Origin of the sequence: Thiocapsa marina 5811 (assembly GCF_000223985.1) — a bacterium.
Taxonomy (GTDB): Bacteria; Pseudomonadota; Gammaproteobacteria; order Chromatiales; family Chromatiaceae; genus Thiocapsa; species Thiocapsa marina.
The window spans coordinates 171,728-285,605 of record NZ_AFWV01000007.1 but is presented as its reverse complement, the minus strand read 5'-3'; the positions used below and the strand labels follow the sequence as shown (position 1 = coordinate 285,605).

The 113,878-nt window shown below is 64.4% G+C and carries 102 protein-coding genes and 1 pseudogene (2 of these 103 cut by a window edge); 49 read left to right on the top strand and 54 right to left on the bottom strand.

All coding sequences use genetic code 11. From position 1 onward, the window contains the following. From THIMADRAFT_RS12160 to THIMADRAFT_RS24755, 7 genes are all read right to left on the bottom strand, one after another. On the bottom strand, window positions 1-715 hold the 5' portion of the coding sequence (locus THIMADRAFT_RS12160) for a type IV toxin-antitoxin system AbiEi family antitoxin (RefSeq protein ID WP_007193342.1). It extends 23 nt beyond the left edge of the window; the window shows 715 of its 738 coding nt (coding positions 1-715); its start codon is at window positions 713-715; its stop codon lies off the left edge, out of view. A 489-nt stretch (window positions 716-1,204) separates the two neighbouring features. Next, window positions 1,205-1,879: a gas vesicle protein GvpD gene (locus THIMADRAFT_RS12155; protein WP_007193341.1), complete on the bottom strand. Its 675-nt coding sequence runs from the start codon at window positions 1,877-1,879 to the stop codon at window positions 1,205-1,207. Further along, complete coding sequence (locus THIMADRAFT_RS12150; RefSeq protein ID WP_007193340.1) at window positions 1,869-2,606, bottom strand: helix-turn-helix domain-containing protein; 738 nt, start codon at window positions 2,604-2,606, stop codon at window positions 1,869-1,871. The genes THIMADRAFT_RS12155 and THIMADRAFT_RS12150 overlap by 11 nt, the downstream gene beginning before the upstream one ends. Continuing rightward, the gene (locus tag THIMADRAFT_RS12145) at window positions 2,603-2,827 is read right to left on the bottom strand and encodes a helix-turn-helix domain-containing protein (protein WP_007193339.1); all 225 of its coding nucleotides are present in this window, start codon (window positions 2,825-2,827) and stop codon (window positions 2,603-2,605) included. Before THIMADRAFT_RS12145 ends, THIMADRAFT_RS12150 begins: the two co-directional genes overlap by 4 nt. A gap of 526 nt (window positions 2,828-3,353) precedes the next feature. Next, complete coding sequence (locus THIMADRAFT_RS27125; protein WP_158308378.1) at window positions 3,354-3,494, bottom strand: hypothetical protein; 141 nt, start codon at window positions 3,492-3,494, stop codon at window positions 3,354-3,356. A gap of 51 nt (window positions 3,495-3,545) precedes the next feature. Next, window positions 3,546-3,755, bottom strand: a complete 210-nt coding sequence (locus tag THIMADRAFT_RS12140) for a hypothetical protein (RefSeq protein ID WP_007193336.1) — start codon at window positions 3,753-3,755, stop codon at window positions 3,546-3,548. A 152-nt stretch (window positions 3,756-3,907) separates the two neighbouring features. Beyond that, window positions 3,908-4,372, bottom strand: a complete 465-nt coding sequence (locus THIMADRAFT_RS24755; RefSeq protein ID WP_007193335.1) for a helix-turn-helix domain-containing protein — start codon at window positions 4,370-4,372, stop codon at window positions 3,908-3,910. Between the two features lie 141 nt (window positions 4,373-4,513). On the opposite strand from THIMADRAFT_RS24755, the gene THIMADRAFT_RS24750 reads away from it, so the two are divergent. From THIMADRAFT_RS24750 to THIMADRAFT_RS12120, 3 genes are all read left to right on the top strand, one after another. Further along, window positions 4,514-4,870: a flagellar transcriptional regulator FlhD gene (locus THIMADRAFT_RS24750; protein WP_007193334.1), complete on the top strand. Its 357-nt coding sequence runs from the start codon at window positions 4,514-4,516 to the stop codon at window positions 4,868-4,870. Next, window positions 4,867-5,466 carry a FlhC family transcriptional regulator gene (locus tag THIMADRAFT_RS12125; RefSeq protein ID WP_007193333.1) on the top strand — a complete coding sequence of 200 codons (600 nt, stop codon included), beginning with the start codon at window positions 4,867-4,869 and terminating at the stop codon, window positions 5,464-5,466. Before THIMADRAFT_RS24750 ends, THIMADRAFT_RS12125 begins: the two co-directional genes overlap by 4 nt. A 121-nt stretch (window positions 5,467-5,587) precedes the next feature. After that, window positions 5,588-5,908, top strand: coding sequence for a helix-turn-helix transcriptional regulator (locus THIMADRAFT_RS12120; protein ID WP_007193332.1), 321 nt, complete (start codon window positions 5,588-5,590; stop codon window positions 5,906-5,908). A gap of 606 nt (window positions 5,909-6,514) precedes the next feature. Here THIMADRAFT_RS12120 and THIMADRAFT_RS12115 read toward each other — a convergent pair. Continuing rightward, window positions 6,515-7,801 carry a tyrosine-type recombinase/integrase gene (locus THIMADRAFT_RS12115; RefSeq protein WP_007193331.1) on the bottom strand — a complete coding sequence of 429 codons (1,287 nt, stop codon included), beginning with the start codon at window positions 7,799-7,801 and terminating at the stop codon, window positions 6,515-6,517. Window positions 7,802-8,657: 856 nt separating this feature from the next. Between THIMADRAFT_RS12115 and THIMADRAFT_RS12110 the strand changes: the two genes are divergently transcribed. Continuing rightward, window positions 8,658-9,689: an Rpn family recombination-promoting nuclease/putative transposase gene (locus THIMADRAFT_RS12110; RefSeq protein ID WP_007193330.1), complete on the top strand. Its 1,032-nt coding sequence runs from the start codon at window positions 8,658-8,660 to the stop codon at window positions 9,687-9,689. On the opposite strand, the gene THIMADRAFT_RS12105 is transcribed toward THIMADRAFT_RS12110, so the two are convergent. Then, window positions 9,672-10,049, bottom strand: a complete 378-nt coding sequence (locus THIMADRAFT_RS12105; RefSeq protein ID WP_007193329.1) for a tyrosine-type recombinase/integrase — start codon at window positions 10,047-10,049, stop codon at window positions 9,672-9,674. The two genes, THIMADRAFT_RS12110 and THIMADRAFT_RS12105, sit on opposite strands and share 18 nt — an antisense overlap. A 32-nt stretch (window positions 10,050-10,081) precedes the next feature. On the opposite strand from THIMADRAFT_RS12105, the gene THIMADRAFT_RS24745 reads away from it, so the two are divergent. Further along, window positions 10,082-10,315 (top strand): hypothetical protein, encoded by a 234-nt coding sequence (locus tag THIMADRAFT_RS24745; protein WP_139052806.1) that lies wholly within the window; start codon window positions 10,082-10,084, stop codon window positions 10,313-10,315. After that, window positions 10,309-10,659 carry a hypothetical protein gene (locus THIMADRAFT_RS24740; RefSeq protein ID WP_050799561.1) on the top strand — a complete coding sequence of 117 codons (351 nt, stop codon included), beginning with the start codon at window positions 10,309-10,311 and terminating at the stop codon, window positions 10,657-10,659. Before THIMADRAFT_RS24745 ends, THIMADRAFT_RS24740 begins: the two co-directional genes overlap by 7 nt. A 19-nt stretch (window positions 10,660-10,678) precedes the next feature. Here THIMADRAFT_RS24740 and THIMADRAFT_RS12095 read toward each other — a convergent pair whose 3' ends face one another. Then, window positions 10,679-11,002, bottom strand: a complete 324-nt coding sequence (locus THIMADRAFT_RS12095; protein WP_007193327.1) for a hypothetical protein — start codon at window positions 11,000-11,002, stop codon at window positions 10,679-10,681. 261 nt (window positions 11,003-11,263) lie between these two features. Here THIMADRAFT_RS12095 and THIMADRAFT_RS12090 point away from each other — a divergent pair, with 261 nt between their 5' ends. Next, on the top strand, window positions 11,264-12,970 hold the full coding sequence (locus tag THIMADRAFT_RS12090) for a winged helix-turn-helix domain-containing protein (RefSeq protein ID WP_007193326.1): 1,707 nt from the start codon (window positions 11,264-11,266) through the stop codon (window positions 12,968-12,970). 158 nt (window positions 12,971-13,128) lie between these two features. Here the strand turns inward: THIMADRAFT_RS12090 and THIMADRAFT_RS12085 are convergent, their stop codons facing one another. From THIMADRAFT_RS12085 to THIMADRAFT_RS12070, 4 genes are read right to left on the bottom strand one after another with little or no spacing between them, the layout of a single operon-like run. Further along, on the bottom strand, window positions 13,129-15,246 hold the full coding sequence (locus THIMADRAFT_RS12085; RefSeq protein WP_007193325.1) for a putative bifunctional diguanylate cyclase/phosphodiesterase: 2,118 nt from the start codon (window positions 15,244-15,246) through the stop codon (window positions 13,129-13,131). A 16-nt stretch (window positions 15,247-15,262) separates the two neighbouring features. Next, a complete protein-coding gene (locus tag THIMADRAFT_RS12080) occupies window positions 15,263-15,697 on the bottom strand; it encodes a response regulator (RefSeq protein WP_007193324.1) in 435 nt (144 codons plus the stop codon). Further along, window positions 15,694-17,241, bottom strand: a complete 1,548-nt coding sequence (locus THIMADRAFT_RS27450) for a sensor histidine kinase (protein WP_007193323.1) — start codon at window positions 17,239-17,241, stop codon at window positions 15,694-15,696. The genes THIMADRAFT_RS12080 and THIMADRAFT_RS27450 overlap by 4 nt, the downstream gene beginning before the upstream one ends. Then, window positions 17,238-18,248, bottom strand: coding sequence for an ABC transporter substrate-binding protein (locus tag THIMADRAFT_RS12070; protein WP_007193322.1), 1,011 nt, complete (start codon window positions 18,246-18,248; stop codon window positions 17,238-17,240). Before THIMADRAFT_RS12070 ends, THIMADRAFT_RS27450 begins: the two co-directional genes overlap by 4 nt. Before the next feature lie 627 nt (window positions 18,249-18,875). On the opposite strand from THIMADRAFT_RS12070, the gene mfd reads away from it, so the two are divergent. Next, complete coding sequence (gene mfd / locus THIMADRAFT_RS12060) at window positions 18,876-22,358, top strand: transcription-repair coupling factor (protein ID WP_007193320.1); 3,483 nt, start codon at window positions 18,876-18,878, stop codon at window positions 22,356-22,358. Window positions 22,359-22,477: 119 nt separating this feature from the next. Here mfd and fur read toward each other — a convergent pair whose 3' ends face one another. After that, a complete protein-coding gene (gene fur, locus THIMADRAFT_RS12055) occupies window positions 22,478-22,900 on the bottom strand; it encodes a ferric iron uptake transcriptional regulator (protein WP_007193319.1) in 423 nt (140 codons plus the stop codon). Between the two features lie 140 nt (window positions 22,901-23,040). Here fur and THIMADRAFT_RS12050 point away from each other — a divergent pair, with 140 nt between their 5' ends. Next, window positions 23,041-23,535: an outer membrane protein assembly factor BamE gene (locus THIMADRAFT_RS12050; protein WP_040731124.1), complete on the top strand. Its 495-nt coding sequence runs from the start codon at window positions 23,041-23,043 to the stop codon at window positions 23,533-23,535. Window positions 23,536-23,607: 72 nt separating this feature from the next. On the opposite strand, the gene THIMADRAFT_RS12045 is transcribed toward THIMADRAFT_RS12050, so the two are convergent. From THIMADRAFT_RS12045 to THIMADRAFT_RS12000, 9 genes are all read right to left on the bottom strand, one after another. Further along, the gene (locus THIMADRAFT_RS12045; RefSeq protein ID WP_007193317.1) at window positions 23,608-23,937 is read right to left on the bottom strand and encodes an RnfH family protein; all 330 of its coding nucleotides are present in this window, start codon (window positions 23,935-23,937) and stop codon (window positions 23,608-23,610) included. Then, window positions 23,930-24,364, bottom strand: a complete 435-nt coding sequence (locus tag THIMADRAFT_RS12040; RefSeq protein ID WP_007193316.1) for a type II toxin-antitoxin system RatA family toxin — start codon at window positions 24,362-24,364, stop codon at window positions 23,930-23,932. Before THIMADRAFT_RS12040 ends, THIMADRAFT_RS12045 begins: the two co-directional genes overlap by 8 nt. Window positions 24,365-24,560: 196 nt before the next feature. Further along, window positions 24,561-25,946: a sodium-dependent transporter gene (locus tag THIMADRAFT_RS12030; protein ID WP_040731120.1), complete on the bottom strand. Its 1,386-nt coding sequence runs from the start codon at window positions 25,944-25,946 to the stop codon at window positions 24,561-24,563. Further along, the gene (glmM, locus tag THIMADRAFT_RS12025; RefSeq protein WP_007193314.1) at window positions 25,943-27,307 is read right to left on the bottom strand and encodes a phosphoglucosamine mutase; all 1,365 of its coding nucleotides are present in this window, start codon (window positions 27,305-27,307) and stop codon (window positions 25,943-25,945) included. The genes THIMADRAFT_RS12030 and glmM overlap by 4 nt, the downstream gene beginning before the upstream one ends. 16 nt (window positions 27,308-27,323) lie before the next feature. After that, window positions 27,324-29,252: an ATP-dependent zinc metalloprotease FtsH gene (gene ftsH / locus THIMADRAFT_RS12020; RefSeq protein WP_007193313.1), complete on the bottom strand. Its 1,929-nt coding sequence runs from the start codon at window positions 29,250-29,252 to the stop codon at window positions 27,324-27,326. Window positions 29,253-29,335: 83 nt separating this feature from the next. Then, window positions 29,336-29,956: a 23S rRNA (uridine(2552)-2'-O)-methyltransferase RlmE gene (rlmE, locus tag THIMADRAFT_RS12015; RefSeq protein WP_007193312.1), complete on the bottom strand. Its 621-nt coding sequence runs from the start codon at window positions 29,954-29,956 to the stop codon at window positions 29,336-29,338. A 4-nt stretch (window positions 29,957-29,960) separates the two neighbouring features. Continuing rightward, on the bottom strand, window positions 29,961-30,815 hold the full coding sequence (locus THIMADRAFT_RS12010; RefSeq protein WP_233490242.1) for a hypothetical protein: 855 nt from the start codon (window positions 30,813-30,815) through the stop codon (window positions 29,961-29,963). A gap of 217 nt (window positions 30,816-31,032) precedes the next feature. Further along, window positions 31,033-31,401, bottom strand: a complete 369-nt coding sequence (locus THIMADRAFT_RS12005; RefSeq protein ID WP_007193310.1) for a high-potential iron-sulfur protein — start codon at window positions 31,399-31,401, stop codon at window positions 31,033-31,035. A 127-nt stretch (window positions 31,402-31,528) separates the two neighbouring features. Continuing rightward, window positions 31,529-31,990: a C40 family peptidase gene (locus THIMADRAFT_RS12000; RefSeq protein ID WP_040731115.1), complete on the bottom strand. Its 462-nt coding sequence runs from the start codon at window positions 31,988-31,990 to the stop codon at window positions 31,529-31,531. A gap of 369 nt (window positions 31,991-32,359) precedes the next feature. On the opposite strand from THIMADRAFT_RS12000, the gene THIMADRAFT_RS11995 reads away from it, so the two are divergent. The 6 genes from THIMADRAFT_RS11995 (at window position 32,360) to infA (ending at window position 37,793) form a co-directional block, all read left to right on the top strand. Beyond that, a complete protein-coding gene (locus THIMADRAFT_RS11995; protein ID WP_007193308.1) occupies window positions 32,360-33,616 on the top strand; it encodes a cation:proton antiporter in 1,257 nt (418 codons plus the stop codon). Between the two features lie 101 nt (window positions 33,617-33,717). Further along, window positions 33,718-34,683 (top strand): thioredoxin-disulfide reductase, encoded by a 966-nt coding sequence (gene trxB, locus THIMADRAFT_RS11990; protein ID WP_007193307.1) that lies wholly within the window; start codon window positions 33,718-33,720, stop codon window positions 34,681-34,683. Between the two features lie 82 nt (window positions 34,684-34,765). After that, window positions 34,766-35,950 (top strand): GNAT family N-acetyltransferase, encoded by a 1,185-nt coding sequence (locus THIMADRAFT_RS11985; RefSeq protein WP_050799565.1) that lies wholly within the window; start codon window positions 34,766-34,768, stop codon window positions 35,948-35,950. Beyond that, window positions 35,947-36,687: a leucyl/phenylalanyl-tRNA--protein transferase gene (gene aat, locus THIMADRAFT_RS11980; protein ID WP_007193305.1), complete on the top strand. Its 741-nt coding sequence runs from the start codon at window positions 35,947-35,949 to the stop codon at window positions 36,685-36,687. Before THIMADRAFT_RS11985 ends, aat begins: the two co-directional genes overlap by 4 nt. Then, window positions 36,684-37,442 (top strand): arginyltransferase, encoded by a 759-nt coding sequence (locus THIMADRAFT_RS11975; protein ID WP_007193304.1) that lies wholly within the window; start codon window positions 36,684-36,686, stop codon window positions 37,440-37,442. Before aat ends, THIMADRAFT_RS11975 begins: the two co-directional genes overlap by 4 nt. 132 nt (window positions 37,443-37,574) lie before the next feature. After that, the gene (infA, locus tag THIMADRAFT_RS11970) at window positions 37,575-37,793 is read left to right on the top strand and encodes a translation initiation factor IF-1 (RefSeq protein WP_007193303.1); all 219 of its coding nucleotides are present in this window, start codon (window positions 37,575-37,577) and stop codon (window positions 37,791-37,793) included. Window positions 37,794-38,004: 211 nt separating this feature from the next. On the opposite strand, the gene clpA is transcribed toward infA, so the two are convergent. Then, window positions 38,005-40,266: an ATP-dependent Clp protease ATP-binding subunit ClpA gene (gene clpA / locus THIMADRAFT_RS11965; protein ID WP_007193302.1), complete on the bottom strand. Its 2,262-nt coding sequence runs from the start codon at window positions 40,264-40,266 to the stop codon at window positions 38,005-38,007. 66 nt (window positions 40,267-40,332) lie between these two features. Further along, entirely contained in the window at window positions 40,333-40,656 is a 324-nt protein-coding gene (gene clpS / locus THIMADRAFT_RS11960; protein WP_007193301.1) for an ATP-dependent Clp protease adapter ClpS, read from the bottom strand. A gap of 300 nt (window positions 40,657-40,956) precedes the next feature. On the opposite strand from clpS, the gene cspD reads away from it, so the two are divergent. Continuing rightward, window positions 40,957-41,163, top strand: a complete 207-nt coding sequence (gene cspD / locus THIMADRAFT_RS11955) for a cold shock domain-containing protein CspD (RefSeq protein ID WP_007193300.1) — start codon at window positions 40,957-40,959, stop codon at window positions 41,161-41,163. Window positions 41,164-41,288: 125 nt separating this feature from the next. Here cspD and icd read toward each other — a convergent pair whose 3' ends face one another. Further along, a complete protein-coding gene (gene icd, locus THIMADRAFT_RS11950; protein ID WP_007193299.1) occupies window positions 41,289-42,548 on the bottom strand; it encodes an NADP-dependent isocitrate dehydrogenase in 1,260 nt (419 codons plus the stop codon). A 125-nt stretch (window positions 42,549-42,673) separates the two neighbouring features. Here icd and mnmA point away from each other — a divergent pair, with 125 nt between their 5' ends. The 4 genes from mnmA (at window position 42,674) to purB (ending at window position 48,910) form a co-directional block, all read left to right on the top strand. Beyond that, entirely contained in the window at window positions 42,674-43,786 is a 1,113-nt protein-coding gene (gene mnmA, locus THIMADRAFT_RS11945) for a tRNA 2-thiouridine(34) synthase MnmA (RefSeq protein ID WP_007193298.1), read from the top strand. Between the two features lie 83 nt (window positions 43,787-43,869). Beyond that, window positions 43,870-44,517: a high frequency lysogenization protein HflD gene (gene hflD, locus THIMADRAFT_RS11940; protein ID WP_040731241.1), complete on the top strand. Its 648-nt coding sequence runs from the start codon at window positions 43,870-43,872 to the stop codon at window positions 44,515-44,517. 354 nt (window positions 44,518-44,871) lie between these two features. Then, window positions 44,872-47,532 carry an aconitate hydratase AcnA gene (gene acnA, locus THIMADRAFT_RS11935; RefSeq protein ID WP_007193296.1) on the top strand — a complete coding sequence of 887 codons (2,661 nt, stop codon included), beginning with the start codon at window positions 44,872-44,874 and terminating at the stop codon, window positions 47,530-47,532. A gap of 4 nt (window positions 47,533-47,536) precedes the next feature. Continuing rightward, window positions 47,537-48,910, top strand: a complete 1,374-nt coding sequence (gene purB, locus THIMADRAFT_RS11930; protein WP_007193295.1) for an adenylosuccinate lyase — start codon at window positions 47,537-47,539, stop codon at window positions 48,908-48,910. 220 nt (window positions 48,911-49,130) lie between these two features. Here purB and THIMADRAFT_RS11925 read toward each other — a convergent pair whose 3' ends face one another. Continuing rightward, complete coding sequence (locus THIMADRAFT_RS11925) at window positions 49,131-49,709, bottom strand: OmpA family protein (protein ID WP_007193294.1); 579 nt, start codon at window positions 49,707-49,709, stop codon at window positions 49,131-49,133. A gap of 447 nt (window positions 49,710-50,156) precedes the next feature. On the opposite strand from THIMADRAFT_RS11925, the gene THIMADRAFT_RS11920 reads away from it, so the two are divergent. Further along, window positions 50,157-50,654 carry a DUF7931 domain-containing protein gene (locus THIMADRAFT_RS11920; protein WP_007193293.1) on the top strand — a complete coding sequence of 166 codons (498 nt, stop codon included), beginning with the start codon at window positions 50,157-50,159 and terminating at the stop codon, window positions 50,652-50,654. Between the two features lie 44 nt (window positions 50,655-50,698). Here the strand turns inward: THIMADRAFT_RS11920 and THIMADRAFT_RS11915 are convergent, their stop codons facing one another. Beyond that, complete coding sequence (locus THIMADRAFT_RS11915; RefSeq protein ID WP_007193292.1) at window positions 50,699-51,988, bottom strand: citrate synthase; 1,290 nt, start codon at window positions 51,986-51,988, stop codon at window positions 50,699-50,701. 366 nt (window positions 51,989-52,354) lie between these two features. Between THIMADRAFT_RS11915 and THIMADRAFT_RS11910 the strand changes: the two genes are divergently transcribed. From THIMADRAFT_RS11910 to THIMADRAFT_RS27900, 5 genes are read left to right on the top strand one after another with little or no spacing between them, the layout of a single operon-like run. Beyond that, complete coding sequence (locus tag THIMADRAFT_RS11910; protein ID WP_007193291.1) at window positions 52,355-52,762, top strand: nucleotidyltransferase substrate binding protein; 408 nt, start codon at window positions 52,355-52,357, stop codon at window positions 52,760-52,762. A gap of 2 nt (window positions 52,763-52,764) precedes the next feature. Beyond that, a complete protein-coding gene (locus THIMADRAFT_RS11905; protein ID WP_007193290.1) occupies window positions 52,765-53,091 on the top strand; it encodes a nucleotidyltransferase domain-containing protein in 327 nt (108 codons plus the stop codon). Window positions 53,092-53,148: 57 nt separating this feature from the next. Beyond that, a complete protein-coding gene (locus THIMADRAFT_RS28240; RefSeq protein WP_007193289.1) occupies window positions 53,149-53,472 on the top strand; it encodes a nucleotidyltransferase family protein in 324 nt (107 codons plus the stop codon). Then, complete coding sequence (locus THIMADRAFT_RS11895; protein ID WP_007193288.1) at window positions 53,469-53,861, top strand: HEPN domain-containing protein; 393 nt, start codon at window positions 53,469-53,471, stop codon at window positions 53,859-53,861. Before THIMADRAFT_RS28240 ends, THIMADRAFT_RS11895 begins: the two co-directional genes overlap by 4 nt. Before the next feature lie 22 nt (window positions 53,862-53,883). After that, complete coding sequence (locus THIMADRAFT_RS27900) at window positions 53,884-54,357, top strand: nucleotidyltransferase domain-containing protein (protein ID WP_007193287.1); 474 nt, start codon at window positions 53,884-53,886, stop codon at window positions 54,355-54,357. Between the two features lie 101 nt (window positions 54,358-54,458). Here THIMADRAFT_RS27900 and THIMADRAFT_RS11885 read toward each other — a convergent pair whose 3' ends face one another. The 3 genes from THIMADRAFT_RS11885 to THIMADRAFT_RS11875 all read right to left on the bottom strand — a co-directional run bounded on the left by THIMADRAFT_RS11885 (window position 54,459) and on the right by THIMADRAFT_RS11875 (window position 58,741). Further along, complete coding sequence (locus THIMADRAFT_RS11885) at window positions 54,459-55,442, bottom strand: aldolase catalytic domain-containing protein (protein WP_007193286.1); 984 nt, start codon at window positions 55,440-55,442, stop codon at window positions 54,459-54,461. A 75-nt stretch (window positions 55,443-55,517) separates the two neighbouring features. Continuing rightward, window positions 55,518-56,144: a response regulator FixJ gene (gene fixJ / locus THIMADRAFT_RS11880; protein WP_007193285.1), complete on the bottom strand. Its 627-nt coding sequence runs from the start codon at window positions 56,142-56,144 to the stop codon at window positions 55,518-55,520. Then, window positions 56,141-58,741, bottom strand: a complete 2,601-nt coding sequence (locus THIMADRAFT_RS11875) for a PAS domain-containing sensor histidine kinase (RefSeq protein WP_007193284.1) — start codon at window positions 58,739-58,741, stop codon at window positions 56,141-56,143. Before THIMADRAFT_RS11875 ends, fixJ begins: the two co-directional genes overlap by 4 nt. A 137-nt stretch (window positions 58,742-58,878) precedes the next feature. Between THIMADRAFT_RS11875 and THIMADRAFT_RS11870 the strand changes: the two genes are divergently transcribed. Further along, on the top strand, window positions 58,879-59,343 hold the full coding sequence (locus THIMADRAFT_RS11870; RefSeq protein WP_007193283.1) for an RDD family protein: 465 nt from the start codon (window positions 58,879-58,881) through the stop codon (window positions 59,341-59,343). Between the two features lie 152 nt (window positions 59,344-59,495). On the opposite strand, the gene lptG is transcribed toward THIMADRAFT_RS11870, so the two are convergent. Further along, entirely contained in the window at window positions 59,496-60,560 is a 1,065-nt protein-coding gene (gene lptG / locus THIMADRAFT_RS11865) for an LPS export ABC transporter permease LptG (protein WP_040731235.1), read from the bottom strand. A 254-nt stretch (window positions 60,561-60,814) separates the two neighbouring features. On the opposite strand from lptG, the gene THIMADRAFT_RS11860 reads away from it, so the two are divergent. Beyond that, window positions 60,815-62,305 (top strand): leucyl aminopeptidase, encoded by a 1,491-nt coding sequence (locus tag THIMADRAFT_RS11860; RefSeq protein ID WP_007193281.1) that lies wholly within the window; start codon window positions 60,815-60,817, stop codon window positions 62,303-62,305. A 184-nt stretch (window positions 62,306-62,489) separates the two neighbouring features. Here the strand turns inward: THIMADRAFT_RS11860 and THIMADRAFT_RS11855 are convergent, their stop codons facing one another. After that, a complete protein-coding gene (locus THIMADRAFT_RS11855; RefSeq protein ID WP_007193280.1) occupies window positions 62,490-62,957 on the bottom strand; it encodes a PH domain-containing protein in 468 nt (155 codons plus the stop codon). Window positions 62,958-63,144: 187 nt separating this feature from the next. Here THIMADRAFT_RS11855 and THIMADRAFT_RS11850 point away from each other — a divergent pair, with 187 nt between their 5' ends. Continuing rightward, window positions 63,145-64,755: an RNA-binding domain-containing protein gene (locus tag THIMADRAFT_RS11850; protein ID WP_007193279.1), complete on the top strand. Its 1,611-nt coding sequence runs from the start codon at window positions 63,145-63,147 to the stop codon at window positions 64,753-64,755. A 190-nt stretch (window positions 64,756-64,945) separates the two neighbouring features. Here the strand turns inward: THIMADRAFT_RS11850 and THIMADRAFT_RS27115 are convergent, their stop codons facing one another. Further along, a complete protein-coding gene (locus tag THIMADRAFT_RS27115; RefSeq protein ID WP_007193278.1) occupies window positions 64,946-65,107 on the bottom strand; it encodes a hypothetical protein in 162 nt (53 codons plus the stop codon). 323 nt (window positions 65,108-65,430) lie between these two features. Between THIMADRAFT_RS27115 and THIMADRAFT_RS11845 the strand changes: the two genes are divergently transcribed. After that, window positions 65,431-66,540, top strand: coding sequence for a GGDEF domain-containing protein (locus THIMADRAFT_RS11845; protein WP_007193277.1), 1,110 nt, complete (start codon window positions 65,431-65,433; stop codon window positions 66,538-66,540). A 44-nt stretch (window positions 66,541-66,584) separates the two neighbouring features. Then, a complete protein-coding gene (uvrA, locus tag THIMADRAFT_RS11840) occupies window positions 66,585-72,209 on the top strand; it encodes an excinuclease ABC subunit UvrA (RefSeq protein WP_007193276.1) in 5,625 nt (1,874 codons plus the stop codon). Window positions 72,210-72,472: 263 nt separating this feature from the next. Here the strand turns inward: uvrA and THIMADRAFT_RS11835 are convergent, their stop codons facing one another. Genes THIMADRAFT_RS11835 through THIMADRAFT_RS11830 form a run of 3 tightly spaced genes read right to left on the bottom strand, consistent with a single transcriptional unit; the run spans window position 72,473 to window position 73,641 of the window. Next, window positions 72,473-72,709, bottom strand: a complete 237-nt coding sequence (locus THIMADRAFT_RS11835; protein WP_007193275.1) for an RES domain-containing protein — start codon at window positions 72,707-72,709, stop codon at window positions 72,473-72,475. Continuing rightward, the gene (locus tag THIMADRAFT_RS25690; protein WP_007193274.1) at window positions 72,706-73,254 is read right to left on the bottom strand and encodes an RES family NAD+ phosphorylase; all 549 of its coding nucleotides are present in this window, start codon (window positions 73,252-73,254) and stop codon (window positions 72,706-72,708) included. The genes THIMADRAFT_RS11835 and THIMADRAFT_RS25690 overlap by 4 nt, the downstream gene beginning before the upstream one ends. An 18-nt stretch (window positions 73,255-73,272) precedes the next feature. After that, on the bottom strand, window positions 73,273-73,641 hold the full coding sequence (locus tag THIMADRAFT_RS11830; protein ID WP_007193273.1) for an antitoxin Xre/MbcA/ParS toxin-binding domain-containing protein: 369 nt from the start codon (window positions 73,639-73,641) through the stop codon (window positions 73,273-73,275). 127 nt (window positions 73,642-73,768) lie between these two features. Here THIMADRAFT_RS11830 and THIMADRAFT_RS11825 point away from each other — a divergent pair. After that, window positions 73,769-74,164 (top strand): annotated as a pseudogene (locus tag THIMADRAFT_RS11825) (transposase); the annotation flags it as partial. Window positions 74,165-74,361: 197 nt separating this feature from the next. On the opposite strand, the gene THIMADRAFT_RS11815 reads toward THIMADRAFT_RS11825, so the two are convergent. The 6 genes from THIMADRAFT_RS11815 to fcl form a co-directional block, all read right to left on the bottom strand. Then, complete coding sequence (locus tag THIMADRAFT_RS11815) at window positions 74,362-76,320, bottom strand: ABC transporter ATP-binding protein (RefSeq protein ID WP_233490241.1); 1,959 nt, start codon at window positions 76,318-76,320, stop codon at window positions 74,362-74,364. A 66-nt stretch (window positions 76,321-76,386) separates the two neighbouring features. Next, window positions 76,387-77,823, bottom strand: coding sequence for a nucleotide sugar dehydrogenase (locus tag THIMADRAFT_RS11810; RefSeq protein WP_007193270.1), 1,437 nt, complete (start codon window positions 77,821-77,823; stop codon window positions 76,387-76,389). Window positions 77,824-78,072: 249 nt separating this feature from the next. Next, the gene (gene rfaH / locus THIMADRAFT_RS11805) at window positions 78,073-78,588 is read right to left on the bottom strand and encodes a transcription/translation regulatory transformer protein RfaH (protein ID WP_007193269.1); all 516 of its coding nucleotides are present in this window, start codon (window positions 78,586-78,588) and stop codon (window positions 78,073-78,075) included. A gap of 15 nt (window positions 78,589-78,603) precedes the next feature. Then, on the bottom strand, window positions 78,604-79,671 hold the full coding sequence (locus THIMADRAFT_RS11800) for an undecaprenyl-phosphate alpha-N-acetylglucosaminyl 1-phosphate transferase (protein ID WP_007193268.1): 1,068 nt from the start codon (window positions 79,669-79,671) through the stop codon (window positions 78,604-78,606). A gap of 484 nt (window positions 79,672-80,155) precedes the next feature. Further along, window positions 80,156-81,247 carry a GDP-mannose 4,6-dehydratase gene (gene gmd, locus THIMADRAFT_RS11795; RefSeq protein ID WP_007193267.1) on the bottom strand — a complete coding sequence of 364 codons (1,092 nt, stop codon included), beginning with the start codon at window positions 81,245-81,247 and terminating at the stop codon, window positions 80,156-80,158. Window positions 81,248-81,539: 292 nt separating this feature from the next. Then, window positions 81,540-82,733, bottom strand: coding sequence for a GDP-L-fucose synthase (gene fcl, locus THIMADRAFT_RS11790; RefSeq protein WP_007193266.1), 1,194 nt, complete (start codon window positions 82,731-82,733; stop codon window positions 81,540-81,542). Window positions 82,734-82,804: 71 nt separating this feature from the next. On the opposite strand from fcl, the gene THIMADRAFT_RS11785 reads away from it, so the two are divergent. Continuing rightward, window positions 82,805-83,164, top strand: a complete 360-nt coding sequence (locus tag THIMADRAFT_RS11785) for a TusE/DsrC/DsvC family sulfur relay protein (protein WP_007193265.1) — start codon at window positions 82,805-82,807, stop codon at window positions 83,162-83,164. Between the two features lie 403 nt (window positions 83,165-83,567). After that, a complete protein-coding gene (locus THIMADRAFT_RS11780) occupies window positions 83,568-84,527 on the top strand; it encodes a serine hydrolase (protein ID WP_040731098.1) in 960 nt (319 codons plus the stop codon). Window positions 84,528-84,630: 103 nt separating this feature from the next. On the opposite strand, the gene THIMADRAFT_RS11775 is transcribed toward THIMADRAFT_RS11780, so the two are convergent. Further along, window positions 84,631-85,032 (bottom strand): hypothetical protein, encoded by a 402-nt coding sequence (locus THIMADRAFT_RS11775; RefSeq protein ID WP_007193263.1) that lies wholly within the window; start codon window positions 85,030-85,032, stop codon window positions 84,631-84,633. Window positions 85,033-85,288: 256 nt separating this feature from the next. Here THIMADRAFT_RS11775 and THIMADRAFT_RS11770 point away from each other — a divergent pair, with 256 nt between their 5' ends. Continuing rightward, window positions 85,289-87,031: a chloride channel protein gene (locus THIMADRAFT_RS11770; RefSeq protein WP_007193262.1), complete on the top strand. Its 1,743-nt coding sequence runs from the start codon at window positions 85,289-85,291 to the stop codon at window positions 87,029-87,031. Between the two features lie 3 nt (window positions 87,032-87,034). Here the strand turns inward: THIMADRAFT_RS11770 and recG are convergent, their stop codons facing one another. Continuing rightward, the gene (gene recG, locus THIMADRAFT_RS11765; RefSeq protein ID WP_007193261.1) at window positions 87,035-89,158 is read right to left on the bottom strand and encodes an ATP-dependent DNA helicase RecG; all 2,124 of its coding nucleotides are present in this window, start codon (window positions 89,156-89,158) and stop codon (window positions 87,035-87,037) included. Between the two features lie 250 nt (window positions 89,159-89,408). On the opposite strand from recG, the gene THIMADRAFT_RS11760 reads away from it, so the two are divergent. Continuing rightward, complete coding sequence (locus THIMADRAFT_RS11760) at window positions 89,409-89,825, top strand: secondary thiamine-phosphate synthase enzyme YjbQ (protein WP_007193260.1); 417 nt, start codon at window positions 89,409-89,411, stop codon at window positions 89,823-89,825. A gap of 197 nt (window positions 89,826-90,022) precedes the next feature. On the opposite strand, the gene mltB is transcribed toward THIMADRAFT_RS11760, so the two are convergent. After that, window positions 90,023-91,084 carry a lytic murein transglycosylase B gene (gene mltB / locus THIMADRAFT_RS11755; protein WP_007193259.1) on the bottom strand — a complete coding sequence of 354 codons (1,062 nt, stop codon included), beginning with the start codon at window positions 91,082-91,084 and terminating at the stop codon, window positions 90,023-90,025. 283 nt (window positions 91,085-91,367) lie between these two features. Next, entirely contained in the window at window positions 91,368-91,754 is a 387-nt protein-coding gene (locus THIMADRAFT_RS11750) for a RidA family protein (RefSeq protein ID WP_007193258.1), read from the bottom strand. A gap of 728 nt (window positions 91,755-92,482) precedes the next feature. On the opposite strand from THIMADRAFT_RS11750, the gene THIMADRAFT_RS11745 reads away from it, so the two are divergent. After that, complete coding sequence (locus THIMADRAFT_RS11745) at window positions 92,483-93,367, top strand: phosphoribosylaminoimidazolesuccinocarboxamide synthase (RefSeq protein WP_007193257.1); 885 nt, start codon at window positions 92,483-92,485, stop codon at window positions 93,365-93,367. Between the two features lie 48 nt (window positions 93,368-93,415). On the opposite strand, the gene narL is transcribed toward THIMADRAFT_RS11745, so the two are convergent. Beyond that, window positions 93,416-94,075: a two-component system response regulator NarL gene (gene narL, locus THIMADRAFT_RS11740; protein ID WP_007193256.1), complete on the bottom strand. Its 660-nt coding sequence runs from the start codon at window positions 94,073-94,075 to the stop codon at window positions 93,416-93,418. Then, window positions 94,072-96,024: an ATP-binding protein gene (locus THIMADRAFT_RS11735; RefSeq protein WP_007193255.1), complete on the bottom strand. Its 1,953-nt coding sequence runs from the start codon at window positions 96,022-96,024 to the stop codon at window positions 94,072-94,074. Before THIMADRAFT_RS11735 ends, narL begins: the two co-directional genes overlap by 4 nt. Window positions 96,025-96,252: 228 nt before the next feature. Here THIMADRAFT_RS11735 and THIMADRAFT_RS11730 point away from each other — a divergent pair, with 228 nt between their 5' ends. From THIMADRAFT_RS11730 to moaA, 6 genes are all read left to right on the top strand, one after another. Then, window positions 96,253-97,008 carry a Crp/Fnr family transcriptional regulator gene (locus tag THIMADRAFT_RS11730; RefSeq protein WP_007193254.1) on the top strand — a complete coding sequence of 252 codons (756 nt, stop codon included), beginning with the start codon at window positions 96,253-96,255 and terminating at the stop codon, window positions 97,006-97,008. 245 nt (window positions 97,009-97,253) lie between these two features. Continuing rightward, window positions 97,254-97,832: a DUF302 domain-containing protein gene (locus THIMADRAFT_RS11725; protein ID WP_007193253.1), complete on the top strand. Its 579-nt coding sequence runs from the start codon at window positions 97,254-97,256 to the stop codon at window positions 97,830-97,832. Between the two features lie 148 nt (window positions 97,833-97,980). Further along, a complete protein-coding gene (locus THIMADRAFT_RS11720) occupies window positions 97,981-98,937 on the top strand; it encodes a permease (RefSeq protein ID WP_007193252.1) in 957 nt (318 codons plus the stop codon). A gap of 63 nt (window positions 98,938-99,000) precedes the next feature. Beyond that, a complete protein-coding gene (locus tag THIMADRAFT_RS11715; protein WP_007193251.1) occupies window positions 99,001-99,237 on the top strand; it encodes a thioredoxin family protein in 237 nt (78 codons plus the stop codon). Window positions 99,238-99,271: 34 nt separating this feature from the next. After that, a complete protein-coding gene (locus THIMADRAFT_RS11710; protein WP_007193250.1) occupies window positions 99,272-99,781 on the top strand; it encodes a disulfide bond formation protein B in 510 nt (169 codons plus the stop codon). A gap of 55 nt (window positions 99,782-99,836) precedes the next feature. Beyond that, window positions 99,837-100,823, top strand: a complete 987-nt coding sequence (gene moaA, locus THIMADRAFT_RS11705) for a GTP 3',8-cyclase MoaA (RefSeq protein WP_007193249.1) — start codon at window positions 99,837-99,839, stop codon at window positions 100,821-100,823. Between the two features lie 100 nt (window positions 100,824-100,923). Here the strand turns inward: moaA and topA are convergent, their stop codons facing one another. The 4 genes from topA to THIMADRAFT_RS11680 form a co-directional block, all read right to left on the bottom strand. Next, the gene (gene topA / locus THIMADRAFT_RS11700; RefSeq protein ID WP_007193248.1) at window positions 100,924-103,239 is read right to left on the bottom strand and encodes a type I DNA topoisomerase; all 2,316 of its coding nucleotides are present in this window, start codon (window positions 103,237-103,239) and stop codon (window positions 100,924-100,926) included. 465 nt (window positions 103,240-103,704) lie between these two features. Continuing rightward, window positions 103,705-104,181, bottom strand: coding sequence for a DUF494 family protein (locus THIMADRAFT_RS11690; RefSeq protein ID WP_007193246.1), 477 nt, complete (start codon window positions 104,179-104,181; stop codon window positions 103,705-103,707). A gap of 101 nt (window positions 104,182-104,282) precedes the next feature. Next, window positions 104,283-105,425, bottom strand: a complete 1,143-nt coding sequence (gene dprA, locus THIMADRAFT_RS11685) for a DNA-processing protein DprA (RefSeq protein ID WP_040731218.1) — start codon at window positions 105,423-105,425, stop codon at window positions 104,283-104,285. A 16-nt stretch (window positions 105,426-105,441) separates the two neighbouring features. Beyond that, window positions 105,442-106,662, bottom strand: a complete 1,221-nt coding sequence (locus THIMADRAFT_RS11680) for a LysM peptidoglycan-binding domain-containing protein (RefSeq protein WP_007193244.1) — start codon at window positions 106,660-106,662, stop codon at window positions 105,442-105,444. A gap of 225 nt (window positions 106,663-106,887) precedes the next feature. Between THIMADRAFT_RS11680 and def the strand changes: the two genes are divergently transcribed. The 6 genes in view from def to THIMADRAFT_RS11650 are tightly spaced (at most 34 nt apart) and all read left to right on the top strand, a layout consistent with a single transcriptional unit that may run on beyond the window. Next, window positions 106,888-107,421 carry a peptide deformylase gene (gene def / locus THIMADRAFT_RS11675; RefSeq protein WP_007193243.1) on the top strand — a complete coding sequence of 178 codons (534 nt, stop codon included), beginning with the start codon at window positions 106,888-106,890 and terminating at the stop codon, window positions 107,419-107,421. 34 nt (window positions 107,422-107,455) lie between these two features. Next, window positions 107,456-108,421 (top strand): methionyl-tRNA formyltransferase, encoded by a 966-nt coding sequence (gene fmt, locus THIMADRAFT_RS11670; protein WP_007193242.1) that lies wholly within the window; start codon window positions 107,456-107,458, stop codon window positions 108,419-108,421. Next, window positions 108,387-109,769 carry a 16S rRNA (cytosine(967)-C(5))-methyltransferase RsmB gene (gene rsmB, locus THIMADRAFT_RS11665; RefSeq protein WP_007193241.1) on the top strand — a complete coding sequence of 461 codons (1,383 nt, stop codon included), beginning with the start codon at window positions 108,387-108,389 and terminating at the stop codon, window positions 109,767-109,769. Before fmt ends, rsmB begins: the two co-directional genes overlap by 35 nt. Continuing rightward, window positions 109,766-110,356, top strand: a complete 591-nt coding sequence (locus THIMADRAFT_RS11660; RefSeq protein ID WP_007193240.1) for a DUF4390 domain-containing protein — start codon at window positions 109,766-109,768, stop codon at window positions 110,354-110,356. Before rsmB ends, THIMADRAFT_RS11660 begins: the two co-directional genes overlap by 4 nt. Further along, window positions 110,338-112,539 carry a sensor histidine kinase gene (locus THIMADRAFT_RS11655; RefSeq protein WP_007193239.1) on the top strand — a complete coding sequence of 734 codons (2,202 nt, stop codon included), beginning with the start codon at window positions 110,338-110,340 and terminating at the stop codon, window positions 112,537-112,539. Before THIMADRAFT_RS11660 ends, THIMADRAFT_RS11655 begins: the two co-directional genes overlap by 19 nt. Beyond that, on the top strand, window positions 112,536-113,878 hold the 5' portion of the coding sequence (locus tag THIMADRAFT_RS11650; RefSeq protein ID WP_007193238.1) for a sigma-54-dependent transcriptional regulator. 28 nt of this gene lie beyond the right edge of the window; only the first 1,343 of its 1,371 coding nucleotides appear in the window; its start codon is at window positions 112,536-112,538; its stop codon lies off the right edge, out of view. Before THIMADRAFT_RS11655 ends, THIMADRAFT_RS11650 begins: the two co-directional genes overlap by 4 nt.

Here is a 113,878-nt window from a genome sequence, read left to right as displayed (position 1 = left end):
CGTCGGCCGATCGGGACACCCAAGGCCGGTCACTGCCCGTCGGCAGCTTGGCCGGATCGAGCTTGACGGCCCATGGCAGCGAACCTTCGCGGCCGAGCTGGAGACAGAGCCGGACGGTCTTCACACTCGTGCAGTGCTGCAACAGTTCTCGCAGCACGTCGGCGCGAAGGCTGTAGGCGCTTTCGACAAGTTCGCGGGCTTCCTGCAACGATTGGCGCACGCCGACTTCGCTCAACAGCTCCAGCAACGCGCGTTCCGGCGCCGAAACCTGCGGCGCCCCGCTGCGCTTCTCGAAAGGGCCGACGTGCAGCAAGGCGTCCGGCTGCTCGGCGAAGAGGCGCTTGCGGTGATACTCGGCCGGAAAATGCGCGGTGAACCACTCCGGCAGGCGCGCCGCCATCCAGCCGTACAGGTGCAGCACAGGTTGCTGCGACACGTACTGGCGCAGGCCGTACCAGTCGAATGCCGACTTGCCGCCGATATGTAAACCGTCGAATCTGCGCTGCAACAGCAGCAGGCTGGGATGCAGGGCCAGGGTCTCGGTCGGGCGACAGTAGACGCCGCGCGCCAGGCGCATGAGCCAGCCCGCCCGGACGTAGTGAACGGCCAGGTCTGCGGAGATGCCCAGCGCCGCGAGGTCCTCCGAGGTCAGCGGCGTCCCCGGCGCCAGCCGGGTGTAGAGCGTATTTAACTTGCTTGCGCCAGTCGTAGTCATACTACGATTGATATAACTTTCTCAAAGGAAAGTCAATTTGATCTGATTCTCCCAGTCGTAGCCAGACTACGACAACGACAATATATCCAAGCAACCCCAATCGCCCGTTGGGTCATCCAGCGTGAAATACCCCCGGCTACTCTCCCTCTCGCCTCTCCGGAATCCTCCCGCGTGCTGAACGCGTCCGGCTTGTGCGGGATCAGCGTCATTGCATCGACCGGCTCGCCATCGGTCCGCACCTGCAGCGCGGCGTAGCGGTCGAGGTCGGCCTTCAGGCTGGCCGGGCCCAGGCGATCTACCGGGCGGCATCGCCGCTACAGCGATCGAAGCCACGCGTTCCGCCGCGACAGACGGTCGGAGCACGCGGGCGACGTGCATCATGCGCCCGTTGACCGCGTTGCATGCGCGGCGTCTCCCGAAGGGCCCTCCGCGCGACAGCGTGAGTCACCTCCACGGAGAAGATCCGCACGCACCCGATCCCGGACCGCATCAAACGCCGCCCCCGCTGCGCCGATAACTCGGCCAGGTAAAGGAGACCACGGCGGAGTCGCCTTCGCAGAGCCGGTCCATGATCCGCTCGCCGAGGTAGCGCTCCATCTCCTCGTCGGTCAGGTTGCCGATCAGGATCGTGGCACGCAGGTTCGCATAACGCGTATCGAGCACGTCGAACAGCATCGCGCGGCGTTTGTCGTCGCTGCCGATCGTCAGTCCGACCTCGTCGAGCACCAGCAGGTCGGGGTCGGTCAGCATGGCCAGCGCTTCGCTCTCCGAGCACGCCGCCCGCGTCGCATAGGTGTCGCGCACCGTGCGCAGCGCGGCCGGGACGGACATGAACAGCCCCGTGTGGCCGGCCCGGATCACATTCGCGAGGATGGCGCAGGCGAGATGGGTCTTGCCGGTACCGGGACCGCCAAGCAGGAGCAGGCTGTCGCCGTGACGGGCGCCGGCCGCAAAGCGCGCCGCGTAGCTGCGACAGACCCTCGAGGCCAACTCCTGCTCCGGCGTCGTGGCCCGATAGCTCTCGAAGGTCTTCGCGCGAAAGCGCGGGGGGATTCCGCAGCGTCCGACGGCCGATTCGAGCCGCCGTTGCGCCTCGTCCCGGCGTGCGGCCAGGAGTTGTCGGATCTCGCGGCGTCCATGCTCCGCCAGCTCCTCAAGCGACATCAGCCGGCAGCAGCCAGGGGATGCGATCGAGCGGGGTCGCTCCGCGGGCGTAGTCTTTGTCGGCGAGTCGTCCGGTCGGCTCATGCGGTGGCCTCTGCGTCGTGCGGGCCTGCAGGGTCTGCAGGCGCTGGATGAAAATGGCGTCCCAACTCGTGCGGCGCGACCCGGTGTCGGACCAGTAGGCGACGAACTCCTCGACCTGGTCCTGGACCCAGTCGCGTGCGATGCCCTGCTTGGCGGCCCAACTCAGGACCCGCGCACCGGGACCCCAGTCAGGCGGAATCGGGCGCGCCGGATCGGGTCTGCGTTTCGGGATCTGTTGCCCCCGGCGCAGGGGCGTGACGCCCCCGGTTCGGGGATTCGGCCCCGTCGGGTCGAGCGGATCCAAGACGATCGCAGGTCCGTCGTCGAGGGGCATGGGTTCACTCCCCAACGCCGTCTCCCCATCGCGGGTCGGCACCTGCGCGGGGGATGTGCCGACCGCAAGGCTATAGAGGGTGCGCTGCGGCCGGCTGCGCGCGCGGTGGATCAGACCGCGCGCCTCGAGTGCCGCCAAACAGCGCGTGACGGTGCGCCGATCGACCTCGGCACGCGCGGCCAGGCGCGACAACGACGGCCAGCAGCCACCCGCCTCGTCGGCATGCTCGGCCAACGCCAGCAGGACCAAGCGCTGTGCCGGCGTCAGCCCGCGGCAGTCCCACGCCCAATCGCGTGCCGCTCGGCTCATGTCGGGCGGCCCTGCTCGGGGCGGCGCTGCAGCAGATCCACCACCTCGACATCCAGAGCGCGGGCGATGCGGCGCAAGCTGGCGAGGGTCGGGTTGGCGTCGCCGGTCTCGATTCGGCAGATCCAGGCTTGCGAGGCCCCGGCGCGCTTGGCCACCTCGGCTTGGGTCCGACCGGTTCGCCTGCGCAAGTGACGGAGGTTTCCTCCGATGGTGCTGTTCATTCCGGGCTCCGAATCGCTGTCTGTGATATCCGGGCCGGCGGGCCTGGCAGAGCGTGACGCTGCCGCCGCCGACATGGCACACGCGCCCGAGATCGTCCCGCCGGCAGCGTGACCGAAGCCCAGGCCGATGTGGAAAACGTCCTCGAACGCTGAACAAATGGTAGGCCGATTTCGTGCGCGGCGAAGCAGCTTAAGATGACGTTTTTCGACGCCTTTCGCGTGTTTTGGGATTATTTATCGGCCGCCGGGGCCGACGTGGTTCAGCGCGCCCGGCCGGGGCAGCGCGGTACCCGAACAGACGGGGAGGAACAGGGTGTTGACGGCCGGCATGGGCTTGGCGTTTGCCGCCGGTCCACCGTCACCGCATGGACCGAGGGCCCGATCGCCCGCGCGATCCTGGCAGGTCGGCCCTGCCGAGGGGACGCGAGCCTGCGCGGGTGCCGTTGTCACGACCGGGATGCCTCGGCAGCGGCCGGTGTTCTCCCGAAGAGGCATAACCGCTCGCGCACGAGCGGCCGCCCTCGGATCAGGACGATTCGAGCATCGTCGCGATCGTAAAACTGATCAGACTCAAGACCAGCATCACGAATCCGATGGTCAAAATGATGTTGTCGGGCATGTCCGACAGGAACTCCACCAGGTAGAGCGGGGCGATGGCGGCGAACATCAGCACCGAGCCGAGCACCCGCAGCAGGCTACGTTGCTGTCGGTGGCAACACTAAACCGCCGACGGTGCAGCCGCCATCGCGGGAAGATCGATTCGATGATCCGGATGCATGTGCTCGAACGCATTGTCGTTCTTGAGATTGATGCCGCCGAAATCGATGCTCACAGCGGGCATCGCCAGCTCCGACGGCCTGGGCTTGGGCACGCTGTCGCCCATGATCCCGCGAATTGTCGAACGGATTTCATCACTCTTGTCGACCATCGAAAAAACCTCCGCTGTCCCGTGATCCGAAATATGCACTTGATATCAAACACATCGGATCCTCGCCCACTGCATCGACCGCGTCAACGCAAAAAAGCGTCGTGCAACCGGCATTCCGGAGCGGATTCGCGGAACCGTGCATTCGGTCACGTTCAGCTCGCCAGCCTGACGAGCTCCAACACCGGCGCCTTGCGGACATCCTCGCTGGTGCGATAGAGGCTGTAGAGCGCCGCGACCAGCTTGGCCTTCTTCGTCGGCGTCAACGTGGCTCCGATCTCGTCGAGTCCGGCTTCGACGGCCTCGAGCAGGGTTTCCAGCAAAGTCACGTCGACCGGACCCCGGACCCTCGCGTCCGTCCCATCCTCGGCACGCCCTTGTCCGGTCGCCAGCCAGAGCAAGGACACACCGGCTACGCGGGCGATATCGACCAGCTTGTCCGCCCCCGGAACGCTCGCGCCCGCGAGGTACTTGCGGAAAATGCTCTCGGAAATTCCGCACTTTTGAGCGAACGCATTCGTGGACAGCGCCCCCTTGGCGCGTGCCAGGCGCGTCGCGAATCCGGCCGCATCCCAGAAGGATTCGCTATGTAAAACAGAATTTTGAGTGCCTATCGTCATGGTCATACCACCCGAGTCGAGTGCCGATAATTCGCTTTATAGCGCTTTTCATGTCGACAAATACGCTTTTTTATTTGACAATATCGCTTTATTAGCACGATTATAACACCATCAACATGTTTTTCAGCCGTGAGACCGAAGATGATGCACACACCCTCGGCCCCCGACGTGGAGCCACCCCGGTCAGACCCTGCGCCGGACCTCGATTGCGAAGTCGATACCCTGAATCTGATGTGGCTGCTCGGGGCACGCGAGCTGGCGCGCTCGGACGCGGAGAAGGCCGTCTTGGTCTATGGTCTCGACCGGGAAGTGCTGGAGATCCTGCGACACGCCTCGCTCGCGATGCTGCGCGAGCTGGCCGCTTCGGGCGTGCTGTTGTTTCGACCGCGCTTTCGCGTGTGCTGGTTGCAGGAACGTCTTCGGATGACCGGGCCGTCCGCGCTCGGGTTGGGGCTGCAGGCGATTCTGTTCGCCGCCGAGGAGGTCGCGCAGCCATGAGACTTAAGCACCACGCCAGGACGCAGCTGGCGATTACTTTGATCCGACGCGGCATGCGCACCTCGCTTGTGGGGCGGATCAGCGGTCTGCGGCCGGCCATGCTGCGCGAACTGCACCACGAGATCCACGGCTGCAAGCCCTTGCCCGGTCAGTTGCCGAGCACCGGCAGTCTCCTCGGCTCGGCGCGTCGGCAGGCCAACGCGTCGGTGTTCGCGGGCTTGTACCGCGCCTTCGGCGGCGCGGCGGTTCAGCGGAGCATCGACATCGAGGCGCTGCTCACGGGACATCGCATCTATCTGGAGCAGATGGCGAGACTGGCTGCGTCCGGCACGCTCGGCCCATCCCTCGACATCAATCATGGCTGGGTGATTGCCCGCGACCTGACCACGGGACTTGTGCTCTTCCGCACCTGCGAGCGCTGCACGATCCCCTACGTGGCATGGGCGTACTCACACCGGGTCGTGGATTGTCCGATCTGTGCGTTGAAGGTGTCTCGACCGTCGCGCGATGGGGCTGATCGCCCGCCACACGACGAAGCCGTGCATTCACCTCCGGCCGGGAATCACGAGGATCACATCACGACAACAGATCCCTGACGTCGGCCGCCCCGCTCACCCTGCGACTCGAGCGATCACCGTTAGATCCATCTTGGCGCTCAGCCCAATCCCGGCGCGCCGAAGCGCCAATCGAAACGCCTACTTCATTTGGAGACGTTACATGCCAACCTCTGTGCTGCGCTTACGAACCGTGCTCGAGCGCACCGGCTACAGCCGTTCGCGAGTGTATGCCCGCATCGCCGCCGGACTGTTTCCACGTCCGATCGCGCTGGGTGCACGCGCGGCTGCCTGGCCCGAGCATGACATCGAAGCGGTACTCGCCGCGCTGATCCGCGCGGCCACCGACGACGAGTTACGCACCCTGGTCTTAGAAATCCATGCGCAACGATCGACCTTCGGTCTCGGTGCGGATGAACGCGCGCTCGCCGCGGCGGAGGCCTCCGCCGCACCGCAGGCGCCGGCGTCACGTCGATCGGGCTGACTCCAGCAGACGGGGCGTTCGCAGAGCAAAGCCTCACTTTGCACTTCGGCCGAACTACGACAGCGAGCCGATGCGGCAAAACCAAGTGGTATTCCGCAGGCGAGAGGCCCAAGGACACATCGAGTTCGGCGCCGCTCTCCGGTCTCGGCCCGGCCCTGCGACAGAGCAATCGGCAACATTCGCCGAAGGATCCGCCGAGATGGGCACACAGGCCGGGGACGAGGGTTTAGGAGCCGCCTTCGGATCCGTCATCGAACGAGGAACGAGGGCAATCGGGGCCGAATCGAATCGCTGCGCTCTTAATCCGTAGTGTTGCGTGTCGCTTGTGGAGCGGTGCTGTCCGCTGCGGTTCTTCTTCACCAGCAGCTCCGTCTGATCGCCACCCTTCCAGTGAATCACGATGGCGAGCGTCTCGCCCTCGAAGTCGACCAGTATCTCCTATAACAAGGATGTCACCTACGAAACGCTGAAGCGCCAGGAATTTCGGGAGTCGGTGAGGAGGCGTTCCCGGACGCACACTGGACTCGGCCTTACGAGGAGTTCAAGGCGACGGGCGAAAGCCAGAGCGATCTGTTGCCCTTTCGGAGCATCCAGCCTCGGTCCGGTTCAACTCGACGATACTGACGATACTGCCTTCACCTTCGAGTCGACTTGGTGGCCGAAACCAGGCAGTTTCGCGACAGCAGCCTTCAGGGTGTTGTCGCACAGGTGGGCATAATGCCGGCTGGTGATGCGGGTGTCGGCATGACCCAACAGTTTGGAGATGGTGAGCAAATCCACCCCCATCTGCGCCAGGGTACTTGCGTAAGTGTGGCGCAACTCGTGAAAACCGATCTCCGGTTCGATCTTGGCCTGCGCACAGGCGGCTTTGAGCAATCGGACATGGTGGTTCTTACCCCAAGGGTCGGCATCCTCCCGAACGAAAACGCAGTCCTTCCCGGTCTTTCCCGTGATGCTGGTCTTGAAGAAATCCAGGCCCTCGGCATGCAGGGGGACATGACGACCCTTACCGCTCTTGGCCTCGGGGCTGATATAGACCAAGCCGGTATCGAGGTTCACGTCCTTCGTGAGCAAACGAGTCAGTTCTCCGTATCGGCAACCTGTGAATAAGGCCGCCTTCACCAACTGGCGGAAGTGCGGCTGGCATGCATTGATGAGCCGGATGGATTCCGCGGTGCTCAAGAATCGGGTAACAGGTTCGTCGGCGTTCTCGAAAGGCTTCACGCGCCGCCACGCGGTGTCGTCGCTGACCAGCCCATCTCGAAACGCTTTGTTCATGATCGCTTTCAAGACTGTCAGGATCCGATTGGCGGTAGATCTTCTGGCGCGTTTCCCGTCCGAAGTGGTGGCTTGTTCCCGATAGGCTGTCTTCGTAGATCGATTACTGCTCCGCTTGCGGGCCGGAGTAGTGGCCAACTTTTCATGCCACCGTTTGATCTCGGGCGTCGTGATGTCCATGAGCAGTTTATCCGCCCAGATCGGCAGGATGTGGGCATTCACCGTGGCCTCGGTCTCACGGTATGCCTTGCGGTGGTCCTTGTACCAGGCCAGATAGACGGTCGCCGCCTCGCCCAAGGTGACTGGCTTGCTGTTGGGTAGATCAGGTTTGCGGGCCTCCTGAGCAAACGCAATTGCCTTGCCTTGAGCTTGGAAGAACGTGAGCACGTTCGTCTCATCGGCTTCCATAAAGTCATCAGCCTCACCCAGCGTGTGCTTCAGATACTTTTCGCCGGTCCACAACCTGGCCTGCCAGGTCCCGTTGCCCTTCATGGTGCGACGGTAACCCAAGGCCAAGCCGTCACCGATCGTCACAAAATGAAGCGTGTCGCGGATCACGAGTTTAAGGCGGTTGGTCCGGGTTTCGAGAGGATTGCTTCTGACCGATCGTGCCATGGCGCATTACTCTTGGCGGGTAACTGACGGGTAACTGATGCTCCGGGATTACGGTGGATAGTATGGGATGAAAAACGTAAAATATCAAACTATATCAGAAGCTTGATGTTGTCCCAGAAGATCCTGGAACGTCCAAGATAGAACTCTTTCACAGCGGTAACCGGGGTTCGAACCCCCGTGGGGACGCCAATTAAGAAGAAAGGGTTAGCCTAGGCTAGCCTTTTTTTTTGCTGGCGGACATCAGACGGATCGCCGATCCGGGACGTCACATCCCGGGTTTCGGCACGCGAACAAGACCTCGATTCGGCCTGTCAGCACGACGGCGCACCCCACGGGCGTTTGACCGTCCTGCGGCCACTGCCGGTCCCGCCGCGATCGCCCGCGCCGAACCTTCCCGCGCGCCCGGTCATGCCCCCGGACACGCGTCATCGCGCTGAACGCCGACGAGCAGCTCGCCTTCTTCACATCGCGGGCGTTCCGCTTGGAGGTGATCGATCTGGGGGCGGCTCCGAGGCGGCTGACCCGACGCTGGCGTCCGGCGGTAAACCGACGGTTGCCACGCGTCTGCTCGACTTGGTGAACGCGGGCTGTTGTCAATCGAGTCGCCGGCATTCCTTGCCCTTCCGCCGCGTGAGCAGCCACCCATCTTGAAGCTCCGTCCGGAAGGTCTGAGTCGTGACTTGTCGCTCTCTGAAGAGCGAGCGACTTTGCGGTATCAGGATCTACCTGCCCGTCAGCGGTCTGTCCTGAGCGGCGGCGTGCCGACGCTCGCGAGGCATCTGCCTCGCGCCCACGCTGTCATGCGGATCGGTTTGGGGTATTGTTCCGAAACAACGCATTTATCCCGCTCTCCCGGATGGCCGAACACGATCCTTCCTACAAGCTCCTGTTCTCGCATCGCGATCTGGTCGCGGACTTGATCCGAGGCTTCGTGCACGAGGATTGGGTCGAGCAATTGGACTTCACGACCCTACAGCGCGTCAGCGAGATCGGCGTCAGCCACGACCTTCGCGAGCGCGAGGACGACATGATCTGGCGGCTGCGCTGGGGCGAGCGCTGGGTCTACGTCTACTTGCTGCTGGAGTTTCAGTCGAGCGTCGATCGCCTCATGGCGGTGCGGCTGTTGACCTATGTCGGACTGCTGTATCAGGATCTGGCCGCCGCCGGCGAGATCCCCTCGGGAAGTCCGCTGCCTCCGGTGCTGCCGATCGTCCTCTACAATGGCGAGAAATCCTGGTGGGCCAAGACCAGTCTCGACGACTTGATCGAGCCGGACCTACCCGAGCAGCTGCGCCGATGGCAGCCGCAGATCCGCTATTTGCTGCTGGACGAGCAGCGGCTTGCGGATACCGAGCTGGCGGGACAGCGCAATGTCGCCGCGGCCTTGTTCCGGCTCGAGAACAGCCGCCGGCCCGAGGATATCGAGCGGGTCCTGGCGAGTCTGATTGATTGGCTCGCCGCACCCGAGCAGGACAGTCTGCGCCGCGCCTTCGTCGTCTGGCTCAAGCGCGTGCTGCTGCCGGCGCGCGTGCCGGGCGCCGAGCTACCGAACGTCAACAATCTTCAGGAGATGCGCGCCATGTTGGCCGAACGCGTGAAGACCTGGACCGAGGAGTGGAAACAACAGGGACTGGAGCAAGGTATTCAGCAAGGTATTCAGCAAGGTATTCAGCAAGGCATTCAGCAAGGTATCAAGGAAGGGATCAAGGAAGGATTGTCCCGGGGAGAGGCAAGGCTGCTGCGCCGGCAGTTGCTCCGGCGATTCGGAGCGCTGCCGACCTGGGCCGAGGCACGCCTCGAGCAGGCGGGCGAGGCCGAGCTCGAGGTCTGGGCCGATCGCGTCCTGGAGGGTGCGACCCTGGAAGAGGTCCTAGAGCAGCCGATTTGAGGATCGATTCCGGGAGCAGGATCTCAAGCCGAACTCCCGGCGCCGCTCAGTCGTGACTAAGCGGCGACGTTTCCCTCGGCACTCGATGTGCTCTGCAATGTCGGGAGTGTCGTCAACCTCCACTCCCAACTGGCGCATGGTGCTTTCGATCTCGCGACGTCCAAGCAGCAGCTGGACGGCGCGCAAATCCTTGGTCTGACGGTAGATCAACGTCGCCCTGGTCCGACGCAGCGAGTGCGTCCCGTTGTGCTGCGGATCCGCCCCCATGAGTCCGATCCATCGCTTGACGATGCGCGCGTACTGACGGGCGGACAAGTGCGGTGAGCCGCTCTGCCGACTGTGGAAGAGATAATCCCCCATTGGAGAGCGCGGCCACGAGCGATCCGCGCACCGTGTTCCATCTCATCGACCTGCTCCACGACCCGGAGCCGCATGCGCGCAGCGGCGCGGCGCGTGCGATTGCCTGCACCCAACCCCTGACGGCCGAGGCGGCGCTGCGCTCCCAGGCGCTCGGCGGCGATCCGGAGCCGGAGGTCACGGGCGACTGTCTTACCGTACTTTTGCAGGTCGCCCGGGAGATGCGCTCGACGTTGTGGGCGGTTTCCTCGTCACGCCGAGCATGGTGATCAAATGCCTCGCCGCCATCGCGCTCGGGGAGTCGCGGCTCGACGGTGCCTTGGATTTGGTGCGCGCCCGTTGGAACGCCGAGCCCGTCAAGCGCGGCGCGGCGGCGCATCTTTCGCTGAGAGCGGCTGCGCTGCACCGCAGCGAGGCGGCGCTCGACTGGCTCGTCTCGTTTGTCGGGGATGCGGATCGCGCGAGCGAGCATGTGGCGATCGCAGAGCTGGGCGCCTATCGCAACAATGCGCGACAGCGGAAACGCCTTCGCGGCGTGGTCGCTGAACGCGGCAATCCCAGACTCGGCGCAGCCAATGCCAAGGCCTTTCCGCCCCCGACGCCGGGGACGTAGCGCGCCCCGGCGTCGACAACTAATGCCCGCTCCTCTCGATCGACGCATACCCCTCCTCCGATCCCTCCTGCGACGGCACGGCCTCCCAGACAAACCCGTCAAGCTCATAGCCGAGAACCATCGGCTCGCCGTCGACCGAGACCAGGATCTCGACCTTTTCGGGCGAGCGGATGGTTCGATTCTCGACCGCCGTGGTTGAATCCGGGAAGCGCTGCTCCAAATCGCGGCAGACCAGCTCCGAAACGGGGCCGATGTCGCCGATTTCCGGTGGATCGGGTGTGCACATCGCAAAGCCTTCGAACGTCGCGAACGACAGACATGCAATCAAGGGTAGCTTCGTCATGGTCGTGTCCTCCTCGCCGGTGGTCGACAGATCCCGCAGCCGAGGCCGACGACCTAATGCCGGATTCTCCGGACCGCGGGGGTTGTCTTAAGGGATAGGCGAATCCGCACCCCTTGTCCGGACGAAAAGACGCCGAAAATCGGATGATTCGCCGCCGGGCGCTTCGTCGTTTCTCCGTCGGCTAGACTCAGACCCATGAGCAAACTCGAGGCAGCGTCGGCGCCCGCGTCGGAATCCAGGCCCAGCCGGGGAGGTGCCGGCATGTCTCCCGTGCCATGGCCAGAGGATGGTTTTCGGGTCGGTCCCTGGTCGGTCGATCCGAAGGGAGGTCTCCTGAGTCGGGGTACTCGCCTGGTCCGGGTCGAGCCCAAGGTGATGGATGTGCTGGTCTACTTTGCCGGCCGCGCAGGCGAGGTGGTCTCTCGCGAGGAGTTGGAGCGCGACGTTTGGCGCGGTGCATTGGTCGGTTACGACGCCGTAACCAAGACGGTCACCAAGTTGCGCCAGGCGTTGGGGGACGATCCCCGCAACCCGCGGTACATCCAAACCGTGCCCAAAAGGGGTTATCGGTTTGTCGCCAGGGCTGAACCGGCCGATCCGATCGAGGGCTCGCAACCCGAGGCGTCCGATCGCATCCGGCGACCGCTTGGCTCACCGCGACGTCTACTGCTCGTGATCATCCTCGGGGTAGCGATCTCGGCTTCGTTTCTATTCTATCTCGGGGTGCTCCGACCTCTCGGCGGGTCCGGCGGTACACCCGGCGAGGCATTGGACTCGAGCGGTCCGACGGATCCCGTCCTGCCGGAAGTGACGCGTGTATTGGTCCTGCCTTTCGATGTCTTGGGCGACGATCCGGACCAGCTCTATCTCGCGCGTGGCCTCACGGCCGACCTGATCACCGACCTGTCGCAGCTCTCGGGGTTGTCCGTGACGGGTTTAGGGGGCCGGAACACCGCGGCCGACGTCAACGAGACCGCATCCGCCGGCATTCGCTACGAGGTCTGGGGCGGCGTGCAACGCTCGGGCGATCGGATCCGCGCGGAGGTCCGCCTCACCGACGCGATCAGCGGTCGCCAATTGTCCGTCGAACGCTACGACCAACCGTTCGAGAATCTGTTCGAGGTTCAACAAGATATTCGGAACAGATTGGCAAAAGCCCTGTTGGTGACACTGAGCGAGGTCGAGAAGGATCGGGTCGCGCATCGCTACACCCGATCCGTCGAGGCCTACGACCTCTTCCTGCGCGCACAGTCCCAGCTTCTGGTGCGCCGCGAGGACCAAAACAGACGCGCACGGGATCTCTACCTACAAGCGATCAGGAAAGACCCCGGATTCGCCCGCGCCTACGCGGGGCTCGCACTCACCTATGCCTACGCGTACCGCAATCAATGGAGCAGCGACGGAGCAGCCGCGCTCGCGCGAGCGGTGACGATGGCCGAGACGGCCGTGGAGATCGACCCGACGATCCCGGAAGTCCATTGGTCACTCGGCTATGTGAAGGTCCAGCAGCGTCGCCACCAAGAGGCACTGACCCACCTCGATCAGGCGCTTCGGCTGGACCCGGGGTTTGCGGACGCCTTTGCGCTCAAAGGCGGTATCGAGACCTATATCGGCCGGCCTCGAAGGACGATCCCGCTCGCCAGGGCCGCCATCCAGCGCAATCCGAGTGCGGGTTATCTCTATTACATGATTCTCGGACGGGCCTATTTCTTCATCGACGACCAGGTCCAGGCCCTGATCAATCTGCGTGAAGCGGTCATGCGAAATCCCGAGGTCCTGGAAGTGCGCGTCTTTCTCGCGGCTGCCCTCGAGCTCGGCGGAGAGCGCCGGGACGCGGAGTGGGAAGCCGAAGAGATTCGCGCCATTCATCCTGCGTTTTCGACCGACGCCTGGCTGGAGACCTACCCCATGACGGACCGGGATCAGCAACAGCGCCTCGTCACGACCCTGGCAAGATTGGGACTTTAACCGGCACGGACGAAACCTGCGTAGTCATCATCTTCGAGCCATGCCCCATCCAATCCGATTGACTGGCGTTTTCGCATCAAGCCCGCGACAAAACCGCGCCCGGCGCAGCGAGAACGGCCCGCGTGCCAGGGTTGGGTTCGGCAGCAAGCTGCGGTTTCTCAGCTCGCGTCTCGGCACGTCGCGCCGATTCGTTTCAGAAACAGCGTGGTTTCCTCAACCGGCAATGGCCGACTGACCAGGTAGCCCTGAATCATGTCGCAGTGCAGTGCACGCAGATAGTCCGCCTGCGCCTGGGTTTCGACGCCTTCGGCGACGATCTGTGACCCGAGGCTATGACCGAGCGCGATGATCGCCTTGACGATCGAGGCGTTGCTGAGATTCGTCGTCACGTCGCGCACAAAGGAGATGTCGATCTTCAGCTCGTGAATCTCGATACGCTGCAGATAGGCAAGCGATGAATAACCGGTGCCGAAATCATCGATCGACAGACGGACACCCAATGCGCGTAGCTCGGCCAGCGCCCTGAAGGCGTGCTCGCGGTCGGCCATCAGAAAGCTCTCGGTGATCTCCAACTCCAGCCGCTCGGGAGGAATCCCCGTCTCGCGCAGTGCGTGCTGGACCGACTCGATCAGATGATCCCGGCTCAACTGGACGGTGGAGACATTCACAGCGGTTCGGCACGGCGCCAGCCCGGCGTCGAGCCATGCCTTGATCTGGCGGCAGGCCGTCAGAAGCACCCAGTCCCCGAGAGGAACCACCAACCCGCTCTCCTCGGCCAGCGGGATGAAGTCGCCGGGCTGGATCATGCCCCGCGCGGGGTGGCGCCAGCGCACCAACGCCTCGAGGCCGACGGTCTCTCCGCTCGCCAGATCGGTCTGCGGTTGATAATAAAGGAGTAATTCATCGCCCTCGATGGCATGTCGCAGCTCGACCTCGAGCGCGAGGCGAGCCTTCGCTCGTGCGGTCAACTCAGGCGAAAAGAAACGCAGGATGCCCCGCCCGTCCTGTTTGGCCCGATTAAGCGCCGCGTCGGCGCTGCTCTGCAGGGTTTCGATCGCCGCGCCGTCGGCGGGATAGAGCGCGATGCCGATGGTGACACCGATATAGACGGGATGTCCGTCGATCAAAAAGGGTGCGTCAAGGGCGTCGATCAGGTCTTGCGCGAGCAGATCGATACCCGGCGGTCTCGCGCTGTGCTCCAAGATCAGGTTGAACTCGTCGCCGCCGACGCGCGCCAGCGCGTTGCCGTCGGGTAGCGCATCGCGGAGACGCTGGCTCACGGCGATCAGCAGCTGATCGCCCCGGCTATGACCGAGGCTTTCATTGACTGTCTTGAAGTTGTCGAGGTCAAGAAACAGCAGCGCGAGCTCGGTGCCGCTGCGTTCGGCATGCGCAATCGCGCGGGTCAGCAGCTCATGGAACAGCGAGCGATTGGGCAAGCCGGTCAAGGGATCGCGATGGGTCAGGAAATCGACCTTCTGTTCGGCGCAGCGACGTTCGGTGACGTCTCGATGGGAACCCCGCCGACCCAGGAAGCGGCCCGCTTCGTCGAGAACCGGCTTACAGACGTGCTCGAGCCAACGCTCGTCGCCATCGCGCGTCCGGATGCGGAAACTCAAGGGGACGGTATCGTCGCCGGTAGGTTCATCGCGATGCACTCGCCAGGCGTTTAGGTCGTCCGGGTGGATGATCGACTCCATGAGGCCGGAATCGGCGAAGAAATCGGCCGGTGCAAAGCCCGACACCTCCCGACAGGCGGGCGAGACGTACCGGTAGGCGCCATCCGGCGCCATCCAGTATTCCCAATTGGGCGAATACTCGGCGAGGATGCGGTATTTCTCCTCGCTCTCGCGCAGCGCCGCTTCGGCCTCCCTGCGCGCGCGTTGTTCATCTGCCTCGCGCAGACAGCGCTCGATCGCCGGAACCATGCGTATCAGGTGATCCTTCAGGACAAAATCCCCCACCCCGCAATGCATCAGTTCCACGGCCCGTTCCTCGCCCACCGTGCCGGAGACCAGGATGATCGGCAGGTCCGGGCAACGCGCGCGTATCCGCGACAGGGTCGACTCGAAGTCCATGCCGGGGATCTGGTAGTCAGCCAGTGCGAGCGTCCAGGTTCCCGCCTCCAAGGCTGCATCCAGCTCCTCGTTGCTTGCGACCCGGGTGCAATCGGCCGCCAAGCCATCCTTTCGCAGCTGGCGGACAAGCAGCCGGAAATCCGCAGGGTTGTCCTCGATGGCAAGCAGTCTGAACGGCGCGCTTTGCGATGCGTTCATTTTGGCGGGTCCATGCTCAGGATTCAGGAGGGTCGTTGATCAGAAGCCAGTAATTGCCCAGGTGGGCGACGGTTTCGGCAAAGGCGGCGAATTCCAGCGGCTTACGCACGAAGCTATTCGCTCCGCTCGCGTAACTGCGCAGCCGATCGCTCTCCTCGTCCGATGAGGTCAGGATCACCACCGGCAGCAGGCGGGTGCGCGGGTCCGCACGCAGACGCTCAAGAACCTCCAACCCGGAGAGCCGGGGTAGCCCGATGTCGAGCAGCACCACCGCCGGCAACTCCCCGTCACGGGCGGCGAACTCGCCCTCGGCGAACAGATAATCCAGGGCCTGCTGGCCGTCGCGCACGACGTCGAGGGTGTTGGCCAGCATCGCTTTGCGCAGGGAGCGGAGCATCAAACGCTCGTCCTGAGGGTTGTCTTCCACGATGAGAATCGCGCGATGTTTCATCCTGTCGGTTCCTCGCTCGCGGCCGCGGGCAGCGTAAAGCGAAAGGTGGCGCCCTGGCCCGGCGCGCCCTCGGCCACGACGACGCCGCCGTGACGGTGGACGATACGCTGCACCGTGGCGAGTCCGATGCCGATTCCGACGAATTCCTCCTGCCGGTGCAGGCGCTGGAACGCCTTGAAAAGACGTTCGGAGTAAGCCATGTCGAAACCGGCGCCATTGTCGGTTACGCAGCTCCAGCGCTTCCCCTCCCTCTCCATAGAATAGACCCGAATGATCGCGTCATGTGTCCTGCCGGTGTACTTCCAGGCGTTGTCGATCAGGTTCACCATAACCGCCTCCAGCATGGTCGGATCGCCCGGCACAACCATCCCCGGCTCGACCTCCCGGGCAACCAGGCGCTGCGGCTCGGCCGCCGCCAGCTCCTCGAGCCGGTGTCGGGCGAGCGCGCTCAGATCGACCGGCTCTCGCCGCAGCTCGCCGCGGGTGCTGCGCGACAGGGTCAAGATGCCGTCGATCAGCTCGCCCATGCGTCGACTGGCAATGTCGATCTGCTGAAGGTCGTCCAGTGCCTCGCCGTCCAGACGCTCGCCATAGTCCTCCATCAGGGCCTGACTAAAACCGCTCAACGCCCGCAGCGGTGCGCGCAGGTCGTGCGAAACCGCATAGGCGAAGGACTCCAGCTCCTGATTGGCGGCGGACAACTCCGCCGTACGTCGGCGTACACGTTCCTCCAGGCCGGCATTAAGACGCTGAATCTCGGCCTGCGCGCGCTGGCGCTCCACGATCTCGGTCTCCAGGCGCGCGCGCGAGACCGTGGTCTCCTGGAGCCGGTCCAGCATGGCATCGAAGGCGTCTGCGAGATCACCCAGCTCGTCTCGCCGCGGGCTTCGCATGCGCTGGTCAAGCGCGCCCCTGCTGACCCTCAGCGCGGCTTCGCGCAAGGCTTGCACGGGATTCAGGATGGTACGCTGGAGGGTCAAAAAGATGCCGAAACCCAGCCCGGACACGCCGACCAGCAGAAGACCAAGGGCCAGATTGGTCCGCTTGCTTGCCGAGAGCATCCGCGCATTGGCCTGAAACTGAATCTGTCCCATGAGCAGGATCAGATTATGGCTGTTAACCACGATCAGATTCGTTGTACGTTCGTCGCGCTCGGCAAAGCGCGGCTCGCGCCCGGAGCTTACCAGGTCGGCGATCAGTGTCCGCATCTCGTCGGCGAGCCGGCGCACCTCCTCCCAGGCATGGCGGGTCCGTTCGTTGCGGCGGATCATCGCGGCGACTGACAAGGCTTCGGGTGTCAGCAACTCGCTGATGTTCTCGAATTGGGCATCCACTAAGGCGCGGGGCTGCTCCGCCGGTTGCAAAAGATAGCCGAAGAGCGCCGTGCGCAGTTGGACGATCTCCAAGCTCAACGCATTCGTCAACGCCAGATTCCGTGCGGACTGGCTCCAGTCCCGGTGGCTGACGACCAACACCGTGAGCAGCGCCAGAAAGATCAGCGCGGACACAAGGGCGATCAGCTGGGCGCGGCGGCGAAGGGTCATCGCAACTGGATCAGTGTGACGACATCCGGGCGCAGCCGCGCAAGGGCGGAGGTATCGATAAGGTCGAGATAGTTCGGCACCGCGGCGCCCGGTACGAGTCCGGCAGCGATGGCCCAGCGCGCCTCGGCGTTCAAGAGGACAAGGAAACCCTGGCCCAGCTCCAAACCGAGGCGGCTCGAGTCCCAGGTTTCCTCCAGTACCGTTGAGTCGATACCGATCGCCTCGGCGGCGATCGCGCGGGCCTCCTCCGGATTGGCGCGCATCCAGCCAATTGCGTGATCGACCGCGCGCAGCAGACGCGCGAGCACTTCGGGCCGACGTTCAACCAGGTCCGGTGCCACGACCAGGCTCCCATAGCCGGCGTAGCGAATGCCCGCAGGGAAGATTCGTGCCCGCTCCCCCAACGCCCGCCGACACTCGGTCGAATAGGGCGGAAAGGTCGCCACTGCATCGACGCGGCCCGCTGCGAGTGCCTCCGCCTGTTCCCGGACGGGCAGATCGACCAGCTCGACAGCAGACTCGTCGAGTCCCTGATCCGTCAGGAGGGCATGGATGAAATAGTGGGCTGTGGTGCCGAGCGCGACCCCGATACGCCGTCCACGCAAGTCGCTCCGCTCGCGGATGCCTCGATCGGCGCGTGCGACCACCGCGTGCTCGGTGCTGGAGGAGATATTGGCGATGACACGCAATGGCTTCCCCGCCAGACCGGCGAACATGATCGGGGTCTCGGCGACGGTGGCAACCTCCGCCTCCCCGTTCAACATCGCATCCAGGGCTGACTTGCCGGTCGGGTAGTGCAGCAGGTTCGACTGCACCCCCTCCGCGGCCAAAAACCCCTGCCGGTCCGCCACCAATAATGGTGCCCCCAGCGCACTGGCAGCGACCGCCAGCGTCAGGGGCTCGGCGGGCGCGGGCGGCGACCAATTTCGCCAAGCCACGAGGGCTGCAATCAGCATGGCCAAGGCGACTGCGGTCGGGGCGATATGGCGTGCAAGGTTGACGGTCATGATGCGTCTCCCAAGCTCGGAGGGTCGGCTAAAGGTAAGAGTATATGAGAGCGAGGCTTGATGCTCGCCGGATCGCATCGACACCGCGCGCAAGACCGCCTCGCTCCAGGCATGCGATCGGGACGAGGGGAGTCGGGAAGAGCGAGGCGCTCCGATGCCTAGCGGGGATCTGGACATCGAGATGGGCGTCGGCGGCCGGACCCCCGGTTCGCTCTTACCAGGAGCCTACCGAGGACCTTCAACAACCCAATAGAGTTCAACCTGCATGCGCTCGGACAACGCGAGCCGGCTCAGGGGAACGGACATCGCTTCTCGTTCGCGGCTCATCCCACAATACCGACCGAAATGCCGCGTTTTCGTCCAGAGATACCGGGAGAACATGCAACTCGGACTCGTCCTCGCAGACGAAGAGGATGCGATCGGGACGGTGCTCGCACAGCCAGGCGCGGACGCCGAGCGGGGCGCGGCTGAGCAATGCCTCCGGCCCGAGCAGCGCGACATTGATGCCTGATCCGGGTCGCGGGCGGAGACGAACTCAAAGGCACCGACACCGAGCGAGTGCACTGCAACCGCGGCGACGCTGTGCGAGAATCCCCGCCTTGTCGTCGTCGCGAGGTAATGCCGTCCATGCACCCGGTGGCCCTGAAGAAGATGCCGTCTCCGCTCGGTCCGCCGCTGCCCGGTCGACCCGGCGAACGCCTGCTGTGGGGGCGACTGCACGGCGCAAGCGTCGCGCTCGCGATCGCGGAGGCCGCCCGCGCGCATGAGGGACTCATCCTGGCTGTCGTGCCGGATGTCCAAGCCGCTGCCCATCTTCGCGCCGAGCTCGGATTCTTTCTGGCAGGGAGCGGGCTTGCGCTGCTGGGCTTTCCGGACTGGGAGACTCTGCCCTACGACGTCTTCTCCCCGCTTCCGGAGCTGGTCTCTGAACGCCTGTTGACGCTGCACAGCTTGCCGGGGCTCGAGAAAGGTGTCTTGGTCGTCCCGGTCGGCACCCTGATGCAACGCTTGCCGCCGCGCGAGTACGTGGACGGGCAGTCCCTGGTGCTCGCGGTCGGGGATCGGCTGGACCTAGACGCGACCCGTCGCCGCCTGGAGCGTGCCGGCTACTCCTGTGTCTCCCAGGTCATCGGTCACGGCGAGTATGCGGTGCGCGGATCGCTGCTCGACGTCTTCCCGATGGGCAGCGAGGTCCCGCTGCGTATCGATCTCTTCGATCAGGAGATCGAGACCATCCGCACCTTCGACCCGGAGACGCAGCGCTCTCAGGAGAAGCTCGAGCAGGTTCGGATGCTCCCGGCGCGCGAGTTCCCGCTGACCGAGGAGGCGATCTCGGGGTTTCGCCAGCGCTATCGGGCGAGCTTCGAGGGCGACCCGCAAGCCAGCCTGATCTATCGCGAGGTGTCGGAGGGGCGCACGCCGGGCGGGTTGGAATACTATCTGCCGCTCTTTTTCGAGACGACCGCGACCCTCTTCGACTATCTGCCCGCAGGCGTCCTGGCCCTGGAGTCCGATGCCTGTCGCGAGACTGCGACGACCTTCATCGCAGGCGTCGCTCAGCGCTACGAGCAGCGTCGTTACGACATCGAACGTCCCCTCCTGCCGCCGGCCAAGCTCTATCTGCATCCCGACGAGATGACCGGGGCGCTCAACCGGCTCTCGGGCGTCCTCTATCAGTCACCCGAGGTGGCGGATCGGCGCAAGGGGTATGCGGCGTTCCACAACTTCGCGACCACCACCCTGCCCCCGCTCGCCATCCAGGCGCGCGCGACGCATCCTGCGCAAGCCTTGCAGGACTTTCTGAGCGCGCCCGAGCGTCGGGTCCTGTTCGTCGCCGAGAGTACGGGGCGACGCGAGATGCTCGCCGAGCACTTGGCCGGGTTCAACATCCGCGCCCGTCAGGTCGATGGCTGGCAAGCCTTCATCGACGGCGATCTCGACCTGGCGTTGACCGTCGCCCCGCTGGAGCGCGGACTGCTGCTGGAAGACCGCGGCATCGCCCTGGTGACCGAAACTCAGCTCTACGGCGAGCGGGTGCGCCAGGAACGGCGGCGCCGAGCGCGCGAGCGCGACAGCGACGCCATCGTGCGCAACCTCACCGAGCTGACCGAAGGTGCGCCGGTCGTCCACGAAGAGCACGGCGTCGGGCGTTATCTGGGGCTACAGACCCTGCAGGTCGGCGGCATGACCACCGAGTTCCTCGCGCTCGAATATGCCAACGGCGACAAGCTCTATGTCCCGGTCAGCTCGCTGCATCTGATCTCGCGCTACACGGGCGCGTCGCCCGAGAACGCGCCCCTGCACCGACTCGGCGGCGAGCAGTGGGACCGGATCAAACGCAAGGCCGCGCAGAAGGCGCACGACGTGGCCGCCGAGTTGCTCGATATCTACGCTCGGCGTGCCGCCCGCGAGGGCGTGGCCTGCCCGGCGCCGGGCGACGACTATGCCGCCTTCGCCGCGGCCTTCCCCTTCGAGGAGACGCCGGATCAGCTGCGCGCCATCGAGGGCGTGATCGCCGACATGGAAGACCCCAAGCCGATGGATCGGGTGGTCTGCGGCGATGTCGGCTTCGGCAAGACCGAGGTCGCCATGCGGGCGGCCTTCATGGCCGTGCAGGGCGGACGGCAGGTCGCGGTACTGGTGCCGACCACCCTGCTCGCCCAACAGCATTTCGAGAACTTCTCCGACCGCTTCGCCGACTGGCCGATCAAGATCGAGAGCCTGTCGCGGTTCCGCACGGCCAAGGAGCAAAAGAAGGTGATGGAGGGACTCGCCGACGGGACGGTCGACATCCTGGTCGGGACCCACAAGCTGCTGCAACCCAACCTGAAGTTCAAGAATCTGGGACTGGCGATCATCGACGAGGAGCACCGTTTCGGGGTGCGCCACAAGGAGCAGCTCAAAAACCTGCGCAGCGAGGTCGATGTCCTTACGCTCACGGCCACGCCGATTCCGCGCACGCTCAACATGGCCATGTCCGGCCTGCGGGATCTGTCCATCATCGCCACGCCGCCTGTGGAGCGTCATCCGATCAAGACCTTCGTCAGCCCCTGGAACGACGGGCTGATTCAGGAGGCGGTGCTGCGCGAGCTCAAGCGCGGCGGTCAGGTCTATTTCCTGCACAACGAGGTGGAGACGATCGAGAACCAGGCGCAGAAGCTCGAGGCCCTGATTCCGGAGGCGCGCGTACAGGTCGCGCATGGACAGATGCGCGAGCGCGACCTCGAGCGGGTGATGCGTGATTTCTATCACCAGCGCTTCAACCTGCTGGTCTGCACCACCATCATCGAGAGCGGCATCGACGTTCCGAGCGCCAACACCATCCTCATCAATCGGGCGGACAAGCTCGGTCTGGCGCAGCTGCACCAGCTGCGCGGACGGGTCGGACGCTCGCACCATCGCGCCTATGCCTATCTGATCACGCCGCCGACCAAGGCCATGACGGCGGATGCGAAGAAGCGCTTGGAGGCGATCGAGTCCATGGAGGATCTGGGCGCCGGCTTCACGCTCGCGACCCATGATCTCGAGATCCGCGGCGCGGGCGAGCTGCTCGGCGACGAGCAATCCGGTCAGATCCACGAGGTCGGATTCTCGCTGTACATGGATCTTTTAGAGCGTGCGGTGCAAGCGCTCAAGGCCGGTCGCACGCCCGAGCTCGACCGGCCGCTCAGCCACGGCGCCGAGATCGACCTCGGCGTACCGGCATTGCTGCCGAGCGACTATCTGCCCGACGTGCACGCGCGGCTCGTGATGTACAAGCGGATTGCGAGTGCCGCCACGGCCGGCGATCTGCGGGAGCTGCAGGTGGAGATGATCGATCGCTTCGGCCTCTTGCCCGAGCCGGCCAAGAACCTGCTCGAGATCACCGAGCTGAAGCTGAAGGTCCAGCCGTACGGCATCCGCAAGATCGAAGCGGGGCCGGCGAGCGGGCGAATCCTCTTCGACGAGACACCCAGCATCGACCCCGGAAATCTGATCCGCCTGATTCAGCAAAAACCAAAGGAATTCAAGCTCGACGGCAGCGACAAGCTGCGATTCTACCGGGACATGGCCGAGCCGCAGCGCCGGCTAAAGGAGATCAACGCGGTGGTTGCGCAATTGATCGCATGAGAACCGCAAGGGATCCTCGCCTCGACAAGAACGCCGATGAAACCCGCACGGCGGGCGCGACAGCCCGTTGAGCTCGGCGCCGCTCGAGGCTGAAGGCAGGAGGCACGAATACCTCCGCCTCACCGCTTCTTCGTCTTCTCGCACTCCGCGCAGATCCCGTAGATCACGAGCGAGTGATCTTCGATCCGGAAGTTGCGCTCCTCGGCGATCTTGGATTGGCGCTCCTCGATGATCGGGTCGCAAAACTCCACGACCTTGCCGCACTTGATGCACACCAGATGGTCGTGGTGGTCGCCGCTGTTGAGCTCGAAGACCGACTGCCCGGTCTCGAAGTGGCGCCGGCACACGAGGCCAGCCCCTTCGAACTGTGTCAAGACGCGGTAGACGGTCGCTAGCCCGATCTCCTCGCCGTTGTTGAGGAGCTCCTTGTAGACATCCTCGGCACTCAGGTGGCGCTTGCCGCAGTTCTCGAGAATGGCAAGGATTGCAACCCGCGGTGCGGTGACCTTGAGACCTGCCTGTTTGATCTGCTCGATTTCCAAATCCCATCTCCCCGTCTAAGGCCGGTCCCGCGCCGTGCGCGGGCCTGCCCGATTCGTCTTCTGATTCATCGTCCCGATGATCGGATCGGGACGCTGCTGTATCATGCCTGGGTTCAATGCAAACGCGCTGTTTTCTAGACATGCGAAAGTTGGTTTATATCTCGATTCTCGGCTGCCTGGTCGCGCTCGCAACGGCCGGCTGCTCCCGTGACAAAAAGCCCGAGGAGTACCGGGGCTCTGTCCTGGAAGAGCTCCCGTTTGTCTACAAGATGACGGTGCAACAAGGCAATATCATCACCGAAGAGATGGTCGATCGCCTGGAGCTCGGGATGAACAAGCGCCAGGTCCAGTTCCTGCTCGGGACACCCTTGCTCACGGACTTCTTCCAGACCGATCGCTGGGACTACACCTATACCATCCAGCGTGGGCACGATCCCATGGAGATCCGCTATCTCACTCTGTATTTTCAGGAAGATGATAGCCTTGCGCGTATCGAGGGGGACATTCGCCCGAATCCCGCGCGCGCGCAGGCAAGGGAGCCGCAGGAAATGGTCGTCTCCGTCCCCGATTATCGGGAACGCAAAGGGCTGCTCAAACGCGGCTTGGAAACGATCGGCCTAGAGCCGAAGGACTAGAGGCCCCGGGCGAGGCGCCCGGTACAATCGGGATGTACTCTACGGATGCTTGGCGTGACCCAATACGCCGACTCAGGTCCCGGCGCTCTGATCGGCATCCGCGCCGCCCTTGCGCATGACCTTCCCCTCCGCTGCACGTCGTTTCCGCGCTTCCTTTGGATCGGCAATCAAGGGGCGATAGATCTCGACGCGATCACCGTCCTCTAAGATCTGATCCAGTTTCGCCGACTTTCCGAAAATTCCGACTTGGTTGACCGCCAGATCGATTTCCGGGCACCTCGAGAGGACGGCGGATTGCTCGATCGCCTGGCGCACCGTTGTCCCGATACGCACCTCGAGCGGACGGAGCACTTGGTCGTCGGCACCCACATAGGCCACGGAAACCTTCAGATAATCAGTCACCGTAGACCTCTTCGGCACGCCGACAAAAGGCGTCTACCAGTGTATTGGCGATTTGGTGGAAAACGGCTCCGAAGGCCTTGTCGATCAGATGTCCCGAGAACTCGAATTCCAGCTCCAGCTCGACCTTGGAGGCATCCTCGCGCAACGGGACGAAACGCCAACCACCGACGAGTTTTCGGAAGGGCCCGTCGAGCAGATCGATGTCCATACGCCGGTCGCGCTCGAACCGATTGCAGGTGCTGAAGGTCTGGCGAATCCCCATCCGGGCGACCTCGATTTGACCGCAGATCTTCTCGTCGGTCTCGGAAATGACGCGCGTCTTGTCGCACCAAGGCAGAAATTTCGGGTACGAGCCGACGTCGTAGACGAGGTCGAACATCTGCGATGCCGAGTACGGCACCAAGGCACTTTTTCTGACGATAGCCACAGCTAAACCGCGTCCCGAGTGAAAAACCGACGTTTCTACAGAGCCTGCCCCTCGAGGGCATCCAAAGCCGTGTGCATGACGCGGTTTAGAAAATAAAAAGATCTCGATTCAATCGCTCGACAGTCGTCGACCCACGCACTTGGAGGCGAACGTCGATCCACCCCCGGCCGAGCCGGCCGACGTCTATGCGGGCACTTTACCCGAGTCCGATCCACCCGAGCACGCCGACGGCATTCAATAGAACGATGCCGACGGCAATGGGGGCAACATACCGGATCAGCAACCGCCAGAGCCGGTAGGCCGGGCCATCGTCCATCTGAAGCTCGTCCGAGGAGGAGGCCCGCGACAGCATCCAGCCTGCAAAGATCGCAATCAGGACACCGCCTAGGGGCAGCAGGATGTTCGCGGTCAGGAAGTCGAAGAGATCAAGGAAACCCTTGCCGAAGATCTTGACCTCCGACCAGGCGTTCAACGAGAGCAGACAGGCGATGCCCAGCAGCCAGACGGTAAGCCCGCCCAACACGGATGCGCGCACGCGGCTGAAGCTCAGATTCTCGACCAGCCAGGCCACCAGCGGTTCCAGCAATGAAATGGCCGACGTCCAAGCCGCGAACAGGAGCAGCACGAAGAACAAGGCCCCGAAGAAAGACCCGCCCGGCATGTCCCCGAAGGCGATCGGCAAGGTCTGAAAGATCAGCCCGGGGCCGCTGTCCGGGGCGAGTCCGTGGGCGAAGACGATGGGGAAGATCGCGAGCCCGGCCAGCAACGCCACCAGGGTGTCCAGCCCGGCGATGATCATGGTGTTTTGTGCGATCGATGAGTCCCGTTTCAAATAAGACCCGTAGATCATGATGGCGCCCATCCCGAGGCTGAGGCTGAAGAATGCCTGGCCCATGGCGCTGAGGATCGCCTCGCCCGCCTTGCCCTGAAACTCGGCGAAATCGGGCTCGAAGAGATAGGCAACTGCCGTGTCGAAATCGCCGGCCTGCATGCCGTATCCGACCATCACCACGAGGAGTACGAAGAGCGCCGGCATCAGGATGCGCACCGCCTTTTCGAGACCACCCGCCACACCGCGCGCGACGACCAGCACCACCATCACCATGAAGATGGTGTGCCAAGCGAGCAGCCGCTCGGCGTCGCCGATCAGGCCGGAGAACATCTCGCCCGCACCCGTCGCGTCGATCTCGGTAAAGAGTCCGCTCGCGGCGCGGAAGATGTAACCCATCGTCCAGCCTGCAATCACGCTGTAGAAGGAGAGGATCAGGAAGCCTGCGACGATTCCCATCCAACCCAATAATTGCCACGCGGGCGCTCGGCCCTCAGCGCTGGCGAGGGCGCGCATGGTGTTGATGGGACTGCGCCGACCGCGCCGCCCGAGCATGATCTCCGCCATCATGATCGGGACGCCGATCAGGACGACACAGAGGATGTAGACCAGGACGAACGCGCCACCGCCGTACTCGCCGGCGGTATAGGGAAAGCGCCAGATGTTGCCGAGACCCACGGCCGATCCGCTCGCGGCCAGGATAAAGGCCAGACGCGTCGACCACATGCCATGGATCGAGCTGGTCGCGGTCAAGACGGCAGCCCGGCCGAGGACGGCGCGATCTGGGCGCGGACGACATCCGCCAGCCACTCGGCAAGACGTCGGACCTCGCTTGCGTCGACGCCCTCGACCATGACGCGAACCAGCGGCTCCGTCCCGGAGGGACGCAGCAGAACACGCCCGCGGCCCGCGAGCGTCTGCTCCGCGGTCTGCACTGCATCCCGCACGGCGGGCAGCCCGACGATATCGCGCTGGGCGTCCAGCCGGACGTTGATCAGGATCTGAGGATAAGGCTCGACCTCGGCACAGATCTCGTGCAAACCCGTGTCGAGATATTTCAAGCCGGCCAGGACCTGCAGAGCAGCCACGATCCCGTCTCCCGTGCTGGTACGGTCGCGGCAGATGATGTGTCCGGAAGGCTCGCCGCCGAGGATACCGTCCGCGCGCTTGAGATGCTCCATGATATAGCGGTCGCCGACCTTCGCGCGCACAAATCCGACACCGAGGCGCCGCAGCGCATGCTCGAAGCCCAGGTTGCTCATCAGGGTGCCGACGACATCGCCGCGCATCCCCCCGTCGGCAAGACGGGCCTTGGTAATGACATACAACAGCCGATCGCCGTCGATCAATTGCCCCTTGCCATCGACCATCAACACGCGGTCGCCATCGCCGTCGAAGGCGATACCCAGATCGGCGCCTTCCTGCACGACCGCCCTGCATAAGGCGTCGGGATGGGTGGAGCCGACATCCCGGTTGATGTTGAAACCGTCCGGATCGGCGCCGAGGCGCACCACCTCCGCACCGAGCTCTTCGAAGACGTAGGGGGCCGTGTTGTAGGTCGCGCCGTTGGCACAGTCGACGACGACCCGCAGACCACGGAAATTCATGCTCGTCGGAACGGTGCTCTTGCAGAACTCGATATATCGGCCGTTGGCGTCGTCGATCCGCTTCACCTTGCCGAGCGCGGCCGAATCGACCGTCCGCAGGGGTCGCTCGAGCTCGGCCTCGATCGCTTCTTCGACGTCGTCCGGGAGCTTGTCGCCGTCCGCCGAGAAGAATTTGATGCCGTTGTCTTGGTAGGGATTATGAGAGGCGGTGATGACGATACCCGCCGAGGCGCGAAAGGTGCGGGTGAGATAGGCGACGCCCGGCGTGGTCATCGGCCCGAGGAGCCGGATGTTCACTCCGGCCGCGACGAGTCCCGCCTCCAAGGCGGACTCGAACATGTAGCCCGAGATCCGCGTATCCTTTCCGATCAGAACCTTGCCGCCGTTACCCTGGCCGAAGACGCGTCCTGCTGCCCAGCCGAGCTTGAGGACGAAGTCGGGTGTGATCATCCCCTCGCCCACCCGCCCACGGATTCCGTCCGTTCCGAAATAACGACGTCCCGACATATCCGCCTCCGTGTGACTAGTGCTCGCCCGCCGGTCGCCCGAGCGTTGTGTCGTCCGGGCCGGGCGTCGCGTCGGCCGGTTTCGCGCGATCGGATCGCCGCCCGGCCGGGCGGCCGCCGGTTTCTTCGTCCTCCCAGTCGCTCGGCGGACGCGGCGGGCGGCCGGACATGATGTCGTTGATCTGCTCGGCATCGATGGTCTCGTACTTCATCAATGCGGCGGACATGGCGTGCAGTTTGTCCATGTTCGCGACGAGCAGACCCCGGGCACGCTCGTAGTTGCGCTCGATGACGTTGCGGATCTCTTCGTCGATGAGATGCGTGGTCTCGTCCGAGACGCTCTTGTGCTGGGTGACCGAATGACCGAGGAAGACCTCTTGCTCCTCCTCGCTGTAGGTCAGCGGACCCAGCTTGTCGGACAGGCCCCACTTGGTGACCATGTTGCGCGCGATCTCGGTCGCACGGTGGATGTCGTTTTGCGCTCCCGTCGTCACGCTTTCCGCGCCGAAGATCAACTCCTCGGCCAGGCGTCCGCCGAAGAGGCTCGAGATGCTGCTCTCCAGGCGCTGCTTGCTGTAGCTGAAGCGGTCGTCCTCGGGCAGAAAGAGGGTCACGCCCAGCGCCCGGCCGCGCGGGATGATGCTGACCTTGTGCACGGGATCGTGGTCGGGCACCAAGCGACCGACGATGGCATGGCCGGACTCGTGATAGGCGGTCAGACGCTTTTCGTCGTCGGACATGACCATGGAGCGACGCTCCGCGCCCATCATGATCTTGTCCTTGGCCTTCTCCATGTCGTCCATGTCGACCATCTTTTTGTTCGACCGAGCGGCGAAGAGCGCGGCCTCGTTGACGAGGTTGGCGAGATCCGCGCCCGAGAACCCGGGAGTGCCCCGCGCCAGGACCGACGCCTTCACGTCCTCGGCCGCCGGGATCTTGCGCATGTGCACCTTCAGGATCTGCTCGCGACCGCGCACGTCCGGGAGCGGGACGACCACCTGGCGGTCGAATCGGCCCGGTCGCAGCAACGCCGGATCCAGCACGTCGGGGCGGTTGGTTGCCGCGATGACGATGACGCCCTCGTTGCCCTCGAAGCCGTCCATCTCGACCAGGAGCTGGTTCAGGGTCTGCTCGCGCTCGTCGTGACCACCGCCCAGACCGGCGCCGCGATGGCGGCCGACCGCATCGATCTCGTCGATGAAGATGATGCAGGGTGCGTGCTTCTTGGCCTGCTCGAACATATCGCGCACGCGCGAGGCGCCGACACCGACGAACATCTCGACGAAATCCGAGCCCGAGATGGTGAAGAAAGGCACCTTCGCCTCGCCGGCGATCGCGCGGGCGAGCAGGGTCTTGCCGGTCCCGGGCGGGCCGACCATGAGGACGCCTTTCGGGATCTTGCCGCCGAGTTTCGTGAACTTGCTCGGATCGCGGAGAAAATCGACCATCTCCGTGACCTCGTCCTTGGCCTCCTCGGCGCCCGCGACATCTTGGAAGGTCACCTTGACCTGATCCTCGGAGAGCATCCGGGCGCGGCTCTTGCCGAAGGACATGGCCCCTCGACCGCCCGCTCCGCCCTGCATTTGCCGCATGAAGAAGATCCAGATTCCGATCAGGATCAGGAGCGGGAACCAGTTGATCAGGACCTGCATCAGAACGGATTGTTTCTCCGGCGGGGCCGCCTTGATCACGACGTCGTGATTCAGCAGGTCGCCCACGAGTCCGTCGTCGCCGGGGCTGAAGGTGGTAAACCTCTGACCGGAGCCGCTGACGCCCTCGATCGTGCGACCCTGGATCGTAACCTCCTTGACCTCGCCCTGGCGCACCTGCTCGATGAAGTCGGAATAGGTCAGGGTCCGCGGGGTCGTCGGCGCGGTCGTGAAATTGTTGAAGACGGACATCAGCACGACGGCGATGACCACCCAAAGAAGTATATTTTTCGCCATGTCATTCACGGCTGCTTGCCCCTGCTGATGGTGGACCGACGCGATGGTGTCGAGGTCGAACGATCGAAATTAGCACCGACGCCTCAACGATGAAAGCCTTTGGCGACCAAGTAAAGCTCACGGCTCTGAGATCGCGATGATTTGGGCTTACGACTGACCACCTTGGCGAAGCTCCGCCTCAGCTCGGTCAAAATGTCGTCGAAGCCGGTTCCTTGGAAGACTTTGACGACCAGAGCCCCGCCGGGTTGCAGCCGAGACCGCGCAAGATCCAAGGCCAATTCCACGAGATACATCGAGCGCGGCTGATCCACGACCGTCATACCGGTAATATTGGGGGCCATATCCGAGAGCACCAGATCGAGCGACTCACCGCCCAAGGTGGCGCAGAGTCGGTCCAGGATCTCGGGCTCGCGAAAATCACCCTGCATGACGACGACGCCGGCCAGCGGATCCATCGGCAACAGATCGAGGGCAACGACACTGCCGCGCGCGCCGACGAGGCGCGCGGCGATCTGGGACCAACTGCCCGGTGCGGCACCCAGATCCAACACCCGCATCCCCGGGCGAAAGATCCGATCCTTCTCCTGGATCTCGAGCAGCTTGTAGGCGGCGCGCGAACGATACCCCTCGCGCTGCGCGCGCTTGACGTAGGGATCGCTGTGCTGCCGATCCAGCCATTTCCGACTCGAGGCTGTTTTCGCCATAGCGTTAGAGATCGTGCACCCAAGAAAATCGGAAAAACTCAAGCAGCATTCCGGCGAGCGCACCGCCGAACAGCCCCCCGAGGATCGCCATCGGTATACGTTCGTGCATCGACGCGCTCGCGGATTGCCACAACCCTACCTCGAAGTCGATGAGAGGGCCGATCATCATCCAAACGCTGCCGGCGGCCACGCCTGCCAGCGTCGCCATGACCAGGGACTCGATGATATAGCAGGGCCGCGACTCGCAATGCAGCCGACGCGATAGCGACAGCCACCAGCGCACGGTCGATACATAGAGCACCCCGTTGACGCTGACCAGAAAGGCCAGGACCGCGAACGAGGGGAAAGGATTCGGATGGAAGGGTTCGACCAATGCCAAAAAGCCGCCGCAGAGTGCACCGGTCGCCAAGCCGGCCATGGTTTTTCCGGGCACATGTCTCGAACAACGCGCCGGGAAGCTGACGGTCAGACCGACCAGACCCGCAACGGCGGAGGCGACCAAAACGACATGAAAGACGGCGATATGCTCGGCGAAGAGCATCAGCACGAGAACGCCGACCAGAACCCCGATGCCTGTTGCGATCAAGGCCACCTCCCGCGCACCGTAGAGCGCGGCACCGACCCCGCCCGCCAGTGCGGCAGCGGCGATGTAGGTGCCGTGGCCGAAGCCGAGGCCCTCGAACAGTTCGGCGAAACCCGTGAACAAAGGCGCATAGAGCATCCCGATCAGGCCCCAGACGATGCCGCGAAGCAGGGCCATGCGCCAGCTCGGAGCCGCGGTATCGCGTGAAAGGATCGAGGCGCCGAAGGTTTGGGCAATCTCGGAGCTCGAGGAGGAAGGGTGTTGCGAGAAGGTCATGAGGGTCACCGGAGAACGTCTTGGAAGGATTGCGTTCTCGAACTCAAAGCAAAAACCGGACCTGCAATGAGATAGTTCGGACGATCAAGGGGCAGCACGGGTGCCGCGGCGGGCGTGGTTCCCGGCGCTTCGGGCATCCCCAAGGTGCATCGATGCAAACGAGAAACGGGGCCAAGCGGCCCCGTTTCGGACGATCCGAGGCAGGTGATCGACGCGATCAACCGGCCTTCAGGGTCCAGGATGCGCACCAGCCGTTGACATTGATCAACTTGCCGGGGAACAGGCTGCAGCCGTGCCACTCTTCGGTCGCACCGGCGACATCGGGGAGGTGGAACTGACAGTTTGCGCAGTGCTGCTCTTCGGGCGGCAGACCGGGACGGGCTGCGGCGGCGCGGTCGGACTGGGTCGCATCGGCGTTGTACTTGAGCGCGATCGCGGTGGGATCGTTCGCAGCGACTGCATTCGCAGGCACTTCGGCGCGCGCGGTGCCGAAGCCGACCAGATTGATGACCGGGATCGCGGCAGCGGTACCCAGCATCACCTTGACAGCGTCGCGACGGCTCGTGCTCATTGGCTTATCGGACATGTTTGTCAACTCCTTCGAGTAATTCATTGTGGTGACATCGACACCCCCGGCTCGACCGGAAGCTGTCGCGCATTGTGCTACATTGGTCCGAAAAACGCGAGCGGAAGGCCACGCTCGATCGGGCGAATCAGTCGAGATAGGTTCCCGCCCCCACGTACCGTGCCTGCCAGTAAGGCGTGGCGAGCCGATCGAGCCGGACCTCTCGACGGGAGGTCGATGCATGCACGAAACGCTCGTCGTCCACCATGAGCCCGACATGATGCTGCCCCGGTCCGGTGCGGAAGAAGACCATGTCGCCGGCCCGCGGCCGACGACCCGGAACGGGCGTGGCCGCGCGTAGCTGATCGGTCGAGACACGCGGGATCCTCACCCCGGCGACATGGTGCGCATAGTAGGTGAGCCCGGAGCAATCGAGACCCTCGCCGGGGGAGCTCCCTCCGTAGACATACGGCGTTCCGACCTGAGACAGGCCGGCCAGCACGACATCCGCGCGCGGGCCGGCGAGATCGTTGCGCGGCGTGGCGCAGCCGGACAGTACCCCGGACATCAAAAGGGCGCAAAGAACGCAGCCGCCGCCGTGTAGACGCATCACAAATTACACCCGATACATTTCGCAATGACCTGTAAACGCAACTTTTAGACCGTCGATTGTAAGGTGTCAAGCGAGCATCGACGCCCATCGCGACGCTGCCGAGGAACAGGCAGGGCGCCGCATCCGGGGAAGGTGCTCGACGACCGACGCGTAACCGCGCGCCGAACCGACGAAGACGCGGCATAATCGCACTGCGGCTGCGCACCGAAGGCCATCGATCGGAGCGAACACGAAGCCGGTCTCGCCGTCCCTTGCGGTCGATGCACGGGCGATCGCTCCGTGAGGTACGGCGGGAACAACCATCGAACCGCGTCAGGCTCGCGGATTCGAAAACGCCTCGGCACAGCGAACAAGGAATCGAAAACAATGCGACTCTTCGATGTTCTCGCCGTCCTGATCGGATTTTCGGCGCTCTTCAGTTGGCTGAACGATCGGTATCTCAGGCTCCCGAACGCCATCGGCCTGATGCTGATCGCACTGGTATTTTCACTCATGCTCTTGCTGCCGTTCCCGTTCGCCAGCGAGTTGGAGCAAGCGGTTCAACGCATGCTCGCCAGCATCGACTTCAGCGAAGCCCTGCTGCAGGGGATGTTGGGCTTCTTGCTCTTCGCCGGTGCGCTCCACGTCGATCTGCGCGAGCTCGCCAGGCACAAGTGGGCGATCGCGATCCTCGCCTCGGCGAGCGTCGTCGGCGCGACCATCCTCATCGGCTGCGGAAGCTGGCTATTGTTCTTCGCGCTCGGCTTCGAGATCCCGCTCATCTACTGCATGCTCCTCGGCGCGCTCATCTCGCCCACCGATCCGGTCGCGGTCCTCGGTATCCTGAAGAACGCGAACGCCCCGAAATCCCTGGAGATGAAGATCACCGGAGAGTCGCTTTTCAACGACGGCGTGGCGGTTGTTGTCTTCATGCTGCTTGCGGGCCTCGCTGCCGGCGAGACGCCCCCTGCACCCGGCGACGCGCTGATGCTGTTCGCCACCGAGATCGTCGGAGGGCTGGCGTTCGGCTTCGCCATCGGCTGGATCGCGCTCTTTATGATCAGCAGGACGGGCAACTATCAGGTCGAGATCATGGTGACTCTGGCGCTGGCCATGAGCGGCTATGCCATCGCCGAGCATGCAAACGTCTCGGCGCCGATCGCCATCGTGGTCGCCGGTCTCATCATCGGCAGCCGGGGCCGCGCCGTCGCCGTGACCGAAGCCACCCGGTATCGCTTGGACGACTTTTGGGAGTTGGTCGACGAGATCCTCAACGCCGTCTTGTTCGTGATCATCGGTCTGGAGGTTCTGGCGATCAGCATGAGCGGGGAGTTCATCTTGGCCGGTCTCTTCGCGATCCCGTTGGTGCTCGCCGCACGCCTCGCCAGTGTCGGCCTCCCCTTTCAACTGCTGCGTCGCCATCGCAGGTTCGAGCCGGGCTTTCTCTCGATCCTGACCTGGGGCGGTCTGCGCGGCGGAATCTCGGTCGCCCTAGCCCTGTCGTTGCCGGATGGCGAGGCCCGCGATCTGATCCTCACCGTGACCTACATCGTCGTGGTCTTCTCCGTACTGGTGCAGGGCCTGACACTGGGACCTTTGGTGCGCCGCGTGGCGGCAAGCGCCGAGGGGACGCGAAACCCGTGAACGCCGCGCCGGCTCCGACAGTCATCGGAGCCGGCGCGGCCCAGCGACTCCGACACATGACCCATACCGCACCGGGCGCGGTTTAACTGGAGAATCGAGAAATGAGCGAAACCAAACACTGCCGGCTCCTGATCCTGGGATCCGGCCCCGCCGGCTATACGGCGGCCGTTTATGCGGCGCGCGCCAACCTCGGCCCGGTCCTGGTCACGGGGCTGGAGCAAGGCGGCCAGTTGATGACGACGACGGACGTCGACAATTGGGCAGGCGACCCCGACGGCGTGCAGGGGCCGGACCTGATGGAGCGAATGCGGCGCCACGCCGAGCGCTTCGAAACCGAGATCATCTTCGACCACATCAACGCGGTCGATCTGGGGACGCGCCCGTTCACGCTGACCGGCGACTCGGCCGTCTACAGCTGCGATGCGCTCATCATCGCCACGGGTGCCAGCGCCATGTATCTCGGCCTGCCCTCGGAGGAGGCGTTCCGCGGCCGCGGGGTCTCGGCCTGCGCCACCTGCGACGGTTTTTTCTATCGCAACCAGAAGGTCGCCGTGATCGGCGGCGGCAACACCGCGGTCGAGGAGGCCCTGTATCTGTCGAACATCGCCTCCGAGGTCATTTTGGTGCATCGACGCGACGCCCTTCGCGCGGAGAAGATCCTGCAGAAGCATCTGTTCGAGAAGGCCGAGCACGGCAACGTGAAGATCGCGTGGAACCACACCCTGGACGAGATCCTCGGCGACGCGACCGGCGTCACCGGGATGCGCATCAAGAGCACGCTGGACGGCTCCACACAGGATATCGATCTCCAAGGCGTCTTCATCGCCATCGGCCACAAGCCCAACACGCAGATCTTCGACGGGCAGCTCGAGATGGCCGGCGGCTACATCAAGGTCCACAGCGGCATCGACGGCAATGCGACGGCCACCTCCGTGCCCGGCGTCTTTGCCGCGGGCGATGTCATGGACCATGTGTATCGCCAGGCGATCACCTCCGCGGGTACCGGCTGCATGGCGGCGTTGGATGCGGAGAAATATCTGGACGCCTTGGCGGCCGGAGACCAGTAGCGGATCGAAGCAGCTGATGCCTTGGGCAGCGATCGGACGCCCTCATGTGGCTGATACCGGCCTGACCTTCCGATCGATGCCCATGTACAGACTGACGACCCACTCGGCGATCGCCGAGATCCCCGCGGATGAATGGAACCGGCTCGCCGGGGACGACAGCCCCTTCCTGCGCCATGAGTTCCTCGATGCCATGGAACGTCACGGCTGCGTCGGCGAGTCGCTCGGTTGGCTGCCGCGGCATCTCGCGCTGCACGACGCGGAGGGGCATCTAGTCGCAGCGGCACCCTGCTACCTGAAGTTCAACTCCTACGGCGAGTTCGTCTTCGACTGGAGCTGGGCGGACGCCTATCGACGCAAGGGTTTGCGGTACTATCCGAAACTGGTGATCGCCTCGCCCTACACACCCGCGACGGGACCGCGGCTGCTGACCGGGGATTCGCCCGCGCGCGGGGATCATGCACGCGCACTGATTCAGGGCGCGATCCGGGTGGCCGAGGAGGCGGGCGTCTCCTCGATGCATTGGCTCTTCACGGCCGAGGACGAGCAGGCAGTGCTTGAAGGTCAGGGCCTGCTCAGACGCGTCGGCTGTCAGTTTCATTGGCACAACCGGGGTTACGGCTCATTCGAGGATTATCTCGGGGCCTTTACGGCCGAGAAACGCAAGAAAGTCAAACGCGAGCGGCGCCGCGTCGTCGAATCCGGTGTCCGGATCCGACGCATCCCGGGCAACGCGGTCACGGAGGCCGAATGGGCCACCTTCCATCGCCTCTATTGCGACACCTTCGACAAGCGCGGCGGGATCCCGACCTTCTCGCTGCCCTTCTTCCAAGCCATCGGCGAGACCATGGGCGAGAGTCTCCTGCTGGTGCTGGCCGAATACGGCAACGAGATCGTCGCCGCCGCCTTCGACCTGGTCGGCGCACGCTCGCTCTACGGACGCCATTGGGGCTGTTTTCAGGACTTTCACAGCCTGCATTTCGAGGCCTGCTACTATCAGGGCCTGGATTATTGCATCGAGACGGGTCTCACCCGTTTCGAGCCGGGCGCGCAAGGCGAGCACAAGGTCAGCCGCGGCTTCCTGCCGACCCCGACCTGGTCGGCCCATTGGATCGCCGACCCGGCCTTCCGCGACGCCATCGCGCGCTTCGTGACCCTCGAGGCGGAGGGCATGGACGACTACATCGCCGAGATGCAGGCCCACAGCCCCTACCGCCGAGACAGCCGCCCATCGGGCGTTCCGGCACCGGCGGGACGCGATTCGGAATGATCCCGCGACTTGATCCGCGAGACAGGTCCGCATTCCCCGATGTTCGCCACGCCCTGCGCGAGCCCAACGGCCTGCTGGCATTCGGCGGCGATCTGTCCCCGGAGCGCCTCGAAAGCGCCTACAGACGCGGCATCTTTCCCTGGTTCAGCGAGGGCGACCCCATCCTGTGGTGGTCCCCGGACCCGCGCACGGTGCTCTTTCCGCAATCCTTGAAGGTGCCGCGCAGCCTACGCAAACGGCTGCGCAAGCAGACCTTCAGGGTGACCATGGATCGCGACTTCGGCGGGGTCATTCGCGGCTGCGCGGCACCGCGAGACGCGCACGGCGGCACCTGGATCCTCCCGGAGATGGTGATAGCGTACGAGACGCTGCATCGGCGCGGAATCGCACATTCGGTCGAGGTTTGGCAGGACGGAGCGCTTGTCGGCGGCCTTTACGGGGTTGCCGTCGGAGGCGCATTCTTCGGAGAGTCCATGTTCAGCCGGGCGACCGATGCCTCGAAGGTTGCCCTCTTCCATCTGTGCGAGCGACTCACGCGCTGGGGATTCGGCCTGATCGACTGTCAGATGCGCACCGAGCACCTGATCCGTTTGGGCGCCGTGGAGATCCCTCGCAACGAGCTGGTGCGCCGCTTGGAGCGGCTCTGCCGCGAGCCCGCTCCGGAGACCTCCGCTCGCCACTGGGACGACGGACGCGAGCACATACCCCTACTCGACGGCAACGCGGAGACACCATGAATGCCGCGGACGGTCCCCTTGCAGGGCGCCATCTCGCCCTCTATCTGACCGGCGAGCACGCCTGCTCCTACCTGCCCGAGCGACGGGCGCGGACCCTCTTCGTAGACCCGACGGCCCACATCGACGGCGCGACCTACCAAGCGCTTGTCGATCAGGGCTTCCGACGCAGCGGCGCGCATGTGTACCGACCGGCCTGTCGCGGCTGCGCGGCCTGTGTGCCGGTGCGCGTACCGGTTGCGGATTTCTGCCCGGACCGCTCGCAACGTCGCAACTGGCGCCGCAACTCGGCCGAGCTGAGCCTGCTCGACACCCCGGCCGCCTTTAAGTCGAGCCATTTCGAGCTCTACAGACGCTACCTGAGGGAGCGTCACCCGGAAGGCGGAATGGCGGACGATGCCTCCGAAGGCAGCTACCGCCGCTTTTTGGTCGAGCGCTGGGGCGGGTCTACTCGGTTCATCGAGATGCGGCTCGGCGAGCGACTGGTCGGCGTGGCGGTGACGGATGTCCTCGAGCAGGGACTCTCCGCCGTCTACACCTTCTTCGACCCGACGCTCTCGGAGCGCTCGCCGGGGACCTTCGCCATCTTGGCGCAGATCGAAGCGGCTCGACGCATCCAGGCCCCCTATCTCTATCTGGGCTATTGGCTTCGAGACTCGCCGAAGATGCGGTATAAAGAGCGATTCCGACCGATCGAAGCGTGGGACGGCCACAGGTGGCTCAGGTTCGATCGCACCCGTCCCTTGAACCTCGGTTAAGACCCATCGGGCAATCGACTCCGCACGACGCGATTCAACGATCCCTGCGGCCCCGCCGGGATGCTCAACCTATGGTACACTCCCGGAGCTTCATGGCCCGGATCCGATCACGCGGTACAACATACAAAAACTATGTCAAAAGACGACGTTATCCAAATGGAAGGTACGGTCACCGAGACCCTGCCGAACACTGTATTCAGGGTCGAGCTGGAGAACGGTCATACCGTCACGGCTCATATCTCCGGCAAGATGCGCAAGCACTATATCCGCATCCTGACGGGCGATAAGGTCACGGTCGAGCTGACCCCTTACGACCTCACCAAAGGCCGTATCGTCTATCGAGCACGATAGGCCCGGCCGAACCGACAAGAACTCGCAGACGCCGGACAACGACTGCTTGGACAGGCGAAGCGCGGGCGACTGATGCCGTCGCCATCGGGGAATCGACGTCGCGGCCACAGGTCAATACGGCCTCGGGTATTTGCGCGTCGCCGCTTCCCCCTTCGCCGGAGACGCGATGATCGCTCGGAGCCTCCGGCGATCCGTGTCGCCGGACCGTGGTTCATAGGGATCGGGGCTCGCCGTTGATGTCGAACGCGAGCGTCTCTCCCTGCACATGGATGCGCACGCTTCCGCCTGCGACCAGATCACCGAAGAGGAGCTCGTTGGCCAAGGGCTTCTTGATGTGGTTTTGGATCACCCGCGCCATCGGCCGCGCGCCCATCGTCGGATCGTAGCCCTTCTCCGCCAACCAGGCGCGGGCATCGGCCTCGACCGTCAAGCTCACTTTCTTCTCCTCGAGCTGCTGCTCGAGCTCGAAGACGAACTTATCCACCACGCTGCGGATCGTCTGTTCGCTCAGTGAGCCGAACTGCACGACCGCGTCGAGCCGATTGCGGAACTCGGGCGTGAAGTAACGCTTGAGCGCCTCGATGCCGTCCGTGGAGTGATCTTGCTCCGTGAAACCGATCGAGCGGCGCGCGGTGTCCTCCGCCCCTGCGTTCGTCGTCATCACCAAGACCACGTTGCGGAAGTCCGCCTTGCGACCGTTGTTGTCGGTCAGTGTCCCGTGATCCATCACCTGCAGAAGCAGATTGAAGACGTCGGGGTGGGCCTTCTCGATCTCGTCGAGCAACAAGACCGCATGCGGATGTTTATTGACCTCTTCGGTCAGCAGCCCGCCCTGATCGAAACCGACATACCCGGGCGGCGCGCCGATGAGACGCGAGACGGTATGGCGCTCCATGTATTCGGACATGTCGAAGCGCAAAAGCTCCATCCCGAGAATGCGCGCCAGCTGACGCGTCACCTCGGTCTTGCCCACACCGGTCGGGCCGGTAAAGAGGAACGAGCCGATCGGCTTCTCCTCGGTCCCCAAGCCCGAGCGGTTCATGCGGATCGAGGAGGTCAAGGCATCGATCGCCGCATCTTGACCGTAAACCACCATCTTGAGGTCCCGATCGAGGTTCTTGAGCGACTCGGTATCCGAGGCCGAAACCTTCTTTGACGGGATGCGCGCCATCTTGGCGACGATCGCCTCGACGTCGCCCACGTCGATACGCTTCTTGCGTTTCGCCGGGCTCTTGAGCTGCACGTGTGCACCGGCCTCGTCGATGACGTCGATCGCCTTGTCGGGGAGATGGCGATCGTTGATGTAGCGGTTCGACAGCTCCGCGGCGGCCCGCAAGGCCGGGTTGGTGTAGGTGACCTGATGGTGCTCTTCGAACCGCGTCTTGAGGCCCTTGAGGATCTCGAACGTCTCCTCCACCGACGGCTCCTCGACATCGATCTTCTGGAAGCGACGCGCCAGCGCCCGGTCCTTCTCGAAGATGCCGCGATATTCCTGGTATGTGGTCGAGCCGATGCACCGCAGATCGCCGGAGGCCAGCACGGGTTTGATCAGATTCGAGGCATCCATGACCCCGCCCGAGGCGGACCCGGCACCGATGATGGTGTGGATCTCGTCGATGAAGAGGATGGCGTGACGCTGGCGCTTGAGCTGCGCGAGCACCGCCTTGAGCCTCTTCTCGAAATCGCCCCGATATTTGGTTCCGGCCACGAGGCCGCCGAGATCCAGCGAGTAGATGACAGCGTCCCCGAGGATCTCCGGGACCTGTCCGTCGACGATCTTCTTAGCCAAGCCCTCGGCGATCGCGGTCTTGCCCACGCCCGCCTCGCCGACGAACAGCGGGTTGTTCTTGCGCCGCCGACACAGGATCTGGACCGTTCGCTCAACCTCGGCGGCACGACCGATCAGAGGGTCGATACGCCCGAGACGCGCCATCTCGTTCAAATTGGTTGCAAAGGTTTCGAGCGGACTGCTGCCCTCCTTCTCCTCGGCGCGTGGCTCGTCGACATCGCCCGAGATCTCGTCGTCCTGACTCTCGCCGGGAACCTTCGAGATCCCGTGAGAGATATAGTTCACGACGTCCAAGCGAGTCACGTCCTGCTGATTGAGCAGGTAGACGGCTTGGGAATCCTGCTCGCTGAAGAGCGCCACGAGCACGTTCGCCCCGGTGACCTCCTTCTTGCCGGCGGACTGTACGTGGAAGACCGCTCGCTGCAGGACGCGCTGGAATCCGAGCGTCGGCTGCGTGTCTCGATCCTCGCTGTCGGGGATGAGCGGCGTGGTCTCGTCGATGAAGGCGGTGATCTCCCGACGCAGCTTCTCGGCATCCGTGCCGCACGCCTTGAGCACCTTCGCGGCGGTCGGGTTATCGAGAAGCGACAGCAGCATGTGCTCGACCGTCATGTATTCATGATGCTTCGCGCGCGCCTCCTTGAAGGCCCGGTTCAGCGTAAATTCGAGTTCTTTGCTCAGCATTGGCCTAATCCAAGCAGGGGTTGACGAAACGGTGTGAGCCGCTGCAGCGAACAGGTGTGTCGGTCTCTAAGCCTCTTCCATGGTGCACATCAAAGGATGCTGGTGACTGCGCGCAAAGTCGTTCACCTCCGACACCTTTGTTTCGGCGATATCCTTCGTATAGACGCCGCACACCCCTCGACCACGCGTGTGCACGTGCAGCATGATCTGGGTGGCCTTCTCGCGATTCATGGCGAAGAAGGTCTCGAGCACCTGCACCACAAACTCCATCGGGGTGTAATCATCATTCAGCAACAGGACCTTGAATAGGGGCGGACGACGAAGCTTCGGCTTCGCCTCCTGTACGGTCAGCCCTGATTCGCGCTCCTCGCTTGGAAGGTCGTCACTCATGATTCGGGATTCTAGGCAAAATTTTGAGGGTTGCGATGTCGATCGCACGATTCGGCGCGACGCGAGACCCGGCGCGGGGTTGTTCCCGGTTCGAGCAATCACGCCGGCCTACGGTTTCCGGCCGGACCGACACATGACGCGCGTCGGCTTCGAGTGCCCCGGACGATGTCGGTTTGACCCCCGAAATCACCTTACTATACTACGCAGTTATGGCGCGGTTCCGAGGTTTCAAGGCACCCGTCAGACAACAACAACGACGACCACCAACAAGAGACCTGCAACTCCTGGAGGAGCCCCTAAATGATTACCGGTGTTGTCAAGTGGTTCAATAACGCCAAGGGTTACGGGTTCGTGCAGCCCGATGGCCGCGACGAAGACGTCTTCGTCCACTTCTCGGCCATCGACATGGATGGCTACAAGACCTTGCGCGAGGGGCAAAAAGTCCAGTTCGAGATCAGCCAGGGCCCGAAAGGCCTGCATGCGGCCAACGTGCACCGCGTGAGCTGATCGCCGCGGGATGACCGCCCGCAACTGTCGGCTCGGCAAGGTCGTTGCGCCGACATTCGACGACGGCCGGGGGCGGAATCCTGATTCCGCGCCCCGTTTCACTAAACGCCCGGCGGCCTTATCCGTCAATCCATCCGCGCGATGACCGCATCCCCGAAGCCCGAGCAGCTCAGCTTCGTCGCCCCCTCCATGAGCCTGTCGAGATCGTAGGTCACGGTCTTGGCGGCGATCGCACCTTCCACGCCCTTGATGATGAGGTCGGCCGCTTCGATCCAACCCATGTGCCGCAGCATCATCTCGGCCGACAGGATCAAGGAGCTTGGATTCACCTGATCCTTGCCGGCGTATTTCGGCGCTGTCCCGTGCGTAGCCTCGAACATGGCGACGGTGTCGGACAAATTCGCCCCCGGCGCCATCCCGATGCCGCCGACCTGCGCGGCCAGAGCATCCGAGATGTAATCGCCGTTGAGGTTGAGCGTGGCGATCACGTCGTAATCCTTCGGACGCAGCAGGATCTGCTGCAGGAAGGCATCGGCGATCACGTCCTTCACCACGATCTCTTTGCCGGTCTTCGGGTTCTTGAAGCTGCACCAAGGTCCGCCGCCGATCTCCTCGGCACCGAAGTCGGACTTGGCCAGATCGTACCCCCACTGTTTGAAGGCACCCTCGGTGAACTTCATGATGTTGCCCTTATGCACCAGGGTCAGCGAGGATCTGTCGTTGTCGATGACATACTGGATCGCCTTGCGTACCAGGCGCTCGGTCCCTTCGCGCGAGACCGGCTTCACACCGATCCCGGAGGTCTCGGGGAAGCGGATCTTGGTGACGCCCATCTCGTTGCGCAGAAAATCGATGACCTTCTTGGCCGCCGGCGTGCCTTCCTGCCACTCGATCCCGGCGTAGATGTCTTCGGAGTTCTCGCGGAAGATCACCATGTCGGTGTGCTGGGGCTCCTTGAGGGGGCTCGGCGTGCCGCTGAAATAGCGCACCGGACGCAGACACACATACAGATCGAGCTCCTGGCGCAAGGTCACGTTCAGCGAGCGGATGCCGCCGCCGACGGGCGTCGTCAAGGGCCCCTTGATCGAGACCACGTAATCCTTCACCGCCGCGAGCGTCTCCTCGGGCAGCCAAACATCCTCGCCGTAGGTCCGGGTCGACTTCTCGCCGGCGTAGATCTCCATCCAGTGGATCTTGCGCGACCCGCCATACGCCTTGGACACCGCCGCATCGACGACCGCACACATCACGGGTGTGATATCGATACCGATGCCGTCGCCCTCGATGTAGGGAATGATGGGGTTGTTCGGCACCCTCAGAGAGAGATCCTCGTTGACCTGAATCTTCTCGCCGCCCGCAGGGATCTTGATCGTGTCGTTGGCCATGTGCAGTGCTCTCGTCGCCCAAAAGCCGTCATGCTAACACCGCCTCGAAGGCTTGCGCAGACCTTCGATGCGGGACGAGCGCAGCCGCTCGCGACGCGGATCGACGCGGCCGGTACAATCGCCCGATGACCGACGTATTGCACCAGCCTCGCTCGACCCGCGTGATCGTCGGCCTCTCCGGCGGTGTCGATTCGGCCGTCGCAGCCCATCGGCTGCTCGAGCTGGGTTACGCGGTCGAGGCACTCTTCATGAAGAACTGGGAAGAGGACGACGACCCGGGTTACTGCGCCGCCGCAGCGGACCTGGCCGACGCGCGAGCCGTCGCCGACCGGCTTGGAATCCGGCTGCATACCGTCAACTTCGCCACCGAATACTGGGATCGCGTCTTCGAGTCCTTCTTGAGCGAATATCGGGCCTTGCGCACCCCCAATCCGGATGTGCTGTGCAACCGGGAGATCAAATTCGCCGCCTTCCTCGATCACGCCCTGGGGTTGGGTGCCGACCTTATCGCCACCGGCCATTACGCACGGGTCACACGCGATGCGCAGGGCGCCACTCTGCGGCTGTGCGCCGACCCCGACAAGGATCAGACCTATTTCCTGCACCTGCTCGATCAATCTCAATTGGAGCGCGCGCTCTTCCCGCTGCATGACCTGACCAAGCGCGAGGTTCGGGGGATCGCGAGGGATCTGGGACTCGCCAATGCCGAGAAGAAGGACAGCACCGGGATCTGCTTCATCGGCGAGCGTCGCTTCCGGGACTTCCTCGCCCGCTACCTCCCGCGCGAGCCCGGCCCCATCGAGAGCGCCGACGGGGTTGCGATCGGCGAGCATCGGGGGCTCGCCTATTACACCATCGGACAACGGCAAGGACTCGGCATCGGCGGCATTCACGGCAGTCGCGAGGCGCCCTGGTTCGTCGCCGCGAAGGACGCCGCGCGCAACACCCTGGTGCTGGTCCAAGAGACGCACCATCCGTTACTCATGTCTTCCGGTTTGGATGCGGCTCGACCGCATTGGATCGCCGGCGCACCGCCGCAAGAACCGCCCTTTCGGTGCCTGGCGCGACTGCGTCATCGCCAGTCCCTGCAACCCTGCGAGATCCTGGAGACCGGGGCGTCGGGCTGCCGAATTCGCTTCGATCAATCTCAGCGCGCCGTAACACCGGGTCAGTCGGTCGTGCTCTACAGCGACGACGTCTGTCTCGGCGGTGCAATCGTCGATGCGGGATGGCGCTGAGCCGCCTCGAGAACCGGCAACTGGCGCAAGTGCCCGGTTCGGGTTCAAATGCCCCGCAAGTCCCTCAGGAGATCACCAGCCGAATGCCTCACGACAATCTCGACCGCCTCATCGCCCTCGCCGGTATCTATCAAGCCGTCAACTGCGTCATGCGCGTCGCCCGCTCCGGCTCGGCCGACACCGACGCCATGGAGCCCTGTATCTACAGCCTCCTGCAGGTCAATGCCGAGGACGTGAGCGCGGTCTTCGGCGAGCCTGGGCGGGTCGCGAACGGCGCGCGACAAATCATTGCGCAACTCACCGGCAAACCGGAGCGCAACCTGGAGCTGACCCGCTACGTGGTGCTCTTGATGAAGCTCGAACGTGCCCTCGCGGCACGCCCCGAGCTCCTCGCGCGCATCGGCGAGGGCATCGAGGCGGCACAGGCAAAGCAGGAGCACTTCGCACTCCTGCACCCGAACATGCTGGCCCATCTCGCGGCGATCTACAGCGACACCGTCAGCACGCTGGAGCCGCGAATCATCGTTCGCGGCGATCCGCTGCATCTCCAGAACCCCGACAACCAGAACCGGGTGCGCGCGCTCCTGCTCGCCGGCATCCGCTCCGCCATGCTGTGGCGGCAGGTCGGCGGTACCCGCTGGCAGCTGCTCCTGAAGAACAAGCAGATCCTCGCCGACGCCCGCCGCTACCTCGACAGCATGGCCAACCGTGCGGCCAACCCGAATGCGTAACGAACACGCAGCCTGATCACGCAACCAACCCCGGCCTTGTCCGGCACCGGAACCGAATGCCCGACACGCCAAGCCGAAGTCTGAAAGCTGATAGCCGCCTGGTTCATCAGATCGACCGGTAGGGTGGACGAGCGTGAGCGAAGTCCACCCAACCCCGCGCCGGCAATGGTGGACTGCGCTGCGCTTGTCCACCCTACCGCGCTGATAGCTGGTAGCTGATAGCTGGACGCCGGAAGCTGGAGACCGGAGGATCGACTCCCGCCCGCCCGAACATATTGCACCGCAGCATATAGCGCCGCACGGGCTTGACCGCTAGAATCGGGGCCAACCTGTTCGCCGAACCCGGAGCCCCGCATGACCGACAGCTTAAACGCCAAAGCCACCCTCGACGTCGCCGGCACGGACTACGAGATCTTCAAGCTCGACGCCGTCCCCGGCAGCGACCGCCTTCCCTTCTCGCTGAAGATCCTGTTGGAGAACCTGCTCCGCAACGAGGACGACGTCACCGTCACCCGTTCCGACATCGAGGACCTGGCCAACTGGGACCCGCAGGCCGAGCCGTCCAAAGAGATCCAGTACCGGCCGGCCCGGGTTCTGATGCAGGACTTTACCGGCGTGCCGGCGGTCGTCGACCTCGCGGCGATGCGCGATGCGATGAAGGCGCTCGGGGGCGATCCGCGCAAGATCAATCCGCTTCAACCGGCCGAGCTGGTCATCGACCATTCGGTGCAGGTCGATCATTTCGGCTCGAACGATGCTTTCGCACTCAACGCGGAGCTCGAGTTCCGGCGGAATCAGGAGCGCTATCAGTTCCTGAAGTGGGGCCAGAAGGCACTCGACGGCTTCAAGGTGGTTCCGCCGGACACCGGCATCGTGCATCAGGTCAATATCGAGTATCTCTCGCGCGTCATCTTCCCGAACCCCCTCGACGGCCGCACCCAAGCCTACTTCGATACCTGTGTCGGCACCGATTCGCACACCACCATGGTCAACGGGATCGGCGTCCTGGGCTGGGGTGTAGGCGGGATCGAGGCCGAGGCATCCATGCTGGGGCAGCCGGTCTCGATGCTGGTCCCCAAGGTCGTCGGGTTCAAGCTGACCGGCACCCTGCGCGAAGGCGTGACCGCGACCGACTTGGTCCTGACCATCGTCGACATGCTGCGTAAGCATGGCGTGGTCGGCAAGTTCGTCGAGTTCTACGGCCCGGCGATCGCGACCCTGCCGATGGGCGAGCGCACCACCATCGCGAACATGGGGCCCGAGTACGGGGCGACCTGCGGTCTCTTCCCGGTCGATCAGGTCACGCTCGACTATCTGCGCCTGACCGGTCGCGACGAGGCGCAGATCGCCTTGGTCGAGGCCTACTGCAAGGCGCAGGGCGTCTGGCACACGGCCGATGCCGCCGAGGCCGATTATTCCGAGACCCTCGCACTGGATCTGGGCGATGTCGTGCCCTCGCTCGCCGGCCCGAAGCGCCCGCAGGACCGCGTACCACTCACCGAGATGGCAAGCCACTTCCCGGCCGCGCTCGCCGCGCTTAAGAAGGAACGCAACATCCCGAGCAAGGGTCCGGCGAAGGCGGTCATGGACGGGCAGGAGGTCGAGATCTCCGACGGCTCCATCGTGGTCGCGGCCATCACCTCTTGTACGAACACCTCGAACCCGAGCGTCATGCTCGCCGCCGGCCTGGTGGCCAAGAAGGCCGCGGCCCTGGGTCTGAAGGCCGCACCTTGGGTGAAGACCTCGCTCGGCCCGGGTTCGATGGCGGTGACGCGCTATCTGGATCGCGCCGGGCTCACCGAGCCGCTCAAGGCATTGGGTTTTCACAACGTCGGCTACGGCTGTACGGTCTGTATCGGCAACACCGGCCCGCTGCCCGCGCCCGTCTCCAAGGCCATCGCGGACAATGACCTCTGCGCCGTGTCGATCCTCTCGGGCAACCGCAACTTCGAGGGCCGGGTGCATGCCGAGGTGCGCATGAACTATCTGGCGAGCCCGCCGCTGGTCGTCGCCTACGCCATCGCCGGACGGATCGATCTGGACCCTTACAAGGATCCGCTGACGACCGCACCGAACGGCCAACCCGTCTATCTCAAGGATATCTGGCCGACGCAGGACGAGGTGAACGCGGCCATCGCCGAAAACGTCACCGTCGACGAGTTCACCTCCGCCTACGCCGATGTCTACGCCGGGGATGCGCGCTGGCAGTCGATCGAGGTGGCCGCCAGCCAAACCTACGATTGGCCGGACTCGACCTACATCCGCAACCCGCCTTATTTCGACGGGATGACGCTGGACGTCGCGCCGGCACAGGATATCGCGGGCGCGCGCTGCCTTGCCCTGCTGGGCGACTCCATCACGACCGATCACATCTCGCCGGCCGGCTCCATCAAACCGGACTCTCCGGCCGGCAAGTATCTGATCGAGAAGGGCGTGGACCCCAAGGACTTCAACAGTCTGGGCTCGCGGCGCGGGAACCACGAGGTGATGATGCGCGGTACCTTCGCCAACATCCGGCTGCGCAACCTGATGGCGCCGGGCACCGAAGGCGGCGTGACCCTGCATCAGCCGAGCAACGAGCCCATGTCCATCTTCGACGCGGCCATGCGCTACCAGGACGAGGGCACGCCGGTCATCGTGCTCGCCGGGAAGGAATACGGCTCGGGCTCCTCGCGCGACTGGGCGGCGAAGGGACCGCGTCTCTTGGGCGTGCGCGCCGTGATCGCCGAGAGCTACGAGCGCATCCATCGCTCCAACCTCGTCGGCATGGGCATCCTACCGCTCGAGTTCCTGCCGGGCGAAAACGCCCAATCGCTGGGACTGACCGGAACCGAGCAGTTCGACATCACCGGGCTCGAGAACGCCGAGGCGAAGTCGGTCACCGTCAGCGCGACGGCGCCCGACGGGTCGGTCAAGACCTTCAAGGCCAAGGTGCGGATCGACACCCCGAACGAGATCGACTACTACAGGCACGGCGGGATCCTGCCCTACGTCCTGCGTCGGCTCGCGGCCTGATCCGATGACGATGGATCTCACCGGCCTGACCGCCATCTCGCCCGTCGACGGGCGTTATGGCGCCAAAACGACCGATCTGCGGCCGATCTTCAGCGAATACGGACTGATCCGCTACCGCGTGCTGGTGGAGATTCGCTGGCTGCAAACCTTGTCGCGGCATCCCGGAATCCCGGAGGTGCCGGTCTTCTCGGCCGAGGCCGACCGGCTGCTCGACGACATCGCCGATCGGTTCGAGGTCGCGGATGCGCAACGCATCAAGGAGATCGAGCGCACGACCAATCACGATGTGAAGGCGGTCGAATATTTCCTGAAGGAACGGGTCGCAGCCCATCCGCAAGTCCACGCGGCCAGCGAGTTCATTCACTTCGCCTGCACCTCCGAGGACATCAACAATCTCGCCCACGGGCTCATGTTGAGCGCCGGGCGCGAGCAGGTTCTGCTGCCCGAGATGGACGCCGTCATCGCGGCCGTTCGGGACTTGGCGCACCGCTACGCCGATCAGCCGATGCTCTCGCGCACCCACGGACAGCCGGCCACGCCGACGACGCTCGGCAAGGAGATGGCGAACCTCGTCCACCGGCTGCGCATCCAGCGCGATCGCGTCGCCGAGGTGACCCTGTTGGGCAAGATGAACGGCGCGGTCGGCCACTACAACGCCCATCGCGTCGCCTATCCGGATCTCGATTGGCCCGGCTTGACCCGTGGCTTCGTCGAGTCTCTCGGGCTGACCTGGAACCCCTACACGACCCAGATCGAACCCCATGATTACATGGCGGAGCTGTTCGACGCCGTAGCGCGCTTCAACACCATCCTGATCGACCTCTCGCGTGACCTCTGGGGCTACATCTCGCTCGGTTATTTCAAGCAGCGGACCGTCGCGGGCGAGGTCGGCTCCTCGACCATGCCGCACAAGGTCAACCCGATCGACTTCGAGAACGCCGAGGGCAACCTCGGGATCGCCAACGCCATCCTGCGACATCTCGCGGAAAAACTCCCCATCTCGCGCTGGCAGCGCGATCTGACCGACTCCACCGTTTTGCGGAACCTCGGTGTCGGCGTCGCCCACACCAGCATCGCGTTGCAGTCGGCACTGCGCGGTATCGGCAAGCTCGAGGCCGACCCTGCACGGATGGCGGCCGATCTGGATGCGAACTGGGAGGTCTTGGCGGAGCCGATCCAGACCTTGATGCGGCGCTACGGGGTCGATCGCCCTTACGAGCGGCTCAAGGAGCTGACGCGCGGTCAGCGCATTGCGCCGGAAGCGCTGAAGGTCTTCATCGATGGATTGGAGATCCCGGAACACGCAAAGGCCGAGCTCGCGGCACTCACGCCCGCAAACTATCTCGGGGATGCCGCTCGGCTTGCACGCCAAATCTGAGTAGTGGGACAATAAAAAGGCCGTTCACGTCGAGACGCGAACGGCCTACCCATAAGCCCCGGTCGGGGGGATGAGGCTTATTGGACCCTACCGCGCCGATCACGCAAGTGATCGGCGCGGATCTATACAGGGATGAAGAACTTCGAAACGATGCAGCGGGGAGTCCCGATCCCCGGCGCAAGGCCGGGCGATCGATGCACCCCGCCGTGACGGCTGGGCGTCAGTTACCCTCGTACTCGGCGAGAATCTTCACGCGGCGCTGCTGCACCGAGAAGATGTCGTAATCGGGCAGCATCTCGCGCTTGCCCATGCTGGTGACGGAGACGATGTCGCTGGGCGAGATGCCCTTGCTGATCATGTATTCACGGACGGTCTCGGCACGACGCATACCCAGCGCCATGTTGTATTCGTCGGAACCCTTGGCATCCGTATGGCCGACGAGCGAGATCTCTTCGCGGGTATCGGTCGCCTTCACCTGGGCGATGTAGTCGTCGAGACGACGCAGCTCGTCGTCGTTCACGATGTTTTGAAGCTCGTATTTGTCGAACTCGAAGTTCAGACGAACGATGAATTCCTTCGGAACCACTTCCTCCACGCAAGGCTCCAGGTTGTCCGGGCCGTGCAGACTCTGCCAGCATTCACCGTAGCTGGTCACCCAAGCCGTGCCTTCGGGCTGTGCAGACCAGAAGTGGTCGTAGTTGTAGTCGGCTTGAACCGACAGCGGAGCTGCCATGGTTACGGCCATCGCGAGCGGAGCTGCAAGCGCGGCCAGCCTTGAGGTCTTTTTCTGTTTGCGCATCTTTATTGTTCCTGTGTCGGGTGGATGGATGATGATTCTAACGTCGACGTTGACCGAAGGCGGAGGACATGTCTGGAAAAAGCAACATCATCGTGGGTGAATCGCTCGTTCGCCGCGGATCTGTCGCCGTAGGCCTGCTCATCGGTTTAAGAGTGCGCGCGGACGGCATAGACAGACCGCACTTGGGACAACGACATTTTAGCCTACAACAGGCACAAAAGTGCAACTTTTTTCAGTGCGCGAAACATATTTGCAACGATCGCTGTCAGAATACCACATCAACCCACTGCATATCGAGCGGCAAGACCAGCATCTACGCAGCATTCGCACGACCCGGCACGCCTGTTGCAATTTAACAACTACCTCTTTCGGACGGTCTCAACGTGATTTTTCAGCTCGAGAAAGACACCGCAAGCACCGGGCCGTGCCCGGCCGGGGCCTCGTGACGTGAACCGAACCCCGCCATCGCCCGGCCCGCGCTTACTCGCGTCGCGCAGCGAAATTCTCGACGCGGGGGTTGCGATCGCACAGACGGCGCGGCGTGAGCTGCTCGCGTTCGATCGAACCCTGGATCTCGACATATACAAGGCCCACGCATTCATCGAAGCCGTCAAGACACTCGCGCTCGCACGCCCGGACGCACCCGTACGCGTGCTGCTGAGCCATCCGGAGCAACGGATTCAGAACGGGAATCAGATCGTCGGCCTCGCGCAGCGCCTACCCTCGAGAATCACGATCCGCCGCCTTGTCGACGACGTCCCGGGTCGCCCGGATGCCTTCTTGATCGGCGACGAGCGCGCTTACCTCAAACTACCCTTGGCCGAAGGCAGCAAAGGCATCGCCGACATGCACGGCCGAATGGAGGCGCGTCGGCTGCGCGCCGACTTCGAGCACATGTGGGAGCACGCCGAGGTCGACATCGAGCTGCGGCGCCTTCATCTATAGCGCCGCCTCCGATCTTACGCGTCGGACAACTCGGCTTGCCTGAACTACCGGCGCTCGCTCAACTGCACGCGGTCGGTTTCCGGGGGTCCGATGTAGATCTGACGGGGCCGCGCGATCTTGTTGCCGGGCGTCTGCTCCTGCTCCCACCAGTGCGCGATCCATCCGGGTAGCCTTCCGATCGCGAAAATCACCGTGAACATGCTCACCGGAATCCCGATGGCGCGCAGGATGATGCCGCTGTAGAAGTCCACGTTGGGATAGAGCTGACGCTCGACGAAATACGGATCTTCGAGGGCAATTTCCTCGAGCCGACGCGCGATGTCGAGCAGCGGATCTTTGACCCCGAGCTGCGGCAAGAGCTGTTCTGCGATCTTCGCCAGCATCCGTGCGCGCGGGTCGAAATTGCGATAGACCCGGTGACCGAAACCCATCAAACGGACCTTGCTGTCCTTGTCTTTGGCCAGCCTGACATAGTCGTCCGGTGTCATCTGTCCCTGATGGATCTGCTCGAGCATCTCGAGCACCGCGACGTTCGCGCCACCGTGCAGCGGCCCCCAAAGCGCGCAGACGCCTGCCGCACAGGACGCGAAGAGATTGGCTTGGCTCGAGCCGACCATCCGCACCGTCGAGGTCGAGCAGTTTTGCTCGTGATCGGCGTGCAGCAGCAGGATCAAGTTGAGCGCGTCTCGAACGATCGGCTCGCAGACATGATGCTCGTAGGGCTGGGAGAACATCATGTGCAGAAAGTTCGGCACGTATCTCAGCTTGGGATCCGGATAGATGTAGGGCAGCCCCTTGGAGTGACGATAGGCGTAGGCGGCAATGGTGCGGATCTTACTGATCAGTCCGGCGGCGGCGATCCGCACCGAATCCTTGTCCTGAAGCTCGAAGATCTCGGGGTGGAAACAGGACAGGGCATTGATCATAGCCGAGAGGATGGCCATCGGCGGCGCCGTCCGCGGAAAACCCTCGAAGTGATGCTTCATCCCCTCGTCGAGGTTGGCGCACCCCGTTAAATCGGCGGCAAAGGTGTCGTACTCTTCCGGGCTCGGCAGATGACCGAAGATCAGCAGCCAGGCGACCTCGACAAAGTTCGGCGCCGCATCGAACTGCTCGATCGGGATCCCCCGATAGCGCAGGATTCCTTGCTCGCCATCGATGAAGGTAATGGCGCTTCGGCAGCTCCCGGTATTGCCGTATCCGGGATCAAGGGTGATCAGGCCCGTTTCCGCGCGCAGCGTTCGGATATCGATTGCGCGCTCCCCCTCCGTTCCCTCGATGATCGGAAAACGATAAGTGGCGTCACCCACAGTCAAGGTCGCTTCGTCGGACATGACAGTCTCCGGGGTTCGGGGCGAAGGTCAAAGGTCAAAGGTCAAAGGTCAAAGGTCAAAGGTCAAAGGTCAAAGGTGAATGGTGAATGGTGAATGGTGAATGGTCGAAAGGTTAACGCTCGAATGTCGGAAGGTGAAAGGGTCAAGGATTCAATCGTCAGGGGGAAATGCCGCCTGGCGAGGCCGCATCTCTCATGATGGGTGAATCGCGCCTGGCCATCGTGCGCTCAGACTTCATTGACCAGCGTTAAACACGCGCAAAACACCAAGAATCCTGCGGAATCAGCTTTGACCCTTAACCCTTAACCCTTAACCCTTAACCCTCTTCCCCTCAGTTACAATTTCAATTACTGACGGATATTACCCTTGCCCCATGATCTCCGATGGAAACAACGCTTCAATAATTATCAACGTGCCCTGCATCAGCTCACCCTCGCCATCCAGCTCAAGCAACAGCGTCCCCTGTCAGATCTTGAGCAGCAGGGGTTGATCCAAGGGTTCGAGTTTACCCACGAGCTCGCCTGGAATGTATTGAAGGATTACCTCGAAATGGAAGGCATCCAAGGACTGATTGGCTCTAGAAGCACCGTGCGCGAAGCCTTTAAACGGGGATTGGTTAGCGATGGAGAGGCGTGGATGGACATGATCGAAAAACGCAATCTATCCAGCCATACCTACAATCAATCTGTGGCAAATGCACTGGCCACGGCCATCGTTGATCGGTATTACAAGGCGTTTCTGGAACTAGAGCAGCGGTTTGTCGCGGAACCTTGACCATGCTTGAATTTGGCTTGCCACAGACCACCACCCGCATCATCCGCGAGATTCTGGCCAAGGTGCCTGCTGTGGACAAAGCGCTCATCTACGGGTCAGGTGCGAAGGGCAATCACCGGCCAGGCTCCGACATCGACCTCACCTTGATCGGTCACGGCCTCGATCTCGACACCCTTGGCAGAATCGCCGCCCAGCTCGACGAGTCGCCGATCCCCTACCAAGTCGATCTCTCAATCTTCGACCAAATCGACCACCCAGGCCTAAAAGCCCACATAAAACGCACAGGAAAAATATTCTACCAACGCCACCAAACCACCCTTAACCCTTAACCCTTAACCTTTAACCTTTAACCTTTAACCTTTAACCTTTAACCCTTCCAAATTCATATGTCCGTCCCGACGGCCCCTGAAGCCATACCATCCCTGTTCGCACGCGAAGTCCGCAAAAGGCTGGGTGCGCACCTCAAGGAACTCCGCCTTTTTGGTTCGCGTGCTCGAGGCGACGCTCGCGTAAATTCCGACTATGACATGTTGGTGATTGTTGATGCGCGCTCTCCGGAAATTCGCGCGACGATTCTCGACATCGAAGTGGATTTGATCGCTCGCTACGGTGTCTTGGTAACGTCCCTTGTCAGGAGCGAAGCCGAGTGGGAGCAGCGGCAGGGCACTCCGCTGGCCCTCAATATCGAGCGTGAGGGACGGCGGTTGTGAGGCCGCAAATCGATGCGGTCCTGCACAAAGCCGCCGAAAAACTACGCGTCGCTGAAATGCTCGCGGCGAACGGTGCCTGGGATGACGCGGCATCGCGTGCCTACTACGCCGCCTTTCATGCCATTAGCGCCTTGCATCTTTCGCACGGCAATGCTTTTTCTTCTCACGCTCAGTCCATTGGAAGATTTAATAAGGATTTCGTGCGGACAGGTCTCTTTCCTATCGAGTTTACGGCAATACTGACGCGACTGTTCGAAGACCGGCAAAGTGGCGATTACGACTTGTCGGGATTGGTGAGTGCAGAAGAAGCAAACAGAAATGTCAAGGATGCAAGACGCATGCTCGAGGCAATCGAACGTTATATTCAATCACAGACCCAGACCGGGTAATTCTCGCCGATCGGTGTTACCAATGGCACAAGCCCTGGCTGCTCGCAACACGAACGATGTACCATCTTGCAACGCTTTCGGGAGTGCCCCGTCTCTGGTTCCGGTGGCGCTCTTCGCCTACGCCCGCCCCGAGCATCTGCTGCGGACCCTCGCCTGTCTCCCCGGTAACCGGGTTCCGCTGATCCATGCCTTCAGCGAACGACAACTCACCCGACGCCTCGGCTATGCCCAAAAAAATGGTTCGGAAGGGACGAATGCCCCGTCCAACAGTGGGGGACACCACCGGATCGCCTCCGACATCGACCTCACCTTGATCGGTCAAGACCTCGATCTCGACACCCTGGGCGGAATCGCCACCCATCTCGACGAGTCGCCGATCCCCTACCAAGTCGATCTCTCCATCTTCGACCAAATCGACCACCCCGGCCTAAAAGCCCAAATAGAACGCACAGGAAAAATATTCTACCAACGCCACCAAACCACCCTTAACCCTTAACCCTTAACCCTTAACCCTTAACCCTTAACCCTTAACCCTTAACCCTTAACCCTTAACCCTTAACCCTTAACCCTTAACCCTTAACCCTTAACCCTTAACCCTCAAATCTCCGAAACGACCTTGTCGTAAAACGTCAGATAGTCATCCGGGGTCGCGCCCTCGCGCCACTCGATCGCGGAGCGCGGGTGTTGATTGAGCTGCCCGGTGATGTTGTAGGGGACCGACGGGCCCCAATCCAGCTCCTTGCGCAGCGGCAACATTTGGTTTTGGATGACGTCGATGATCGGGCGGACGTTGAACTTGGGGTTGCGCAGGAAACCGAGCAGCAGCTCGGTATGGCAGTTTCCGGCACCGCGGCCGAAGCCGAAGATCGTGGAGTCGACCCGGTTACAGCCCAGGATGATGGCCTCGATCGTGTTGGCGAATGCCAATTGGAGGTTGTTGTGGGCGTGGATGCCGATCTCCATGCCGGTCCCTTCCAGGGCCGCGGTGTATTTGCGGTAGAGCCGGTCGATCTGCTCGCGGTAGAGATAGCCGAAGCTGTCGACGATCACCATGGTGCTGGCCGGCGTCTCGGCGATGGCCTCGAGCACGGTATCGATCTCGGTCTCGGTGATATTGGAAACCGCCATCAGGTTTGCGGTGGTCTCGTACCCGAGCTCGGTTGCGTGGCGGATCATATCGACCGCCTCGGACACCTGATGGGCGTAGAAGGCGACGCGGATCATCGAGAGAACGCTCTCGCTCGCCGGCTGGATCTGGGTTTGCCAATCGCTCTTGCCGGCATCGGCCATTACGGCAAGCTTGAGTCCGGTGGCCTCGGGATCGTGATCGCCGACCACGCGACGCAGATCGGCCTCGTCGCAGTGGCGCCAGGGACCGAACTTGTCCGTCGGGAAGACCCGCGGGGAGTTCTTGTAACCGATCTCCATGTAGTCGATGCCGGCGTCGATACAGGCGTGGTACAGCGCCGCGACGAAGTCATCGCCGAACCGGTGGGCGTTGACGAGCCCCCCGTCGCGAACGGTGCAATCGAGCACCTTAAGCTCGGGCCGGAAGGTAATCCAGGGGGCCTTTTCGGACATCAAACATGCTCCGGAGAATCATTGAAGATCGGCCATTTTGACGCTCGGGCGCCTTCTGAGCAAACCCCTCCGATCTCAGCGCACGGCGGGCCCGTCCGCCCCCGCGATCAAGGCCATCCGGACCAGCTCCGCAAGGGAGTCGGCCCGCATCTTTTCCATCACCCGGGCGCGATGGGCCTCGACCGTCTTGGCGCTCACGCCGAGTGCCGCGGCGATGTCTTTGTTCGACTTGCCGTCAGTGACCATCGCCATGACCTCGTGCTCGCGGGGCGTGAGCTCGGCGAGTCGTGCAGCGATATCGGCACGCGCCGCCTGACCGGCACGCTGCCTCTGATCATCCTCGAGTGCACGCCGAATGCTGCGCAGCAGGTCTTCGTCGTGAAACGGCTTCTCGATGAAGTCGACCGCCCCCGCCTTCATCGCCTTCACGGCCATCGACACGTCGCCGTGCCCGGTGATCAGGATCACCGGTAGACGATATCCCTCGCGCGCCAGATAGCTCTGCAGCTCCAGACCGCTCATCCCCGGCATCCGCACATCGAGCAGCAGGCAGCCCGCACGCCCCGGATAGTAGCTGGCGAGAAAGACGTCGGCCGACTCGTAGGTCTGGACCGACATCCCGGTCGACTCGATCAGCCACTGCAGAGAGGTTCGCATGGCTTGGTCGTCGTCGACGACGAAAACGGTTGCGTCGGTGGTCATGTCAGGCTCTCCAAGAGCTCGGATTCGCTGGCGGCCGTCTCGTCGGGCCCATCGGCCTGCGCAAGGGGCAGCGAGACGTAAAAGATCGAACCCTTTCCGGGCTCGGATTCGGCCCAGATACGGCCGTCGTGATTCTCCACGATGGTCTGGCTGATCGCCAAGCCCATGCCCATGCCGCCCTCCTTCGTCGTAAAAAAGGGATGGAAGAGATGGAGGATGCGCTCTGCGGTGATGCCGGGGCCGGTATCTTCGACCTCGACGATGGCCTGATCTCCCTCCACCTGGGTCCGAATACGCAGACGACGACGCTCCTCGGGCGCCTCCTGCAGGGCGTCGATCGCGTTGCGGACCAGGTTCAACAGCACTTGCTCGATCTGGACCAGGTCGACATTGACCGGGATCGGATGCGCGCCGGGATCCACCTCGATCTGCAGTGCCAGCCGGGTGGTCTCGAACTCGACGAAGGAGCACACCTCGCGCACGAGATGATTGAGATCGGCATCGGTGCGGATCGGCGGCTGCTTGCCGACCAGGGCACGCAAGCGCCGAATGATCTCGCTCGCGCGTTGCGCCTGCACCGTGATCTGTCCCATGGCGCCGACCAGATCTTCGGTTTTCGAGCTTGCGCTTTGCAAGCGGCGCGAGCAGCCGTTGGCATAGTTCACGATCGCCGAGAGCGGCTGATTGAGCTCATGCGCCATGCCGGTCGCCATCTCGCCCATGGTGCTGAGTCGGCACACATGCACCAGCTCGGCCTGATGCTGGCGAGCCTCCTGCTCGGCGCGGCGCACCGCGGTGATGTCGCGGGCATAGATGTTGAGGTAACCGAGATCCCGGATGGGTGCGAACAGCAGCGAGTAGACCTGGCCCGCAACCTCCTGCTCGCGCTCTTGGGGCTCGCCGCTTTCGAGCGCGACGGCGATCTCCGCGCGCCAATCCTCCGGCAGGGGCTCGCCCGGGTCGGCACCCCAGGCCTGCAGCAGGGGGCGACTGGCTCGATTGGCATACACGATCAGACCCTCGCCCGTCACGCGCAGGATCGGGTTCGGGCTCTCGCTGGCGAATCGGGCAAGACTCTTGATCTCGCGCTCGGCTTGCTTGCGCGCCGTAATATCGTGGATATAGAGCGTGTAGAAGCGCTCGGACTCCAGGTCGATCGGCACGATGGAGATCTCCACCGGGATCTCCGAGCGATCCGAGCGCATCGCGACGAGCTCGCCCCGTCCTTGGGGCTCGCGATGCAGGTGGCGCGAGCGATCGAGAAGACGCTGAAAGGCCGGCCGCGCGATCTCGGGAAGAAAACGTTCGGCAAAGACGCTGCCCGTGGCCTCGCCGCGGTCGAGCCCGAGCACGCGCTCGGCCGACGGATTGAGCTCGATGATCCGACCGCCGTGGTCGAGCGTCACGATCGCATCCAGCGACGCCTCCATGACGGCCGCTTTGAGCGCCTCGCTCTCGCGCATCTCGGCCTGATGCTTGATGCTCATCTCCTCGCGCGCCTTGAGCACCAGTTGGGTGAAATGCTGGATCCATTCCTCGAGCAGGAGCAACTGATTGCCGCCGCGATGAAACCCGGGTTCCGGGATACCGAGCGCCCGTTGGGAGAACCGCGTCATGCGTTTCAGCACGGCATTTAGTCGGGACGAGACCAGATAGATGACCGCGGTAAACACCAGGATGTAGACCACGGCGGCGATCCCGCGCTGCCGGCGCTCGAAAATGCGGACATGGCGCGACATCTTCTCGACCGCGGCATGCGGGACAAAGGTCGCAAACAAGACGTTCGAGTCGGCACCCTCGTACTCCGCCATGGACTGAGAGGTCACCAGGTAGCTCCCGGACCAGTCCGAGAGCAGAGTTCCCGGTGTCAGCATCTCGGAGTCGACGCTCGCGACGATCCGCTGGTCGGCCCCGTCCACCAAGGCCACCGCGGCACGCCCGACATAGACGCCGCGTTGGGAGGACGCCAGAAAGGCATCGTCGACGGGCACCAAGACCACCAGATGCCCCATCGCGTAGCCGCCGGCGTCCTCGACAGCATCGCTGCCGACCAAGTAGAGTTTGTCGTCGAACCGCTCGATGACCGAACGCACGTCGCGCGCGTTGAGCAAGCGCGTGGGGATTCGGGTCGCAATCTCCTCGGGCAGCGGGTCGTTCCCGGACTGAAAGACCTCCCGAATCCGACCCTGCGGGTCGGTCAACAGGACATGACTCGGGGCGCTCAGCGCCTCGCGCTCGAAGAAATCCGGGAGCCAATGCGGGCGAAACTCCTTGTAGACGACCGGCACGGCATCATCGTCCTCGAACCAAAACAGCGGCTCCAGATACTCGGAGAGGCGCCGATGGTTGGCGAGCAAACGCGTGGTTGCGCCGTAGTTGGAAAGATAACGGTCGAAGCGGATCAGGCTCTCGCGTGCGCGCTGATCGAGCTGCGCTTGGAGCTCCTGCTCGAAGATCTTGTCGACCTGACGGCTCTGGACCTGATCCAGAAGCCCCCACACCGCAAGTCCCACGGCAAGGCCGACCAGGATCGCGATCACGGGCATGGGTACGCGCCGCAACAGGACGAACAGGATTGATTTGACGGAGAGCCGCATGAAACCGCGTCCGCAGTGTAGGAAACAACGTTGAGTCAGGGCCGGCCTCGCGTCCATGTGAAGCCTTTTCCTCGACGCGGTTTCAGTGAAAAATCCAACAACATCGCATACCGCGCCGGGCGCGCTTCAAGGACACCATGGACCTCGATATCAGTCTTGCCAAGACCCCTTCCCTGCTTCGCCGTATCGGGGCACTGCTCTATGACAGCGTGCTCCTGCTCGGCGTTCTGATGTTCGCGGTCATGTTGGTCGTGATCCCCTATACCAGCCTGACCGGCACCTCCCCGAACGAGCAACCGCTTCATCTTGCCCTGATGCAGATCTACCTGGCGATCGTGATCTGCGGGTTCTACGTCTACTTCTGGACCCACGGGGGTCAGACACTCGGCATGCGCGCATGGAGGTTCCGGGTCATCCGCGACGACGGAGAAAACCTGAACACGGGCGATGCACTCAAACGCTTCGGCTGGGCCGCGTTGAGCCTCTTGCCTGCCGGACTCGGCCTCTGGTGGAGCCTGATCGACCGAGATGGTCTGGCCTGGCACGACCGTCAATCGCAGACTCGGCTGGTCATGCTCCTGAGATCCGGAAATAAACCCTGATGCTGTCTCTGGTGCAGCACGGCAGATGTGTCGAGACCGTTCGTTGTCGTTGTCGTTGTCGTTGTCGTTGTCGTTGTCGTATATCGACTATCGATACGAGTACGACAACGTAAAACGATCTCGGGCGGTCTCGTAACCTCTGCACTCCTCCGCTAGCCCACCCGACGCAGCAGCAACAAAGCCCCGGTGATGAACAACAGCGGCGGCATGATCGCCGCGACAAGCGGATCCAACCCGAACAGCAGCGCGACGAATGCAAAGGTCCGGCTGACCAGATAGTAGAGGATACCGACCAGGACACCGACGAAGATGCGCGGACCCAGTCCGGTCGTGCGCGCGGAGCCGAGGATGATGGGAATCGCCACGAAGATCATCGACAGCGTCAGCACCGGATGCAGCACCTTGCCCCAAAAGGCCACCTCGTAGGGTCCGGCATCCTGCTTGTTGAGCGTCATGAAGCGGATGTATTTGTAGAGCCCCCAGACGGGCAGCACCTGCGGATCTACGACGACCACCTTGAGCAGCCCCGGATCCAGCATCGAGCCCCATTCGGCCCGCTCCGTGCGCTCCACCTCGACACCGGCCGCGCTCACGCGGCTGCGCGCGATGTCTTCCAGAACCCAACCGGCATCGCCGTAGCGCGCACCGGCCGCGTGGGTGGCGACCAGAGAGCCTGCATCCGCGTCCACCTGATAGATGAAGATGTCGCGCAGACGCGTCGGGGAGGCGATCTCGCGGATGTTGACGTAGGCACGACCGTCGATGGCCCAAAAGCCGTAAGGGGTCTGCTGCGTGACGTCTCCGGAGAGCGCCTGGCGGCGCAGCTCCAGGCCACGCTGCTCCGCAACCGGTGCGATGACCTCCCCGACGACCACCGCAAGCGCCGCCAGCAGCACACCGCCGAGCAGGCCGGCGCGAATGATCCGTGCGATCGAGAAGCCGGCGGCCCGCATCGCGACCAGCTCGGAGCGGCTTGCCAAGGCCCCGAGGCCGATCAGGGCGCCGATGAGTGTCGCGATCGGGAAGACCTGGTAGGCATAGCGCGGCAGGCTCAGCGCCATGAACACCAGCGCATCCGCCAAGGCATAGCCGTCGACCCCGACGGCATCGATCTCGTCGGCGAGGATAAAAAAGCCCAGAAGCGGCAATAGAACCGCAAGCGTCAGCAGCGTGCCCCCGACGACAGCGCCCGCAAGATAGCGCTCGAGGATCATCATGACGTCCAACCGACCATCGCGACCCCGGCGACGCGCGCCCGCGCAACGGAAACCCATCGGCAATACGCGACCGGCGCATCCCGTCCGAGCGGCTCGAGCGTGCGGGCTTCGACCGAGCGGTTTCTTCCGGTAGACTCGCTATTCGACATCAAAAGCACCAGATCCGTGAAGGGTCCACCGTCGGCAGCGCGCCACGTCGCGACCGACCGGCCCGGAAACTGCTCTCACCCTGGCCCTCCAAGAGGAGTCCGACGATGGAATTCAGAATCAAGACCGGCGAGATCGCTCAACTCAAGACGCCCTGTATCCTGATCGGGATCTTCGAGGGGCGCAAGCTCGCCGGGCCATCCGCCACGCTTGATCTCGCTACCGGCGGGCGCCTGTCCGAGCTCCTGAAGAAGGGCGACATGGATGGTCGCGTCGGCGGCACCCTCATGCTCTATGATCTGCCCGGCCTGGCCAGCGAGCGGGTTCTCGTGGTCGGCTGCGGAAAACACAAGGACTTCGGGCGCGACAACTATCGCAAGGCACTGGTCGGCGCCGTCGCAGCACTCCAGCAGACCCATGCGGGGGCAGCACTCTGCACCTTGCACGCGCTCGGTCCCGACGGGCTCGACCTCTATGCGGCCGTGCGCGACCTGGTGACGACCGCCGAGGACAAGACCTATCGCTACACCCTGACGAAAAAGGACGACAAACAGGCACCCAGGACGCCGCTGAAGCGGCTCGACGTCTGGCTCTCCGAGACGGCCGACGCGCAGAGCGCCGAGCAGGCGATCCGACACGGCAGCGCCATCGCGGCCGGCATGGCCCTGTCCAAGGAGTTGGGCAACCTACCCGGCAACATCTGCACCCCGACCTATCTGGCCGAGAAGGCGGTCGAGCTCGGCGAGCGCTACGAGCACCTGGAGACCGAGATCCTCGAAGAGGCCGACATGGAGGAGCTCAAGATGGGCGCCCTCCTCTCGGTCTCGCGCGGGAGTCGCCAACCGGCGAAGCTGATCGTCATGCACTACCGCGGCGGCGAGCCCGACGCCAAACCGGTGGTGCTGGTCGGCAAGGGGCTCACCTTCGACACCGGCGGCATCTCGATCAAGCCCGCTGCCGACATGGACGAGATGAAGTACGACATGTGCGGCGGTGCGGGCGTCTTCGGGACCGTGCTCGCGGCCTGCGAGCTGGGCCTGCCGATCAATCTGGTCGGTGTCGTGCCCTCCTCCGAGAACATGCCCGACGGCGACGCCAACAAACCCGGCGACATCGTCACCAGCATGTCCGGCCAGACGATCGAGGTCCTCAACACCGATGCCGAAGGCCGACTTATCCTCTGCGACGCCCTCACCTACAGCGAGCGCTTCGACCCGGAGCTGGTGATCGATCTGGCCACACTCACCGGCGCCTGCGTGATCGCCCTCGGCAAACATGCCTCCGGCCTCTTCACCACCGACGATCATCTCGCCGAAGAGATCGTCGCGGCCGGCCAAGCCGCCGCCGACCGCGCTTGGCGCATGCCCTTGTGGGACGACTACCAGCAGCAGCTCGACACCAACTTCGCCGACATGGCCAACGTCGGAGGCCGCGAGGCCGGTGCCGTCACCGCCGCGTGCTTCCTCGCGCGCTACACCAAGGCCTACCGCTGGGCGCATCTGGATATCGCCGGCACCGCCTGGTTGAGCGGCAAGGAGAAAGGCGCGACCGGACGACCGGTCGCCTTGCTGACACAGCTCCTGCTCAAGCGCAGCTGAACGGCGTCCGGCGGTGTATGCGACCTTGTCGCTCAAAGCCGGCCCCCGGACAATCAACCACCGACACAGCAGACGCCGTTCAGAATTTTATCTTTTTACTATTCTGAACCGCGTCAGGGAAAACGTCGCCGGTGACCTCGACGCCTGAAATCGGTCCAAACCGCGCATGAACCCCGGACGCGGTTCAGACGCGTTTGATGAGCTCGCGCAGGTGATTCGGGTTCGGCAGGCCGCGAACGACCAGCTCCGGAGCGTCCCCGGAGGTATAGATCTTGATATCGCCGGCATTCAGGATGCGTTGCAATAGGCTTTGGTGGAGTCGCACCGTGCGGACCGACGAGAGCTTGATTTCGGTGTAGTTCTTACTGAGCAGGCCATGGGTCCAGACCAGCTCGTCGTCGCGGATCACGAGATGGTCGGATCGGGTGGCCAACCACCAGATGCACAGCTGCAGCAAGGCGAGTCCGGCGACAACAAGGCCCGCGATCTCGACGATCCGCTCGTCGAGCGGCTCGGGCAGTGGAACCGGGATCAATGCCGTGCCCATGACGGCAAACAGGATCCCCGCCACCAAAAGGATAACCATCAATGGGGTTGAAAAGGGACGAATCCGCAACATCGAGGGGTGAGCGTCGTAATGAATCTCGGACATCGGCATCTCCTGTCTTCTTGCCTGGAGGATCGGTCGACATGTCTCGTCGCCGTGTCCCGCACGACCTGAGAACGCGGTCACCCCGTGCGGGCGGGGCTACTATACCCAGTGCAACGGGATATTTCGCGCGATTGCGTGTCGCCGGACCCCGGACGCCACACCGCCGCTCAGGACGACAAGCCTCTTCATGACACCCTTCTCACTGCTGCGGACCTCCTCGGGTCCCGTTCGCTCGCGGCTCCTTCGCGACCTCGTGCTGCTGGTGCTCCTGACCGTCGGCCTGTTGGTGGCCATCAATATCCTCCTGATCAACCTCATCAAGGAGGATGTCGCCGAGAACCGCATCGAGGCCGCAACCGCGTTGGTGCGCGACGAGGTGCGTGGCCTCATGGTACCCGTCGAGCAGCAGCTGCTGATCATTCGGGACGGTCTCGCCGCTGCCGGTCTGACCCCTGCCGACGAGGGCGCCTTGAATCAACGGTTCTCCCCGATCCTCGCGCACATGGGCCAGATCGCAGGTGCGATCGATGCGTCGGCCGACGGTGCCGAATATTTCCTGGAGCGCGACGGCGACGGATGGATGACCCAACTGCGGGATCCCGAAACAGTACAGACGGTGCGAATCACGCGCCGGGACGCCGAGCTGCGCCCGTTGGAGACGCTTGAGGAGACAAGCGATTACGACCCGCGCACCCGACCCTGGTTCACCGCTGCGGCCGATCGGCCGGGCACCTTGCTCTGGACCCGACCCTATGTCTTCGAGTCGACCCAGGTCCCCGGACTCACGGCATCCGTGGGTTGGATGCAGCCGGGACAGCTGCGCGTCACCGCACTGGACGTCACCATTCAAACGATCGTGGAGAGCATCGAGCGACACGCCATCGCCGCCGAAGGACGAGGCTTTCTGTTCAGCGGTGCCGGCGGCGTCTATGTCCCCGAGGACAGCGCGGGGCCAGCGGATGCGGAGCAGGCAAGCGGCTTCTTCTCGGGCCATCTGACGCCCGGCGGAACCCTGGTCTTCGACGCCGTGTCGGCCTGGAACCTGGCGGACCGACCGGCGCATGACCTGATCCGCTTTACCAGCTCGGGCGTTCAATGGTGGGGCGGCTTCAGACCGCTGACCGAGGATCTGTCGGGCGGCTGGGCCGGCGTCGTACTGCCTGTCTCCGAGACCCTTGCGATTCTCAGGAGCCGCTGGCATATCGTCGCCCTCACCGTGCTCGGTATCCTGATGGCCAGCTTGGGGATGACGACGCTGGTGGTCCGCAAGTACCACCGCCAACTGCGCGACATGCCCAAGCTCAGCATCGACCGGCGCCGCGCCGAGGACGATCTGCGCGAGCTGATTGCCACGGGCGAGAGTACGCATCTGGAGTTTAAATCCACCATGCGCATGAACCTGCACAGCAAGGTGACGGGTCGGGAGATCGAGATGGCTTGGCTGAAGGCCGTCGCGGCCTTTCTGAACTCGGAAGGCGGGATTCTGCTGCTCGGGGTATCCGACGACGGGACGGTGCTGGGATTGGAGGCCGACAAGTTCGAGAACGAGGACAAGTGCAGACTACACTTCAAGAACCTGCTCAACCACCATATCGGGGCCGAGTACGCGCGGTTCGTGCGATTCGATCTCTACGACCTGGATGGTCTGCGCGTGGGAGCGGTGGAGTGCGATCGAGCGGACACGCCCGCCTTTCTAAGAGACGACAAGGGTCGCGAGCTATTCATCATTCGCAACGGGCCGTCGAACATCGATCTGCCGATCAGTCGTGCGCTCAAGTACATCCGCGGTCGGTTCTAACTTGAACCGCCGGTCGGCAGGGTTTGCGCGGGTGGAGGTTTGCTTGAGTGTCGTGACGCGATTGTGATGCCGGAGCGACACGGTTCAAGGTTTCTTAAAGACGAAGATCTCCAAACTGCGTATCGCCGTCTTCGCCGGTCGGGACGAGAGTGATCGCGCCCCGACCGGCCTTTACTGCTCCGGACGCGGTTCAGAGCTGCCGGATTTGGGTCGGGAAGGCCGTCGAGGTTCCTGCGTCCTTATTCTTGTCCTTGGTGCAACCGTCGCCGGCGTGTGCGGTCATGAGGGAGCCGGCGACGAGCATGGCACCGAGGAGGGCGGCGGTCGCGAGGGTGGAGAGGCGCATGGACATGGTCGAGATTCCTCGTTTGACTTGGGTTGGGATGGTGGGGCTTCGCGAGCGGTCAGCTCGATTGGCCCGACGTCGAGTAATCTAGGGGCATCCGAATCGGGCACAAGGCTCGAACAAGCGTGCACCGAGGCGAAATGACAATCGAGTTTTCAGGGGAATCGCATCGCCCTTGCGATCGACCCGTCCATGCAGGTCCGCACCCGAGCGGTCTAGGCGGGAGGAACGACATGTGCGGTGCGCCGAAGAAGGCAGCGTCCGGATCGGCTTAGAATAGACACCTTGCAACCATCGCGAACCACGAGCCGCCACCGGAGCCTTCGGACATGAAGAAGAAGGATGTCGACTTGCCCGACCCCATCGAGCTGCGGGGATTCAATCGAACCCTGGCGGAGATCGAATGGCTCCTATTGGTGCTCGTGCTGGTCTATCTGGTGCTCCCGGAGGAGCCTGTCGAGCAGACCCTGGGCATCGCCGCAGCGATCGCCGTCTTCGCCGTCTTCATCTTGGGCTTTCGTTACCTGAATCTCTTCACCCTGCCGGCGCGTTGGAAGCTCTCGATCGAAACCTGGGCCATGTTGGCCTTCACCGCCTTCGTGGTCTGGCACACGGGCAAGGTCGACAGCCCGCTTGTCAGCCTCTTCCTGCTGGTCATCGTCTTCAGCGCCCTCACGCTCGGCAAGCTGATCACGCTCCTCGAAGTAGCCCTCATCGCCAGCTTCTATCTGCTGGCCGCCTATACGGTCGCGGGAAGCGAGCTCTTCGCCTATTCGACCTTCAGCCGTCTGATGCTGCTGTTCGCGCCCGTCGCCTTGGTCGCCTATGTCACCTCGCTGATCGCCTCGGACATGAGTTTTTCGCGCAGCTTCGTGCAACGCCTCTCCGAGACCGACGAGCTCACCGGGCTACCGAACATGCGCGCCTTCTCGGTCGCGCTCAACCGTCACAGAGACTCCGCCGTGATGCGTGAACGCCCGTTCGGTCTCATGATGGTGGACGCGGACAACCTGAAGGAGGTCAACGATCGCTACGGGCACAGCGTCGGCAACCAGGTCATCCGCGCCGTGGCCGAAGGGATCCGCCGGAGCGTCCGCAGTGCGGATCTGGTCGCACGCTACGGCGGCGACGAGTTCATCCTGCTGCTGCCGGACACCACGGAGCAGGCGGCGCGCGAGGCCGGAGAGCGGATCCGCATGATGGTGGCCAGCACGTTGATCGATACCGGCAAGGATCCGGTCACCACGACGGTCAGTATCGGCTACGCCACCTATCCGAGCGTGGCCACCGAGGTCGATGACCTCATGGTCCGCGCCGACGAGGCGCTTTATGCCAGCAAGCGCGCCGGACGCAACCGTGTCTTCGCATTCAGCGAGATCTCCGAGACGGCCCGCGTCCCGCACGAGGATCCGGACGTCCCTCGAACGCCTTTGTCCTGAGGACATCCGTTGAACCCCGAGAGTCAGATCGAGCCAAGACGCCAATGCGAGAGCCAAATCGGCAAGGGGATCGGATCCGGCTGCGCGGGGTCCGCCAGAACAACCTCAAGGACATCGATCTCGACCTACCCCTCAACGAGCTGATCGTCGTCACCGGGGTCTCGGGCTCCGGCAAGTCCTCGCTCGCCTTCGACACGCTCTACGCCGAGGGCCAGCGGCGCTATGTCGAGACCTTCTCGCCCTACGCGCGCCAGTTCCTCGACCGGATGGACCGCCCGGCGGCCGATCGCATCGAGGGCATCCCGCCCGCGATCGCGATCGATCAGACCAATCCGGTGCGCACCTCGCGCTCTACCGTCGGCACCATGACGGAGCTGAACGATCACCTGAAGCTCCTCTTCGCCCGCACCGCCCGGCTCTTCTGTCGGGGCTGCGGCCGGGAGGTCCGGCGCGATACGCCCGAAGGGATCTGGGAGCATCTGATCGCCCTGCCCGAGGCCGCCGACCGAAACATCTCGATCGCGTTCAGCGTACCCGTGCCGGCATCCCTGGATGTCGAGGCGGTCAAGACACTGCTCGCCCAACAGGGCTACGTCCGGATCCTGGCGGAGGACGCGACCGCCATCGAGGTGATTCAAGACCGGCTGCGTCTGAGCGCCACACATCGCGGTCGCGCGATCGAGGCCCTGGAGACCGCGCTGGCCCGCGGTCACGGGCGCGTGCGGGTCTATCCGCTCGACGCGGAGCGTCAGCCCGGCCCGCCCTGGCGCTTCTCGGCCGATCTGCATTGCGCCGACTGCGATATCGCCTATGCGGACCCGACGCCGAGCCGCTTCTCCTTCAACTCGCCCGTCGGCGCCTGCCCGACCTGTCGGGGTTTCGGGCGCACCATCGGGATCGACTGGTCGCTGGTCGTGCCGGATCCGTCGAAATCTTTGCTCGAAGGCGCCATCAAGCCCATCCAGTCCGACAGTTATTCGGAGGTCCAAGAAGACCTGATGGGCTTCGCGCATCGCCGCGGCATCCCGACCGATCTGCCCTGGCGCGACCTCACGGATGCCGATCGCGCCTGGGTCATCGAGGGCGAAGGCGAGTGGGAGGCCGGTGTTTGGTACGGGTTGCGCCGCTTTTTCGCCTGGCTCGAAGGGCGCAGCTACAAGATGCATGTGCGCGTGCTGCTCTCGCGCTATCGCGCCTACGATGTCTGCACGGCCTGCAACGGGGCCAGACTGACCGACGAGGCGCTGGATTGGCGCGTGGGGGACAGGACGCTTGCGGATCGGGCGCTGCCGCCCGAACGCCGCTTCCGGCACGCACGCATCGGCATGGACGAGGCGACCTGGCATACCCTGCCCGGCCTCTGCATCCATGACCTGATGCGCTTGCCCCTGAGCGTCTGCCGCGATTTCTGCGACGCGCTGCCGCTGGATCCGGCCCTGGACCTGCTGATCGACGGCATTCGCTCGCGCCTGCGTTATCTGTGCGAGGTCGGGCTCGGCTATCTCACCCTGGATCGCCAGTCGCGCACCCTCTCGGGCGGCGAGGTGCAGCGCATCAACCTGACCACGGCGCTCGGCAGCACACTGGTCAACGCGCTCTTCGTGCTGGACGAGCCCAGCATCGGCCTGCACCCGCGCGACATGGACCGAGTGGTCGCCATCCTGCGACGCCTGCGCGACCAGGGCAACACGCTGGTGGTCGTCGAGCACGACCCGCAGGTGATGCGGGCCGCGGATCGAATCATCGACATCGGTCCCGGACCCGGCGAACAGGGCGGGCGCATCCTGTTCGAAGGGCCTCCGGCTGACCTGATCCGAACGCCCGGATCACTCACCGGCGACTATCTGGCAGGCCGGCGACAGGTCGCCGCCGGCCACCCGTCCAATCCGCTGCCGCCCGACGGCCCGGGCATCCAGATCCAGGGCGCCCGCGCCCACAACCTCAAGGGGATCGATGTCGAGATCCCGCTGCATCGCCTCGTGGTGATCACGGGCGTCTCTGGGTCCGGCAAATCGACCCTGGCGCAGGATGTCCTCTACAACGCACTCTGCCAGCGCAAGGGCCATCCCGACGAACCGCCGGGGGAGCACGCCGGGATCGACGGAGATCACCTGATCGCCGATGTCGTGTTGCTCGATCAATCGAGCATCGGCCGGACCTCGCGCTCCAACCCCGCAAGCTATGTCGGCGCGCTCGACGTGCTTCGCAAACGCTTCGCCGCGCTGCCGCTCGCCAAGGAGCGCGGCTACACGGCCGGCACCTTCAGCTTCAACAGCGGCACCGGACGCTGCCCGACCTGCGGCGGCAACGGCTACGAGCATCTCGAGATGCAGTTCCTCGCCGATGTCTATCTGCGCTGTCCGGACTGCAACGGCCGGCGTTATCGCGCGCCCGTGCTGGAGGTCGAGATCGTCGCCCGGCCCGGCGAGCCCGGACGCTCCATCGCCGATGTTCTGGAGATGACGGCGACCGAGGCACTCGCCTGCTTCGCCGGGGACGCCGATCTCAAACGCGCGCTGGAGCCCTTGCTCGCGGTCGGCCTCGGGTATCTGAGGCTCGGTCAACCGGTGCCGACACTCTCGGGCGGCGAGGCCCAGCGTCTAAAGCTCGCCGGTCATCTGGCCAAGTCCGGCAGGGGCAAGGCGCGCGACGGCGGCCTGCTCTTCCTCCTCGACGAGCCGACGACGGGGCTGCACTTCGCCGACGTTGCGATCCTGCTGAACGCCTTCCGGCGCCTGCTCGACAAGGGCCATTCGCTGCTCGTCATCGAGCACAATCTCGACCTGATCGGCGCCGCGGACTGGCTGATCGACCTTGGACCCGAGGGCGGCGAGGCGGGCGGCGAGTTGGTCTGCTGCGGTACGCCCGAGCAGATCGCCGCCCATCCAACGAGCCACACGGGACGGGCCTTGGCCGAGCACCTGCGCGAACTCTCGCGCGCAAGAGCTCCGGCAACCGCCATCGCCGAAGCCCCGTCGCCCGGCTTCATGACGGACGCCGTCGAGACCCCGATCGCCAGCGACGGCGTCATCTCGGTCATCCACGCCCGCGAGCACAACCTCAAAGACCTGTCCCTCACGATCGCGCGCGACAGCTTCACCGTCATTACCGGCGTCTCGGGCAGCGGCAAGAGCACGCTCGCCTTCGACATCCTCTTTGCCGAGGGCCAGCGGCGCTTCCTGGAGTCCTTGAACGCCTACGCCCGCCAATTCGTCCAGCCCGCCGCGCGGCCGGATGTCGATGCCGTGCTCGGCATCCCGCCCACCGTCGCCATCGAGCAGCGCACCAGTCGCGGCGGGGCCAAGAGCACGGTCGGCACGCTCACCGAGATCCACCACTATCTGCGTCTGCTCTACGTCCGGCTCGGGATCCAGACCTGCCCGACCTGCGCCGTGCCCATCGAGCCGATGAGCCGGGACGCTATCCTGGAGCGGATCCAGCACGATCATGCGGGCAAGCAGGTCGCGCTGATGGCCCCCTTGGTCATCGCCCGCAAAGGCATCTACAAGGAGCTCGCCGAATGGGCCGCGCGACACGGCTGGTTCGTGCTGCGGGTCGACGGCGAGCCGGTCGAGACCCGCGACTGGCCCCGGCTCGACCGCTATCGCGAGCACAGCATCGACCTGCCGGTCGGGGAGATCGCGATCCGCGCGGAGCAGGAGAAGGCGCTGCGCGCACTCCTGGACCAGGCCCTGGATCTCGGCAAGGGAGCGCTCCGTGTCGTGGAGGTTGCCGACGGGACCTGGGGCGCCGAGACGCCCTACTCGACCCGGCGTGCCTGCCCGAGCTGCGGGATCGCCCTGCCCGAGCCGGACCCGCGCCTGTTCAGCTTCAACTCGAAGCAAGGCTGGTGCGGCGACTGTTTCGGGACCGGACTGGCGCTGCGCGGCTTCGATGCGGAGCAGTCGGGCGAAGAGGACCAGTGGCAGGAGCCCGACACCATCGAAGCAACCCCCTGCCCGAGCTGCCAGGGCGCACGCCTCAACCCGCAGGCGCTCGCCGTGCGCTTTCGCGAGCGCTCGATCGCGGATCTCTCGGCCCTGACCGTGGAGCAGGCCGGGGCCTTCGTCGCCCGCCTACATCTGGACACACGCGAGAGCGCCATCGCACATGACCTGCTCGCCGAGGTCCGCGAGCGGCTCGCCTTCCTCGCCGAGGTCGGGCTCGGCTATCTCAGGCTGGACCGGGCCGCGCCCACGCTCTCCGGCGGCGAGGCCCAACGCATCCGGCTCGCCGCGCAGCTCGGCTCCAATCTGCGCGGTGTCTGCTACATCCTCGACGAACCCACCATCGGCCTGCACCCGCGCGACAACCGCCTGCTCCTGAACGGGCTCGACCGGCTACAGGCCAAGGGCAACACCATCCTGGTGGTCGAGCACGACGAGGAAACCATCCGCCGCGCCGACGAGGTCATCGATCTCGGGCCGGGCGCCGGCACGCGCGGCGGCGAGATCATCGCCCGCGGCACCGCGCTGGAGCTGATGCAAGATCCGGCCTCCGTCACCGGGCGCTGCCTCGCACGCCCGCGCGAACGCTCGCGACCGGCCCGTGCGACCGGCAAGGGCGACGACTGGCTCCTGATCTCGGGTGCCCGCCGGCACAACCTTCATGACATCGAGGTGCGCGTCCCGCTCGCCCGGCTAGTCTGCATCACGGGCGTCTCGGGCTCGGGCAAGTCGACACTGGTGCGCGAGGTCCTGGTCAAGAGCCTGCGCAATCTGCTCGCGCAGGAGGGCAAGACGGGAGCGCGCCTCGGCAAGGGCACCTTGGTCGGCTGCAAACGCCTGACCGGTTGGCAGGGCCTCGCCCGCGTCCTGGAGGTCGACCAGACACCGATCGGCAAGACACCGCGCTCCTGCCCCGCCACCTACGTCGGTTTCTGGGACCCGATCCGCCGCCTCTTCGCCGCCACGTCGGAGGCCCGCATCCTCGGCTGGGGACCGGCACGCTTCTCCTTCAACACCAGCGGCGGACGTTGCAGCGCCTGCGAAGGTCAGGGGGTCCAGAAGCTCGAGATGAGCTTCCTGCCGGATGTGCGCATGACCTGCGAGGTCTGCGGCGGCAGCCGTTTCGACCGCGAGACGCGCGAGGTGCGCTACCAAGGACTCGATATCGGACAGGTCTTGCGCTTGAGCGTCGACGAGGCCGTGGATGTCTTCAGCGCCCATCGCGCGATCCATCACCCGCTCGCCTTGCTCCGCGACGTCGGGCTCGGCTATCTGCAGCTCGGTCAGCCCAGCCCCACGCTCTCGGGCGGCGAGGCCCAGCGCATCAAGCTGGTCACGGAGCTCACCAAGGCCCGGTCGACACCGACGCGCGACCAGGGGCCCGGCCCGGACGCGATCAAGGCCCAACGCCACCCCCGCCCGACCCTGTATGTCCTGGACGAGCCGACCGTCGGTCTGCACATGGCCGATGTCGAGCGCCTGCTCGGCGTCCTACACCGACTGGTCGATGCAGGCCATTCGGTCCTGGTCATCGAGCACAATCTCGACCTCATGGCCGAGGCCGACTGGATCATCGACCTGGGGCCGGAAGCAGGCGACGCGGGCGGTCGGGTCGTCGCCGAAGGGACGCCCGAGACGATCGCCGCCGCCGACGAGCTGCCGACCTCCTGTGCGTTGCGTGAGCATCTTCGGTCCACCGGGCCCGCAGGCTCGTCGCAGTAGCAGACGCGAGAACAATCGTCAGGGACACATCGCCGCTGAACAACCATGCCGTGATCGGTAAAGGGCGAGCACTGCACCCCATTCACTCCGATCCGAATCACTACAGATCGGGTTTCCGGCTCGCCCCCGGCTTGCCGCTCACCAATCTTCGTCATGCATCCCGGCGGTCCGTGAACTCCGCGCTGCTAACCTGAAAACCGGCCGCCCCGCACCAGAATCGTGACCTCGCTCAATTAGCCTCGCAAACCGAACACGCCACTACATCAACTCCACGAGGCATCGTCGTTCGGCAGCCGCCCGAAGTCGTCGATGACCACGACCTTGCAGGGCGGGGTCTCGGACCACGCCCAGAACACCAGATTGCAATCTCTTTCGGCGGCGCCGGGCGCGAAGCTGGGGACCAAGACGCCGTGGACGCCCGAGGCGATCAGCGTGTCGGCCAGTTGCCAGCTCGGCGGGGTCTTCCCTGCGGCAGCAAGATCTTCCCACGGACAGTTCAACCTAGATCCGGCAGTTGACCGCTTCGTGCTTCATGCAAGGTCTTGACGGCCTTGATGATCACGCGCATCTGACGGCTCACCGGCTGGGTGAAGGCCGCTACGACCCCTGGAGCACGCCCCGCGCGGCACCCGCCTGCGTTGCAACGAGTTGGCGTAGACCCACTACGCCGCCGCGTTGCGCCTTGCCGGACACCGCGCGGGACACACTCCAGGGGCCGTTCAACTGCCGGATCTAGGTTCAAGGTCGCGGAGTCGACTCCGGCGGCGGCGCATGCTTGCGGATCGACGAGACGAACGATTCGAGAACAGTCCACGCGGTACGCGACCAGGGTCATCGGTTGCGCCTTGAACGGCATGCCTTGCTGGGCCTCCGACCAGGCGGTCTGAGGGGTCAACGAGGTGTAAAGCGCGGGGCGACCGGGCCGGTTGAAACGTCCGCCACGACGCGCGGCGCCATCGCACGCAGTCGGCGCATAGGCCCAGCGCGGATGATGGGCGCGATAGACCAGGCCTGCGAAGCGCGCCCCGAGCGAGAGATCAGTCACGGCGCCTGATCCGTCGATTCATGCATAACCGCCGTCGGCGATGCGTGACAGATAGGCCTTCACGGCCTCGGCCCGGCCCTCCTTGACCAGATCCTCGGCAGTCTTGTCGCCGAACGACGGCAACGGCTGACTGCGAAACCAGGCAAAGGCGCGCCCGGCGGAACCGGCCCAGTCGGTGACGCGGTTGATGATTTCGACGGTGTCGCGCAGCCGTGCCTGGGTCTGACGCGAGCGCAGCCGACTGCGCTTGGAGACCGCATCGCGCGACAGTCCCGTCGCCAGGGCCAGTTCTGTCTTGGTGATGCGCAGTCGCTCGGCGAGGCGGTCGGTCGCGATCATCCCCTCGTCGGTGACCACGTCGGTGAGCAGCTCGGCGGGAACGGACATAATAGTGCCTCGGCAGTATGACCACTCGATGGTCAAATTATGAGGCATGTTCCGGGCAGGTCAACAGAGCAGAGGTTGCTCTACGCCCAACCGCGGGGATAGATCGCGCGGCCGCAGGCTACCGCGAGGCCACGAAGTGAATGCCGAAACGCTCGAGATCGTAGTAGGGATTGTCGAGCGCGTGGATCTCGACCTCGCACCCGACGGCCTGGCCTGCTTCGCCGGCGTCACCGACATCGGCTGCACCCACCAGCCGACCGTCGTCGGTGCACGCAAACCCAAGGACTTGCCGATGTTCCACTGGGTCAACACCGTCCCAGGCAATCTCAAGACCAGTTTCAGCGGCGCTTACCATAGCTTCGACTTCGGCAAATATGCCGAGCGCTACCTCGGCGCGATCGCCTATCGCTTCAACCGCCGCTTCGATCTGCAGGCGCTGCCGACCCGGCTGCCGATGGCGACGGTGACGTGCGCGCCGCGCCCGGAACCCTGGATCCGGCGCGTGGCTGAACTTCCTTGCTGATCAGGTTCGGTTCTGGTCATCGAGCACAATCTCGACCGCATGCCCGAGCCGACTGGATCATCGACCTGGGGCCGGAAGCAGGCGACGCGGGCGGTCTGGTCGTCGCCGAAGGCACGCCCGACGCGGTCGCGAAGGCCGGCGACTTTCCGACCGCGATCGCACTGCGGAGCTGATCGCCCCGACCAGCCACGCCGTCGTCACAGGGTCTGCATCGCGACCATGCGCCGGAACCGGGAATCGTCCGCGTCGCGCAGTTGTTGGTACGGCCCCTGCTCGACCAGGCTCCCCTGATCAAAGACATAGACGTAGTCCACGTTGCGGATGGTCGAGAGACGATGGGCGATGATCACAACCGTGATCCGGCCTTTCAGGGCATCGATGCTGGCTTGAATGGCCTGCTCGGATTCCGAGTCGAGCGCACTGGTGGCCTCGTCCAGGATCAGGAGATTGGGTTGTTTGAAGAGCTCGCGCGCGACGAAGAGGCGTTGGCGCTGTCCGCCGGACAGTCGCATGCCGCGATCTCCGACCATGCTTGCATAGCCCTCGGGCAGGGACTCGATGAAGCGGGCGATATGGGCCTGTCGGGCGGCCTGACGCACCCGCTCGAGCAGTGCGGGGTCGCGCGAGGCGTCGCCTTCCCAGAGACAGATGTTGTTGGCGATGGTGTCGTCGAAGACGACGGTCTCCTGCGAAACATAGCCGATCTGCCGACGCCATGACGCCAGCTGGATCCGGTCGCCGGGCATGCCGTCGATCAGAACCTGTCCTTGAGTTGGCTTGAGCATCAGGGTGAGGATGTCGACGAGCGTGGACTTCCCCGCCCCGGACTCTCCGACCAAGGCGACCGACTGTCGGATGGGGATCTTCAGGGAGACATCCTTGAGCACCTCGCCGAGCTCCGGTGTGTAGGCGAAGTGAACGCCGCGCAGCTCGATGCTCCGGCTCAACGGCCCGAGCTGATACGGACCGTCGGGCTCGCGGTGTCGCGCCAGCTCCGCCAGCTCGTCGCAGACCATCTCGACCGAGCCGACCAGTCCGAGTGTCCCCTGCCAAGCGGTCTGGATCCCGAGCACGGAACCTAGACCGCGGTGAAAAAGCAGGATCGAAACCATGATGGGCGCCAAGGGTTGGTTCAGGACGACCAGCTGCACCACGACGATGGCGATGATGAAGAGCACCGAGAGTGGCTCTCGGATCGCCCCGGTAAAGGAATAGGCTATTCCGGTACGCGCCTGGTAGCCGGTGAGGCGATAGATGGAGCCCATGACGGCGGTGCGAAAATGGCCGACTTGCCCGGTCGCGGCGAGATATTTAAAGGCCTGCAAGGTCTGAATCAGGAGCGCCGCGAGATGCCCGTGCTCCGTCACGCTCTTGCGGGAGAGCTCGCGCACATAGCGATTGAGGGCGCGGAAGAGCAACAGCAGCAGAACCCCGATCACCAGCGCCATCAACCCGAAGCGCCAGGCAACGGCAAACGCCAGCCCCAGGTAAATGACGGTCGTGATGACGGCCGAGCCCAAGCCCATCATGGCATTGAACGCAATATAAAACGCGTTTGCCTGCCCGTTGATCACATTGATGAAGTGCCCTGTATTGCGGCTGGAATAATAGCGATAGCTCATGCGGCTGTAGTCGTCGAACAGCCGCGCCTTGATCTCGCGCATGAGTTGGGCTTCGAGTAGGGCGCGATAGGCACCGGAGCCGAACAGAAAAAGCCCTTTCAGGAGAAATGCGGCGCCGATAAAGAGCAGCACGCCGACGCTCGACTGCCCGAGTCCGAGTGCAGCGAGGAGCTCCCCCAGGAGCTTGCCGACCCCGGTCGTCGCTTCGGCCCCGCTGCCGTCCAGGCCCTGCAGCAGCGGCAGCAACATCAGAATACCGAAGCCCTCCGCCAGGGCGGCACCGAGCCCGAGCGCAAAGATGAGATACATCCGCCCGCCGAGATGGGTTTGAAACACCCGCAGATAGTGGGGAATGTCGCGGAGCGGGTCGCGCTTGACGTCCGAAGGCATTCTTACGGGTGAGGAGTGATCGAGCGAGGGGTTTGCCGCGCGCGCGTCAGGACAACGCGCCGCGGCATGTGAGGTGACCTCGGCGTTGCGGTTTTTCGACGCCCTGCGATTGCTCTTGCCGATATCTTGGTGATCGTCGATCACATTCTCCGGATCGATCCCGAGGAACCCCCTTCTTTGAAGAGGCAAACCTGATGGTCGATCCAGGCATTAGAGGCGGCCGTCGACGGCATCGACGGGCAAGACGGATTTGACGTCGTAGAGGATCGACTTGCGCTTGGCCCACTGACGGATGCCGGTCGCGCCCGTCTCGATGAAGTCGCGGTGGGCGACGGCGAGGATGACGGCGTCGTAGGTGCCGGGCGCCGGGGCCTCGGGCAAACACGCGAGGCCATATTCGTGTTTGGCCTCGGCAGTGTCGATCCAGGGGTCGTAGCAGTCTACGGCGATGTTGTATTCGCGCAGGGCCAGGACGATGTCGATGACGCGCGTGTTGCGTAGGTCGGGACAGTTCTCCTTGAAGGCAAAGCCGAGGACCAGGATGCGGCTGTTGCACACACCGATGCCGTTTTGGAGCATGAGCTTCACGACGGTTTCGGCGACGTGCGCGCCCATGCGGTCGTTGATGCGTCGCCCGGCGAGGATGACCTCGGGGTGGTAGCCGATGGCGACGGCTTTGTGGGTCAAGTAGTAGGGGTCGACGCCGATGCAGTGTCCACCGACCAAACCGGGGCGAAACGGCAGGAAGTTCCATTTGCTCCCGGCGGCTTCCAAGACCTCCAGGGTGTCGATGCCGAGCTTGTCGAAGATCAGCGACAGCTCGTTCATGAGGGCGATGTTGAGATCGCGCTGGGTGTTCTCGATGACCTTGGCGGCCTCGGCAACGCGGATGCTGCTGGCCGGGTGGGTGCCGGCGACGATGATCTCGCGGTAAAGGGCATCGACGATCGCGGCAATCTCGGGCGTGGAGCCGCTGGTGACCTTTTTGATCGTGACGAGGCGGTGCTCGCGGTCGCCGGGGTTGATGCGCTCGGGGGAGTAGCCGCAGTAGAAGCCCTTGTAATCGGATGGCATCGAGCCCTCGTGCAGGACCCCGGCGGAGGGTCGCGCGACGCTGTCTTCCATCCGACCGACGCCGGATGCTCGGCGGTCGGGGTTGGGAGGCGTCGCGGGTGCCGCAGTGCGACGGTCGGTATAGATGTAGGTCAAACCGGAGGCGCGGGCGAGCACGGGGACGCAGTCTTCCTCGGTACAGCCGGGATAGACGGTGGATTCGTAGATGACCAGGTCGCCGGGCTTAAGGACCTTGCCGACGGTCTCCGAGGCCTTGATCAGGGGCGTCAGGTCAGGCCGCTTGTAGTCGTCGACCGGGGTGGGCACGGTGACGATGAAAATGCGGCAGGGAGAGAGGGCGTCGAGGTCGCTCGTGCAGCTGAGGTGGCGAGCGGCGGCGAGGTCTTCGGGGGTGACCTCGAGCGTGCCGTCGCGGCCGGATTGCAGCTCGGCGATGCGGGCTTGGTTGATATCGAAGCCGATCACGGGGCGATGTTTTGCGAACTCCACGGCGAGCGGCAGACCCACGTAGCCCAGACCGATGATGGCGATGGGGGTGTCTGGGTTCGTGAGATGGGCGAGGTGTTTGTCCATCGGGATTCGGGCCTGCTGCTGTAGGTTGGATGTTGAGTCGGCGCGGGGAATCGAGGCGGACGTTTGTCCTGGGCATTTCCCTTTAGGGGCTGGAGGGCGGCTTTAGTCTCTGCCGACACCTCCGCACGGGTGTCTCGAGGCGTCCTCTGTGTCTGGAAGCGCCTGAAGTCTCCCCCACCCTGTTGTCTGGGGCGACTGAAGCCGCCCGTAGGGTTTTTGGACAGGTGTCGCTCGATTCGACGGCGCGGGCTAGGCCGAGCGGCGGATGTCTGCGACGGGGATCGTCAGCGTCACTTGGCGATGTAGCAGCTCGATCAGGAGCTGCGCCCGGCGCTCGCCTTGGTGGACCTTGAAGATGGCCTCGAGCCCGCGGAAGGGGCCTTCGATGATCTCGACCTTCTGGCCGGGACTGAGGCTGGACTGGGCCGGTCTGGCTTCGAGACGACGCCGAATCTCTTCGATCATGGCATCCTCCACAGCCAAGGGCTCGCGGCCGAAGGCCACCAAGCGCGCAACACCGCGGGTGGAGCGCAACGGATACCAGTTGTCGACCCAACGGCGCAGGCGGATAAACAGGTAGTTGGGGAAAAGCGACTCCTCGACCGTCATGCGTCGCCCGCGACGAATCCGCTCGACCATCATTTGCGGGTGAAAGACGCTGTAGCCCTGCTGGACGAGATTCACCTCGGCGCGGTCGGCCTGCCGCGGCTTGGACTGCACCAAATACCATTGGGGCGCGGCTTCCGCGCCGGTCTCGCAGTTCATCTTGCATCGCCTCGATCAGATCACTTCACCCGCGATCCGTCGATTCCGTTGCTCCAATGCCTGCGACAGACTGTGGACGTAACGGGCGACCAGCAGGTAGGCGACAAAGATCGACATGGCCACGTAGAACATGACGGCCTCCCCGATTTGATTCAGAAGACCGAAGACACCGATCCCCGTCAACAGGATCGCTGCGCCCAGCATGAGGATCAGGGCTTTCCGTGTACTGTGGAACACGCGAGACAGGAAGTGGTGGAGATGGCCTGCATCGGCGCTGAAGGGAGACACTCCATGGAGGATCCGCCCACCCATGACGCGCAGCGTATCCATCAGCGGTATGGCGACGAGCCAGATTGCCGTGACCGGATCGATGCTCCCGGCCGGTCCGGCCGCATCGACCAGGGCCCAGACCAGGATATAGCCCAGCAGGAGGCTTCCCGCATCGCCGAGGAAGATCTTGCGCCCGGTCACGCCGAACAGCTCCAGATTGCAGATCAGGTAGGGAATCAGCGCAGCGATCGTCGTGAGCAACAGAACTTGAATCGGGCCGATCTCGGGTGCGAGGAGCAGCAGTGTCGTGAGCGCGATCAGAATGATGCCGCCAGCCAATCCATCGATGCCGTCGATCATATTGACGGCGTTGATGACGCCGACCATCGCAAACACGGTGAAGGGGACGGAAAACACGCCGAGGTCAATCGGTCCGAAGCCAAGCAAGTCGCCCAGCGAGGTGAGGGTCACGCCGCAACCGAGAGTCAGCAGCAGTGCCGCAAGGACTTGCGACACGAAGCGCACCCTCGGACCGAGACCGAAGCGGTCGTCGATGGCACCGACCACGACCAAGAGCGCGGCACCGGCCATACCGTAGAGGTGGGACGCGGCAAAGGGCAGGCTGAGTAGGGCGCTGGCGACGAGCCCGGAGAAAATCGCGATCCCTCCGATCGGCGGAACGGCGTGGCGATGGACTTTGCGCCGCTCGCCCGGGTGATCCATCAGCCCGATCCCGGGCGCTAGGGGATAGAGCCCGCCCAAAACGAGACTGCTGATGAGAAACGCGACAGCCATGTCTGCAATCGTGATCACCGGAGGAGCTCCTGCGTGAATCTGTCGACACTGTCCGAATCGCACACGAGCATGTCCGCCTCCTTACCAGATCCTTGCACCGAAATCCACCAAACGTCCATAACGAGTCCTTTGTGTCGATCCCCTCGTCGCTGCGACGGAGATCCGGTTTCGGGGATGCGCCGCAGCTATTTAAGCCTCATCATGGAGAAAGCACAAGCCGCGTTTTTATTGCGAATACGCAATAATCTACGCTGAAGGAGGGCCGCTCCGTGCGTTGTTTCCATGCGGCGATTCGATAAGAAATTCGCAGACTCAGAGCGTTCGTCCGGCGGCCGCCGGAGATGGCAGCGGCGGTGCTTGCACGATCGATCCCGAACGCTTGCGCATCGCGATCGCCTACGCCGAGCTCCGCACCTACGCCCCAAGCCTGGGGTCCCGGCGGGCAAAAGCGGGCACGGTAGAATGCGATTCGGCGATCTCCCGAGTCGAGGGGATGGCGGGGTTACTCGTGGCGTTCGGCCACGTTGAAGCCTTCGCGGCGGCATAGGGCGTCTTTTTCGGCTTCTTTGAGGTCTTCGCGCATCATCTCGGCGACGAGGGCCTGGAAGCCGATCTCGGGGGACCAGCCGAGGCGCTCGCGGGCCTTGGTGGCGTCGCCGAGCAGGGTCTCGACCTCGGTCGGGCGGAAGTAGCGGGGATCCACGGCGACGATGCAGGTGCCGGTGGCCTCGTCGAAGCCTTTTTCGAGCGGGCCGGCGCCCTCCCAGCGCATCCGGATGCCGATCTCCGCGGCCGCGGCGGCGACGAAGTCGCGCACGGAGTACTGGTGCCCGGTGGCGATCACGAAGTCCTCGGGGGCGTCCTGCTGGAGCATCAGCCATTGCATGCGGACATAGTCCTTGGCGTGGCCCCAGTCGCGCTTTGCATCGAGGTTTCCGAGATAGATCCGATCCTGCAGGCCGAGCTTGATGCGGGCGAGTCCGCGGGTGATCTTGCGGGTAACGAAGGTCTCGCCGCGTCGCGGGCTCTCGTGGTTGAAGAGGATGCCGTTGCAGGCGTAGATGCCGTAGGCCTCGCGGTAGTTGACGGTGATCCAGTAGGCGTAGAGCTTGGCGACCGCGTAGGGCGAGCGCGGGTAGAAGGGCGTGGTCTCGCTCTGGGGCACCTCCTGCACCTGGCCGTAGAGCTCGGATGTCGAGGCCTGATAGAAACGGGTCTTGCGCTCGAGACCGAGGATGCGGATTGCCTCGAGCAGGCGCAGGGTTCCGATACCGTCGGAGTCGGCCGTGTATTCGGGCTCTTCGAAGGAGACGGCGACGTGGCTCTGTGCGGCGAGGTTGTAGAGCTCGTCGGGTTGGACCTGCTGCATGATGCGGATCAGGCTCGATGAGTCGGTCATATCCCCGTGATGCAGGACGAATCGCCGGTCCGGCTGCTGCGGATCCTGGTACAGATGATCGATGCGGTCCGTATTGAAGAGCGAGGTCCGCCGCTTGATGCCGTGCACCTCGTAGCCCTTGGAGAGCAGCAGCTCGGCCAGGTAGGCCCCGTCCTGTCCCGTGATGCCCGTAATCAGCGCCTTTTTGGTGGTCATGTCCTTACCCCGATGTCGATATGCAATCTGTTGTGTTGCCGTTGCGTCGGCCCTGGACGATGCGGGCCGAAACGATCGGCCCCGCCGGATCGTAAGGCGATCTCCGACAATAGGCATCCCGAATGCACATGCCTGGAAGGCATTTTGTCCCTTACGCCGTAAGTCTTGAGCAAACCGTCGCAGAATTTTTCGTCCCGTTTTCTAATATGTTAAACCGCGCCGGCTCCAGCGGTCGTCACGTCTGCCGGGTCCGATCCGATCCAAAAACATCGCATACCGTGCTGGACGCGGTTTAAGTCCTGAGCCCATCCCGATGCTCGAGAAACCAGGCATACGTCTGTGCCAATCCATCCGGCAGGCGGGTGCGCGCGCTCCAGCCGAGCGCGGCGAGACGACCGACATCGAGGAGCTTGCGCGGCGTGCCGTCGGGTTTGTCGGTGTCGAAGCGGATCTCGCCTTCGAAGCCCACAACCTCGCCGATCGTCTCGGCGAGCTCGCGGATGCTGACGTCTTCGCCTACGCCGGCGTTGACGTGGGAGCACATGGGCCGGGTGTGTGCCCGATAGGTCTCGGGCGCGAGTCCCATGAGGTGCACGCAGGCATCGGCGAGGTCGTCGACATGGAGGAATTCGCGACGCGGTGTGCCGGTTCCCCAGACGGTCACCGCGGGCGCACCTTCGGTCTTCGCCTCGTGGAACTTGCGTATCAGTGCCGGGATGACGTGGCTGTTCTCCAGGTCGAAGTTGTCGCCGGGTCCGTAGAGGTTGGTCGGCATCAGACTGCGGAAATCCGTCCCGTATTGGCGGTTGTAGGACTCGCAGAGCTTGATCCCGGCGATCTTGGCGACGGCATAGGGCTCGTTGGTGGACTCGAGCGGTCCGGTCAAGAGGGCCTCTTCGGTGATCGGCTGCGGGGCGAGGCGCGGATAGATGCAGGAGCTGCCGAGAAAGAGCAGGCGCTCCACACCGTTGCGCCAGGCGGCGTGGATGATGTTGGCCTCGATCATCAGATTTTGATGGATGAACTCGGCCGGGAAGTTGTTGTTGGCCTGGATGCCGCCGACCTTGGCCGCCGCCAGATAGACTTGACTCGGGCGGGTCGCGGCGAAGAAGGCGTCGACCGCACCTGTATCCGTGAGATCCAGCTCCCGATGGGTACGCGCGAGGATGTCCGAGACACCCGCCGCCTCCAACCGGCGCACAATGGCGCCACCCACCATGCCGCGATGTCCGGCGACATAGATCCTCGACCCGACCTGGTCCTGCTCGCTCACGCCGCCCTCCGTTCTGAATGCCGTGTTCGGGAGTGCGTAGGGTAGCGCCCCGACGGGTCGGCTTGCCAGCCTTGCGGGCAAGACCCCGCGAACCGCCGAGATGTACGCCTCGGACCCGGGCAAAGCGGTTGACGGATCCTCCCTCAGGTTCGACACTCGTGCCCTACCGAGCACGACATCGGACCGGCCTCTCAGCCGCCCGGGTCGCAGCATCGGGCACAGTGCTGCCGATGGCCGCAGCGCTGCAACGACGACCGATCATTCATTCTCAGGAGGTAACGATCGTGGCACAAAGCATGGGTGAGATCATGAATCCGAGCTCCGTCGTGCGCGACGCGGAGTTTCCGGACGCCCCGGACGACTGGACGCGCGAGCAGGCGCTCAACGCGGCTCAAGCCGACGAGGTAACGCTGAGCGACGATCACTGGGACATGATCAAGGCGTTGCAGGGCTATTTCGCACGTCATGAGAAACCCAATGTGCGTGATCTTCACGACGCGCTCGAAGAGGCCTTTCATGCGCGCGGTGGCCTCAAATATCTCTACGGGATCTTCCCGGGCGGCCCGGTCGCGCAAGGCTGCCGGTTTGCCGGTCTTCAGGCCCCGTCGGGCGCAGTGGACAAATCGTTCGGAAGCGTCCAGTAGGAGATGTACCGAGCACACGTACGCTCGGTATCCAAGCGGCGGCGCGGTCCGTGACCGCGCGCCGGTTGCGATTTCGGTCACCCGTCCGGCATCGCGGACTCGGCAGCTCAGATGATTCCAACTCTCATCAATAACGGGCGCAATCCTTCTGACATATCGAGCCTTTTCGTCGGCGTTTTCTTGCCAACCTGACGAGAGCCGCCTATTCTTGCCTTCGAGCTGCTACCGCCTATTGCCCAGAGATATCTCGGGGTTCTCCGGGGGATGTCCGGCTCGGGAGAACGTCGGGGTGCGTCTTGGTCTCGGACACGTCGAAAAACCCGATCGGGAGACGTGCTGAATGCCTCTCGACCGCACCGGCAGGCGGATGCAGGCCGACTGCAGAGCTAGGGGGGAACCGACCATGTACGAGCGCTACGACACCGACGAGCAACCGATCGCCGAAGACGGAGAGCTGATCCGTCCCGATCGACGCACCTTTCTTGCGGCCCTTGCCGCAACCTCCGCCGGCCTTTTGGCCGGAGGATTACCCGACCTTGCCGCGGCAGCCCCGACGCGGGGCTCGCTGCAACGCCAGGTGGTGGAGCTGGTGACGAGCATGCGCCGCCAAGGCATGCTGCAACCCAGCGAGAAGACATCCTGGTCGGTCTACGATTTCTCCGCACGCAAGAAGGTCGTCTCGATCAACGAGGGCGTGCCGCGACAGGCCGCGAGCATGATCAAGCCGCTCGTCGCACAGGCCTATTTCTTCCAGATGGACGGCAAACGCGGCCAGGTTCGCTACACCGACGAGGTGCGCCGATCCATGGAAAGGATGCTCCAGCGCAGCAGTAATCCCGACACCAACAAGATCATGGATCTGGTCAGCGAGCAGCAGTCCCGCCGCGGTCCCGCGGATGTCGAGTTGGTCCTCAAGCAACGTGCACCCGCCGTCTTCCAAGAGACCCGCATCGTCGAGAAGATCCCGACGACCGGGCAAACCTACCGCAACCAGGCCTCGGCGCACGACTACAGCCGTTTTCTGATCTCGGTTTGGGATGGCCGCATGCCCAACAGCAAGGAGATGCTGCGCATGATGGGTTTGCCCAGCGGCAACCGTCTGTCCAAGGGCGTGGCTGCCTTGCCCGAAGCGGCGCGGGTGTACAACAAGACCGGCTCGACGGCGATGCTCTGCGGGGATATGGGGGTGATCGAGATCCCGGATCGGCGCGGTCGAAACCACGCCTACACCGTCGTCGGGATCATCGAGCGACCGAGCCGCGCGGAAAATTACGGCGCATGGATCCGCAGTCGCGGGGATGTCATCCGGCGCGTGTCGAACCTGATCTACCAGGACATGAAAGACCGCTACCGACTGGTCTGACGAGGACGCAGGGGCGCAGAGGCGACTTCAGTCGCCCGACCCCTGCCCGACGGCACACCGCACGGCGGCTCAAGCCGCCCCGACATCGATGAGGCGCCCGGCGCTAGGTGCGCTTCAGGAGCCGCCCGCAGATCGGACCCAAAGGCCCCTCCTCCATGCGCCCGCACAACTGAGGGATCAGGAGCAGCAGGCCGACGGCCGTCACGAGCGGCATCAGAAACAGCGACAAACCGACGGGATCGCCGAGAATGACCCGCTGTATCAACACAGTGAGCAACTGGATCCAGACCACACCGAGGATGGTGCGCAGTCGGACCGGGCCGCGTAGAAACCACACGATCACCGACAGGATGATGTAAGGGATCATCCAAGCCGCCAGCATCAAGGGCTCGAGCCGGTAGGCGCCGTTGTAATGCGGCACCACGGCGATCAAAAACGATAGGGCAAAGCCCACCACCAAGGTCGAAAAGACCCAAATCTCTTGGCTTTCACTCGCGCGATCCATCGAAACACTCCCCCGCTTAGTCTGAGCTCGGAGCGCTAATGATATACCGAGGGCGTGCCTTGTTCGTAACCCCGGACGCAGCGTCACGTGGCGCAGAGCGCCAGGGGCATGCGTGACACCGCTGAGCGGTGTCACGAGTTTCCGTGAGGTTGGGTCGCCGGTGGGATGAAGGCGGCCGGATCTGGGATGATGCGCGGACTCTGCCGGGGGCTTGTCACGGGTGTTTCGCCGCGCCCTGAACGGGGGATCGCGCACGATGCAACGCACATCATCCGGGAATCGGCTGCATCGCGCACTGGAGTCGCTGAGACTGCGGCTTTCCCGTCCGGATGCCCTCTTCTGGCCGGCCGTCCTCGGTCTGCTGACCGGCCTCGCGGCCGGAGTCGTCATCGTCGCCTTCCGTCTCGCCGTAGAGGGCCTGCAGGCGGCGACCCTTCCCGGCCACGGCGAGAACTACGAGGCGCTGCCGATCCCGCTTCGCTTGGTCCTGCCGTTGCTCGGCTCGGTGCTGATCGGGCTGCTCTTCGTGCGTTTCGCCCGGGGCATCTATGTACTCGGTGTGGCCCGGGTCATGGAGCGCATGGAATATCATCAGGGACACATGACCCTGCGTGGGTTCGTGCTTCAGTTCCTGGGCGCGGCGATCGCGATCGTCAGCGGTCATTCGGTCGGACGCGAGGGACCGCATGTCTATCTGGGCGCCGCGGGCGGGAGTCTGATCGGGCAGCTCCTGACCCTGCCCAACAACAGTATCCGCAACATGGCCGCCTGCGGAACCGCGGCCGGGATCTCGGCATCGTTCAACACGCCGCTCGCAGGCGTGATCTTCGCGCTCGAGGTGCTGGGGTTGGAATACAGCGTCGCGAGCTTCGTGCCGATCATCCTGGCCGCGGTGAGCGCGAATGCCCTGTCGGTCGCCGTGTTCGGCAGCGACCCGGTGCTGCGCGTCGCGCCGGTCGTGGTGACATCGCTGACCGCGCTGCTCCCGGTCGCGGTGCTCGGACTCCTTGTCGGTGCACTCTCGGCGGCCTACATCCAGTCGATCAAGACGATTGCAGGCTGGGGCAAACGCCTGAGCTTCTTCACTCGGGTCTGCCTGGCCGGGGTGATCGCCGGGATCGCGGGCGCCTTGGTCCCGGAGGTGATGGGACTGGGCTACGACACCTTGGGCAAGCTGCTGACCGAGCCCCTGACCTGGGGCTTTCTGCTTGTATTGCTGGCCTTCAAGCTGCTGGCGACCTCGGCCAGCGCGGGACTCGGGATCCCGGGCGGGACGATCGGCCCGGCCCTCTTCATGGGTGCGATCGTCGGGAATCTGGTCGGTGTCGCGGCAGTAGCAGTCGCCGGGACCGAGGTCGATCAGGTCGCATTCTTCGCCCTGCTCGGCATGGGTGCCATGATGGGTGCCAGTCTCCAGGCACCTTTGGCGGCCTTGACCGCCATCGTCGAGCTGACCCACAGCCCCGGGGTGATCATGCCGGGGATGTTGGTGATCATCTTGGCCGCGCTGACCAGCAAGGAGCTGTTCGGCAAGGATTCGCTCTTCCTCACGACGCTGCGGGCGAACGGACTGGACTACCGCTCCAACCCGGTGGTGCACCTGCTCAGACGCAGCGGCGTGGGCGGCGCGATGAACACGCGCTTCGCCCGAAAGGAGCAACACCTGACGCGGGAGCAGGCGGAAGGCCTGGTCGCGGACGGACCCGAATGGGTCATCGTGGAGAAGGACGGCGGACCGGCCTACCTGATGCCCGGGATCGCCGTGGCGAGCGCCCTGTCGTTGACGCCCGATGCGCAGGAGATCGACCTGCTCGCGATCCCCGGGAATCGGCTCGAGCTTGCACCGATCCATCTTCAGGCAACCCTCCAAGAGGCACTCGATCTGATGCAGACGCGGGGCGCCGAGGCGCTCTACGTGCAGCGGATGATCGCGCCCGGGATCTCGCACATCTACGGCGTCTTGACGCGGGAGCGGATCGAGTCGGCATACCGCTATTGAGGATCACACGCTCCCGTACAGCTCGCGCGATCCGAGCCAGCGTTGGATCAATGGCTCGATCCGATCGGGATAGCGCACCAGGATCAGGTCGGCGGCCTGTTGGGCGGCGGCGACCAGATGTTGGTCGCGCAGGGGGTCGGCGACGCGAAACTGCACGGTGCCGGTCTGGCGCGTACCCAGAACCTCCCCCGCACCACGCATGGCCAGATCGCGCTCGGCGATCTCGAAACCGCTTTCGGCCGCGCGGATGATACCGAGACGCTCGCGCGCAGCGATCGACAGGGGTGGATGGAAGAGCAGCACGCAGTGGCTTTGGACAGACCCGCGCCCGACCCGGCCACGCAGTTGATGCAGCTGCGCAAGACCGAGCCGCTCGGGGTTCTCGATGATCATGAGACTGGCGTTCGGGACATCGACGCCGACCTCCACGACCGTGGTCGCGACCAAGAGGTCTAGATCACCCGCGGCGAAGGCGGCCATCACCGACTCGCGCTCGGGACCCTTGATACGCCCATGCACCAGGCCGATGCGGATGCCGGGCAGGCTCTCGGCCAGTTGGCGCGCGGTCTCTTCGGCGGCCTGACACTCCAACGCCTCGGATTCCTCGATCAGGGTGCAGACCCAATAGGCTTGGCGTCCCTGTGCACAGGCCTGCTCCACACGCGCGATCACCTCCTCGCGACGGCTGTCCGGGACCGCAACCGTGACGATCCGCGTCCGCCCGGGCGGCAGCGCGTCGATGACCGAGAGATCCAGATCCGCATAGACGGTCATGGCGAGCGAGCGCGGGATGGGTGTGGCGGTCATGATCAACTGGTGCGGCGCGCCTCCGTCACCGCCGCCCTTCGCGCGCAGACGCATGCGCTGGTGAACGCCGAACCTGTGCTGCTCGTCGATGATCACGAGACCCAGCTCGGAGAAGACGACGTCGTCCTGAAAGAGCGCGTGGGTGCCCATCACCATGCGGGCGCGACCGCTCGCGATGCTCTCGAGCAAACCGACCCGCTCGCGGCCCTTGTGGCGCCCGACCAGCCAAACGGGCTCGATGTCGAGCGGGGCGAGCCAACCCGCAAAACCGCGTCGATGCTGCTCGGACAAGAGCTCGGTCGGCGCCATCAAGGCGACCTGCGCGCCGGACTCGATTGCCTGGAGCGCCGCCAGCGCCGCGACCAGTGTCTTGCCGGCCCCCACGTCGCCTTGGAGCAGACGCTGCATCGGGCGCTCGCCCTCGAGATCGGCCGCGATCTCGGCGACGACACGCTCCTGCGCCGCGGTCATTCGGAACGGCAAGGCATCGAGCAACCGCTTGCGCAAGGTGCCGTCGCCCGCGAGGACGGGTGCCGCGATCGCCCGCTGCGCCGCACGCAGCCGTCGCAGACTGACCTGATGGGCGACCAGCTCCTCGAAGGCCAAGCGGTGAAAGGCCGGATGACGGCGCTCGATCAGATCGAGGGGGTCGGCATCCAACGGTGGACGGTGCAGGTAGGCGAGCGCCTCCACGAGGCTCGGAAGACCCAAGGGGCGCAAGACCTCGTCCGGCAGGCACTCGCGCGGCGCCTGTCGGGACAGAAGCGCCAACGCCTGATCGGTCAGACCGCGCCAGGAGGATTGCTGCAGGCCCTCGGTCGAGGGATAGAGCGGGGTCAAGCGCTCTTCGATCGCGACCGGCTCCTCGGACTGGATGCGATACTCCGGGTGGACCATCTCCAAGGCGCTCGGCCCCTGCCGCACCTCGCCGTAGCAGCGCAGGCGCACGCCGGGCTTGAGCGCGTCGATCTGCTGCCTGGAATAATGGAAGAAGCGCAGCATGAGCCCGCCGAACCCGCCGTCCGAGAGCCAGACCTTGAAGGAGCGGCGTCGCCCGCCCGAGAGCTCGACCTCCCGGATCTCGCCCTCGACCAACACCTCGTCGCCCACGCGCAGCTCGGCGATTGTGGCCAAACGCGTGCGGTCTTGATAGCGGTTGGGCAGATGAAAGAGGAGATCCTGAACGGTGCGTACACCGAGCTTGCCGAGACGCTCGGCCACGCGCGGACCGACCCGGTTGAGCCGTTCCACCGGAATGGTGTCGAGCGAAGGGGTCGGAAGCGATGGATGCTCGGAAGACCCCGGGGCATTGTCGGTCAAGGTTTAACCTATTACTCTCTCTACGCCCCGTGCGCCTGTGCCGTTCAAACCCTCGTTTCTAGGCGATGGTGATTCCGGGGCGCGATGGGTATTCAGTGCCCGAGCGGTACCCCGATGACCCGTCGCGTCGGTCGGATACCGTCAACGGATGCAATCGAACCGCCAATCGGGGATCATTCGGCCATCCGTCGTCGTCTTCTGCCGATTCGCCGAGGCGTCGGCCTTCACAAAACGCTCTCGGCCCTGCCCCATGATCATTCAAAAATCACTCTCGGTCATCACCAAAGGCCGCGGCACCTACGACATCACGCGGCACGTCCAGGAGCAGGTTCGGGCCTCCGGGGTTCGGATCGGACTCTGTCATGTCTTCGTCCATCACACCAGCGCTTCCCTGATCCTCTGCGAGAACGCCGACCCGACGGTGCGCAGCGACCTCGAGGCCTTCATGGCCCGATTGGTCACGGACGGCGATCGGCTCTTCGAGCACAGCGACGAGGGGCCCGACGACATGTCCGCCCACATCCGCGCCATCCTCACTCAGGTCGAGCTGACGCTTCCGATCAGCGGCGGCACCTGCGCGCTGGGCACCTGGCAAGGTCTCTATCTGTACGAGCATCGCACGCACGGTCACGGGCGGCGGATCACCTTGACCATTCAGGGCGAGTAACACCAGTTAAACCGCGCCCGGCGCGGTATGCGATGTTTTTGGATGGGATCGGCCCCGGAAGACTTGGCGGCCGCTGGCGTCGGCGCGATTTAAGATATTAAAAAATATATTATTTTAAACCGCGTCCTCGCTAAGGGCTTTGGATGCACCAAACGTCGAGCTCACTCGAAAATTTAGCATCTCGCTCTGGACGCGGTTTAACTGCCCTTGCGCTCCGCGATTGCGCGGCCGAGCTGGTACACGGCCATCGCGTAGTAGCTGCTGTGGTTGTAGCGGGTGATGGTGTAGAAATTCTGCGTCCCCAGCCAGTAGGCGTAGCCGGTGCCGACATCGAACTCGAGCAAACTCACCTGCGAGACGCCGCCGAGTGAGCTGGCCGGGGTGATTCCGCGGCGCGCGAGCTCGCTCAAGCTGTAGCGCGTCGCGAAGCCCGACTTCATGGCGCGGGCACCCGAGGGAGACTGCACGTTCGCGCGCACCACAACCGGCACGCCGGCTTGCCAACCGTGGGATTTGAAATAATTGGCGACGCTGCCGATCGCATCCGTCGGATTCCAGAGGTCTCGATCTCTGTCGCCGTCGAAGTCCACGGCATAGTCGCGGAAGCTCGAGGGCATGAACTGCCCGAGCCCCATCGCACCGGCATAAGAGCCGCGCGGACTGAAGGGATCGATACCCTCCTCCTTGGTCATGACCAGGAAGGATGCCAGCTCCCCCGAGAAGTAATCGGCGCGGCGCGGATAGGCGAAGGCCAGCGTCGCCAGGGCATCGACGATGCGGGTCTTCCCGACATAGCCGCCGTAACGGGTCTCTACACCGATGATGGCCACGATGTATTCGGGCGGCACACCGTAACGCGCGCTCGCCCGGTTCAGCGCGGCCTCGTTCTGCTGCCAGAAACGCACGCCGTTGGCGATGTTGTCCGGGGTCAGGAACTTGGCGCGATACCGGAGCCACGCCCCGGTCGGACCGGTGCTCGGTCGCGGGGCCTGGCGATCCATCGCGTCGATGATCCACTGCTCGCGCTTCGCACCGGAGAGGACGGCGGCGACCTGATTCGGCGGGAAGCCTTGCTGCTGCATGCGGCGAATGAAGGGCTCGACGCCGGGATACCCTGCGAAATCACCGGTCACCGTCGCGGAGCCGGAAGACGGATAAGGGGATCTGTCCGCGATCTCGCCCGGGCGAGTGGACTGGGAGCCGCAGCCCGCGACCAGGGTCAAACACAGCAGGGCGGCGATCGAGCAAACAACGCGCATGGGCAGTCCAGGTCAGAAAAACGGTGCCGGCTATAGTAAAGCAGTTTTTCAGTAAAGCAATTCAACCGATGAATTTAGCTCGTGATTGTGGTGTTAAACCGCGCCCGGCGCGGTATGCGATGCTTTTGGCTGGGATCAGCCCCGGCGGACTTGACGAACGCTGGAGTCGGCGCGGTTTAAGATATTAAAAAATTTATAATTTTAAACCGCGTCCACGCTAAGGGTTGTGGAGGCACCTAACGTCGAGCTCAGTCGAAAATGAGCATCTCGCTCTGAACGCGGTTTAATCAGCCAGGACCATGATCGCGTCCATCTCGACCCGCGCACCTTTCGGCAGCGCCGCGACACCGATCGCCGCCCGTGCCGGATAGGGCTCCTCAAAGTATTCGGCCATGACCTGATTGACCGACGGAAAGTGGACCAGATCGGTCAGAAAGACATTGAGCTTCACGACATCGGCCAGACTGCCGTTGGCGGCACGGGCAACCGCCCGAAGGTTGTCGAAGACACGTCGGATCTCCGCCTCGATGTCGCCCGAGACCAGCTCCATGGTGTCGGGCACGAGCGGGATCTGTCCGGACAGATAGACAGTGTTGCCGACGCGAACCGCTTGAGAGTATGTCCCGATCGCCTCCGGGGCCTGATCGGTCTTGATGATGCTCTTTGCCATGCTGTGGTGACTCCGAAAGTCTCGTTACCCGACAATGTCGGCGTGAGCCTAATGCAGCGCGGGGTTTGCGCCAAGGTGCTTGGTGCAGAGGTGAAGGGTTAAGGGTTAAGGGTTATCTGATTAGTAAGGAGATTCAGCTCAGCGCCGAATCCACGATTGAGCAGAGGGCCTCAAGTATCAAGCAATCAAGACTCTCGAGGACGAGCCTGGCGAGCCTCGTTGCGGCAGTTCGTGCCGAGCGCCAACGGCGCGACCGATGTCAGCCCGGGGCAGCGCCCCGGGTTTCAATCAACCGAGACCTTCAGCCCTGAAAGGGCGGTTTAAAGATGCTGCCGGGGCTGAGCGTTTTGCACCGTTCGGCCCTTTCCCGAAACGCGCGCCAAAGATCGACACAGCAAAGCGTTGGGCCGCCCCTTCAGGGCTTCGGATGGGGGTCGTGTTCCCGGGGCGTTGCCCCGGGCTCGCGTGTTGAGCCCCGTTGGGGCAGCCGGAGACCAGCGGGTTCGATGCATGGTCATGGCAGGCTCCGTCCGACGGTGGATCAGGGAGCAGTCTGCGCCGATCGGGGGCTTATTCCGTGAGCCTGGCGGACGATTCTTTCTAATCAGGAAGGGTGAAACCCGAAGCCTGGGGGTTGGTGGCTGGCGGCTGGAAGCTGGCCCCAACCCTGCCGCCGCCATGCAAGCAACCCGTTATACTTTCGCCTTCCAACTTCCGGATCACACACCATGAACGCACTGCATCAGTCTGACCTCGCCAAGCTGCGCCTGATCGGACGCGGTAAGGTCCGCGATCTCTACGAGATCGACAGCGAGCATCTCTTGATGGTCGCGAGCGACCGTTTGTCCGCGTTCGACGTGGTGCTTCCGCAGCCGATCCCGGGCAAGGGCGAGGTCCTGACGCGGGTCTCGCGGTTCTGGTTTGCGCGCACGGCGCAACTGGTGCCGAATCATCTCGCCGATATCCCGGTCTCCGCGGTGGTGGAGGATCCCGAGGAGCTCGCCCGGCTCGGCGATCGCGCCATGGTGGTGCGCCGGCTGACCCCGCTGCCGGTCGAGGCGATCGTGCGCGGCTATCTGATCGGCTCGGGTTGGAAGGACTACCGGGAAGGCGGTTCGGTCTGCGGCATCGCGCTGCCGCCCGGTTTGCGTCAGGCCGACCGGCTGCCCGCGCCCATCTACACGCCGTCGACCAAGGCGGAGATCGGCGGGCACGACGAGAACGTCGACTTCGCCCACACCGAGCGGCTGCTCGGCCCGGCCCTGGCGGAGCAGGTGCGCGACACCAGCCTAGCCGTTTATCGCGATTGCGCCGAGTACGCCTTGGCACGCGGGATCATCATCGCCGACACCAAGCTCGAATTCGGCCTCGACGGCGAGGGACGGCTGCATTTGATCGACGAGGTGCTCACGCCCGACTCCTCGCGCTTCTGGCCGGCCGATCAATACCGACCCGGCACCAGCCCGCCGAGCTTCGACAAACAGTTCGTGCGCGATTATCTCGAGACCCTCGACTGGGACAAGACCCCGCCGGGGCCGATGCTGCCGCAGGAGATCATCGACCGCACCGCCGCCAAATACCGCGAGGCCGAAGAGCGGTTGACGCGCGGCTGAATCCCCCGCGAAACGGCGTAGGGCGACGGGGACTTCAGAGGTTTCGGCTCAAGGGTCCTCGGGCGTGGTTTGACGCACGGCCCAGACGGCGGCTTCGACGCGGGTTCTGAGCTTGAGCTTCTTGAGGATGTGTTTGACATGGACCTTGACGGTCCCGAGGGAGAGGTCCAGCTCGCGGGCGATCAGCTTGTTGCTTGCCCCCTCTGCCAGCAGCGCGAGGACCTGGCGCTCGCGCGGGGTGAGGCCGGCATCGTCCGGGCGCACCGGGCCGCTGTCGTGCCGGAGTGCCCGGGCGATCAGCTCGGTGAGACGTTGGCTGATGACCAGACGACCCCGGCCGGCGGCCAGGAGCTGATGGAGGATGTCCTCTGGCTCCATGTCCTTGAGCAGATAGCCGTCGGCGCCGGCGCGCAGGGCGGCGATGACGTCGTCCTCGCTATCGGAGACGGTCAGCATCACGACCCGCGCATCCAGGTCGGCGCGGCGCAGACGCTCCAGGGTCTGGATGCCGTTCATCCCCGTCATGTTGAGATCGAGCAGGATCAGGTCCGGGCGGCACTGCGCCGCGACACGCATGCCCTCCTCGCCGTCGCCGGCCTGCCCGACCAGAACCAGCTCGGGCGCCATCGCGATGAGATCGGACACCCCCTTTCGAAACAGCGGATGGTCGTCGATGACGACGACGGTGGTTCGGGTGTCGGTCGTCATGAGGCATGCACCGCGTCTGTGGTGTCGATGTCTCGCGTTCGCCGGCTCGGGAAGGTCACGCGAACACGTGTCCCGCCGCGCGGCCCGGGCGCGATCTCGATGTCGCCGCCGAGGCCGGCGGCACGCTCGCGCATGATGCTCAGGCCGTAGTGACCGCGCCGGACGATGTGCGGGTCGATTCCGCGCCCGTCGTCGTCGAGGGTCACGCGGATCCCGGGGTCGCCGACCGACACGCGCAGCACGGCATTGGCCGCGCCGGCGTGACGGATGACGTTCGACAGGGCCTCGCGGACGATCTGCAACACATGAATCTCCTCGTTGGGGCTCAGCAGAGAGGCGGGGAGGCGATTGTCCAGGCGAATCTCGGTGGTTCCACGCTTGCGGTACTCGGCCACCGTCGACTCCAGCGCCGCATTGAGGCCGCGATCGTCCATCTTGAGCCGAAAGGTGGTCAGGAGCTCGCGCAGCTGGCGGTAGGCCGTATCGACGCCCGCGCGCAGCTCTGCGAGCACGGCGCGCGAGCGCTCGGGCCGTGCGCCCGCGACGAGGAGTGCGTCCAGTCGTGAGGCCTGGATCTTCAGATAGGAGAGCGACTGGGCCAAGGAGTCGTGCAGCTCGCGCGCGATGACGCCGCGCTCCTCGAAAAGCGCGAGACGCCTGCCGTCGCGCTGGCGCCGATGCAGACTGAGCGCGGTGCCGATCAGTGTGGCGAGCGAGGCCAGTAGACGTCCTTGCCAAGGCGGTAGGGTCTGATCGCGCTCCAGCTCCACGATCAGCACGCCGAAGGCCCGATCCTGATCCGCCACGGCGAAGGACACGGGGGGCCGACGGTCGCCTCGCCCGAGCGCACGCAGCGCCGGATGATAGGGTTCGGCCTCGCGACAGATCGGGCATCCGTCGCTCGAGCAGGCAACACGCCGCTCGCCCTCGTCGCTCGCGGTCACGCAGGCACGGCCGTCCTTGCGACGGGGCGCGAGATCCGGGTGCGGATCCTGCGCTTCGTCCAGGCAAAGCGTCACGGCCCGAAGCCGCAGCTTGACCCGGATCTCCTGCAGAACACGCTCGAACATGGGTGTGGAGATCGGCGTCTCGTGCAACGCCTGCCCCACGCCGTAGAGCAGCTCCAGCGTCTGGTTGGAGCGCTCGAGATCGCGGGTCTTCTCCGCGACGCGGCCCTCCAGATCCGAATAAAGCTGCGAGAGGTCTGCGGCCATGCGGTTCATCGACTCGCCGAGCCGGCCCAGCTCGTCGCTGCCGGTAAAGCGGGTGCGTCGGGAGAAATCGCCGCGCCGCGACCGATCGGCGCACTCGAGGAGCTCCGCAAGCGGTTGGATGACCCGGCCGATGACCAGGACCATGGTCACGAGCACCACAATCACCGTCAGGACCAAGGCGACCGTCTGGACGACCCGCAGCATGGCCAAGCGCGCTTCCGTGATCCGCTCGAGCTCCCCGACCAGTGCATCGATCCGCTCGACGAAGCCGTCGACATCCGCCAGGTAGGTCATCGTCGGTGGCTCCCCGGAAGGGCCCCGATCGAGTGCGCGCAACCGCGCAATGTCCGCCGCCACCTGCGGGCGCATGCGCGCCTCCCAATCGGCACGGATACGCTCGTAGCCGGCGCGGATCTCCTCGTCGGCACGTCGCGGAATGATGTCGACGAGACGCGGACTGGCCAGCCGCTGCTCGAGCTCATCGGCCAGTGCCTCGACCCGATCGGCACGCAGATCGGCCGGGACACGGGCGTCGGCCAACGCCATCCCGATGCGATAGGACTGCATCCGCAGCGACCCCGACTGGTTCACGGCCGCTGCGAGCCCTTGTGTCGCTCGGCCCACGCTGCCGCTGATCAGCATGCTGAGGATCGCCAAAACAACGACGACGCTCATCAACGAACCCACGCCGAGCAGGATCGAGCGATGGAACGAACGCGGCAGAAGAGAGCTCATATCGATCACCCCCGCATTCCAGCCCGTTCGCGCCGGCCGCGAAAGGGGATACCTCCAAAGAATCGAAACCGACGCGAACCTGGCGAAAAGTGCCCTCGGATCGGACAACCACAAGGTTTCTCAATGCTTTGACACTCTACCACCCCTACCACTTCGGAGGTATTTCCCGGCACGCCTCTCGGTCGTTGCGCGCCTTGTAGAGATCCCCCCGCCCGATAGACTTCAGCCATGAACGACATCGACCGCGCCTTTAACTTCCTGCCTCACCTTCGCGACGTCCCCGCCTTTGCCGCGCTCGACGACGAGCCGGCCCGCTTCGTCGCCGGCGGCAGTCAACTGCGCACGGCGACACGGGGTCAGATCATCTGCGAGAAGGGCAGCCGCCCGAGCGGTTTCCAGTGTCTTCTGGAGGGACGGGTCAAGCTCGCCGCGCTCTCGCCGCTTGGGGCCGAGCGGGTGCTGGACATCCTCCAACCCGGGCGTGTCTTCGGGGTTGCGGCCATCCTGCTCGACGAGCCCTGCCCGGTCTTCGCAGAGTCGATCTGCGACAGCCGGCTCCTCGTGGTCGGTCGCGATCGAATCCAAACGGCCATCGCCGAATGGCCCGAGGTCGCGTCCGTCATGCTCAAGCTGGTTGCCGGGGATGTCCATCGGCTTGTCCACGACCTGGAAACCTGCTGCCTGATGAGCGCGCGTCAGCGCCTCGCCGACTTTCTGCTCAAGCAGGGCCGCTGCAGCTCGGATGCGCTCGACCACGCGGTGGTGGTTCTGCCGGCCGCCAAGGCGTTGATTGCCTCCAACCTCAACGTGAGTGCCGAGACCTTCTCGCGCGAGCTGCATGAGCTGGCCCATCGCGGTCTCGTCGAGATCGAGCGGCGGACCATCCTCATCCCGTCGCTGGAGCGCTTGGCGGCCTTCGTGTTCGACGACCCGCTTGCCGAGCAGAGCCCGGCACAGGCCGGCGCGGTGCCCGTACCGAGCTGACGCCGCCCTCGATCGAGCGGGTTGCGGCATCGCCCGACACCCAAGGGATGGGTACAATCCGCAAGTCATGCATCTGAAACAAACCGACCCGCCGCGGACGGGACGGGGCATTTTGCCCGCAACCCGCTCGACGATACCGCAACAGGTGTTTCCGAGCCCTGCCTCGACGGCGTGCACGATCGCGCCGCGACATCACGGATCGAGCCGCTCGGGAGGCGGCCGACATCATCACAGGGGAATTCGCAGTGAAGATCGTTCGCAACCTGCTGGCCGTCATCGGCTTCTTGACCATTGTCGGCATCGGCGTGCTCTCTTGGCGGTTCGCCCCGATCCTCGGCGAGTTCGACCCCGAGTTTCCGGGCGTCTACGCCGATTTCGCCTCGCGCCTGCTGACGACCGGCGATCCCGGAGTGGCCATGATGTGGGCGATCCCGGTCGAGGAGGGGTTGAGTCCGGACGACGTGATCGCGTCCATGAAGAGCATCGCGGTCTCGCGAAACCTGCTCTTTGTCGGCGAGTCCCCCTTCTACAAGCAGATCGAGGCGATCACGGGCGAGCCCTATCGCTACGTCAACTTTCTCTCCTTCTGCGATGCCAGGGTCGGTCGACAGATGCTCGAATATCGCAACGAGTACAGCGGCTTCATGCCCTGCCGCATCGCCTTGGTCGAAGACAAGGAGGGGCGCCTGACGCTCTACAGCATGAACCTGGACATGATGATCCACGGCGGTCGGGAGCTTCCCGAAGAGCTCAAGGCGTCCTCCCTGAAGGTCCGCGACACCATCCGGGCGATCATGGAAGGCGGCGCGGCCGGAGAGTTGTGACCCGCAAGCCGTGATCCCGAGCGCCGTGATCCCGAGCGCCGTGATCCCGAGCGCCGTGATCCGGCTGCTCGTGACATCGCGCAATCCGGATATACGGAAGATCGTATATAGTAGACGCCAATGATCAACGCCGCAGAGGCGCGCAAAGGTGTTCGATATACTCGGCGATCTCGTCGTCTACCGTCTGCTGGGCATCGACCCGGCGAGCCATCTCGGAGCAGCGCTGCATTTCTTCGTCATGGACACGGCGAAGATCTTCTTCATGCTGGTCATCATCATCTATCTCATGGGGCTCTTTCGGGCGCTCCTCTCGCCCGAGCGGGTCCGCGCCTATGTGCGCGGCAAACCCAAATGGGCGGCGCGCTCGACCGCGGTCGGGCTGGGTGCGGTCACGCCCTTCTGCTCCTGCTCGTCGGTGCCGCTCTTCATCGGCTTCGTCGAGGCCGGCATCCCACTCGGGGTGACCTTCTCCTTCTTGATCGCCAGCCCCATGATCAACGAGGTCGCGGTGGTCATCCTGCTCGGGATCCTCGGCTGGGAGCTGACACTCATGTATGTCGCCGCCGGCTTGACGGTCGCCTATGTCGGCGGCGTGGTCATGGAGCGCTTCCGGCCCGAGCGGTGGGTCGAGCCCTATGTCTGGCAGATCCACATGGGCGAGCTGAAGATGCCCGAGCCGGACACCTCGCTGGCCGGGCGGCATCGCTACGCCGTGGGCGAGGTCCGCGAGATCCTGCGGCGACTTTGGAAATGGGTCCTGCTCGGCATCGGCGTCGGCGCACTCTTCCACGGCTATGTCCCGGAGGAGTGGGTGGTCGAGCACCTGGGCGGTACCGAGAACTGGCTGGCGGTCCCGGGGGCCGTCCTGCTCGGGATCCCGCTCTATTCCAACGCAACGGGCGCGATCCCCGTGGCCGAAGCCATGCTGGGCAAAGGGGTGGCGATCGGCACCACGCTCGCCTTTATGATGAGCATCGCCGCACTTTCGCTGCCGGAGATGATCATCCTGCGCAAGGTCATCCGCTGGCCCGGGCTGGCGCTCTATGCGGGTGTCTTGGCGACCGCCTTCATCCTGGTCGGCTACGGATTCAACCTGCTGGCGTAGAATGGAGCCCCTATTACCCTTGGGCTATTCCCGGTATCGGGACCAACCGACACGAGAGCCGATATGAAAGAAGTCAAGATCTTGGGATCGGGCTGCGCCAACTGCAAAGCCACCTACAAGGTCGTCGAAGAGGCCGCAAAGGCGCAGGGCGCCGAGATCGCACTGGAGAAGGTCGAGGATCTCGGCCGAATCATGGGCTACGGGGTCATGTCGACACCGGGCGTCGTGATCGACGGTCAGGTGGTGCATGCCGGCGGGGTTCCGGATCGCAAGACGGTCGAGGGATGGTTCAGCCGATGACGTCATGCCCTTGCCTCGCCGGGGACGCCTCGGAATGACGAGACCGTCGCCTCGACTGCTTTGGGGCCTAATGGCCGGCGGCTGCGCCCTGGCGGTCGCGTCGAGCTTCGTCTTGACCGACTGGCTCGCGCTGAATCCCTGTCATCTGTGCATCTTCCAACGCCTGCTCTTCATGATGCTGACGGTGCTCGCGCTCGGAGCCGGGCTCGCGGGAGCAGGGGGCCTCGGGCGCCTGCTCGGCATCGTGACGCTGCCGGTCTCGGCCTCGGGAGTCGGTGTCGCGGCCTATCAGAGCTGGCTGCAGCTACAGCCCCCGGGGAGTGTGTCCTGTGTGGCCGGCACGCCCGGAGTGATCGAGCGTTGGGTCGAGTGGCTCGGCCAACAGGCGCCGACGCTTTTCATGGCGACGGGCTTTTGCGAGGACGAAGGCGCCCTGATTCTAGGACTGTCGCTTGCGAACTGGGCCTTTGTCGGCTTTGCCCTCTGTCTCGGTGCGGGCGTCCTGGCGCTACTTCGAAGCTATGCCGAGTCGCAGGCCCGATGACCCTGGAGCCGGCAGTTGGACAGGGCCTTCTTCCGCATCCACCGGATCACACCGCATGAACGAGCAGACCCTGACCGACCCGTTCGGCCGACGCATTGCCTATCTGCGGCTTTCCGTCACGGACCGCTGCGACCTGCGCTGCGGCTACTGTCTGCCGAAGGGATTCAAGGGATTCGAGGAGCCGGCGCACTGGCTCACCTTCGAGGAGATCGCACGCGTGGTCGGGGCCTTTACGGCGCTCGGGGTCCGACATGTCCGGATCACCGGCGGCGAGCCCTTGGTGCGGAAGGATCTGCCGAACCTCGCCGAACGGCTCTCCGCCCTGCCCGGCCTGGACGACCTCTCCATCTCGAGCAACTGCACCCGCATGGATGTGCTGGCGGAGCCGCTGTATCGCGCCGGCGTGCGCCGTCTCAACGTCAGCTTGGACAGCCTGCGTCCGCAGGTCTTCAAGGAGGTCACGGGCGGGGATCTCGACAAGGTGCTGCGGGGGATCAAAGCGGCCCGCGCGGTCGGCTTCGCGCCGATCCGCGTGAACACGGTCGTGATGCGGGGGGTGAACGACGAGGAGATCGAGGACATCCTCGCCTACTGCGCGGAAAACGGCTTCACGCTGCGTCTGATCGAGACCATGCCGATGGGCGCGACCGGCCGCGGGGCTCAGGATCAATACCTGGATCTGCAGAGCGTGCGGCGGCGTCTCGAGCAGCGCTTCGAGCTGATCCCCGACATCCTGCCGGGCGGCGGTCCCGCACGCTATTACCGTGTCGGCGCGACCGAGACACGGATCGGTTTCATCACCCCGATCTCGCAGCACTTCTGCGAGACCTGCAACCGGGTGCGCCTGACAGTCGACGGCACACTCTATCTGTGCCTAGGCCAAGAGAACAGCTACGCGCTGCGGCCCCTGCTGCGCGACGGGATCGGGGAGGCGGATCTGGTTGCGCACCTGCGAAGCGCCATCGCGTTGAAGCCCGAGCGGCACGAGTTCAAAGAGCGCCCTGAGAAGATTATCCGGTTCATGTCCGCGACCGGCGGCTGAGCTGAGCCGTAGCTAGTGGCTAGCCGTAGGGTGGACGAGCGCGAGCGAAGTCCACCGAATCCCGCGCCGGCGATGGTGGACTGCGCTGCGCTTGTCCACCCTACGCGGACTCGGACTCGGCCGCGTCTTCTGCCGGCTCCTCCGCGATCGCCTCGCGGAAACCGCATTCCTTTTGCGGACAGACCTTCGACGAACCTTTGGTCTTGGTGGTCTTGATCGTCAAGACCGCCCATCCGCACCTGGGGCAGGGCTCGGCGATGGGCTCGTCCCAGACGGCGTAGTCGCACTTGGGATAGGTGGAGCAGGAATAGAAGATCTTGCCCTTGCGGGACTTCTTCTTCTGCAGCGTCCCCTTGGTGCACTTGGGGCAGGTGACGCCCGTATCCTCGGGTTTCTCCAAGGGCTCGATGTGCTTGCAGGTCGGGTAGGCGCTGCAGCCGATGAACTTGCCGTAACGCCCGCGTTTGATCTCGAGCGCGGAGTTGCAGAGCGGGCAGGTGCGGCCCTCGATCAGCTCGGGGGCATCCGCCTCGGCCTTGTCGGGGTTGAGGTCGCGCGTGTAGTCGCAGTCGGGATAGTTGGTGCAGCCGATGAAGCGCCCGTTGCGTCCGAGCCGGATCGACAACTGGCCGCCGCATTTGGGGCAGGTCTCGTCGATGCGCTCCTGGGTGACGTCGCTGCGCTTGACCGACGCCTCGGTGTGGTCGACACGCTCCTTGAAGGGTTTCCAGAACTGCTCGAGCAAGGGGACCCATTCGCCCTCCCCGCGCGAGACCGCATCCAGGTCGTCCTCCAGACGTGCGGTGAAATCGTAATCCACGTAGGAGGTGAAATACTCGGTCAGGAACCGATTCACCACCCGCCCGACATCGGTCGGCAGGAAGCGCTTGGCGTCCAGGACGACGTACTCGCGATCCTGAAGCGTGGAGATGATGGAGGCGTAGGTCGAGGGGCGGCCGATGCCGTACTCCTCCAGCGCCTTCACCAGCGATGCCTCGGAGTAGCGCGGCGGCGGCTCGGTGAAATGCTGCTCGGGGCGGATGGCCAATAGGTCGACCAGGTCCCCGGCCTTCATCTCGGGGAGCATGCGCTCCTCGTCGTCGTCCGCGCCCTTGGCATCGTCGCGACCTTCCAGATAAACACTCATGAAGCCGGGCTCGGCGACGGTCGAGCCGGTGGCGCGAAAGAGGTTGCCCTCCCCGGCGCTCAGGGTGATCGCGACCTGGTTGATGAGCGCGTGGGCCATCTGACAGGCCAGGGTGCGCTTCCAGATCAGCTCGTAGAGCTTGAACTGATCCGCGCTGAGATGGGCGCGGATCTCTTTGGGGACCTGATAGGCCGAGGTGGGGCGAATCGCCTCGTGGGCCTCCTGGGCGTTCTTGGCCTTGGTCTTGTAGAACCTCGGTTGCTCGGGCAGATGATTCGCACCGAAGCGTTCCGTGACATAGGCGCGGATCTCGTCCAAGGCCTCTTGGGCGAGATTCACCGAGTCGGTGCGCATGTAGGTGATGAGGCCGATCGGCCCGCCGCCGACATCCACACCCTCGTAGAGCTGTTGGGCCACGCGCATGGTGCGCTGGGCCGTGAAACCGAGCTTGCGCGCGGCCTCCTGCTGGAGCGTGGAGGTGATGAAGGGCGGTGCCGGGTTGCGCTTGCGCTGCTTGCGCTCGACCTCGTCGACCTTGAGCTTGCCGCCGGCGGCCTGCTCGAGGGTCTGGTGGACGGTCGCGGCACGTTCCCCGTCGACGATGCTGAACTGCTCGACCTTCTCGCCTTCGAACTCGACCAGCTTGGCGGTGAAGCGCCGCGCCTCCTTGGCCGCATCGGCCTCGATCGACCAGTATTCTCGGCTGGCGAAGGCCTCGATCTCGTCCTCGCGCTCGCAGATCAGGCGCAGCGCCGGGCTCTGCACGCGGCCTGCCGAGAGACCACGCCGAATCTTCTTCCACAGCAGCGGCGAGAGATTGAAGCCGACCAGATAGTCCAGCGCACGACGCGCCTGCTGGGCATTGACCAGATCGTAGGACAGCTCGCGCGGATTGGCGACCGCATCCTGCACCGCCCGCTTGGTGATCTCGTTGAAGACCACCCGGAACACCGGGCGCTTGCCGAGCTGACGGCGGCTCTTCAGCAGCTCGTAGAGATGCCAGGAGATGGCCTCGCCTTCGCGGTCCGGGTCGGTCGCGAGATAGAGCGCATCGGCCTCCTTGAGCTTCTTGGCAATCGCCTGAACGTGCTTCTCGTTGCGATCGATGATCTGGTATTTCATCGCGAAGCCGTTCTCGGTATCGACCGCGCCCTCCTTGGGCACCAGGTCACGGACATGACCATAGGAGGCGATCACCTCGAAATCGGGTCCGAGGTACTTCTTGATGGTCTTGGCCTTAGCCGGAGATTCGACGATGACGAGATTCATGATGGCTGCGAGCGAACGGAAGCGAACGAATCGGGACCTCTAGGGTAAACCCGGTTCGCATCGGCGCGTCAAGGGGAGTCGAAGCGATGATCGGCGGCGAAAGGGCCGGTCGGACGGAAATTCAGGTCCCGGAGAGCTGAGTCTGAGATCGGCAAACGCGGGACGAAATGCCTGGCGAATCGGCGGCTCCGACGACGCGCCTCCGCTACGGGACCGTTCGAAGACAAGCAAAGCAACTCGACGATAATATTTTTGCCGCGGTTGTCGATTACGACAACGACAACGACAACGACAACGACAACGACAACGATTGGATTCGGCGCTCGACTTCGTTTCTGACAGGTTACCGAGAAATCATCGTCTTATAAAACCTTGAACCGCGTCGACTCCAACGCCTGCTTGAGCGTGAGGCGCCGGGCCGACTCGACAACGCAGCAGGTCATGCCTGACGCGGTTCAATGCGGTTCAGTGGAGGTAGACCGGCTCGTCGTTGTAGACCAGATCCTCCATCTGGGAGAAGGCATCCTCCCGACCGGGACGATTCATCAAGACCAGCAAGACGACCCATTTGACCTCGTCGAGACCCACCGTTGCTTGATCGATCGCGAGCAGGCGGTCGATCACCAGCTCGCGGCTGACAGGGTCGAGAATCCCGTTCTGCTCCAAGAACAGCAGCAGACCGCGCGCCTCCACCTCCAGCTTGGTTGACTCCGTCGCGTTGTAGATGCGGATGGAGCCGAGGGTGTGGTCGTGATACTGCGGAACATCGACACCTTCGGCCAGCTCGTCGAGCCAAAGCAGTGCCTTCTGGATCTCGGTCGGGGTAAAGCCCGCCTGAGCGAGCTCGTCCTCCAGCGCAACTTGATCGGCCGGGGGCTGACCCTCGCCGTCCATGTAGTTCTCGTAGAGATAGATCAGCACATCGACCATATTTTCGTACATCAGCCAACCTCGTGGGCGGCGTCAGCCCGAAGGCTGACGGGAGCGAACTGCACCGGTATTCCACTCAGGCGTTCCATCGTGGTCAACCGGGACGTTTCCGCTCAAGAACCGAGCCGGCAAAAGCGGCCTCCAGGGGCCGATGATACATGACCCTCCAGCTCCAGGACCAACAACATGGACGAGACCTCCCGGGCCGAGCGGCCGCTGCTGGCGATCAGCTCGTCGGGCGCCACCGGATCGAATCCCATCGCATCGAGCAAGGCGCGATAGTCTGCATCGAGTGTCGTGGTCGCGCCTCGACCGGCCGCGGCGCGCTCCTCACCGGGCGCCACGGACGCCTCGCCGGGGCAGGCCGCGAGCAGATTGCGCAGCATCGGGGCCAGCTCGAGGAGGATCTCCGCGGGGTCCTCGACCAGCTTGGCACCGTCGCGAATGAGTGCGTGGCTGCCGCGCGCAAGGGGATTGCGGATGGAGCCGGGGACGGCGAAGACGTCGCGCCCCTGCTCGAGCGCGAAGCGTGCGGTGATCAAGGAGCCGCTCTTCAGGGCTGCCTCGGTCACCAGAACACCGACGGACAGCCCGCTGATGATCCGATTACGCCGCGGGAAATTCCGCGCAGACGGCCCCTGGCCGGGTGGAAATTCGCTGACCAACGCACCGCGCTCCGCGACCCGCCGGGCCAGATCGCGGTGGGTCGCGGGATACACCAGATCCGGACCCGTACCGAGAACGGCGATGGTTCGCCCCGTCTCGAGCGCGCCCGCGTGAGCGGCTCCGTCGACGCCGAGCGCCAAGCCGCTGGTGATCGACAGACCGTCCGCGGCAAGCCGTCGCGCAAAGTCGCGGGTGATCTCGAGGCCCGACGGGGTTGGATTGCGGCTGCCGACCACGGCGAGCTGCGGTTCGGCGAGCAGCTCCGGGTCGCCGCGCACGTACAGCAACAGCGGGGCGTCGGGGATCTCGGCGAGCAGCGGCGGATAGCGCGCATCGGCGCGGGTCAGCACGAACGCATCGGGCTGGTCCGACCACGCAAGGATGCGCTCGAGCGCCGCGGTATCCGGCTGCTTGAGCGCGGCGATCGCCTCGGGCGAGATCCCCGCCGCGGCGAGATCCTGTCGCGGGGCATCCGCGACCGCGCGCGGGGTGCCGAAGCGCTCGATCAATCGGGTCGCCGTGCGCGACCCGATGCCGGGAGCGGAGATCAGGACGATCCAGTCCGCGATCGAGTCCGAGGCGACGCTCAAGAGACGATCGAGCCCATCACCGAGCGGGCGGGACGACCCGGTCGCCGACACTCATGGCCCGGTCGGCATTGAGCACGAGCGCGAAGCTCACGTGATCGAAGCATCGAAAGACCATCAGCAGGCCGGTGCGTTGCATCGGTCGGATATAGGTCCCGCGATCGCGACCGATGTCGGCATGCAGGGGGATGGGCGCGCTCGAGTCCGTCGGACTCTCGCTCCAGCCCTTCACCGAATACTCGTTGCCGAGCCAGAAGGAACCGGTCAGGGGGCTCTCGCTCTTCCAGTTCCAATTCATGTCGCCGGCGCGGACCTTGTCGCGAACCTGCTCCCCGCCCCGAAAGATCTCGAAGACGTGACCGGGCTGAAGCCGATCGTCCGAACCCCGATTGATGGTCACGATGTCGTACTGACCGATCTGAGACACCCCGTTCATCACCGAGAGGATCTGACCGCGGATTCCGGCGGGCGCCGCTCGCGGGAAGAAATTCTCGAGAGGCGCCTCGAGCGAGGCCGGGATGACGCGGTCGCCGATGGCGACCTCGCGCTCGGATCGGGTGACCCGCAGGATCGCGGGGTCTCCGACACGCTCGAGCATGGCGTTGGCGACGAAGGTGGCCTCGTAGCCCAGGATGCGGTTGGTGTCCGGGTCGCGCAGCGCGTCGCCGGGGCGCAGGATCTGGAACGCGCCGACCGCGGCCGTATCGATGCGACGCACGAAGACGTCATCCGACGGCCCCGCGATGGTGCGATCCTCGCCGAAGCCCACGACGTAAGGCGCTCGCTTGATCGCGTCCGAGTCCGCCACCCAGGGCTGCGTGAGGAAAGGCGCAATCGAGGCGACGGGGATCATCGGCACCGGCGCCTCGAGCGCGCTGACCCGCACCCGCGGACTCAGGCGCACGACACGCATATCGCCGCTCGCCCCGGGGGCGGTGTCGCGCACGACACGCGGGCGACCCTCCACATGCACCAGACGCAACCGTTCTCCGGGATAGATGAGATCGGGATCGCCCGGATCGTCGTTGGCCTGCCAGATCTCGGGCCAGAGCCAGGGGTCGCGCAGATAACGCCCGGCGATCGACCAGAGGGTATCCCCGGGACGCACCTCGTAGACCTCGGGTGCGTCCTCGGCGAGCTCGACCGCACGCACCGTCGATGCCGGGGCTATCGCGATCGACGCGATCAGGGCGCCGAGAACGACGTCTGCGAGGGTGAAACGAAGGTTCAAAACACGCATCGGACCTCCCGGATGCTCGAAACGGATTCACCCGGCCCCATTTCGGGGTGTAGTATTAAGCGGATACTAGCGCATGCGGCCCGACCCCTTCTACTCGACTCCCGACCCGACGTCTCTCCTGCGGGTCGCTCGCGGGACGAGATCCCCGAGAGATTCGATCAGGCACAAGACGAGATCGCGCGAGAGACGAGATCCCCGAGAACAGATTTTCCAGACGACATCCCGATGGCAAAGCTCGATATCCTGACCTTCCCGGACCCAAGACTCCGCCGCAAGGCGATCCCGGTCGCGCGTGTCGATGCCGACACCGTGCGGCTGGTCGACGACATGCTCGAGACGATGTATGCCGCACCCGGTATCGGCTTGGCCGCCATTCAGGTCAACGTGCCGCGCCGAGTCGTCGTGATCGACGTCTCCGAGAGCCACGACGCACCCTTGTGCCTGATCAATCCGGAGATCCTCTCGCGCGAAGGCGAAGAGCAGATGGACGAGGGCTGCCTCTCGGTCCCCGGCTTCTTCGAGACGGTGAAGCGCGCGGAGCGTGTGCGTGTCCAGGCGCTCGATCGCGAAGGCAAGCCCTTCACGCTCGATGCCGACGGACTGCTCGCGGTCTGTATCCAACACGAGATCGATCATCTCGACGGCAAGCTCTTCGTCGACCACATCTCGATGCTCAAGCGCCAGCGCATTCGGCGCAAGCTCGAGAAGGAGCAGCGCCATTCGGCGAGCGAGCCCGAGCAGCGTCGAGGTGTCTTGTGACGAAGGCCGCCGGTCCGAACGGCGATCCGACGCGATGAAACCCCTGAGGATCATCTTCGCGGGAACGCCCGACTTCGCCGTTCCGAGCCTTGCCGCACTGCTGGATGCGCCGGCTGATCGCGCGCAAATGCCGCCGCTGGAGGTCGTCGCCGTCTACACCCAACCGGACCGACCGGCCGGGCGCGGCCGCCAGCTCCAGGCAAGCCCGGTAAAGGCGCTCGCCCTGACGCGCGGCCTGCCGGTCGTTCAGCCAGAGAGCCTCAAGAAGGATCCGGACGCGGTCGCGCGGCTTGCCGCCTTCGAGGCCGACCTGATGGTGGTCGTGGCCTACGGGCTGCTTCTGCCGGTCTCCGTGTTGGACGCGCCGCGTCTGGGCTGCGTCAACGTCCATGCCTCGCTGCTGCCGCGTTGGCGCGGCGCGGCGCCGATCCAACGCGCATTGCTCGCCGGCGACACCGAGACCGGCGTCTGCATCATGCAGATGGAGGCCGGGTTGGATACCGGCCCCGTCTATCATCGCGTCGCGACACCGATCGGACCGCGCGACACCGGCGCAGATCTGCACGACCGACTCGCCGCGCTCGGTGCAGGTGCATTGATCGATGCCTTGCCGGGCATCGCCGACGGATCGCTGATGCCCGAGCCGCAAGCCGAGGATCGGGTCACCTACGCACACAAACTCACAAAGGACGAGGCCATCATCGACTGGCACCAGCCTGCCGAGCACATCGGTCGCATGATCCGCGCGTACAACCCCTGGCCCGTCGCTCAAACACGTCTCGACGCCGAGACGCTGCGGATCTGGTCCGCCGAGATCGACGCCGAGCGTGCGACGCAGGCCGCGCCCGGGACCGTGATCGGTGCCGGCAAATCGGGCATCGAGGTCGCCGCCGGCCGAGGGATCGTGCGCATCGTTCGCCTTCAGCCGCCCGGCAAGCGTGCGATGGCGGCCGTGGATTTCCTCAATGCCCGCTCACTGGACGGCGCTCGGCTTGGCTGAGCGCCGGCCGCGGGCGCCGAGCCCGGCAAGACATCCCGTCGGCGCCGAATCCCGTGCAGCCGCTGCACTGGCACTCTTCGGCGTGCGCGGTCGCGGCCAATCGCTCACGCGTGTGCTCGAGCAGAAACGCTTGGCCTCGCAGGCGCCCGCCGAGCGCGCACTCACGCAAGAGATGGTCTACGGGTCTCTGCGCAACCTGCCGCGCCTGGAAGCGCTGGTCGCACGCCTGCTCAATCACCCGGTCAAGCCCGCGGACAAGGATCTCGAATCACTGATCCTGATCGGCCTGTATCAGCTCGTCGCGATGGACACGCCCGACCACGCCGCGGTCGCCGCCACCGTGGAGGCGAGTCGACTCATCGGCAAGCCCGACAAGGCGGCCTTGGTGAACGCACTGCTGCGGCGGTTTCTGCGCGAGCGCGAGACACTTCTGGCCGATGTCGATCGAGAACCCGCCGTGCGCTGGCTCTTTCCGGAATGGCTGCTCGATCGCCTGCGCGAGAACTGGCCACAAGAGTGGGAGCAGATCGTGCGGACCAGCAACGCCCGCGCGCCCATGAGCCTGCGCGTGAACCGAACCCGGACCGACCGGCGCAGCTATCTCGGCACGCTCGCCGCCGCAGGCATCACGGCGCGCCCCATCCCGGGCTGCGAGATGGGTCTGACGCTCGACCAGCCGCGCGCGACACACGAGCTGCCCGGCTTCGAGGCCGGGCTGGTCTCGGTGCAGGACGGCGGCGCCCAACTGGCGGCCGATCTGCTGGATGCGCGCCCCGGACAGCGCGTCCTCGATGCCTGCGCCGCGCCCGGCGGAAAGACCGCGGGCATCCTCGAGCGCGCCGAGAACCGGCTCGACCTGCTCGCCATCGACAATGCGCCGGCACGCCTGAAATCGATCCGCGAGACGCTCGCGCGACTCGGCCTGAGCGCCGAGGTCGCACTCGGGGACGCGGCCGAGCCGAGAGGCAGCTGGAGCGCCAAACCCTTCGACCGCATCCTGCTCGACGTGCCCTGCTCGGCCACCGGCGTGATCCGCCGTCATCCCGACATCAAATGGCTGCGACGCGACTCGGATATTCCCGCGTTGTGCGCCTTGCAGGATCGGATCCTCGACGCGGCCTGGCCGCTGCTCGCCCCGGGCGGGCGACTGCTGTACGCCACCTGCTCATTGATCGCGGACGAGAACCAGCACCGTATCGCCGCCTTTCTGGAGCGCCATCCGGATGCACGCGAATGTCCGATCGCAGTGCCCGGGAGCCGTGCGCTCTCGCACGGAATCCAATTGCTTCCGCGGGACGGGGCGAACGACGGCTTTTATTTCGCGCTGATCGAGCGTCCGGCGTCATGAGCCAGCGCTCGCCATACCATCCGCGGAGGATTCTGCCGGCGGTGCTGCTGCTTGTACCCGTGCTCTTGCTGGGGAGCTTCGCATCGGCAGCAGCGAAGGACGGGCTGCGGGTCGAGCAGGTCGAGACGCGGCTCGTCGACGACACCTTCTTCATGGACGCCTTGCTGGACTACCGTTTCAGCAGCGAAGCGCTCGACGCGCTCGAGAACGGCGTGCCGCTGACCATCCTGGTGCAGATTCAGGTCCGTCGTGTCGGGGCCTGGCTCTGGGAGGACAGTCGCGTGGATCTGCAGCTACGCTACGCGATTCGCTACAAGCCGCTCTCCGAGCGCTACGAGGTCTACCGCCTTCCCGGAGACGAGGGCCGCAGTTTCGTCAGCCGCGATGCCGCCATGCGCGCGCTCGGCGAGATCGCCGACCTGGCGTTGATCGGGGCCTCGAGTCTCGACGCCGACACCGACTACGAGATCCATATCCGGGCCTCGCTCGACATCGAAGAGCTGCCGCTTCCGCTGCGTCCGATGGCTTACCTGAAACCGTCCTGGAAACTCTCCAGCGGGTGGAGCAAGTGGCCCTTAACGCCTTAGCACGCCTACGCGGACTCGGCGCCTTGCCGGTCGCGGCATTGATCCTGGCGCTCTTCGTCGTCTTGGTGCTGATGCGCGATGCGGTCGAGAACTCCGAGACGCTGAGCCGGGCCTTTGTGCCCCTGCTCTCGGTGGTGTTGGGCGGTCTGGGCGCGCTCGCCGTTCTCGTCATCGTCAACATCGTGAAGCTGGTGCGCCGCTACCGGCAGCAGGCCGCAGGATCGCGCCTGACCGGGCGGATCCTGGTGCTCTTCGTACTCGTCTCCCTGCTGCCGGTCGGCGTGGTCTACTACTTCTCGCTCGGGTTCCTGCTGCGCGGGATCGACAGCTGGTTCGACGTGGAGATCGGCCAAGCCATGCAGGACGCGCTGGTCTTGAATCAAGCCTCGCTCGATCTCAATCAGCGGGTCCTCGCACGCTACACCGAGCAGCTCATCGCGGGGATCGAGGATCGCTCCTCGACCGCGATCGCGCTGAGTCTGGACAATCTGCGGCGTCAGGCCGGGGCCATCGAGCTGACCGTCTACACCGCGGGCGGTCAGGTCCTGGGCAACGCCAACGAGGATCCGACCCAGTTGGTTCCGAATCAGGCCGAGCGCGAGATCCAGCAGAGCGTGCGCGCCGGCAACAACTATGTCGGCCTGGAAAGCGATCTCGGCGGCGAGCTGATCGTGCGGGTGTTGGTGCAGGACCCGCGTGGGCGCGACATGAAGATGCAGGCGATCTTCCCGACCTCGGCACGCATCACCGAGCTCTCGGAGCGCCTCGAGGGCGCATACAACCGCTACACGGAGCTGGCGTATCTGCGTCAGTCGTTGAAGCTGAGCTTCTCTCTGACCCTGTCGTTGGTGCTCCTGTTCGGCGTCATGGCTGCAGTGATCGCCGCGTTTCATATCGCACGACGCCTCGTCGCGCCGGTTGCGGACATCGCCCGCGGCACCCGCGCGATCGCCGAAGGCGACTACGAGCAACAGCTCCCGCTGCCCAAGCACGACGACGAGCTCGCCTTCCTGGTCGCGTCGTTCAACGCGATGACCCGGCGCATCGCCCGGGCACGGGATGCCGCGAACCGCAGTCAGCAGGCCGTCGAGACCCAGCGCAACTATCTCGAGACGGTCCTCGGGCGCCTGTCGTCCGGCGTCATCGCGTTCGATGCCGATCAGCGGCTGCGGACCGCCAACCCGGCGGCGCGGCAGATCCTGTCGCTTGCCTTCGCCGACGATGCACAACCGGAGCTCTCGCGCGTGGAGCGCGAGCTGCCCTGGCTCACTCCCTGGACCGAGACGGTGCGCAGCCATATCCTCGCCGGAGAGGATTGGCGTGCCGAGATCGAGCTCGATCGCGGCGAGAACCGGCAGACACTGATGTGCCGCGGCAGTCCGCTACCGCTCCCGGACAGCGAGCAACGGGGTCACGTCGTGGTCTTCGACGACATCAGCTCGCTGATTACCGCACAGCGCAACGCGGCCTGGGGCGAGGTGGCCCGGCGCCTGGCCCACGAGATCAAAAACCCCTTGACGCCGATTCAGCTCTCCGCCGAGCGCCTGCGCCACAAGCTGCTCGCCAAGGCCGACGAGGCGGACGCGAAGATCATCGATCGCTCGACCCGGACCATCGTCCAACAGGTCGAGGCGATGAAGGCGATGGTGAACGACTTCTCCGATTATGCCCGCACGCCGCACATCCGCGCCGAGCCCTTGGAGCTCGACCGGATCGTCCAAGAGGTGCTGGACCTGTATCGCAGCGCCGGCACGAGCGCGCTCGAGGTCGATCTCGGTGCACCGGGGGTGCAGGTGCGCGGCGATCCGTTGCGCTTGCGTCAAGTGGTTCATAATCTGATCAAGAACGCGCAGGAGGCGATGGACGGACGGGCCGACGCGCGGATCGCCGTGACGACGCGGGTCGCGCGCGAGGACGGCATGCCGCTCGTCGAGCTCGAGGTCGCCGACAACGGGCCGGGGTTCGAAGAGCACCTCTTCGAGCGTTTGTTCGAGCCCTACGTCACCACGAAGGCCAAAGGAACCGGTCTGGGTTTAGCCATCGTAAAGAAGATCGTCGAGGAACACCGCGGTATCATCAAGGTCGAGAATACCGGTCAAGGCGCGATGATTCGGATCCGCCTGCCGATCCGGCAGGGGGCCAGGTCCATGCCCGAGGACCGAGAACAGGATGAAAAACGATGAGTGCAACGCACGTCTTGGTGGTCGACGACGAACCCGACATCCGGGGTCTTGTACAAGAGATCCTGGAGGACGAAGGCTACGCCGTGGTCAGCGCGGAGAACGGCGAGTCCGCCCGGCACGCGCTGCGCGAGCGCCGCCCGGATCTGATCCTGCTCGACATCTGGATGCCCGATCTGGACGGCATCACGCTGCTGCGCGAGTGGTCTGAGGAGGAAGACGGCCTGCCCTGCCCGGTCATCATGATGTCCGGACACGGCACCGTGGAGACCGCCGTGGAGGCGACCCGGCTCGGCGCCTACGACTTTCTCGAAAAGCCGCTCTCGATGGCCAAACTGCTGCTCACCGTGGAGCGGGCGCTCGAGGCCGACAAGCTTCAAAAGGAGAACATCGGGCTCAAACGGCGCGCACCCCAGGTGCACGAGCCGGTCGGACGCAGCGCGACCCTGCAACGCCTGCGCGAGCAGGTGAAGCGGATCGCCCAACACGACACCTGGGTGCTGATCACCGGGGATGCGGGCAGCGGCCGGGAGACCTTTGCGCGTTATCTGCATTCACAGAGCGCGCGCCGCGAACGCCCCTTCGTGGATCTGAGCGTCTCCACGCTCGCCGGGGGGAATGCCGCGCTCGAGCTCTTCGGGGCCGAGGACGGCGAGCACACCCATTACGGGAATCTGGAAAAGGCCGCCGGCGGGACGCTGCTGCTCGACGAGGTGGCCGACATGGAGCTGGACGCACAGGCCAAGCTGCTCGGGGCGCTCGACACCGGATCCTTCATCCGCGTCGGCGGTGCCGAGCCGGTGCGCATCGACGTGCGCATCATCGCCGCGACCCAGCGCAATCTCGAAGAGGAGGTGCGTGCCGGGCGTTTCCGCGAGGATCTCTTCTATCACCTGAACGTCGTCCCGCTGAACATCCCGCCGCTGCGCGATCACGCAGAGGATGTCCCTGATCTGCTGAATTTCTATCTCGACTATTTCGCCACCCACGAGAAGCTGCCGTACCGCCGCTTTAGCGTGGGTGCGCAGAACTATCTGCGCAACTACAGCTGGCCCGGCAACGTGCGCGAGCTCAAGAACCTGGTGCAGCGGGTCCTGATCTTGGGTGCCGGCGACGAGATCAGTCAGAAGGAGGTCGAATCCGCACTCGGCGCACCGCCGCCCTCCCAAGGGCAGGCACTGGAGGGTCTGGTCTCCTTCGATCAGCCGCTGCGTCAGGCGCGCGAGCAGTTCGAGAAGGCCTACCTCGACTATCAGCTCGAAAAACATACGGGCAACGTCAGCAAGATGGCGAAAGAGGCCGGGATGGAGCGCACGCACCTTTACCGCAAGCTCCGCTCGCT

Bases quoted from the DNA above. Each gene is read 5' to 3' on its own strand.
- THIMADRAFT_RS12155 (WP_007193341.1), bottom strand. From the start codon at position 1,879: ATGTCGCTTGAGGAGCTGGCGGAGCATGGACGCCGCGAGATCCGACAA.
- THIMADRAFT_RS12150 (WP_007193340.1), bottom strand. From the start codon at position 2,606: ATGAGCCGAGCGGCACGCGATTGGGCGTGGGACTGCCGCGGGCTGACG.
- THIMADRAFT_RS12145 (WP_007193339.1), bottom strand. From the start codon at position 2,827: ATGAACAGCACCATCGGAGGAAACCTCCGTCACTTGCGCAGGCGAACC.
- THIMADRAFT_RS27125 (WP_158308378.1), bottom strand. From the start codon at position 3,494: ATGTTCGCCGCCATCGCCCCGCTCTACCTGGTGGAGTTCCTGTCGGAC.
- THIMADRAFT_RS12140 (WP_007193336.1), bottom strand. From the start codon at position 3,755: ATGGTCGACAAGAGTGATGAAATCCGTTCGACAATTCGCGGGATCATG.
- THIMADRAFT_RS24755 (WP_007193335.1), bottom strand. From the start codon at position 4,372: ATGACGATAGGCACTCAAAATTCTGTTTTACATAGCGAATCCTTCTGG.
- THIMADRAFT_RS24750 (WP_007193334.1), top strand. From the start codon at position 4,514: ATGATGCACACACCCTCGGCCCCCGACGTGGAGCCACCCCGGTCAGAC.
- THIMADRAFT_RS12125 (WP_007193333.1), top strand. From the start codon at position 4,867: ATGAGACTTAAGCACCACGCCAGGACGCAGCTGGCGATTACTTTGATC.
- THIMADRAFT_RS12120 (WP_007193332.1), top strand. From the start codon at position 5,588: ATGCCAACCTCTGTGCTGCGCTTACGAACCGTGCTCGAGCGCACCGGC.
- THIMADRAFT_RS12115 (WP_007193331.1), bottom strand. From the start codon at position 7,801: ATGGCACGATCGGTCAGAAGCAATCCTCTCGAAACCCGGACCAACCGC.
- THIMADRAFT_RS12110 (WP_007193330.1), top strand. From the start codon at position 8,658: ATGGCCGAACACGATCCTTCCTACAAGCTCCTGTTCTCGCATCGCGAT.
- THIMADRAFT_RS12105 (WP_007193329.1), bottom strand. From the start codon at position 10,049: ATGGGGGATTATCTCTTCCACAGTCGGCAGAGCGGCTCACCGCACTTG.
- THIMADRAFT_RS24740 (WP_050799561.1), top strand. From the start codon at position 10,309: ATGGTGATCAAATGCCTCGCCGCCATCGCGCTCGGGGAGTCGCGGCTC.
- THIMADRAFT_RS12095 (WP_007193327.1), bottom strand. From the start codon at position 11,002: ATGACGAAGCTACCCTTGATTGCATGTCTGTCGTTCGCGACGTTCGAA.
- THIMADRAFT_RS12090 (WP_007193326.1), top strand. From the start codon at position 11,264: ATGTCTCCCGTGCCATGGCCAGAGGATGGTTTTCGGGTCGGTCCCTGG.
- THIMADRAFT_RS12085 (WP_007193325.1), bottom strand. From the start codon at position 15,246: ATGAACGCATCGCAAAGCGCGCCGTTCAGACTGCTTGCCATCGAGGAC.
- THIMADRAFT_RS12080 (WP_007193324.1), bottom strand. From the start codon at position 15,697: ATGAAACATCGCGCGATTCTCATCGTGGAAGACAACCCTCAGGACGAG.
- THIMADRAFT_RS27450 (WP_007193323.1), bottom strand. From the start codon at position 17,241: ATGACCCTTCGCCGCCGCGCCCAGCTGATCGCCCTTGTGTCCGCGCTG.
- THIMADRAFT_RS12070 (WP_007193322.1), bottom strand. From the start codon at position 18,248: ATGACCGTCAACCTTGCACGCCATATCGCCCCGACCGCAGTCGCCTTG.
- mfd (WP_007193320.1), top strand. From the start codon at position 18,876: ATGCACCCGGTGGCCCTGAAGAAGATGCCGTCTCCGCTCGGTCCGCCG.
- THIMADRAFT_RS12050 (WP_040731124.1), top strand. From the start codon at position 23,041: ATGCGAAAGTTGGTTTATATCTCGATTCTCGGCTGCCTGGTCGCGCTC.
- glmM (WP_007193314.1), bottom strand. From the start codon at position 27,307: ATGTCGGGACGTCGTTATTTCGGAACGGACGGAATCCGTGGGCGGGTG.
- ftsH (WP_007193313.1), bottom strand. From the start codon at position 29,252: ATGGCGAAAAATATACTTCTTTGGGTGGTCATCGCCGTCGTGCTGATG.
- rlmE (WP_007193312.1), bottom strand. From the start codon at position 29,956: ATGGCGAAAACAGCCTCGAGTCGGAAATGGCTGGATCGGCAGCACAGC.
- THIMADRAFT_RS12010 (WP_233490242.1), bottom strand. From the start codon at position 30,815: ATGACCTTCTCGCAACACCCTTCCTCCTCGAGCTCCGAGATTGCCCAA.
- THIMADRAFT_RS12005 (WP_007193310.1), bottom strand. From the start codon at position 31,401: ATGTCCGATAAGCCAATGAGCACGAGCCGTCGCGACGCTGTCAAGGTG.
- THIMADRAFT_RS12000 (WP_040731115.1), bottom strand. From the start codon at position 31,990: ATGCGTCTACACGGCGGCGGCTGCGTTCTTTGCGCCCTTTTGATGTCC.
- THIMADRAFT_RS11995 (WP_007193308.1), top strand. From the start codon at position 32,360: ATGCGACTCTTCGATGTTCTCGCCGTCCTGATCGGATTTTCGGCGCTC.
- trxB (WP_007193307.1), top strand. From the start codon at position 33,718: ATGAGCGAAACCAAACACTGCCGGCTCCTGATCCTGGGATCCGGCCCC.
- THIMADRAFT_RS11985 (WP_050799565.1), top strand. From the start codon at position 34,766: ATGTACAGACTGACGACCCACTCGGCGATCGCCGAGATCCCCGCGGAT.
- aat (WP_007193305.1), top strand. From the start codon at position 35,947: ATGATCCCGCGACTTGATCCGCGAGACAGGTCCGCATTCCCCGATGTT.
- THIMADRAFT_RS11975 (WP_007193304.1), top strand. From the start codon at position 36,684: ATGAATGCCGCGGACGGTCCCCTTGCAGGGCGCCATCTCGCCCTCTAT.
- infA (WP_007193303.1), top strand. From the start codon at position 37,575: ATGTCAAAAGACGACGTTATCCAAATGGAAGGTACGGTCACCGAGACC.
- clpA (WP_007193302.1), bottom strand. From the start codon at position 40,266: ATGCTGAGCAAAGAACTCGAATTTACGCTGAACCGGGCCTTCAAGGAG.
- clpS (WP_007193301.1), bottom strand. From the start codon at position 40,656: ATGAGTGACGACCTTCCAAGCGAGGAGCGCGAATCAGGGCTGACCGTA.
- cspD (WP_007193300.1), top strand. From the start codon at position 40,957: ATGATTACCGGTGTTGTCAAGTGGTTCAATAACGCCAAGGGTTACGGG.
- icd (WP_007193299.1), bottom strand. From the start codon at position 42,548: ATGGCCAACGACACGATCAAGATCCCTGCGGGCGGCGAGAAGATTCAG.
- mnmA (WP_007193298.1), top strand. From the start codon at position 42,674: ATGACCGACGTATTGCACCAGCCTCGCTCGACCCGCGTGATCGTCGGC.
- hflD (WP_040731241.1), top strand. From the start codon at position 43,870: ATGCCTCACGACAATCTCGACCGCCTCATCGCCCTCGCCGGTATCTAT.
- acnA (WP_007193296.1), top strand. From the start codon at position 44,872: ATGACCGACAGCTTAAACGCCAAAGCCACCCTCGACGTCGCCGGCACG.
- purB (WP_007193295.1), top strand. From the start codon at position 47,537: ATGACGATGGATCTCACCGGCCTGACCGCCATCTCGCCCGTCGACGGG.
- THIMADRAFT_RS11925 (WP_007193294.1), bottom strand. From the start codon at position 49,709: ATGCGCAAACAGAAAAAGACCTCAAGGCTGGCCGCGCTTGCAGCTCCG.
- THIMADRAFT_RS11915 (WP_007193292.1), bottom strand. From the start codon at position 51,988: ATGTCCGACGAAGCGACCTTGACTGTGGGTGACGCCACTTATCGTTTT.
- THIMADRAFT_RS11905 (WP_007193290.1), top strand. From the start codon at position 52,765: ATGCTTGAATTTGGCTTGCCACAGACCACCACCCGCATCATCCGCGAG.
- THIMADRAFT_RS28240 (WP_007193289.1), top strand. From the start codon at position 53,149: ATGTCCGTCCCGACGGCCCCTGAAGCCATACCATCCCTGTTCGCACGC.
- THIMADRAFT_RS27900 (WP_007193287.1), top strand. From the start codon at position 53,884: ATGGCACAAGCCCTGGCTGCTCGCAACACGAACGATGTACCATCTTGC.
- THIMADRAFT_RS11885 (WP_007193286.1), bottom strand. From the start codon at position 55,442: ATGTCCGAAAAGGCCCCCTGGATTACCTTCCGGCCCGAGCTTAAGGTG.
- fixJ (WP_007193285.1), bottom strand. From the start codon at position 56,144: ATGACCACCGACGCAACCGTTTTCGTCGTCGACGACGACCAAGCCATG.
- THIMADRAFT_RS11875 (WP_007193284.1), bottom strand. From the start codon at position 58,741: ATGCGGCTCTCCGTCAAATCAATCCTGTTCGTCCTGTTGCGGCGCGTA.
- THIMADRAFT_RS11870 (WP_007193283.1), top strand. From the start codon at position 58,879: ATGGACCTCGATATCAGTCTTGCCAAGACCCCTTCCCTGCTTCGCCGT.
- lptG (WP_040731235.1), bottom strand. From the start codon at position 60,560: ATGATGATCCTCGAGCGCTATCTTGCGGGCGCTGTCGTCGGGGGCACG.
- THIMADRAFT_RS11860 (WP_007193281.1), top strand. From the start codon at position 60,815: ATGGAATTCAGAATCAAGACCGGCGAGATCGCTCAACTCAAGACGCCC.
- THIMADRAFT_RS11855 (WP_007193280.1), bottom strand. From the start codon at position 62,957: ATGTCCGAGATTCATTACGACGCTCACCCCTCGATGTTGCGGATTCGT.
- THIMADRAFT_RS11850 (WP_007193279.1), top strand. From the start codon at position 63,145: ATGACACCCTTCTCACTGCTGCGGACCTCCTCGGGTCCCGTTCGCTCG.
- THIMADRAFT_RS27115 (WP_007193278.1), bottom strand. From the start codon at position 65,107: ATGTCCATGCGCCTCTCCACCCTCGCGACCGCCGCCCTCCTCGGTGCC.
- THIMADRAFT_RS11845 (WP_007193277.1), top strand. From the start codon at position 65,431: ATGAAGAAGAAGGATGTCGACTTGCCCGACCCCATCGAGCTGCGGGGA.
- uvrA (WP_007193276.1), top strand. From the start codon at position 66,585: ATGCGAGAGCCAAATCGGCAAGGGGATCGGATCCGGCTGCGCGGGGTC.
- THIMADRAFT_RS11830 (WP_007193273.1), bottom strand. From the start codon at position 73,641: ATGTCCGTTCCCGCCGAGCTGCTCACCGACGTGGTCACCGACGAGGGG.
- THIMADRAFT_RS11810 (WP_007193270.1), bottom strand. From the start codon at position 77,823: ATGGACAAACACCTCGCCCATCTCACGAACCCAGACACCCCCATCGCC.
- rfaH (WP_007193269.1), bottom strand. From the start codon at position 78,588: ATGAACTGCGAGACCGGCGCGGAAGCCGCGCCCCAATGGTATTTGGTG.
- gmd (WP_007193267.1), bottom strand. From the start codon at position 81,247: ATGACCACCAAAAAGGCGCTGATTACGGGCATCACGGGACAGGACGGG.
- fcl (WP_007193266.1), bottom strand. From the start codon at position 82,733: ATGCTGCGACCCGGGCGGCTGAGAGGCCGGTCCGATGTCGTGCTCGGT.
- THIMADRAFT_RS11780 (WP_040731098.1), top strand. From the start codon at position 83,568: ATGTACGAGCGCTACGACACCGACGAGCAACCGATCGCCGAAGACGGA.
- THIMADRAFT_RS11775 (WP_007193263.1), bottom strand. From the start codon at position 85,032: ATGGATCGCGCGAGTGAAAGCCAAGAGATTTGGGTCTTTTCGACCTTG.
- THIMADRAFT_RS11770 (WP_007193262.1), top strand. From the start codon at position 85,289: ATGCAACGCACATCATCCGGGAATCGGCTGCATCGCGCACTGGAGTCG.
- THIMADRAFT_RS11760 (WP_007193260.1), top strand. From the start codon at position 89,409: ATGATCATTCAAAAATCACTCTCGGTCATCACCAAAGGCCGCGGCACC.
- mltB (WP_007193259.1), bottom strand. From the start codon at position 91,084: ATGCGCGTTGTTTGCTCGATCGCCGCCCTGCTGTGTTTGACCCTGGTC.
- THIMADRAFT_RS11750 (WP_007193258.1), bottom strand. From the start codon at position 91,754: ATGGCAAAGAGCATCATCAAGACCGATCAGGCCCCGGAGGCGATCGGG.
- THIMADRAFT_RS11745 (WP_007193257.1), top strand. From the start codon at position 92,483: ATGAACGCACTGCATCAGTCTGACCTCGCCAAGCTGCGCCTGATCGGA.
- narL (WP_007193256.1), bottom strand. From the start codon at position 94,075: ATGACGACCGACACCCGAACCACCGTCGTCGTCATCGACGACCATCCG.
- THIMADRAFT_RS11735 (WP_007193255.1), bottom strand. From the start codon at position 96,024: ATGAGCTCTCTTCTGCCGCGTTCGTTCCATCGCTCGATCCTGCTCGGC.
- THIMADRAFT_RS11730 (WP_007193254.1), top strand. From the start codon at position 96,253: ATGAACGACATCGACCGCGCCTTTAACTTCCTGCCTCACCTTCGCGAC.
- THIMADRAFT_RS11715 (WP_007193251.1), top strand. From the start codon at position 99,001: ATGAAAGAAGTCAAGATCTTGGGATCGGGCTGCGCCAACTGCAAAGCC.
- THIMADRAFT_RS11710 (WP_007193250.1), top strand. From the start codon at position 99,272: ATGACGAGACCGTCGCCTCGACTGCTTTGGGGCCTAATGGCCGGCGGC.
- moaA (WP_007193249.1), top strand. From the start codon at position 99,837: ATGAACGAGCAGACCCTGACCGACCCGTTCGGCCGACGCATTGCCTAT.
- topA (WP_007193248.1), bottom strand. From the start codon at position 103,239: ATGAATCTCGTCATCGTCGAATCTCCGGCTAAGGCCAAGACCATCAAG.
- THIMADRAFT_RS11690 (WP_007193246.1), bottom strand. From the start codon at position 104,181: ATGTACGAAAATATGGTCGATGTGCTGATCTATCTCTACGAGAACTAC.
- THIMADRAFT_RS11680 (WP_007193244.1), bottom strand. From the start codon at position 106,662: ATGCGTGTTTTGAACCTTCGTTTCACCCTCGCAGACGTCGTTCTCGGC.
- def (WP_007193243.1), top strand. From the start codon at position 106,888: ATGGCAAAGCTCGATATCCTGACCTTCCCGGACCCAAGACTCCGCCGC.
- fmt (WP_007193242.1), top strand. From the start codon at position 107,456: ATGAAACCCCTGAGGATCATCTTCGCGGGAACGCCCGACTTCGCCGTT.
- rsmB (WP_007193241.1), top strand. From the start codon at position 108,387: ATGCCCGCTCACTGGACGGCGCTCGGCTTGGCTGAGCGCCGGCCGCGG.
- THIMADRAFT_RS11660 (WP_007193240.1), top strand. From the start codon at position 109,766: ATGAGCCAGCGCTCGCCATACCATCCGCGGAGGATTCTGCCGGCGGTG.